Consider the following 115343-nt stretch of genomic DNA (forward strand, 5'->3'; position numbering starts at 1 on the left):
GTCTTTGATCACCCAGGGATCGGCGCCACCTCCAACAGGATTGGTAAACGTTGTATCCATTAACAGGTTTTGGCGGTATATCGCTTTTGCCGAAACCGGGTAAGATCCGGAAACGAGCAGGCACAAGGCACCTGCTATCACATATCTGTGTATCATATTATACCTGGGTTCTTACTTATCCTGCACACACCGGAAGCCAAGGTGTTCCATGCCACTGTCCTCCGTGCTCTTCATCCTTCTGGCAACACGGTATCCTGAACAATAGCTGTCATTACATAAGAATGATCCACCCCGGATCACCCGCTTAATGGCATAAGGCTCCTGCGGGTCAAAACTCTTATCCGGCCCTTTCGGATTCTTTACTCCTGCCGGGTTATTGATAGTGGAGTAATACTGGTAATTGTACAGGTCTGAACACCATTCCCATACATTACCGGCCATATCATACAGCTTGTATCCGTTCGGGGAAAATGATTTTACCGGTGCGGCATAAAAGAATTTATCCCGCAAGGTGTTTTTGGATGGAAATGTGCCCTGCCAGGTATTGGCTTTGACCTTACCCTGGTCTATCGGTTCATTTCCCCAGGGATAAATATTATCGCTTAAGCCGCCTCGTGCCGCCCACTCCCATTCGGCTTCGGTTGGCAGCCGTTTGCCTGCCCATTTGCAATAGGCCTGGGCATCGTACCAGGAGATGTGCACTACCGGGTAATTCTCTTTACCCACAATGGAGCTGCCCGGCCCGTGCGGGTGCTTCCAATCGGCTCCTTTTTTCCATTCCCACCACTGGCTGTAATCGTTCAGGTCTACATCGTGCTTGGCCTGCACAAACACCAGCGATGCCGGAACCAGCATGCTTTCGTCCGGTTTGGGTGTTCCGGGAGGTAATTGTTTCTTGATTTCATTCCAGTCGGGTTTTTGCTCGGCGGTAGTTACATAACCGGTTGCTTTTACAAAAGCGGCGAACTGGGCGTTGGTTACCTCGGTCTGATCCATCCAGAAACCATCTACGCTTACTTTATGCTTGGGGTATTCGTCTTCGGCTGCCTGCTTGTTATCGCCACCCATCATAAAGGTTCCGCCATCAATCCATACCATACCGGTATGGCTGGTGTCGATACCTGAGGCAATGTCACCACCGGGTTTCACCTTGGTTGTCCCGAAACGGGAAGGAATATTGGATTCACAGCAAATGGCGGTTTTGCCTTTTAGTTTTGCGGCGCCGGTATCGGCTGATGCCTGTTTATTGCCGGATTGCTGATTACACGAACTAATTATACCGGCCAGTATAACCGGAACTATGAATTGGGTCTTGATCATTTTTGTTAATAGATTACACGGATATTGAAGATTACACAGATATTGAAGATTACACGGATACTTGGGATTACACAGATAGTTAGGATTACACAGATGTGGAGGATTACACGGATTAATTGGATTCGCTTTCAACACTTTTAACTTTTTACTTTTCACCTTAACTTAACACGATGTACCAATTATGCAGCAAAATACTATTTCTACCTGTCATTTTCAAGTTATTCAGTGAATTCTCAATCACCTTCACCCTGCCCGGCACGATGTTCAGGAGCCCGCTTTTCTGTTTCAACGCCTTTATCGCCCTGCTGCGCCATAAATTTATCCAGTTGCGTTCGCAATTGTTGTTTTACGGCATTAAATTCGCTTTTATCGGCCAGATTAACTAATTGAAACGGATCTTTTACACAATCGTACAGCTCTTCGGCCGGACGATTGGTATAGGCTTTTGCCCGGCGAAAATCGGCCTCATTACCTGTTTTAAGCCACGATTGATACATTGGAGCGGCCGTTGCCACATTACTAAACTGCTCTTTGTTATTCAGATTACGAATATATAAATATCTGTTGTTTCTTACCGACCTTACGGGATAAGAATCGCTGCCTTTGATGATGCCGTTAGTGGTTTGAACGCCAAACACATAATCACGAAAGCCATTAGCTTTACCCAGTATCACGTTTTTAAAGCTCATGCCATCAAATTTGCTGTTCCCATACGCGTCCTTATTCCCGGTATTAAACGAAGCCGGATCGGCTCCCGCTATATCAACCAGTGTAGGCACTACATCCACATACTGTGTAAATGCCGGATTCCGGGTTCCGGCCTGCGTATGCCCGGGCCATTTCACAATAAACCCGGTTTTCAGTCCTTCATCATAGCAGGTCCACTTGGCAAATGGAAATTGTGAACCGTGCTCGCTGGTAAATATTATAACCGTATTTTCTTCCTTGCCGGAACGTTTTACTATATCCAGGCACACCCCAACCAGGCTGTCCAGGTAAGTTACCTCGGCAAAGTATTTCGAAAGCCCTTTACGGGTAAGCGGTGTATTCACCATCCATTCGGGCACTTTTATTTCTCCGGGTGGATACATGGCCGGATTACCCCGGTTCCAGGGTACATGTGGCTGATTGCTGGCTACCACCAGAAAATATGGCTTCTTTGAACTGTTGATATATGCTTCGGCCTTTTCCAGTTCAATGTCCCTGCCTTTACCGTAATCCATATTCTTACCACCTAAAAATGTAAACGGGAACGATTCATCAGGGCCAAAATCACGCTTACCGATAATGGCGGTATTATATCCCAGCGACTGCATGTAATGCGCTACACTTTTGGTACCGGTATTTACGTGGCTATGGTTCGGATAAGCGCCATTGCGCACCGGGTAAAGTCCGGTTAACAGTTGCTGCCGGGTCGGCGAGCACATGGCCGTTGAGGTGTACATGTTATCAAAACATACGCCCTGCTGCGCTAACCGGCTTAAATTGGGGGTATGCACCTGCTTACTCCCATAAGGTTCAATATCGTTATACGCCAAATCATCGGCTATAATGAGCATGACATTAGGCTTATCCTGCGCCTGCACTTTACCGGCACATAAGGCTGCCAGTAATAAAAAATATAATCGTTTCATAGGTTTACTCTGCATGTACGCGTTGCCTCCAGGCTTTTAAATCATTTAGTAAATGGGTTACCTTATCGGGATATTTTGCTGCCAGATCATTCGTCTCTCCAATATCGTCTTTCAGGTTATATAACTCCTTATGGCCATCGTCAAAAAACTCGATGAGTTTCCAGTCGCCTTCGCGGATACTTCCGGCAGAACGACCGCCCAGGAAGTGTGGTTTATCCAGCGGATAATGCCAGTAGAAGGTACGCTCAGGCATTTTGGCAACCGGATTTTTAAACAGACGGGCTATAGAAATTCCGTCCAACAACTGCTTATTCGGTTTGGCGCCAATAAGCTCCATAAACGAAGGATACATATCGTAATTACATACGGGAGTGGTTACCGTTTTATCCTGCGGAAACAGGGTTGGATTCCAGATCACGAACGGTTCACGTACACCGCCTTCGTAGAGCATACTTTTACCGCCGCGTAACGGCGCATTGGTGGTCACCCTGGTTTCGCCGCCGTTATCGCTGGTAAATACCACAATGGTATTTTTATCCAACCCGAGCTCCTTTAAACGGCTCATGATCATTCCTACACCCTGGTCTATTACAAACAACTGAGCGGCCAGATGCGGGTTGTTTCGTGGTGCTTTTGAATCGGCGGGCCAGCGTTTATATGGATCATTTTCGGGATTTCCTTTCGTTGGCGGACTGGTTCCCGCACCATCCTTACGCCTGAAATGTTCGACCAGTTCGGGCTTGCCGTGATTGGTTGTGTGTACCGCATAATGGCTCAGAAATAGGAAAAACGGTTTTGCCCGGTTACGGTCTATAAATTCAAGCGCTTCTTCATTCTGCCGGTCGGTAATGTATTCGTGGTCGCCGGGCAGCTTTTTCTCAATTTCCTTATTGAATCCGTACGGATGAAAATACCAGCCTTCGGCAATCCCCCGGTTCTCGCTTACCAGTACCTCGTCAAAACCATGTTTATCGGGCAGGGTCTCTTCGGTAGCTCCGGCCCGGGTATATCCCGAAAGGTGCCACTTACCAACAATACCGGTATGATAGCCGTTGGCACGGAACATCTCGGCCAGTGTAGTTTGTGCGGTATCCAGGTGTTGCGCCGCATTGGGACGCAGGTAATCGGTAATATGTAAACGTGCCGGGTATTGCCCCGTCATCAACGCAGCACGGTACGGCGAGCATACCGGCGCAGCAGCATAAAATTGCGTAAACCGGACGCCATGCTTTGCCATCTGGTCGATATTCGGCGTTTCATTAAAGGTATTGCCATAACATCCAAGCTCCGAATATCCCAGATCGTCTGCCAGAATATAGATGACATTATACTTGGGATTTTCCTTTACCGGTGAGTCCTTTTTGGAGTTAAAACCAAAACATACAAAGGTTAAAACGCCGGCTACTGCCAGGATCTTTTTTCTATTTATATGCATCATCAATAGGTTATAGCTGGTTTGCATTGCAATATTACTATAACAAGCTGATTTTATATTAGCACTAATGTATCGGATAATAGCAATTTTGTGCCAAATGCATAGAAAAAGCGCACAGCAATCTGGTTTATAGCTTATGGTTCATAGTTCATGGCCTGTAGTCCGCAAGTCGGGAAGTCAGCAAGAACGAAAGCGATAAATAGGCAGTAAGAACATCAATCCAAGAACTAAGACAAGACGAATAGCACAGTCTTACTTATTCCCTTAGAGCAATGTCATCATTAAGTTAAGAGGAACACTCTGTTTTAACAGTTTACGCTGTATTTGTAAGGGCATCTAAAACTATAGTTAATAGATCCTTCCTCTCGTCAGGATGACAAAAAGGCTTAACTTAATGATATTGTCCTAAGGAAATATAGTTGAATACGAGGACACTCCTAAGAACATCAAACTACAATATTCACAATGCGGCCTTTAACAAAAATCACTTTCTTCGGCGTTTTTCCATCCAGGTAACGCTGCACATCGGCATTAGCCAGTACTTGTTTTTCAGCTTCGGCCTGGTCAATGGTCAACGATAAATTCAGGTTCATTTTAGTTTTACCGTTAATGGAAACGGGATAGGCAAATTCATCCTCAACCAAATAATCCGGGTTAAATTGCGGGTAGGCAGCATACGAAAGTGTACCTTTTTCGTGTCCCAGTAAAGCCCATAGCTCTTCGGTAATGTGCGGTGCATACGGCGAAAGCACGATAGTCAGCGGCTCCAGAATAGCCCGTTTATTACATTTCAAGTCAGTAAGCTCATTCACGCAAATCATGAAGCTGGATACCGAGGTATTAAACGAAAAACGCTCAACATCATCCTGTACTTTCTGAATAATTTTATGCAGCGATTTCAATTCGGCTTTAGTTGGCTCCGCGTCAGAAACGCTGAAGTTAAACTGGTCATCGTGAAACAGCTTCCAGAACTTACGCAGGAATTTAAATACACCTTCTATACCGTTGGTATTCCAGGGCTTGCTTTGCTCCAGCGGACCAAGGAACATTTCGTACATGCGCAAGGTATCGGCTCCGTAACGTTCAATAATGTCATCCGGGTTAACCACGTTAAACTTCGATTTGGACATCTTCTCTACTTCATGCCCACAGATATATTTACCATTTTCGAGTATAAATTCTGCATCTTTAAAATCAGATCTGAACTTGCGGAATTTTTCAATATCCAGCATGTCGTTCTCTACAATATTCACATCCACATGAATAGCTGATGTTTGATACTGCGAGCGCAAACCATACGACACAAAGGTGTTGGTTCCCTTACCTTCCGCATCAATAACACGGTACACAAAGTTGCTTCGCCCCTGTATCATGCCCTGGTTTATCAGCTTTTTGAACGGTTCTTCTTCAACCACATAACCAAGGTCTTTCAAAAACTTGTTCCAGAAACGGCTGTACAACAGGTGACCGGTGGCGTGTTCAGAACCACCGATGTATAAATCAACGTCTTTCCAGTAAGCAATGGCTTCTTTACCGGCAAATGCAGCTTCATTAGTAGCATCCATATAACGGTACCAGTACCAGCTTGAACCCGCCCAGCCCGGCATGGTGCTCAGCTCATAATCATAGGCCTCACCTAAATCCTCTCCGGAGGAGAGGACTTTTTCACTGGAAGGCCGATATTTCCAACCCACAGCACGACCCAACGGAGGTTCGCCCGTTTCTGTCGGCAGGTATTTGTCTACTTCGGGTAACAATAAAGGCAGGTCTTTTTCTTCAATCAGGTGTGGTAACCCATCCTTAAAATATACAGGAACAGGCTCGCCCCAGTAGCGCTGACGCCCGAAAATAGCATCACGCATCCGGTAGTTTACCTTTGCCCTGCCGGCGCCAAGCTCTTCAAGCTTTTGTATCAGGGCGGGAATGGCTTCCTGGTATGTCATGCCGTTAATAAAGCCGGAATTAATATAACGACCTTCTTTCGTAGCATCGGCCTGATTGTCGATATCTTTCTGCGCATCCAGTATCGGGATAACCGGCAAATCAAAATGTTTGGCAAACAGGTAATCCCGCTGGTCGCCGGAAGGCACGGCCATTACCGCTCCTGTTCCATAACCTGCCAGCACATAATCGGCAATCCATACCGGTACTTTTTCACCGCTTAGGGGATTAATAGCGTAGCTCCCGGTAAAAGCCCCCGACACCGTTTTGGTATCGGCCATGCGGTCAAGCTCCGATTTCTTTTTGGTTTGTGCAATATACGCATCAATAGCAGCTTTTTGCTCCGGCGTGGTTAACTGCGTTACCAATTCATGCTCAGGCGCAATCACCAGGAATGAAACGCCGAAAATGGTATCTACACGGGTGGTGAAGACTTCAATAGCCTCATCCCAACCCTCTCCAAAGGAGAGGGAGCTGTTATCTGCTAAATCAGCCTCCTGTTCATTTAATTTCCTGTCCGGAGCATTGTCGAGTGCTTGTTCTTTTCGCTCAATCGCCTTGTCTATATTATCTAAACTTTCTTCAACGAGGGAGGCCGGGGCAAGGGGGAATTTCACCATCGCCCCCACACTTTTGCCAATCCAGTTGCGCTGCATTTCCTTTAAGGGCTCAGGCCAGTCTATGGTGTCCAACCCGTTTAACAAACGCTCGGCATAAGCCGTAATACGCATGCTCCACTGCATCATTTTTTTCTGCTCAACCGGGTAGCCACCCCGTTCAGAAAAACCATCCTTCACCTCATCATTAGCCAGTACGGTTCCCAACGCCGGACACCAATTCACCGTACTTTCCTTTAAATACGTCAGCCGGTATTTTAACAACAATTGCTGCTGCGTATGTTCATCATACGCGTTCCACTCACCAGCAGTAAATATGGGTGTATCCTCATCGGCCACAGCCTTAACTGTTGCATTACCCTCACGCGAAAACCGTTCTATAAGCGTCGTAACAGGTTCGGCCTTATCGGTTTCCAGGTTATACCAGGAATTGAATAGCTGCATGAATATCCATTGCGTCCATTTATAATACGAAGGGTCGCTGGTACGCACCTCACGACTCCAGTCAAACGAAAAACCAATATTATCCAGTTGCTCGCGGTAACGCCGGATATTTGCCGCCGTAGTTACCGCCGGGTGCTGACCGGTTTGAATGGCGTACTGCTCTGCCGGAAGGCCAAACGAGTCATACCCCATCGGATGCAACACATTAAATCCTTTCAGCCGCTTGTAACGAGCAAAAATATCAGAAGCAATGTAGCCCAGCGGATGCCCTACGTGCAAACCCGCTCCCGAAGGGTACGGAAACATATCCAACACATAATATTTCGGCTTATCCGATTGGTTATCTGCTTTAAAGGTGTGATTCTCGGCCCAGAATTGCTGCCACTTCTTCTCAATATCTTTGAATTGGTAATCCATGCGTTTTGTAATGAACCGCGAAAATACAAAATCCAATCCATTTCGCTTTCATCGCGTAGCGCTTAGTAGTTATGTGATCAGAAAAGCAAAGTTCTGCGCTGTTGAGCTCCGGTAGTCCCGCTTTTGTTCATACTGCACTCCGACCCGCTTACCTATCACACGGCATTAGCCACAGGCCGGTATCCACTGCAATCGGGTTTAATTTGGTTCGGACAGTGCTCATTTAGTTTTGACAACTTTTGAAAAATTGTCAAAACTGCTGGTCAGTAGACCAAGGGGCGACATGCAAACAATCAAAATCTTTAATTTACCTATGTGTGCAAAACTGAACGTTCCGTCTAATTTTGTCCCACACTGTCGCCAAACCGTTTCCCGTTCGCCATCAGGCTAAACAGACATCCGCAAATTAAAATCGTGTTGGTGTACCGCAGACAGCATTTAGAACGCTGTCTGCGGTTAATATAAGTCTTATCAGATTTTGAAAAACTATACGGCTCTATAAAACCTACGGCCACGAGGTTTCCTGCAGCGGAAGCACCATAATTTCGGGTACTACCGTATCGGTATCATCCTGTAGAATATACCGGATCTTGTTAGCCACGTTTTCCGGCTCCTGCAGCTTGCTCTGGTCAATATCCGGGAACCTGTCGAGCAGGAAAGGCGTTTTCATACCGCCGGCAATTAAACCGGTTACCTTAACATTGTATCGCCGGGCTTCTGTAAACAAAGCCTGGGTAAACCCGCGAAGTCCCCATTTGCTGGCATGATATACCGAGGCTTCGCTCCAGGCCCTTAACGAAGCGGTAGATATAATATTGATGATATGTCCTCCACCCTGCTCTGCCATAACCGGAAGCGTATACTTTGAAGTTAAGAATGGTCCCCGAAGGTTAACCTTCATGGCGCTGTCCCATTCTGAAACCGAAAGTTCCATAATCGATTTGGTAAAATCGATACCCGCATTATTGATCAGCACATCCAGTTTGCCGAATTGGTTTTTAATACCGTTAATAACCTGCTCCACATTATTCTCGTCGCCTAAATCCAGCCGTATGAAAGAAGCCTGTCCGTTATCCCGGTTAATAGCCTCAGTAACTTCCTGCGCCTTATTCTCCTGGATGTCACCGATAACAATTGTCGCTCCGGCAGCAGCCAGCGTGGTGCAAATGGCTTTCCCCAATCCCTGGGCACCTCCGGTAACCAGAATTACGCGATTGTTCAAATTTTCCATCATTTAAAATTTATTGTTTATCAGAATCTGTTTATCCGGCCAATATTTCTGCTGAGTACCTTTGCGCAATAACCTGCCTGAACGTATTTTCCCAATCATCCGTAAAACGTTTGATGTGGAAACGCTCCAGTGCCATACGCTGACCATGCCGGCCTATCTGTCCGGCCAGATGTTTATCTTCCAGTAACTGCTGCATTTTATCAATGAGATAACTCACATCCGTATGCACATATCCGGAAACACCGTTATCAATAGCGGTAACCATCTCGGTGGTAGCCAGTCCAACTACCGGGACACCCAGCATCATGGCTTCGCATACCGAAAGCCCCAGGCTGGTGTACCGGATAGGATTGAAGAAAAAACGGTATTGACTGATGAAAGCAGGCAGTTGCGTGTGCTTCACTTCGCCCAGTCCAAGCGCTTCGGTGCCCATACCGATCAAATCGAGCGGAACATGCCTGCGTACCTCAAGAAAAATATCCAGCCCCAGGCGCCGGCCCCGGGTTTGGATATTGTTGATCACCACGATACCGCTTTGCTTTTCGCCCGAATACATGACATCATCAGGCACAATAACGCCGTGATCAATTACCCGGGTTGGCGTACGGTTATTATCCCACATCAGCCGGTTAAAATGGGTGACGTGCACCAGTAACACCTCAGGATCATCCACCACGTGGCGGGTATCTACCGGACTCTCCCGCGGTGGATCATGCTCCAGGTAGATTTTGGGCAATGTCCGCTGTTCTGCCGACAGTATCTCATATTGATCGGTAAGGTAATTCAGGCGTGATTGAAAAAGGATGCAGTCAAATTCGGCATTTCTGACATCCTCAGCCCTGATCTCGTGCACATTTCCGGCAAAAGGGAACGTATCTCCCCTGCCCGGATAACCTTCAGACCGGTCATCCTTAACCGGTATATAGATGTCATAATTACCCTGCGACAAATAATACAGATAGCTTCCGTGAATGTGCCAGGTAAAAATTCGCAGGCGGTTTCCGGGCATACCGTTCCTGCTGGCCGATAGGTTATTCTCCATTGCTTTTCACAGTTAGATAAATTTCCAACAACGGTATGGTGCATAAGTTTTACGATTTTTAAGTTCGCGGCCCTGAAGATGAAAATGAATACAATCAATTGACGGTTTTACAATCGGAAGTATATAATTATTCCTGGCGGAAGTTTCCGTACATCTGGAATGAAATACCGTTTCATATTGCTTATGAAAGCGATCTCGCCTATGTGGAAGCTGTATTATGCCGTACGGCAAAAGATGTTCTTGTAAATTACCTGGTCGACCCGAAGCAGGCTTCTGCTATCCGCAGCATTATCATTAAAAAAATCTATTGAAGCTTTATTGCAGCAACCGGATAAAGTGATGTTCCCGAAATCAAATGCGAGGTGATTGCAGAAATCAAACCGCCACCGCCTGCTTTATACAGGCAAGGTAAGCTATATCAATCTGTTTGGTGACTCCGGTCATTTTATCAGCTACCTGGTTTAGCGACATTTGCGACTTAACCGATGCCCTATGCGTACCTATCCTTCGCTGAATGTAGCCGTATACGATCTTCGTAAGAGAGGGTATCGCCTGGATTTCTATTTTAATTCGGGGTTCATTATTTGTAATCCGGCAAAGCTTCGTATCCGTTTCAATAAGGTAAAAATTGACGAAACGTATTCATTTCCTGCGCTGCATCAACCCGGTAACTGTAATGTTATCTGCGCCTTAACTACTGCATCCGGCATCAAAGGTATATTATACGATTGCTCCGGAACTATTATCGGGGATCAAAAGCCAAAACTTGAGTGTAGCGAAACCCCGGCTATCCAGGATAAAAAACAAGTAAAGAAACAGGTTCACACTAAATAAAAGTATCATGAAGAAACTATCAAACCGCCCTTCCAATCGTTTAAGAATGCCTGCAACAGGCCACCCGGCTATGGAGCAAATGACCTTAACCACTAACTATTTCCCTTCTGAAACTTATCCGTTATCTGCTTTGACGTTTCTTCAGCAAAAGCCACAGGTTTCTGGTTCTGTTTACCAGCAAAATATTCTGAAGCTCCTTGATGCGCTGCAGTGTCCGCTGCTTTTGCTTCCGCGGATAAACCACAAAGATGCTATCCGGCATATCGGCTTCCTTACCGACATCCGTTTTACGGATATGAATATCATTACTTTGCTCGGAAAAATTGCCGGTTCGCTGAATGCTTCGGTTACGGTTTTTAATGTGACCGAAAATGGTGTTGCGCCAATGGAACCTGTTTATGCAGAAAAGTATTTCGGTAAGCACATCCTGCCAAAGCTAAAAAACATCAGCCTGAATCTGGTGAATACCGGCAAGGTTACCATAGATACGCTGAGAAATATACTGACACGAAACGGCATCGACATGCTAACGGCTGTACAACGCCGGAAAGATTTATTGTACCAGTTGCTAAAATAAAAATAACAAGAAGGCTGTCTAAAAGCCCATATCGTCCGGACTTGATCCGGAATCTCCTGCGTAGTAGCATAAACACCGCTTTAATCCCGAAGTTTCGGGAGAGGAGACCACGAAGTAGCTGCGAAGCAAAATCTCTTTCCTAAGCACTTCTGAAAGAGATCCCTCGGCTACGCTCGGGATGACGGGAACTTTTTAGACAGCCTCTGGTATTACAAAATAACTCTAGCTCATTAAAACTTATAAGCAAAACCAACTACATAATTGCGAGGCCGTTGCGGGTTTACAGACCAGTAACCGGAGTAATACACTTCATCTGTCAGGTTATTTACATTCACTGTAATCCGGAATTTATCTGAATTATAAAACACACTTCCGTTAAGTAAGGTATAGCTGGGCAGGATGAAAACACCTGTCTGGCTGTTATCAATTACTTTATAATCACTGGCATAATTACCGCCCAATCCTATACCAAAATTTTTAAGACCGCCACTGGTAATGGTATACGTAGCCCATAAGTTAGCCAGGTTTTGCGGCCCCTGTCCTCCCGGACTTCTACCCGGCTCAGAATAAAAATCAGTAGTGTTTCCCGCTAATGTTTTTGTTTTATTGTAGCTGTACCCGGCAAGCAGGTTTAAACCGGTAAATGGATTAGCATTGATATCCAATTCAAAACCTTTACTGCTCACTTTGCCGCCCTGAACGGAGTTGTTAGGATTAGCCGGATCGGGCGTAACACGATCGCTTACTTTGATATCATATACCGATACTGTAGCAAACAGCTTATCAGAAAACAAATTGGTTTTCACACCGTATTCCCATTGATTAGCGTGTTCGGGTTTGAATGATCTTACGCCAATCGGATTATCATTATTATCATACACCGTTGCGGGCGATACGTTCACAAACGCGTTCATATAGCTGGCAAAAAGAGATACTTTATCCAGTACAGGCTGGTAAACTAAACCAAACTTAGGCGAGAATGCCCATTGGCTATAGTCATTATCGGTTCCCCTGGATTTATAATAATCTGCCCGGATGCTGGCCATGGCAGACAATTTAGGCGTAACATTAAACACATCAGAAATATATGCGCCATAATAGCCATTGGTAACATTGGAATTGATTCCACCTGCATTAGCTAACAATGAGTCAACATAGAACCGGGTTAAATAAACCGGAGCGGCCAGGGTATCGCCAGTTGATTTATCGATATAGTAACCTTCTGCCTGCTGTGGAGTTACATGCCTGGCAAGCTCTGACCCAGAACTGTTGTTAATAACATTAGTACTGTAGTAATCAAGTCCCAGCAAGACACGGTTTCTCAGATTTCCGATTTTAAAATCGCCGTTAAAGTTTTGCTGAATATTAGTGGCATTGATAGTTGATTGTTCATTACCCAAATATTGTTCAAAATAACCATCGGTAGAATTATCATCCCAGATATAGCCGTAAATTCCATCTGATTTAGCTGATGATCGCGAGAAAACCGTTTGCGAAGTCCATTGGTCAGATAATTTGTATATAATCTGTCCCTGCATATTATACCGGGGATTTTTTATTGTAAGGTCATTGCTGGTAAATGACAAATTGTTGTCAAGATTCAGCTCTTTCAGGTTTTTGTAAGGCAATGGATTAACCCGGTCTGAATGGAAAAATACCGGTGCCACAGCTCTTTCTTCCTGCAAAATTTCGGTATTAAAATGGAACGATAACCGATCATTTACTTCGTATACCAAAGACGGCGCTATAAAAAACGATTTTTTAAAACCGGCATCCTGGAAACTGTTTTCCTGGTGGAAAGCGGTATTGATACGCAACGCTATTTTCTCTGTTTTGCTTAAGGGAGTATTGATATCAGCCGTAATACGGTTCAATCCAAAACTTCCGAAATTATAGGCAATTTCGCCGCCGGTGGTGAAATAAGGCTTTTTAGTAATGGTGTTGATCAGTCCGCCATAGCTGTAAAAGCTGCCGCCGAACAACGTACCGGAAGGGCCTTTTATTACCTGTATTTCCTCTACGTTTGCCGGATCAAGATTGCCGCTTACCAAGCCGGGAAGGCCGTTGTATAAAGCGGGTTGCGCATCAAACCCTCTCAGTGCAAAATAGGCAGCGCCGTCGCCGGTTCTTCCGGTAGATTCCCAGGTACGCACAATGCCGGGTATATTCCGCATAGCGTCATCGTAGGTGGTAATTCCTTGTTGTTTCAGTATTTCTGAAGAAACTGTGCTATATACCTGCGGATTTTCCAGGTTTTTCAAAGGCATTTTGGCAACAACCTTGTTTTCTCTATTCAGATTTTTTGCTGAAATAACCACTTCCCGCAGTTGCTCAGAATTTACAGCAAGTGTAAAATTAACGGTATACGAATTGCGGTTGTCAACAGTAATCGTTTGTTGCGCCGGTTTTAAACCAACGGCCGAAGCTACAATAGTATACGTTCCTTTTTTAATCCTGTTCAGTTCGTATTCGCCGTTAGTGTTGGTTATTGTCCCCCGACCACTTCCCTTTAAAATCACACTCACATCTACTGCAGGCTGGCCATCTGACGTGGTAACTTTTCCCTTAATGCTGGCCGTTTGCTGAGCCACTACTACATTGAAAGTAATCAATAATAGTATCGTATAAATACTTTTCTTTAATAGCATAGATTTCCGGATTACTGGAATACCGGTAAAAAGCAATCGATGAATATTCATTTTTAATGTTAATTGATAAGGAGTAAAAACGCTGCAAAGAAAATATTTATTTATATTAAATCCAAATAAGAATAAATAACCAACAGAGCAGACGCGTCTAATATCTCTACTATTGGCACTAATCAATCAAAACACAACTTGTCCGACTACCGGCGGATAGAAACATAGTCTGTAAGATCTTAGCATTCAATAGTGGCACATAGCTTAAAGCTACGCTTCAAGAACCTCTATGCTAACCTATGTCTTATGGGTTTTATGTGGTTTAAATTGATGCGTTTGCCGCTAAGGAGTTTATTTAAAAAGAAAGGAAGGTATCAGAAAGGTAGATTCTCGTAAGTTATATTATCCCGTAGGGATGTTATGCCTGATTGTTTATAGCGTATAAAACTCAATAGCATTTCCACCGAAAAGCTTCTGTTGTTCGTTGACCGAAAATTGTTGAAGGTAACTGTCAACAATTGCTTTTACCTGGTGATAATCTGCCGCCACCTTGCATACCGGCCAGTCTGAGCCAAACATTAAACGATCCATGCCAAACGATTCAACTATCACATCCAAATACGGGATGAATGTATCCTGATGCCATGTCTTCCAGCTGGCTTCTGTGACTAAGCCGGATACTTTACACCATACATTTTCGCAGGCGGCTAATTGCTTAATATCAGCTGCCCAGCGGGTAATTTCATCGTCTTTAATATAAGGCTTACCGATATGATCGAGCACAAAACGTTGATTTGGGAATAACTTTGCAAGTTCGGCAGCGAAGGATAACTGATCAGGATAAACCAGGATATCATAGGTAAAACGGTACTTATCCAGCAAGCTGATACCACGCTTAAACCCAGGTTGCAGCATAAGGGCCCGGTTGGCGGCATCCTGCAAAATATGCCGGAACCCTTTTATCTTTTTAAATTGACTATAATAATCAAGCCGTTCTGCCACGTTATCCGCCTGCAAATCAACCCAGCCAACCACACCCTTTATAAAATCATGCTTAGCGGCAAGTCCCAGCAGGAAATCGTTTTCTGCTTCGCTTTGGTCGGCTTGCACGGCAACACAACCATCCATTCCATTCTGCCGCAAAAGGGGAAGCAAATGCTCCGGCAAAAAATCCTGACGAAGCACACCCATATCTTCGGTGATCCAGGCATCTTTTACCGGGTGAAACTTCCAGAAATGCTGATGCGCATCAATTTTCAGCATAGGCTTTTATCGCTTCGTTTTCAAGAGGCAGATCCGTTGCAAAACGCTTACGGATTTTATGTCCTTTTAAACCATAATATAACACAATACCGAAACAAATTAACGGCACACTGTATGCCAGTTGAATGCTTCCGGTTTTATCGGATATGATTCCCATCAAAAACGGTGCAATAGCGCCGCCAATTATGGCCATAACCAGAAATGAAGCGGCTATTTTGGTTTCTTCGCCAAGCCCGTTAATGCCTAAAGCAAAAATGGTGGGGTACATGATCGACATGAAAAATGGCACAGCAATAACGGCATATAACGCCACATCGCCTTTAGTATTTAAGGCGATAAGCAATAGCAGTATATTAACCGCAGCATACAGGCTGAGCAGCTTAGCGGGATTGATATAACGCATCAGAAATGTACCGATAAACCGGCCGGCCATAAAGCCCACCATAGCAATGGCGCCCCACAAAAATGCGGCGTCTTTTTCATTGACATCGGCCACATACCTGGCATAGCGGATAAAAAAGCTGCCAACACCTACTTGTGCTCCCACATAGAAAAACTGGGCGATAACAGACCAGCGCAGATGTGAATGACGCAATACTTTTATCGAAAAATCCGTTCCGGGCGAATGTGTATCCGTACTGTCATCATCTGATTTTACATCGGGAATATGCGTAAACAGGAACAAACCAATCAGCAAAACTACGCCCAAACCAATAACCAGGTAAGGTATTTTAACGGTGTCAGCTTCTGACTGAAGATAAGCGTTCATCTGTGCGGCGGGCATAGCGTTCAGCTCCTGCGCCGAATGTTCAATTCCCGATAAAATGAACCGGCCACCAATAATAGGCGCTATAAAAGAGCCGAGTCCGTTAAACGATTGAGCGAAGTTGAGCCGCTGGGCTGCGGAATCCCGCGGACCTAACACGGTAATATACGGGTTGGCTACCGCCTCTAAAAAAGTGGCCCCACTGGCAATAACAAATAAAGCCGCTAAAAAAAACATATAGCTTCTGTCGGATGCCGCCGGAATAAACAGAAATGCACCGATGGCATACAGCACCAGTCCGATAATAATGCCCTTTTTATACCCGAAACGGTGCATAAACAGGCCTGCCGGAACGGCAATTATAAAATAAGCCATATAAACAGACATATCAATTAACGATGATTGTGTATCGCTTAGCTGGCAGGCTTTTTTCAGGTGCGGTATGAGTATGGGATTGATATTGTGCAAAAACGCCCAAAGGAAAAATAAGGACGTAACTAATATCAGGGCAAATAAATACTTGTTCTTAGGCATGGCTCGGTTTACAATTGATGCTTTCTTGGTTAATAAATTACTATGCAAATAAAGCGCTTGCCTGCAATCAAAAATGTACGATTTTACCAAATGATTAAGCTATATTGGATTTCGGTCTAATCATATCTCTTCAGAATGACCGGTGGAGACACCGGCAGCAATAACAAGCGTTTACCCGATAAAATTTAAACATGTTCTTAATCATAGCTCTTTCTTATTATTCAGAAAGTCTTTTTGATACATCAGCGGACTTTTACCGGTTATGATCTTAAAATACTTATGAAAGCTGGCAAAGTTATTAAAGCCGCTTTCATAGCACAGCTGCTTGATACTCAGCTTATTTTCTATCAATAATTTACAGGCATGACCTACTTTGATCTCTATTAAAAACTGGGTAAAGGTTTTCCGGGTACGCGATTTAAAATACCGGCAAAATGAATTGGGGCTTACTTTGGCTACGGCGGCTATCTCTTCCAGATTGATTTTACGTTTAAAATTAGATAGCGTATAATTATAAATATCGTTGATGCGGTCTTTTTCGGCTTCCTCAAAATCATGCCTGAAACCAATGGATGAAAGTATAGTGATCTGGTTACTGTTGGCCAGCTCGGTTAACGCCTGAATTAAAATAACGATCCGTTCGCTGCCTTCGGCCTGCAGCATTTTTTCAAGCAGCACAGAAATTGTCTTTTTACAGCTGCCGTTCACCTTTATTCCCCGTTTTGCCTTTTCCAATACGGCTTTTATGGTTTTATTTTCAGGAAGATTAAGAAACTGGTCGCCCCAGAAGTTTTCGTTAAAATGGGCTACCCGCACATCGGCCTGGCAGGTAGAATCGTGTGCAAAGTAATTATCATCAAACCGCCAGAAGTGCGGCAGCTGTGCGCCGATAAGCACCACATCGCCGGTTTGGAACCGTTTGATGCTATCGCCAACAAATTGCGTTCCCTTCCCCTTATTAAAATGGATCAATTCTACTTCGGGATGATAATGCCAGTGATTGTTGATATAAGGCACTAAATCCTGACGTACGCTAAACGATTGAGCAGGCCCTGTGGAAACCTTTAATAATTGTGGCTTCATTCAACTAAATATTCTTTAAATTACACTAATAATTGGTTTTTATGCCAATATAGCTTATAAAACCTTTAAAAGGAAATAAATGCTAATCCAGCTTAGTAAAATGTAAAAATCAGATAAAATCCGGCTGCCTTGCCAATATAGCTTACAACATTGCAAATAGAAAATAAAAGAGAAATAGCAAAGAGGCCTTTATTTGTAGTACCGGTTATTCCATTTCAGCAGCGGGTTAAACAGCCCCTGAAATAATAATATACGGACTATTATAGATCATTATTACTAAACGTATCACAACACATGTCAACAATTGATACAGACATTAACAGCTACCTACAAATACATCCGAAAGATAATGTGCTGGTTGCCCTAAGAGATCTGCCTGAGAATACGCTTATCACGTTTAACGGATATACTTTCTCGCTGGTAAACGATGTTTCAGCCAAACATAAATTTGCTATTAAGCCGTTTGCTGCGGGCGATAATATATACATGTACGGTGTTTTGGTGGGCAGAGCTACGGCCGATATTCCTTCCGGAGGCTTGCTTACCACTCAGAATATTGTGCATGCCACCAACGATTATGCTGTAAAAGAGCGTAACCTGCAATGGACAAAACCTGATGTAAGCAAGTGGCAGAACCGGCACTTTATGGGCTTTCACCGGGCAAACGGCGCTGTAGGTACAGCCAATTACTGGCTGGTTATTCCCCTGGTTTTTTGCGAGAACCGCAACATCAGGGTACTACAATCTGCGTTGCTGGGCAAGCTGGGGTATCAAAAATACTCGGAATACGAAACTGCCGTAGATAATATTGTTGCAATGTACCGTGCCGGAAGATCTGCCGATGAAATACTGAACGCAGACCTGCAGGATGTTTATGTGGAGAACAACCCGAATCGCCTGTTTCCAAATATTGATGGCATAAAGTTCCTTACCCACGAAATGGGCTGCGGCGGAACACGCCTCGATTCGGACGCTTTGTGCGGATTGCTGGCCGGGTACATTACCCATCCCAACGTTGCAGGCGCTACTGTGCTCAGCCTGGGATGCCAACACGCACAGGCCAGCATTCTGAAAAAGGAGATCAAAAAACGCGACCCCGGTTTTAGCAAGCCCCTGGTTGTGCTGGAGCAACAGGCCGAAGGCACTGAAAAACAGCTTTTACAAAAGGCCATTAAGCGAACGTTTACCGGACTGATGGAAGCCAACCGGACAGAACGGAAACCGGCTCCATTATCCAGGTTATGCGTTGGGCTGGAATGCGGTGGCTCTGATGGCTTTTCGGGAATCTCAGCTAACCCGGCGGTGGGCTATGCCTCCGATCTGCTGGTTTCGCTGGGCGCTTCTGTTATTCTCTCTGAGTTTCCTGAACTCTGCGGTGTAGAGCAGGAACTTAGCGACCGGTGCATCAGCGAGGATCTGGCCAACAGGTTTACAGACCTGATGAAAACCTATAACAAACGGGCGGAAGAGACCGGCTCAGGTTTTTATGCCAATCCATCGCCGGGTAATGTACGCGACGGTCTGATTACCGATGCCATTAAATCTGCCGGGGCGGCAAAAAAAGGCGGAACATCCCCCATTGTCGATGTGCTTGACTATCCTGAAAAGGTAACCCAACCCGGACTCAGCCTGCTATGCACTCCCGGGAATGATGTAGAAAGTACCACTGCCGAAGTGGCCGCCGGAGCCAATATTGTTTTGTTTACAACCGGATTGGGCACGCCCACCGGAAACCCGATAACGCCAGTACTCAAGCTGTCTACCAATACCAGCCTGTATAAGCGGATGCCCGACATTATTGACATTGATTGCGGGACGATAATTGACGGGATTGAAAGCATTGAGCAGGTTGCAGAGCATATCCTGGAAACTATTATCCGGGTGGCCAGCGGCGAGCAGGAAGTAAAAGCCATGAAGCTGGGGCAGGATGATTTTATTCCCTGGAAAAGAGGGGTTTCGCTATGATTTAAGGTTTTCACGATGGTTTCTACTTTTGGTCTTTTCTGACTTCCGGACTTCCCGGACTTCCCGGACTTCCCGACTTTCCCGACTTTCCCGACTTTCGGACTATAAGGCTATGAACCATAAGCCATTAGCTCCTTTACGCCTTAAACCTTCCGCTTTTCCTACCTTATCAGCGGATCTTTTTCGCGGGCAAACAGCTTGTAAACCTGTTTGTCTACCCATCCGGGCACAAGCTTATTCATCAATACTGCCAGCTTTCCCTGCGTAGTCATTACTACGGTGCGCTTACGCTGGGTAATGCCATCCGCAATGATAGCTGCAACTTCTTCGGCGGTCATCATTTTACCTTCGTCCATGCTGCTCTCGCCCTGTACAGAACCATCCTTAGCTAACGCCGTATTGCGAATATTCGATGCTGTAAACCCGGGAGCGGCAACCATAACATGCAAGCCTGTTTTCAGGTTTTCTACCCGGAGCGACTCTAAAAAGCCATTTAAAGCAAATTTAGATGCCGAATAGCCCGTTCTGCCGGGCAAGCCGCGGTAACCGGCTATAGACGACACTCCGACAACCGAGCCTGAATTTTTCAGCAATTCGGGTAACGCGTATTTGGTACAATATACCGCACCCCAGAAGTTCACATCCATTAAGTTTTTCAACACCTGTAAATCCAGGTCTTTAAATAGTGCCCGCATACTGATACCGGCATTGTTGATCAGCACATCAATACGGTTAAACGTAAGCAGTGCCTGTTTGATCAGGTGCTCACATTCTTCTTCCTTCGTCACATCGCATTGCACGGCAACAGCTTTTATATCATAACGGCTTTCTATGTCGCGGGTTATCTCGCAAAGCGATACATATTGCCGGGCGCCTAAAACTATATTAGCTCCGCGTTTTGCAAATTCTTCGGCGCAAGCCTTACCAATCCCCGACGATGCGCCGGTAATAACTACTACCTTGTTTTTGAAATTCATTCTGCTATTTCTGCTTATTAAAAAATTGCCTGCAAGATGCAACTTTATCTGTATTGATAATATCAGCACCTAACTCATACAACTGCCGCCAGGTGGCTTCGGTGTCAGGAGCTCCCCAGAAGCGTACCAGCTTATGCTGCCGATGTGCGTTTTCAATTACTTCGTTAAGTTTTTGTTTATCTGCCTCAGGTAACATCCCCACTCCTTTCCATTTGGAATAGGTTTTAAAATTATCGCTGATCATGGCTACTTTACGTAAATCACGGGAGACATAATTTCTAAATGGCAATCCGTCTAAACGGATAAACGAAGGCAAGGTATGAAACGCCGAATCCGGTAAACGGTTTCCGCTTATCACAATGGATACCGCCTTACCATTTCGCTTAGGATCAAAACAATCGAGATAAGGTTGCAATGTTTTGACCAGCAGCGGGTAAACCAGATCCCAGGTATCCTTAAAATCTATCATAAGCTGGAAAGTGTATTGCTTATCCGCACTTACGTGATGATCGTTTCCGGCAAACAATCCGGCGATCGGTTTCAGGTACATTTGCTCCAGGCTGTGACCGGCAGTAATATCTTTACGGTTATGCGCTACCATCAGCGAATCGCCCACCACATACACATCGGCTTCTATGGAATAAGCCTGCTGATGATACGCTTCCCAGAAGGGCTGTGCGTGAGCATAATCGTTATGCGAATGTATCTTTACCTGGCCGATAGCCGGTATGCACAAAATAATAGCTAAAATAAAGACGAGGTGTGCTCTCATTGGCCGGAAGCTATTTTACCATAGTATTTTCGTACGGAACCCGGGTTACTATCGAACGGCCCAGGGTGATCTCATCGGCATACTCCAGTTCGCCGCCAAAGGCGATACCGCGGGCGATAGTGGTAATTTGTACGGGCATATCCTTTAGCTTTTTATAAAGATAAAAAATCGTGGTATCGCCCTCCATAGTAGCGCTCAGTGCCAGGATAACTTCCTTCACATCGCCGTTTTTCACACGCTCAACCAGGCTGTCTACGGTCAGTTCAGCTGGCCCGATGCCATCCATGGGCGATATCAGCCCGCCCAGCACATGATACAGGCCATTGTATTGGTTGGTATTCTCAATGGCCATCACATCGCGGGTATCTTCTACAATACAAATGATAGAACGATCACGTTTATGTGCGGCACAAATTTCGCAAACCTGCTGGTCTGAAATATTATGGCAGGTTTTGCAGTACCTGATCTCACTGCGCAGCCGTGTTAAGGCATAACTGAATTTTTCAACATCTTCCTGCGATTGGTTAAGCAGGTGCAGCACCAAACGTAAGGCAGTTTTTTGTCCCACACCCGGTAATTTAGAAAATTCGGCAACAGCATTTTCAAGCAGCCTCGAAGAAAAATTCATAGTACAAAATTAGGCAAAATTATTGGCTGGTGCTTTTTCTTATGCATTGTCATTATAACATCTCTAGGTCCCACGCCAAGGGCGCCAAGAATATCTCGCCAAGCTGATATATTTCTCTTTGTGAACTTTGCGTAAACCTTCGCGAACTTTGCGTGAAAAAGATCTCGCCAGGGCGCTAAGCATGACACACCAAGGATACCAAGCTCTTTCTTTGCGAACTTTGCGTAAAACCCTCTGCGGGCTCTGCGTGAAAAACGAATTTTAAGTTTTTATGGAATTGTTCGTGTAAAAACAAGATATTGCATACGCATTGTGATGAAAAGAATGAGACTTAAGCCGATAAATGCAGCTTCATGTCTTAAATCCAATAGCTCATATCTTAAATCTGAATTTATGAAACTAAATTTAATTATTGCACTCTGTATGATCAGTCTTGGCAGTTCAGCTCAAAAAGTTATACCGCTCTATCAAACGGTTCCCAACGCTATAGCCGGTCCGAATGAAGAAAAAACGGATATTGATAAAAATAAAGCTATCCGTATCAGCGATGTCTCTATTCCAACATTAACAGCATACCTTCCGAATAAAGCTAAAGCAAATGGAACAGCCGTGGTAATATGCCCCGGTGGTGGTTACGCCCGCTTAGCTGTTGGTCATGAGGGCTATGACGTAGCCGAAGCTTTCAACAAACTTGGTGTAGCGGCTTTTGTATTGAAATATCGCCTGCCCAGCGATAAGATCATGCAAAACAAAGAAATAGGCCCTTTACAGGATGCGCAACAGGCTATTAAGCTGGTACGCATGCATGCCAAAGAGTGGAATATTGATACCGGAAAGGTAGGCATTATGGGTTTTTCTGCCGGTGGGCACCTGGCATCTACCGCGGGTACACATTTTAATATGCCGGTTATCGGGAACAAGGAAAATACCAACCTGCGCCCCGATTTTATGATACTGATGTACCCGGTTATCAGTTTTGCAGATACCCTGATGCATAAAGGTTCAAGAGACAGGCTGCTGGGTACAAATCCAACTCCCGAAAAAATAAAGCTATATTCCAACGAGCTGCAGATTACCGCACAAACACCGCCAACCTTTATGGTGCATGCCGAAGATGACAAAACGGTAAAAGTTTTTAACAGCCTTTACTTTTATGAGAACCTGGTCAAAAATCACGTTCCTGCCGAAATACATATTTACCCCAAAGGCGGTCACGGGTTTGGATTAAACAACACAACCACGCCCGACAAATGGTTTGACCATTGCAAAAACTGGATGATAGCTAACGGATGGATAAAGGGCTAATTCAAAAGTTAAAAGTAAAAACCTGTGAGGTTCATAATGGTGAGAAATGATCATAAAATATCAACCTGATTTAGAACATGTTTAAAATTCAGCATCATGCTAACTGAATATATCAATTGCCCTTGTATTCGGCCTTTTTTACTTTTAACTTTCTACTTTTAACTTAATAAACATGTCGCCTGCTGTATTATTAGCTTTTATTTTAGGATACTTTGTTATACTTATTCTCATCTCGTGGCTAACATCCCGCAAGTCATCCGATAATTCGGCATTTTTTATCGCCAACCGCAATTCCAAATGGTATCTGGTAGCTTTTGGAATGATCGGTACAGCATTATCGGGAGTGACATTCATTTCCGTTCCGGGCGAAGTTGGAGCACCCGCAGGCAACCAGTTTCAGTATTTCCAGTTCATTTTAGGCAATGCGGTTGGCTTTATTGTCATTGCTACGGTTTTACTGCCGCTGTATTACCGCATGCGTTTAACCTCTATTTACAGCTATATTGAAAAACGGCTGGGATTTTACAGCTATAAAACCGCCGCTTCAATTTTTTTATTGAGCCGTACATTAGGCTCTGCAACACGGTTATACTTAGTTGTAATTGTATTACAGCGTTTTATTTTTGACAGCTACGGCGTTCCGTTCTGGCTAACAGTGTTGATCTCATTAGGCCTAATATGGTCGTACACGTTTAAAGGCGGTTTAAAAACCATTATTATTACCGATACCCTGCAAACTTTCTTCCTGGTTTTATCGGTTTTTTTAACCATATACTTTATTTGCAGCAGTTTAGACCTCAGCATGCTGCAAGCCTTTGAAAATGTAAAGAACAGCAGCTATTCTAAAATTTTCTTTTTTGAAGATGTTTTGACAAGCAAATTCCATTTCAGCAAGCAATTTATCGGGGGCATTTTTGTTACCATTGCCATGACGGGTCTTGACCAGGATCTCATGCAGAAAAACTTAAGCATGCAAACCATAAAAGAAGCCCAAAAAAACATGTTCACTTTTACTGGTGTGTTTGTTATTTTAAATATTTTCTTTTTAAGCGTTGGCGCCTTGCTTTACATATACGCTGCCAAAAACGGCATTGATATCCCCCTGGATCACATCACCAACAAACCACGCACCGACTTACTTTTCCCGGAAATTGCACTTAATTATTTAGGGACAGTACCGGCAATTATTTTTATGTTAGGCTTAACGGCAGCCACTTTTGCCACAACCGATTCGGCATTGACAGCATTAACAACCTCATTTTGTGTAGATTTTTTACACATGGATAAGGCTGCCGACCCTAACTCGGCTAAAGCAGTAAAAACACGCCATACCGTGCACGTTGTTTTCTCAATTTTGATGTTTTTGGTCATTGTTATCATCAATGCCTTAAACAGCTCATCGGTAGTGAGCCTGATCTTCACCATTGCATCGTATACATACGGGCCGCTTTTGGGGCTTTACAGCTTTGGCTTATTTGTAAATAAACGTGGCCTGCATGATAAATGGGTACCTGTTATATGTATTTTATCACCCGTTTTATGTTATTTGTTAGCTGCATATTCAGCCAAATTATTGGGTGGTTATGTTTTTAGCGTAGAACTGATCCTGATCAATGGCCTGATAACGTTTTTAGGCTTATTACTCATCAGCAAAAAAACCGATGCGCAAACCAAATTTTAATCTTAGAATATTAGAATAAAGGATATATGACTGGCGAAGAAAAGATACGAAGAGCTTTTGATCATAAAAACTGGCATGAAATTAAGGTAACCGACTCCTGGCAGATATTTAAGATCATGGCCGAGTTTGTTGACGGCTTTGAAAAACTGGCTAAAATAGGTCCTTGTGTTTCCATTTTCGGATCGGCACGGACCACCAGTGACCATAAATATTACAACCTGACCGTAGATATTGCTGCACGATTAACCAATCACGGGTTTGGCGTGATCTCGGGCGGTGGCCCCGGTATTATGGAAGCGGCCAATAAAGGCGCTTACGAAGCCGGCGGTAAGTCGGTGGGACTGAATATCGATCTTCCGTTCGAGGAGTTTCATAATAAATACATTGACCGGGATAAGCTGATGAAATTCGATTATTTTTTCGTCAGGAAGGTAATGTTTATGAAATACTCCCAGGGATTTATTGTCCTTCCGGGAGGTTTTGGAACATTAGACGAGTTGTTCGAGGCTATCACCCTGATCCAGACCGGTAAAGTTGCCCGCTTCCCCATTGTGCTGGTGGGAACCGAATACTGGGGCGGCCTGTTTTCCTGGATCAGCGATCACATGCTCCGGGCAAATAACATCAGTCCCGACGATATGAACCTGTTCCGGATGGTAGATACCGCCGAAGCAGCCACCGAACATATCTTCAGGTTCTACGATAAATATGTGCTGAAACCGAACTTCTGAAACTGTACTGGTGCCAAGCCGGAACTTAGCGCTACCTGGATTGGAGTTCTTTTAATAACAGGAAAAGGAACTATAATATTAAAATCTAAAAACGTACAGATAAGCTAAAATAGACAAACAATGATAAGTGTAACAGTAAAGCCGGAATTTGTTGAGCAGAACAAAATAAATATTCATCGATTCTTAATGATTTCAAAGAGCTTAACGAGCAGAGCTGAAGGAAGCTATTAACACAAAGATCAATGATTCACTAAAGGATAGACGCTCCCATTTTTCCGGCCGAAAATAGAAAATTATACCATCTTCTTTTTTGTTTTTTAGCCGCTATTTGTAAATTCAGGCCCAGCTATTTGTAAATTCACAATACATAAATCAGCAGATGCAGCAGAGAGCGCACCTGCTAATAACACTACATAATTATGGATAAACAGGCACTTTTTACCGAAAAAATCAATTCATCATATAGCCCGCAGGGCGCCTTCATTTATCTGGGCGCCGGTATCCTGGATGGCCAGATCATTGCTCCGGCCGAGATCAATCTCCCATTAAGGATGATGAACCGGCATGGACTGATTGCCGGGGCAACAGGTACAGGCAAAACACGTACCTTGCAGCTTATTGCCGAACAATTGTCGGATGCCGGTGTACCCGTGTTCATGCTGGATGTAAAAGGCGATCTTTCAGGGCTAAACCAGCCGGGAACAAGCAATCCCAAGCTGGAAGAACGGGCACAGCAATTAGGCAAAACATTTACCCCAAACGGATTTCCCGTTGAGCTGTATTCCCTGTCCGGAAAAACTGGCGCACAAATGCGGGCAACGGTCATTGAGTTCGGGCCTGTATTATTATCAAAAATATTAGACCTTAACGAAACGCAAACAGGCGTAATGGCTGTTATTTTTAAATATGCCGATGATAATAAGCTGCCGCTTATCGACCTGAATGACCTGAAAAAAACAGTATCCTACCTGTCCGAGGGCCCCGGGGCTGCAGAAATTAAAGACAGTTACGGCAGCATATCATCCGCAACAGCAGGAACCATTTTGCGAAAGATCGTAGCCATTGAGCAACAAGGGCTTGGCCAGATATTCGGCGAAACATCTTTTGACATCCAGGATCTGTTTGACCGGGTAGATGGCAAGGGACTGATCAGCTTGCTCAACATCTCCGACGTGCAGAGCCAGACCGTATTGTATTCAACCTTTTTGCTGAGCCTGCTGGTTGAACTATTTAATACCATGCCCGAGGTTGGCGACCTGGATAAACCCAAGCTGGTATTTTTCATTGATGAAGCCCATTTGCTGTTTAAAGATTCGCCGAAAGCATTTTTAGAGCAGATAGAGACCATCATCAAGCTGATACGCTCCAAAGGCATCGGCATATTCTTCTGCACACAAGCGCCAACCGATATACCGCCCAGCGTGCTGGCGCAATTAGGCAACCGGGTTCAGCATGCCCTGCGTGCCTTCACGCCTAACGATGCCGAGGCATTGAGAAAAACCGTAAGCACCTACCCAAAATCAGAATTTTATGAAATTGATAAGGTTTTAACTTCCTTAGGTACCGGACAGGCTTTAATAACCGTATTAAACGAAAAAGGTATCCCAACCGAAGTGGCCGCTACACACCTTACACCGCCACGGGCCCTTATGGGGCCTTTGGCCGATGCCGATTGCCAGAAGCTGATGCAGGGCAGTAGTTTATATACCAAATACCAGCAAACAATTGATCCAAGCAGCGCTTACGATATTCTGACACAACGCATTAACGAGAAGCTGGAAGCCGATACCGCCCTGAAGCAACAGCAGGAAGAAGCCAAAGCAGCTGCCCGGCAAGCCAAAGTATCGCGAAATGAGAAAAGTGTGCTTGAAGAAGTAATTAACGCTCCTATCACACGGCAAATTGGCCGTGAAATTGTGCGGGGCCTGTTTGGTATGCTTACCGGCAAGAAAAGCCGGTCGCGAAGCCTGTTTTAACAATATCAACTACATTTTTTATAACCAATATCACCGCGTATTTATTATTTTAGCCCGCATGAAACCAACCCTATTAATTCTGGCCGCAGGAATGGCCAGCCGCTACGGAAGTATGAAACAAGTTGATGGCTTTGGCCCTAATGGCGAAACCATTATTGATTACTCTATTTACGATGCCATTAAGGCAGGTTTTGGCAAGGTGAGCTTTATTATCAGGGAAGAATTTGCCGAACCTTTCAAGGCCATATTTGAGCCTAAGCTGAAAGGCCGTATTGAAACCGATTATGTATATCAAAGCTATGACCTGAAACCGTTTGGCATTGATAAAGAAATAGAACGGGCAAAACCCTGGGGTACCGCCCATGCCGTATTATCTGCCCGCAACCAGATACATGAGCCATTCTGCGTAATTAACGCCGATGACTTTTACGGTTATGATTCATTTGAAAAAATGGCCAGATTCTTAACTACCGAAGTAGCCGACGATAATTACTCCCTGATTGGTTACCAGATAGACCGTACCTTATCCGATTATGGTTCCGTTTCACGCGGCGTATGCAGCGTAAACAGCGAAGGCTATATGACCGAAGTTAACGAGCGTACCGAGGTTTATTTTAAAGATGGCGGACGGGTTTTCTACAAAGAAAACGGCGAAGAAACCGAATTGCCTGCCGATACCCGTGTATCGATGAATTTCTGGGGATTTACTCCCGCTGTTTTCAAACAGAGCGAAGAAATGTTCAGACGATTTGTTGAGAAGAATGAGAATAATCCTAAAGCAGAATTTTTTATTCCGCTGGTAGCCGATGAGCTGATCAAAACAGGTCAGGCCAGGTTTAAAGTAATACCTACCGGCTCAAAATGGTTTGGCGTAACCTATAAGGAAGACAAGCCTATTGTACAGGCAAGCATCAGCAAGCTGGTTGCCGATGGTGTTTACCCGGAGAAACTCTGGTCATAAAAGTAAACTAAAAATAAAAGAGGCTGTTCTTCGGAGCAGCCTTTTTTTATTAATGCAACCTGAGTTCTCCACTCCTTGGTCTGTCCCCCGACAGACCAACATTATTCGTTCCGGCCTGTCGGGAGACAGGCCGGGGAAAGAGATAGTAAATTCCTAAAATTAACTTGACGCCTATGCGGCTCTGTACGTACAGGAGAGATGTAAATATTTTATTCTTAGATAGTTACTTACAGAAAGAATTAATATTTAAAGACTTTACCATCAGCCATTACCTCCTGCTTTTGTTCATCAAACGTAGCCTTATAGCCTGTTCTTACCGCTGCATTCGTCATGATATTAGCTATAGAATGGTAATAACCTGCTTCTACCGGAGCATTGGGCTGCTTCCGGCTTCTTACACATTCCATCCAATTGCGCATGTGATTGACCGTAAGTACATCGGCGCCGGTATTGGCCGAGGCTACTGCCCGTACAGATTTATCTGCCAGACTTACTTCGGGCAACAAATTAGCTTTCATGTGCATAGGTGCTGCAAATCTTTCCTGTAATCCACCTGCCGGCGATACCTTATTGGTGATCAGGTTCAGCTCGCCTCCGTTCGAATAATATATTTCTGCCGGCCTTTCGTCTCCGTTGTGCATACGTGAGCTGAACACTACCTGGAAGCCTTTATCCGGTTCATCAGCAGGGCCATAATCAAACACAGCGGTCGTAGTATCCCAGTTTCTCCGTCCATCTTTCCATTGATAGATGCCACCATTGGCTACTACGCTTCGGGGATGCTTTAAGCCGGTAAACCAATGTACCGTATCTATCTGATGGCTCATCCACTGACCGGGCATACCGGATGAATATGGCCAGAATAAACGGTATTCGAGGTATTTTCTTGGATCCCAGGCTTCATACGGACGGTTCATTAAAAATCGTTTCCAGTCGGTATCCTGCTCCTTACATTTTGCCACCAGTTCAGGCCTTCTCCATCGCCCCGGCTGGTTTACATTCCAGGTAAGCTCAACCATAGTTATATCACCAAATTTACCTGCCTTAATAAATTCATTGGCTGCATGATAATTAGCACCGCTTCGCCTCTGCGACCCGATCTGTACAATGCGATCTGTTGCCCTCACGGCTTTTAACGCGGCCCAGTTATCTTCCATAGTTTCGGCAAAAGGCTTTTCCACGTAGGCATCGCATCCAGCCCGCACGGCCTCAATAGCGTGTAATGCATGCTGAAAATCCGCTGTACTGATTATAACAGCATCCAGGTCTTTCAGGCGATAAAGCTCATCATTATTGACACAGGCTTTAACCTCATGCGCCATTTTCTCTTTTAAATAAGCCTGCCCCAGCTCTCTCCGGTATTTCCATATATCAGAAACCGCGACAATATCAAAGTTCAGCTCTTTATTACTGGCTAAAAAGGCCGGAAAAAGGGAGGTTTTAAACCTGTCTGAAAAGCCTACTACTCCAACCTGCACACGGTCATTAGCCCCCAGTATCCGGGCGTAGCTTTTAGCGCTAAGCCCCATTGTTCCCAGGTAAGTACCTGCCGCCGCAATGGTAGTTTGCTTTATAAACTTTCTTCTTGATTCTATCATGATCAATGAGCTTATAATTTTAGAATTGTTTTATTTTTATACTTCTAAACGATACCTGATCGCCGTGATCCTGCAGCAGGATATGGCCTTTAGGCGCCATACCAAAGTCTTTCCAATTCTTGTACTTACTTTCCGCAACAAGCGCCTTAAACTCCGGCGATCCCCTGGTAAATTCTACAACCTTGAATCCATTCAGCCAATATTCTATCTTATTATCAGGATATACCCGGATCAGTCCTTTGTTCCATTCGCCAATTTTTCGTTGGGCGGCGGGAATTTTTTTGCTCGCAATCAGGTCATAAAGCGAAGCTAGGGTACGATTACCATTTTTTCCCAGTTTGGCATCCGGATGTCTTTCATCGTCAAGTATCTGATATTCCATGCCAATAGCTGAACCTTTGTTATGCTCTGTTAGCGTTACAAAGTATTTAACTCCGCTATTAGCGCCTTCTGTAAGCTTAAAATCAAACTTCAATTCAAAGGCGCCGTACTCATTCACAGTTACAATATCTCCGCCATTTGTTGATTCTGCTCCATTGGATCGTTCTACAGTCAATACGCCGTCTTTAATAGTCCAGCCATGATCCGGGAAGGTGGTTTTATAAGCGCCAACCCAACCTTTAGTGGTTTTACCATCCCATAATAATGAATAGCCCTGGGCTTTCTCCTGCTCCGACAGATTATTCGGAACCAGGTTCACCACATAAATATTATCGGGTTTTGATGGCTTAAGGTTTGTTGTCTGAATGCGGATGTTTCGCCAACGGATCTGCTTACCGGGCACATCGTTCTTACCAATAGCATGCACCTGCAAAGCAATAAAGCCTGAATGCGTTATGGTATCGACCAGATTTGCAGTTGGAATACCGTTTATCCAGGTTCTAACCGTATTGTCCATACATTCAACACGGTATTTATTCCACTCACCTTTCTTAAATGCGGTTTTACCAACAGGGTTGATATCTAACGGATACAGCCACCCACGGCGGGCTTCATCATATATACCGCCGCTCCAGGCCCTGTCTGACGGGTCTATCTCTACCTGGTAACCATGAACCCGCCCGTTTTTATATTGAGCGTTGCTTTGGCTTCTGAACTGAACCCCTGAATTTACCGTGTTGTCTACAAGCACTTCAAATTCAAGAATGAAGTTACTATAATCCTTTTCTGTTGCCAAAAAAGAATTGGGTTCATTGGCAACTGTTGTTCCAACAATTTCACCATTCATAGCCGCAAATTTTGCTTTACCGTTTAATTGCTTCCATCCGGTTAAATCTTTGCCATTAAAAAGGTTTTGCCATTTTTCTGTTTGTGCCTGTAAGGTACAAGGGCAATTGCCAAGCAGCAAGGCAATCAGCATGAATAACTGTGTTCTTTTCATTAGAATAATCTGGTTTAATTGGTATAACATATCCTGCTTTAGCAGAATTTGTATGTTTAAAAAGCATAACAGCATTACCTCTAAAAATCATTTTCAGGGCAATGCTCAAATATAAGAGCCTGTTTAAATTTCATATAAAGATTTCACAGGCTTTAATGGACGGTGAAGACACCGTCCATGACTTCCTGCCGCTGCTGGTGCCCTCACCAGCAGCTCCGTATAACTTAACTTTTCATTTTTTAAACAAGCTCTAACTTTAGTTATTTTATAATACAGATCTGCAAATGCCCTCTTCCAAACCCCGCAACTCAGCTAAGCCACGCAGTCTACCAATAGCCGAATAGCCCGGATTAGTCTTTTTATTCAAATCATCCAGCATCTGGTGCCCGTGGTCGGGGCGCATGGGTATGGCAAATTGCCGTTGCTGCATTATTTCTACTATATTTCTTACCACAGCGTACATATCCACATTCCCCTCCAGGTGATTATCTTCATAAAAATCGCCAAACTCATTTCTGCGGGTACTGCGTAAATGGACAAAGTTGATCCGGTCAGCAAACTGTTTGACCATAGCCGGCAGATCATTATCGGCCCGAACACCGAAAGAGCCGGTGCAGAAACACAGACCGTTATTTACCGAAGGAACCGCCTCAAATAATGCCTGTACATCGGCGGCCGTGCTTACTACCCGTGGCAAGCCCAATATCGGGTAAGGCGGATCATCGGGATGAATAACCATTTTAACACCACACTCATCAGCCACCGGAATTATTTCACGCAGAAAACTGATCAGGTTTTCGCGTAACTGTTGTGCGTCAATGTTTTTATAAGCATCCAGCGCCTGCTGAAACTGCTCTAAGGTGAAGCTTTCTTCGCTTCCGGGTAAACCGGCGATAATGTTACGCTGCAACTGTAAACGTTCAGCTTCGCTCATACCTTCAAAACGCAACCGGGCTCGCTCTAATTCTTCAGCAGTATAAGTGGCTTCGGCACCTTCGCGTTTAAGCATAAATACCTCAAAAGCTATAAATGTCGCTTTTTCAAAACGTAAGGCTTTTGAGCCATCGGCAACCGTAAAGGCCAGATCGGTTCGTGTCCAGTCGAGCACAGGCATGAAATTGTACGTTACAATATATATGCCGCAGGCTGCCAGGTTACGTAGCGACTGTTTGTAATTCTCGATATACGTTTTATAATTTCCGCTCTGCGTTTTAATGGCCTCGTGTACCGGAACGCTCTCCACAACGTTCCAAACCATACCGGCCTGCGCTACCTGCGCCTGACGCTTTTTTATTTCTTCTACCGTCCAGACCTCGCCATTGGGAATGTGATGCAGTGCTGTAACCACACCTGTGCATCCCGCCTGGCGGATATCCTGTAAGCTTACCGGGTCATTGGGGCCGTACCAGCGCATAGTTTGCACCATACGGAATTGTTTTGTATTTGGATTGCTCATTGTATGTTATACGCCACTGTTCACCATAAAACCACCGTCAATATTGATCACTGTTCCGGTTACAAATTTCGAGGCATCGCTAAGCAGCCATACCAAACCGCCGATGAGCTCATCGGCATCTCCGAAACGTTTGAATGGTGTTTGCTTTAACACCAGGTTTCCGCGTTCGGTATAACCACCATCCGGCGTAGTTAACAGGGTGCGGTTCTGCTCGGTAAGGAAAAAGCCGGGGGCAATGGCATTCATACGAACGGCATCGCCATAACGGTTAGCCAGTTCGACGGCAAACCATTGGGTGTAGCAATCTACCGCAGCCTTTGCCAGGCTATAACCCATTACCTTGGTAATAGCCCGTTTTGAGCTCATGGAAGAGATATTGACGATACTCCCGTTGCCGGTTTTAGCAATTTCAGGACCAAATACCTGCGTAGGAATTAAGGTTCCCCACAAATTTAGCTCCATTACTTCCTTCATACCGTCAATGCTGATATTAAAAATATCTTCATCAGGCTGAAGAACACCATTTGGACGGTTCCCTCCTGCCCCGTTCACCAACCCGTCAATTTTACCATACGTGTTCAGCACCTGCTCTTTTGCCTGCCGAAGCTGACTTTCGTCCTGAACATCTGCAATAAGCGCTATGGCCCGGCCGCCATTATTTTTAATTTCGGCTACCCGCTGCTCTGCCACATCTTTGTTGCGACCTAAAACGCCCACAGCACCGCCCGCAGCGGCAATACCTTTGATAAATGAATGTCCTAAAATACCGGTAGCCCCGGTCACTACAATCACCTTGTCTGCTAAAGAAAAGTTATTTCCCATATTATTAATTATCCGTATTAACGGCTCACGCCAGATTTATAATTACGTGTTGTTTTGATGGCGTTAATTTGGGAAAAAATATTCCTTTATCGGTTGATATTACTGCTTATTTTTACGGAAACGTTTTCGAGTGAAGGAAGATATGGGATAAATATCCTGGTTTAATTGGATTCGATAAGTAAGATCTTAACATACGCAGTTCCCGGTGCAGATATCGGCGTATTACCATCTGAGCTTTGCACATCTACAGTCAGTTGTCCGGGGAAATAAGAATAGCTGTAGGAAAAGCCGTCATACACTTCCGGTATCTGCTCATAAGGGCCGTCGCCGAAAGCCAGATATACCAAAACGCCGCCCCGTTCATCGATATAATTATCAATTTCAGGCATATCAATCGTAGCGGAATATCTTCTGCCACCATTGGAGCTCACCCAGCCGGTAGCGGGAATACTGGTTAATATCGTCTGGTTAGGCGTTACATATTCTGTTTTCTGGCATGCACTTACAAGTAAAAATAAGGGCAATATGATAAGGAATAATTTTTTCATACCTGATGTTTTTATAGTAAGACGCTTCAGAGCCCCAAAAGTTGCAGGGGATGTGAAAAAAACGGAGAGCTCATGGCTTATAGTTCATGGCGTATGGTTCATGGCATTTAAAACTATAGCACATACAAACCGCCCGTTGCGGAGGTGCGAGCTTGCCACTCATACCTAAACACAAGACGGTACGCTTGCGGCAACATAAGGAACAAAAAAATGAGCAGTATAACATTCTGCTCAACAAAACAACTTAGTATTTTTTATCTGGTCTATTCTTCCACAACTCCCATCGAACAGAATTTCTCAATGCGGGCATTCACCAGATCGTCTATCTTCTTTTTACTTAAGGTTTTCAGATCTTTCAGGATTTGCTCTTTAACTACATCGGCCATGTATTTCGGATCCTGATGTGCGCCGCCCAACGGTTCGGGAATTACGCCGTCAATGAGCTTATTGGCAAACATATCGCCCGATGTAAGCTTTAATTTTTCTGCCGCCTGCTCTTTATAATCCCAGCTTCTCCATAAAATAGACGAACAGGATTCGGGTGATATCACTGAATACCAGGAATTTTCGAGCATGTACACCTTATCGCCAACACCGATACCTAATGCACCGCCCGAAGCGCCTTCGCCAATGATGAAACTAAGAATAGGCACCTTCAATACCGACATTTCCAGCAGGTTGCGGGCAATGGCTTCGCCCTGACCGCGTTCTTCAGCCTCAAGGCCCGGATAAGCGCCCATGGTATCAATCAACGTAATTACGGGTTTATTAAACTTCTCAGCAAGCTTCATCAGCCGCAGCGCCTTACGATAACCCTCGGGATTTGCCATACCAAAATTGCGGTACTGCCGCTCTTTGGTATTTTTACCTTTCTGATGCCCGATGATCATTACCGACTGACCGGCAATAGTTGCAAAACCGCCAACAATGGCTTTGTCATCTTTTACTGTTCTGTCGCCATGAAGCTCTAAAAAATCATCGCACATCATGGAAACATAATCAAATGTTTGCGGGCGGTCAGGATGCCGGGATATCTGAACCCGCTGCCAGCCGGTCAGGTTATTATAAACCTGCTGTTTGGCTTCTTCCACCTTGCCGTTAAGCTCCGCAAGGGTGGCAGACATGTCTACCTTTGTTTTATCGGCTACTTGTTTCACTTTATCTATTTGCTGTTGCAGATCTGCAATGGGTTTTTCAAAATCAAAAGATGTACTCATCTAAAAATAAAAATTATAAGCCTGCTAAATTAGGTATTTCAAAATCCAATTTAAAGCATAATTCGTTGCCGCAAAACCAGAAGTTGAAACAAAATCCTTACAAACAGCTCATTAGCTGTTAGTTACGTCACATTTTCCAATATTTCATCGCTACTGATCAGGAAACCACCATCCTGTATAATGTCTGCGGCTATCACCGGAAATTGATCCGGGTATACAGAACGTACGGCATCGGCTATAATGCAGGTTTCAAAGCCTTCTTTTATAGCATCTTTGGCCGTATAATACACGCAAAAATCACCCGCCAGCCCAACAATATACAGCCGGATTACTTCACGTTCACGCAGGTAACCGGTAAGCCCGGTGGACTTTAAATGCCCGTTATCAAAAAATGCACTGTAACTATCTATTTCAGCATTGGTTCCTTTCCGGATGATGGCTTCTATCCGGTGCTGGCTTAATTTGGACGATAAGGCAGCTCCTTCTGACGCCTGCACGCAATGGTCGGGCCATAGCACTTGTTGCAATCCATTGAGATCTACCGTATCATAAACCTTGCAGTCGGGATGATTGGACGCAAAACTTTTATGCGATACCGGATGCCAGTCCTGCGTGGCAATTACCAGCTGAAAATGTTCCTGTAACTTATTAATAACCGGGATAATCTCGTCTCCTCCCTCAACAGCGAGGCTTCCACCTGAGAGAAAATCGTTTTGAATATCAATTATCAATAATGCTTCCATATTAAAACCTCAGAAAATGTATAACCTTTGCCTTACAGTTATTGTTTGACAGATAAATTTAACGGACAAAGGAAAGAAATCCATTATTAAGTTAAAAGTCAAAATTAAAAATTTAAAACCGGTAACTATCTTATAATCAGTGGTATAAAATATATTCCCAGGTTGGTTTATAATTAAACGCTATATAGCTATTTAAACTGGTTTATAAAGTGCATGCGGATTAAAAGGAAAGAGTTACTCCTGAGGGGTAAGGTTTTATAAAACATATTTCAAAATATATAACAAATTTCAAAATTTAAAATTTTATCTACCTTTGTAGTATGGTCATCATTGCCAAGACGTCCATTAATATTTTTGCTCATAAGCACCCCGCTTCAAAGGCAGCATTGAATAGTTGGTATCAAATTGTAAAGGAGGTCAATTGGGGCAATTTTAATGATGTACGGAATACATTTGGCAGTGTAGATGCTGTGGGGAATGACCGATATTAACAAGATACGGAACGAAAAGCAATACCACCAGGTGATGGCTATGATTGAGGGCTATCTCCAAAAGGCTACCGATGGTGGCGGTTTCCATGCGTTGAGCCAGCAGGAAGCAGATGAATTGGAGAAGCTAAGCCTGTTGGCCGAGCGGTATGAGGACGAGGATATGAAACTGATGCCAATGTCAGTGACACTTAGTGCCGTGGTAGAAGCTAAAAAAAAAGAATTGGGTGTTACGCAAAAGGGACTTGCTGCTATCCTTGGCATTGGAGCACCTAAGTTATCTCAAATACTCAATGGCAAGCGTGACCCCGATGTAAGTTTCCTGAAATCATTGCATCAAAAATTGGGGATTGACGGGAATTTTATTTTGAAAAAGGTATAGAACTTACTACCCTTCTTCACACTATACTTATGAAAAAAGTCTGGATAGTACCTTTATCGGGCTTTCAAGTGTACCACGGACCGGTCCCGATAGCTACCGGGGCCGCCATTATTTATATTGTTCTACCAGCTTTGTCTCGATCTCAGGATACTTCTTAAGATTTTGGATATAAGTTTTACTCTTCATTTCTTTAAGATGTTTTTCTATGGCTATGGCTTGTTGGTATTCAAGATCATCAATAGAAAGAAACAAGTTCCAATCATCTGCCTTTGCAGTAAAACTTTTGGGAAATAGTTTTTCCTGATGCTGCTTTAAGCGATAAGGCAGATCACGGCAACTACCAATGTAAGAGTGGTCAAGCTTAGTTGAATGTAGAATATAAACAGAAGCCATTGTAAAAAGTAAAGCCCCCGATCTCTCGAAGGCTTTAGTACCGCGGGCCGGGGTCGAACCGGCACGATCGTGAAATCATTGGTGTTTGAGACCAACGCGTCTACCAATTCCGCCACCGCGGCATTGTTGTTAGCGGGCTGCAAATCTATTTAAACTATCCCTTATTCGCAACAAATATTTTTGCCGGAACCACACATCCTTAATTTTCAGGAGCAAATCTTCCGGATTAGCCGAAGCTTTGGCATCAAACGCTTCGGTATATTGTTTCAGCTCGTTACCTAACGCTGATTCTATTTGCTTAATATCGCTGTTTAGCTGCTGTATTTTTTCAGCATCGGTATCAAACTCAGCTTCCATCAGGGCTTCATTGATTTCCATCATATTCATCAGGAAATCCTGTGATAGCTGATATTTCTCGCCTTCTTCCAATAAGTTGTGATTAGAAAGAATGTAGGCGGTTCGTTTGGCCGGATCGGTTAATACCTGGTACGCTTTATTATTTAAGGTGGAAAGCGCCAGAATCTCCTGCTGTTTTTCCGGACTTTCGTTCACATAAAAATCCGGATGATACCGCTTGCTCAGCTCGTAAAACTTCGTTTTAAGCGCCGCACGGTCTATACTGAACGATTCGGGAATTTCGTATAATTCAAAGTAATTCATTAATTGCTAAATTGTTGCGTGTTATGGGTTACGTGTTACAGGCCTCATAACTCGCAACTCATAACACATAACCCGTTTTCGACATTCCTACTATGCTATGAACCATGAACTATCAGCCATAAGCCAAGCCTACTTCACTGCCTTGAAAATATCATTGCCCAGCACAAAAACCATCAGGGCGACTAATATGCAGAAACCAACAATTTGAGCCCGTTCCATAAATTTCTCGCTTAATGGTTTTCCTTTTACCATTTCAACAATCAGGAACATAGCGTGTCCGCCATCTAAAGCCGGAATAGGCAACAGGTTCATTAAGGCCAGCGCCATAGACAGCAAGCCTACCAGGCTCCAGAACTTAACCCAGTTTACTTCACCTCCAAACATTTTGGCAATGCCTACCGGGCCGGTAAAGGCTTTATTGGCTTTCACCTGACCGGTTATTACCTTACCTAAACCACGGGCATTATCCATAAACGAGCCCCAGGCTTTTGATGCGCCTACCGGAAGCGATGCCAGTAAGCTATAATGGATACTGTCTGACTGCAATTCATCCACATTAGCCGCAATACCTAATTGCCCGTTAGCATCTACGTGCGATGTTACCTGCATGGTATCGCTATGACGTACCAGTTTTAACTGTACATCGTTATTTTTATAGGCCTGCAAAGCATCTTTCAGCTCATCAAAAAAGCCGATTGGCTTGTTATCTATCGCAATTACTTTATCACCAGCTCTGATACCGGCTTTTTCAGCATTGCCACCTTTGAGCACATCACCTACCGAAGAGGTTAAACGAGGTTCTACAAACTGACCGATTCCATAATCTGAAACCATTTCGAGAATATTACCCGGTACGCCGATTTGCTTAATTTCTCCATGGCGTTCAATGGTAAGCTCACTGTTACCCAGTAAAACTTTAGAGCTGTTCAGTTCCTCAAAGCGAACAATCTTTTTCCCGTTTACCGCGACAATTTTATCGCCGGGCTGCAAACCTATTTCCTTACCAATTATTCCCGGCGAAATACCGTTCACCAGCTTATCGTTGGGCATATACGTTTCGCCGTAGCGGAATACCAGCATCCAGAAAATGAAGATACCCAGGATGATGTTGACAGTAATTCCGCCAAGCATGACAATTAGTCGCTGCCAAGCCGGTTTTGAACGAAACTCCCAGGGCTGCGGCGGACCGGCCAGTTGCTCGGTATCCATCGACTCATCAATCATCCCGGCTATTTTGACATAACCGCCCAACGGCAGCCAGCCGATACCATATTCGCAATCCTTGTATTTAAAACTGAAGAGCTTAAATCCCCATGCGTCAAAAAACAGGTAGAATTTCTCTACTTTAATTCCAAAGGCCCGGGCGGCTACAAAATGCCCTAATTCGTGCAAAACAATTAATATTGATAGTCCCAGCAATAATTGCCCGGCCATAACTAATCCATCCATATACTGATTTTAATATTTTATTTATTTTGATTTTTCAATTAATAACTTGTTACAAGTTCGTGAGCATAAATACGTGTTAACCGGTCGGTTTCCAGGTAATCTTCCAGCGAAGGCTCCATAATAAACATCATTTTATGCATACAGGCTTCAATCATTTCACTCATCTCCAGGAAGCCAATTCTGTTGTTCAAAAACTCTGCCACAGCTATTTCGTTGGCAGCGTTGACCACGCATGGCATATTTCCGCCAACTTTGAGCGCATCAAAAGCGAGTGCCAAATTCCTGAATGTTGCAATATCCGGTTTTTCGAACGTTAAAGACGGATAATCCAGGAAATTGAACCGTTTAAAATTATTTTCTACCCGGTCGGGGTACGCCAGCGCATATTGTATCGGCAGCTTCATATCGGGAACACCCATTTGCGCCTTCATGGAACCATCCGTGAACTGTACAATGGAATGAATAACCGATTGCGGGTGCACAATCACATCAATCTGCGAAATATCCAGGTTAAACAGCCATTTTGCCTCGATAACCTCCAGCCCTTTATTCATTAACGATGCCGAGTCGATGGTTATTTTAGAACCCATCACCCAGTTTGGATGTTTTAAGGCATCGGCACAGGTAACATGTGCCAGGTAGCCGGGGTCTTTTCCGCGAAACGGGCCGCCCGATGCGGTGAGGTAGATTTTCTCAACCGGGTTATTGTCCTCGCCTACCAGACATTGAAAAATGGCCGAATGTTCTGAATCTACAGGCAGCAGCCTGCTGCCATATTGTTTGGCCAGCGTGGTTACCAAATCGCCGGCAACAACCAATGTTTCTTTATTGGCTAACGCGATATCCTTGCCTGCACGGATAGCCGCAATAGTCGGTTTTAAGCCCGCAGAACCCACCAGCGCCGTTAAGACAATATCACTTGCCGCATAAGCAGCAGCCTCGCACAACGCATCCTCACCTGCCAATACGTGTGTTGCCGTGGCCGATAAGGCAGCTTTAACCTCAGAATATTTCCGCTCATCACCAATCACAACCATACCGGGACTAAATTCCAAAGCCTGCCGGATGAGTGTATCTGCGTTATTGAAAGCGGTTAATACGCTCACACTGAAACGTTCAGGGTGCTGCCTGACAACGTCCAGCGCCTGCGTACCAACACTGCCGGTAGAACCCAGAATAGTTATATGCTTTTGATATGGTGTTTTAGTGTTCAATGATTGCTTTATTGTTGGATTGCTTTATTGTTTATATTGCTGGATGCTTATTGTTTGGATTGTTCTATTGTCTTATTGCTTTATTGTTAAATTGCTTTATTGTTTAGTGCGAGATTGTGCACCGTTATATTTTCAGCTTATCATTTGTAAAACGTATTAACTGATGAATATCCTTTGGCAGGGTATCTAAAACTGCAAAAATCTTTAAATACATTTCTTCACTAACTAATTTCCTGATTCTGGCTTTCTCATTCCAATCAAGACATTCTTTAACCGACCCCAAACTATAATAATAGAACTTAATTTTATCTTTCTTGTGGAACCGGCCAAAACCTTCGGCAATATTTGCCGATATCGAGTCAATAGCATTCACAAATTGCTGTCCTATTGTATATTTAGCAAAGCTATCCCATTTATTTACTAAATCCCAAATTTCATTGCTTAACCTAAAAGCCCTTACATAAGCCGTTATCTGATTTAATTGTAGATAATTTTTCTCCATAAAACTACTGGTCAGTCATTGCAACAATTGAACAATAAAGCAATTTCAGCAATTAGTGACATACTCCCCTAACCTGTCCGCAATTTTCCGGTCATTACTTAACCGTGGGACTTTATTCTGTCCGCCTAATTTGCCTTCGCTTTTCATATAGTTTACAAAAGCGTTTTCCTGTAATGAACGGATGACAAGCGGTTGCAGGATTTTCCCTTCGATGAGGTCAAAATAGTAAATATTTTTCTTCTGCAAAGCATCATCCACTTTACGGCTGAACTCAACCATATTTTGCGGCTCTTTGACAAACTCGATAAACCACTCATGGTAAGGCAATTCACCGGCCGGAGGATTAACCTGCGGCGCAACCGTGAACTCGGTAATCTCCACCTTTTCCTGCCGGGCCACGGATAGTAATGCTTCTTCTACTTCTTCGCCGATTACATGCTCGCCAAATGCCGAAATAAAATGCTTGATGCGACCTGTAACAATTATTTTATATGGATTTTTTGAAACAAACTTAATGGTGTCGCCGATACTGTATCCCCATAAACCGGCATTAGTATTCAGGATAAGCGCATAATTTTTATTCAGCTCAACCTCATCCAGCATTAAACGGGTTGGGTTATCATTATAGTATTCATCGGTAGGGATAAACTCATAAAATATGCCGGCATCAGCTAAAAGCAATAAGCCTTTATCCTGTTGCGAATCCTGATAAGCTATAAATCCCTCGGATGCGGGATACGTTTCGATGCTGTCTACCTTTCGCCCGATACTTTCTTCTAAACGTGCCCGGTATGGTTCAAAATTTACGCCCCCGTAAACAAAAAGGCTGAAATTTTTAAAGATATCCTTGATTTTGGTTCCGTTACGCTTCGCGGAAAGCCGGTCGAAATACATTTGCACCCAGGGTGGAATACCTGATATGAGACGCATGTCCTGGTCAATAGTTTCATCGACAATGGCATCTACTTTTTGTTCCCAGTCTTCAATACAATTGGTCTGGTAATTTGGTAAACGGTTTTTCTGTAGATAACCGGGCACATGGTGCGCAACAATTCCCGACAGCCGCCCTATGGCAATACCGGCTTTCACGGTAAGCTCCGGACTTCCCTGCAAAAAAATCATTTTGCCATCCACAAAATCGGCCTTGCCCGTTTCATAAATATAGCTCAACAATGCATTTCGTGCCGCACGGATGTGCTCCGGCATGGATTCTTTGGTTATCGGGATATACTTTACCCCCGAAGTAGTTCCGGAAGTTTTGGCAAAATAAGCGGGCTTACCGGGCCACAACACACCCTCTTCACCATGTAGTATGCGCTCTATATACGTCCGCAGGCCTTCATAATCACGTACAGGAACCTGCTTCTTAAAATCATCGTAGGTACTTATATCGCTAAAATGGTGGTCTTTACCAAAAGCGGTATCGCGGGCACGGGCAATAAGCCGGTGCATAGTCTGGTGTTGCGCCTCAACAGCATGCTGTTTCCACTTATTCTCCTTCCGCATTACCAGGGCAGCGAAAGGCTTACTTAACGCGGCTTTAAATCCCATCAGTTAATTAAAAATCGCAATCAAATAATATTATGGATGATATCCGGGTCGGCATCGCCGGTATAATCCTTCATCATTTTACGGTATGCTACCGCGATTGCTACACTGGACAAAGGTACGATAAGGAATGAATTGATGATGCTGATAGCCGCTGAAAACATAGCGTATCCCTGGTAGTTGAAATAAATGGACAACACATGAAACAGCGCAAAAAACGACAGCAGCAACAGCAGTCGCGTGAAATTACCACGGGTGATAGCCAGGCTAAACCGGATGGATTTAAACGGCCAGTCGTCACGGTCGATAATGAAAAATGGGAAAAACGAAATGCGTATCCAGGTAATAATAATGGCGATGATACCTACCGATGTGGCTATTTGTATAATAACTTCCATTTGTATCGGTGTATAAATCAGCGGAAAAAACAACACCGCAATGAGTGCGTAAACCAATACGATACACGCAAAAAAGTAGAGCGTAGCAATCAGGAAGTTCACAATCTGCCTGCGGGTTGGCAGCGAATTTTTAATGGACACGTCCTCGTTGTTATTATCGAGAATGCGGAGAATATATTTCAGCAGGGTTAATTGCAGCCCGAAATAAACCAGTATAAAGAACAGGAACATCAAAATATTGATACCTACATTGATTTCGCCGAGGAAAGCGGCCAGGATTTCGGATAAATTCCAGGTAATAAACATCAGCAGGCACAAGCCGGCCACAGATACATAATGTGCCTTAAGCACATCTACAGCCGTTTTTATGACGTCATTAACAGTAAATGTACTGTCTTTTAAAAATTCTATCAGGTGTGTTTTAAGATAACTTTTCTCCATAAATCCTGCATAAATCCAAATCCGTATGCCGCAAGTTGTGTAAAGGCGGCAAATATGCTCAAAAATGCAACTTTTGCCGATTTATTTACACTCCACGAATGGAAAAATATTAACAAAATGTAAACGGCAAGTAAACAGTTACAAAGTACAGCAATTGGCAGGTTAAAAATGTTTGCGGCCATTGTAAAAAATAAAAACAGGGTAAACAGGGCCGGGAAAAAGTGCACCGGTTTAAGCTCTTCCGGAAAATGTTTATAAATATTGATGCGTGCCCGCCCGAAAAAATGCAACTGTTTATAAAATTGGAACAGGCTGGTACGACGCTTATGGTATACTACCGCATTTGGAATCAGGCCGATAGTAAACCCGGAGCGCTGAATGCGGATACTGAATTCGATATCTTCGCCAAGCCGCGTTAAGATATATCCGCCTGTTTTTTCCCATACCTGGCGGGATATACCCATGTTAAAGCTTCGCGGATGAAATTGCCCGATACTTTTTTTATTGCCGCGGATACCACCGGTAGTAAACGGCGAGGTCATGGAATAACTGATGGCTTTTTGAACAGGGGTAAACGACTCATGCGCCGCGTCCGGACCACCGTAAGCGTCTAAAGGATGCTCGTACAGGTAATTCTTTACCGTTTCGAGATACTGTTTAGGAATCAGACAATCCGAATCGAACACAATAAAGTAATCGCCACGGGCCTGTGCAAAACCAAAGTTACGTGAAAATCCCTGTCCCTCGTTCGGCTTATAATAGTAATGCACATCCAGCTTATCGCGATAGCTTTCTACAATGGCACGGGCATCGTTGGTTGAACCATCTTCAATAACCAGCACCTCAAACTGCATATAGGTTTGCCCGGTAAGCGTATGCAGCAACTCATTGATTTCCTGCGGGCGGTTGTATAAGGGAATGATGATGGAGAAAAACATGGGGTTGAGGTGGAAGGTAAAAGGTGGAAGGTTTAAGGCTTACGGTAAAAGGTTTAAGGGGCCTTATGCCTTCAACCCCAAACCTTACGCCTTTATTTACCTACACCCTACTATATTTCTTTTTCTATCTGGTATTTATTTCGTTCATGTGAATTGCGGGATATCAGCTCGGCTACAAACCCGGTTAAAAATAACTGAAAACCTACAATAATGGCTACCAACGCTATGTAAAACAAAGGCTGGTCGGTTACATTGCGATATTTCACGTTATGCGCTATATCTATCAGCTTCTCAGCAATCAGCCAGATGGTGATAATGATACCGGCTAAAAAGCTCAGCACGCCCATTGAGCCGAAAAAGTGCATGGGACGCTTAGCGAATTTACCAACGAAAAATATCGACAATAAATCTAAAAAGCCGTTAATAAACCTGCTGAAGCCGAATTTGGTAGTGCCATACTTGCGGGCTCGATGCTCTACCACCTGCTCGCCAATGTGTTTAAATCCTGCCCATTTAGCAATAACCGGTATATAACGGTGCATTTCGCCGTACACCTCGATACTTTTAACCACATCTTTGCGATAGGCTTTCAGTCCGCAGTTAAAATCATGCAGATTATGTATGCCCGACATTTGCCGGGTTACCGCATTGAATAATTTAGTGGGAATGGTTTTGGTTAAGGGGTCGTAGCGTTTTTGCTTCCAGCCTGAAACCAGGTCAAACTTCTCGTCTACAATCCGATGGTATAAGGTCGGGATTTCATCCGGACTGTCCTGCAAATCGGCATCCATGGTAATGACCACATCGCCGCGACTGGCCTCAAACCCCACATTCAGCGCTGCTGATTTTCCATAATTGCGCCGGAATTTGATTCCCCGCACAGCGGAATAACCGGCTTTTAAATCCTGTATCACTTCCCATGAATTATCGCTGCTGCCATCGTCAACCATAATTACTTCGTACGTGAAACCGTTTTCCTGCATCACACGGTCTATCCATTGTACCAGCTCCGGCAACGATTCGGCTTCATTTAATAAGGGAATAACTACGGATATTTGCATGTTAAGTCAAAAGTCAAAATTAAAAAGTCAAAACTAAAAACAGGTAATAGGTTTAAAATCAATATAAAAACGAATTAACATGACGGTTTATAATTGACTTGACATTGGCTGTTAATTATTTGTTTATGTTATGTATCTCCGGTAGAAAGTAATTGAACAATCTTAGCAATTTAACCATCGGTAATCATAAATCGCAATACTCAATACGCTCTACACAATACCAATTCATAGTCCTTCCGCATCCTGTTCGCTGATTTCGTCTACACGCATGAACATGGGTTTATCTTTTTTAAAGATGGCGGCGAAAATCAGGCTCATTACAAACTCCACGATAATCATCATGCCCAGCGATTTCAGGAAATCACCAATGGAGGGATTAAATTGCGCTTTCATACCTTCTTTCACTTTTTCCAGCACTTCATCAATTTTATCCTGGTCCATTCCTATCCGCTCATACGTGCGGGTAAGGTTATCCACCACGAAACCAATAACTTTATCGTAGGCGCCGGGCTCAATGTACTTGTAAAATATAAATTTAAGCAGCGCATCGGTTATACCGGCAACCAGAGCCATTAAAAATATACCCCGCAATGCATCGCGAAACGACCAATAACCGCCAATCTTACGGCGCATATCGAGGATAAATACGATATAAAGTATAATTGATACTACGATAACGCCCATCCCAAAAGCGGTTGATGCCATTAACGACGGCGACACATAATACACCAGGATATTGATAATAAAGGTTATGATACCTAATATCAATCCGTTATTCCTGGCCGTGGGATTAAGATTTTCTAACGTGGTTTCCATAACTATTTGTTTATGTAGCTGGTTAATAAGGTATACACAAAGATATCCAGTTCTGGTTCGGGAGCGTTAGCCAGAAAGAGCTCTTTCTGCTTTTCTGACGGATTGGCTTCGTTGAAGAAACACATCAGCGAATAGAACAGTTCCTTAATCTCCGAAGTTGCCGGTAGTTCGTTGGCTACCCTTGCAATCTCGGCAAAATTGCTTTCCACCAATATCTGGTTGGCGATAATATCTTCGTAAATGCGATGCTCATCCTGGAACTCGTCTTCATCAACTAACAGGAATTCTTTCAGAAAATCTCCCAGTTCGGGTTCGATACGCTCGTCCTCACATTCTTTTAAATATAGCAATACGTTGAGCAGTTCAGTTCCACGGTCAATGGTTTTATCTTCAATGGCTTCCCATTCGGGCGAATCAAGGTAATCCTCTTCCAGCTTGTTTACATCTTCTGAAAAGAAATTGATGAGCAACAGGTCAAAAAAGACTTCCCGCAAAGCTTCCAGTGTAGGTTCGTCATCAAAAACCTCATCCAGTTCCTCTACCTTCTGCATAAAAGGCTTATCGCTGTTGATAATGGTCAGCAATGTAACCTGAATATCGGTAACATCCCTCCCGCTTACCTTACCGAAAGCCGGCAATGCCGTTTGTATAGCCCGTTGTAATGTATTTTCCATAATAAAAGTTAAAAGTTAAGCCTTCATATCGTGCCTCGTATTGGCGAGGGGCGGGATGTTGGCGGTTCGTTGTTGTTTCGTCTGTCTATTTATTTTAGTTTCTTTATTGCATTGCTATCAAGTAGCGATTTCATTTGCGTTATGGCAGTTTTATTTAGTTGGATAAGTCGTTCGCTTTGTGATAATCCTTGTTGGATAAGCAAAGCGTTTATACTTTCCATATTGCTCAATACTACCAACTGTTCCAATGTCGCATAATCCCTGATGTTGCCATTTTTGTCAGCGTTATTGTCCCGCCATTCTTTGGCTGTAATTCCGAATAGCGCAACGTTTAACAAATCCGCTTCGTTAGCATAAACAAAACTTGCTTGTTGTTTCGTAATTTCTTGCGGTATCAGACTTTCTTTGATTGCATCTGTGTGAATGTGGTAGTTTACTTTTGCTAATGTCCGTTGTAAGTTCCATTCTAATTTCAGGCGACTGTTTTCATCGTCTTTCAGGCGTTGAAACTCATTGATAAGATAAATTTGAAATTCGGGACTTAACCACATTGCAAAATGAAAAGCAATGTCTTTGTGAGCGTAAGTTCCACCATAACGACCTGCTTTCACAATCAGCCCGATTGCTTTTGTACGTTCAATCCATTGTCCTACGGACATTATGAACCTGTTTACACCTGCTTCCTGGTTAATTACCCCGAATTCGGGGTAATTAAAATCCGGGTTCTTGATGTTTTCCCAAACGCCCAAATACTCCAAAGTGTTTTTATTGGTTATCCATTTCCCGATTAAACCGCTTCCTTCGCTGAAACCTAAGGTCATATCAGTCAAACTGATAAAATCGGTTTCATTTTCAGTAATAACCGTAATTGTTGATTGCTTTACCTCTAAAATTCTCCCTTTTGCCATGCCCTAATAGGTAACAAAGATAGTAAAAAACAAATCTGGATTTATTGATTGAAATGACTGCCAACAGTAATACTTACGAAGGTTTTAAAAACTTAGTAAGTCTGATATACTGTATTTTAAAATCCCCTAATACATTTTTACCTGGTTGTTATTGCAAACCAGCAACACCTTACCGGTAAGCTTATTACCAAGATACGGCGAGTTTTGTGATTTTGAAAGATTTGTTTCTCCGGAATATTGCCATTGTGCTTTCGGGTCAACCAGCGCCAGATTTGCTGTAGCCCCAACAGCTATCTCCGGAACGGGCAGGTTAAGGATTCGACGCGGATTTACCGCTACTTTTTCTACTACCTGCTCTATGCTCAGTCCGGCTTGTAAAACTAATGGCAATAATGTTTGCAAGGCGATGATACCGTACGATGCAATCTCAAATTCAATGTTCTTGAATTCAACCTCATGGGGCGTATGCTGCGATACTACCGCGTCAATAGTTCCGTCGTTTAGCCCCTTCAGCAAGGCTTTCACATCAGCTTTAGTGCGCAGGGGCGGCTTCACCTTATAATTGCTGTCGAAATTGGTTACGGCATCTTCCGTAAGCACCAGGTGATGTGCTGCTACATCGCAGGTAACCCGCAATCCTTTCTTTTTCGCCTGACGGATAAGCTCCACACTTTTTGCCGTTGAAACCGTGCTGATGTGAATGCGGCAATCGTTGTATTCGGCCAGGTAAATATCCCGTGCAATCATCAGCTCTTCGGCTAAAGCCGGAATGCCTTTCATCCCCAGGTACGTGCTGGTTTCGCCTTCGTTCATTTTACCGCTTCCCGCGATAGACGGGTCTTCCGGATTCGAAAAAACAAGACCGTCAAAACCTTTGGCGTACAACATCGCCCTGCTCATTAAACCGGAATCGGCTACCGGGCGGTTGCCATCGGTAAAAGCCACAGCGCCTGCCAGGTGCATATCGTACAGCTCGGCCAAATCCTTACCTTCCCGCTTGTAGCTGATGGCTCCCAGCGGAAATACATCGGTTAAATACGGTGCGGCCTTATTGACCAGGTAAGCAACTTCGGCCTTTGAATAAACGGGCGGATTGGTGTTGGGCATCAGGGCGACACCGGTAAAACCACCGGCTGCCGCAGCCTCTGAACCACTTTCCAGGTCCTCCTTTGTTTCAAATCCGGGTTCACCGAAATTAGCGTTCAAATCGAAAAGACCGGGAATAAGGTACTTTCCTTTGGCCTCTACTTCCTGAACGGATTTATCAGCAACCGGTATATTTTTATCAATTGCCTGTATCAAGCCGCCTGCCAGCAGCACATCAACCGTTTTACCATTAAACGATGATTCGGGATGAATAACAGTTACGGATTTAAGCAGAATTTTCTTCATGGACTTTGCTCGATAGGTTTAGGGCCTGAAACCCGGAAAAATTTAATTAACAGTATTTCTATTGCCAGACAAATCAGCGCCAAAATTAGGCAAACTTTCCACAATTGTGTACCTATGGAGGCAGCTTTTATCTGATTTTTCAGTGATGTACTGGCCGGGTCTATCACTTCGGGCCGGGTTTGTATAAACTGACTCTTTAGTTCGGTATTACCGGCATAGCGCATATCCGATTCCAGCCGCGAGGTGTTAAAGGCAAATTTTGCCAATACGCTATCCTGTTTGGTCAGGCTGTAAATGCCGGGTTCTTTCACCTGGTCGGCAATGAATAGTTGTGTTCCGGCATCGGTTTGCCGTAAATCGGGAATAGCTTCAAAATCCTTTTTCACCAGGTGTAACGTCTGGTTGGCATCCAGTCTGACCTTTTCGGTTTCCAGTATTTCATCCACCCCAATGGTGTACGACAGTCGTTTTGCATGTACCGCGGTAAGCGCCGCACGAAGCATTACGGGCACAAACAGGGAATGACGCACGAAATTGCTGGCTTTATCGTCAAGCGGAACGGCCGCTAAATAAACGGAGCCGGATTTCCAGGTATAACGGCATAGAAATGGCTGGTGTCCCGCAAAGGTCATCAGTTCCTGCCGGTTGGTCTGGCTCCGGTTTGTATAGGTAAGATAAGAAGATGCGGCAGGTAAATCCAGGTTCTTCGGAACGGTCTCAAACACATCTTCAAACAGGGAATTTTTAACCGCGATAGCAGAAACTTTAGCAGGCTGATTCACCACCTGCTGCGGAATATCGGCTCCCATACTTTGTAAAAGAGTTCTTAGTTCGTCCATATTCCCCGTAAGGGACGGAAAAACAAACAGGCTGCCACCCTCGGCTACGTAGTTTTGTAGTTGCTGCACCAGTCCCGAAGGAATACTTTGCAAGCCGTCTAAAATAATAAGCGGATAAGCCGGAAGCGAAGCGTAATCGATGTTACCGGCATTGACATCCGTAAGCTTAAAAAACGCATCCGAACGGTAAACGGCCTGCAAATACGGGCTGGGAATGGTGTTGTGTATGGCCAGCACGGATAAAAGCGGCCTAACATAAAAGCTGAAGTAAAAATGGTCGTCAAATGTAATGGGATAGTCTGTTAATGCCACTTCGCCATCCTGCCAGCCTTCACGCAAGCCACTAAAAGTCAGGGTATCCTGCCTGATGCTTCGCGGGGCAATGGAAATGCTGGCAATCGCTTTTTGCACCTTATTGATAAGTACCTTAACCGGGACCTGCTCCGCCTCTTTATCCGAATTATTGTGCAGCCGGATTATCAATTGCTCTTTGTCGCCGGGTTTGTGCACAGCCGAAGCAAACCAAACCGAATCTACCGACAGATTGGGCAGGCTGTTGGCTTCTATTTTTACCAGGTTTACCTGTACGCTGCTGTCGGGTTTGAGCGGTTCGGGCGAAAGCATGTTGGTTTGAAAATCGGACAACACATATAACGCTTTACGCGATTTTGTACCGGTTTTCAGGAAATCCTGCTGCCGCTGTACAATCTGTTTCAGCGTATGGGTCGCGGCGCTTACGCGGATGTCATTTAATAATGCCAGAAACTCATCGCGGTTCACCAGGCGCTGATGCCGGCCCTCAAAATCATTGGTAAGCAGCTGAAAACGGTCGTTGAGGCCATAGGCGGATACAATCTCCTTAGCCCGCCGTTTGGCTTCGTCAAGCAGGGTTCCGTTTTTATTAACGGCTTCCATGCTGTACGAGTTATCAATGAAAATACTTACCACCTGCGATACACCGGCAGCAGCATCGGCCTGCGGCGCCGGGATATAGGGTTTCGCGAAAGCCAGCACGAGAAACACAATAGCCAGGATACGGCTTAGCAAAATGAGTAACTCTTTGAGATTGCGTTTCGACGATGTTTTTTGCTCGACATCTTTCAGGAATTGCACATTACTGAAGTATACTTTTTTGTACTTCCTGAAATTAAATAAATGAATAAGAATCGGTATAGCGACAGCAAACAGGGCGAACAGAAAGCCGGGATACACGAAATTCATTAAGATACAAAGCTACGTTTTTTGATGGCTAATTCAAATTGAGGCTAAGATTGAGGCTGAGGTTAAGGTTAAGAAGCTTATAGGGTTATGAGTTTATGGGGATAAAAGTAATTCGATTGAGTGAAGCTCCGGTTTCGTTTCGTGTCTCCATAAACCGGTATCAGAGAAGTTTCGTGAAGACACGAAACTTGGCCGGAGACGTCAAATTAAGAGCTTTCCCCGGCCTGTCCCCCGACAGGCCGGAACGAATAATGTTGGTCTGTCGGGGACAAGGGGTGGAGCCGGAGGCTTAAGGTAAAACGGACGAAGCTGGAGCTTCGCCCGATCGCTAATTGAATGTTTTAGAGGGGAATATTTAAACTTGACACCCATACGAAGTCCCGGGACAATGACGCCACATTTTTTTAGATGCGTTTGCCTTGATCAGCCCAGAGCCTGGTCAGGCCGGCTGATCATATCCCGCTATGTATGCCCGGTGCTACAGGTGCTCAATGCCCTGTGCGTACATTTCGTCGATCTGCTCGGCATATTTCTTCTCGATCACTTTTCGCTTGGCTTTTAAGGTAGGAGTGATCTCACCGGCCTCGATGGTGAACAGGGTACGCTTGATCTTGAAGTGCTTGATACGTTCAAACTTGGCAAGCTCGGTGGACAGGCGTTTAATATCTTCGGCGATCCAGCTAACAATTTCCTTATCTTCAATAAACAAGTCCGGTTGTTGAAAAAAGTCTTCGGTTACGCCAAATTTTTCCTGCAATGCTTCCTTTGAGGGAATGATAATAGCCGTTACATATTCGCGTTTATCGCCAATCAAGAACAATTGCTCTATGCGCTGGCTTTTCAGGTACGTATTTTCAACGGGAGTAGGATAGATATTTTTGCCAAAGGCGTTAACCAGCATGTTTTTGATCCGGTCGGTGATTTGCAGGTTGCCTTTGAAGAAACGGCCGATATCGCCGGTATGGAACCAGCCATCGGCGTCAATTACCTGTTCGGTTTCTTCCGGCTTGTTCCAGTAGCCCTTCATTACGCAGTGACCACGTACAACAATTTCGCCTTCGGCGCATTCAAAATCGGGTTTGAACGAGTTATGCGTTTGTACCGTTATAAAATTCTTCGTGTCAACATCCTGTATGCCTACCTCAATGCCCGGGATAACACGGCCAACCGTACCGTATACCTGCCGGTGAAATTCGGTAACCGACATCACCGGTGAGGTTTCAGTTAAGCCGAAGCCTTCCAGTATTTTAATGCCCAGGTTGCCAAAAAACTCGCCTACATTTTTAGGTAACGCGGCTCCGCCCGAGATCATAAACTTTAAGCGTCCGCCGGTTTTTTCCTTGATCTTGCTGAATACGAGCTTATCTGCCATTCGCTGCTTCAGTTTCAGCGCAACGCCAGCTTCCCTGCCCGACTCCTTAAGCTTACGGTAGCCTTCGCCGGTTTTCATGGCCCAGTTGAAAATACTTGCTTTAATACCGCCGGCACTGGTGGCACTTTTTACCGCTTTGTCATGTATCCGTTCAAGCAAACGGGGTACCACGTTCATTACGGTTGGTCTTACCTCGGCCATATTTCGGGCTAACAATTCCAGGCTTTGCGCAAAAGCGATTTTGCAGCCTTTAGCACAACAAACATGGTACGTTGCTGTTCGCTCAAACACGTGCGAAAGGGGCAGGAACGATAGGAAAGTCTCATCGTTATCCAGTACGGGTATCTGTTCGAGGCAAACCTTTACATTCTCAACAAAGTTGGAGTGGGTCAGCATAACGCCTTTCGGGATACCGGTAGTGCCGGAAGTATAGATCAAGGAAGAGATATCCGAAGGCATAATCGCTTCCCGTAAGGCGGTAATCTGGTCTTTGTATTTGCTCAGGCACTTGTGACCCTCGTCAATCAGTGTTTTTAAGCCGATAATACCGGCGTTAACAGCATGTCCCTGCACGTGGTTGGCATAGTCGTCAAATACAGGAACAATACGTTGCAGATCGGGGCAGTTGTTGGCTATTCGTATTATTTTTTTAAACAGGAATACGCTTCCTACCAATATCACCCGGGCGCCTGAATCTACCAGGATATATTCCATTTCCGATTCGGACAGGGTAGGATATATCGATACGTTAACGGCGCCTATCTGTTGCAGCGCCTGGTCATAGAATACATATTCGGGTGAGTTCTCTATCAGCAGGGACAGCCTGTCGCCTTTGGTAATACCCATTTCCAGGAACCAGGCCGATATGGCATCGGCAGTGCTCAATACATCGCGATAGCTTATTTCCTGCCAGCTTTCTCCCGATTTATGCAGCAGGAAAGGATGGGTGTCCGGATGGATATATTTAACTACGTTTCGCAACAGATTAGGAACGGTACTATAGTCAATTGGCTGGCTCATTTGTCAACAGGTTAGTTTTGGCAATATTACAGAATAGTCTAAAAAAACAAAAGAGGCTAAATTTAGCCTCTTTTATCATAAAATTAATAGATTTTTTATACTGAAAAGCTTTCTCCGCAACCGCAGGTACGGGACGCATTAGGGTTTTGAAAATTAAACCCTTTGCCATTCAATCCGTCGCTGAAATCAAGCTCTGTACCGGCCAGGTATAAAAAGGATTTCATATCTAATGCTATGCGGATGCCTTTATCTTCAAAAAACTGGTCGCCGGGCTTTTCTTCATTATCAAAATCGAGATTATAAGATAACCCGGAACATCCACCTCCTTTTACAGATACCCTTAAAAAATAAGAGTTATCCAATCCGGAGCTACTCATCAGTTCTTCTATCTTGCCTTTTGCTTTATCTGTTATGGTTACCATATCTTGTTCGTATTGCGTAATGAAGCCTCACCAGGTATTGAGTAGTGGGTATTGAGCCTTACGCCCTAAACCTTCTACCTTTTGCCTTTCTATTAATGGTGCGATTTTTCAGCTTCCAATGGTTCTAAACCATTTTTAACCCTGTAATCATTAATGGCGGCTTTAATAGCGTCTTCGGCTAAAACAGAGCAATGGATCTTTACCGGCGGAAGTGCCAGCTCTTCAACAATATCCATATTATCTATTTTAACTGCTTCGTCAATGGTTTTGCCTTTTAACCATTCTGTAGCCAGCGAAGAGGATGCAATAGCCGAACCGCAGCCAAATGTTTTGAATTTAGCGTCGGTAATGGTATTATTTGCATCAACTTCAATCTGCAAGCGCATAACGTCGCCACATTCAGGCGCACCTACCAACCCTGTGCCTACGTTGTTCTTGTTTTTATCAAGCGTACCCACATTCCGTGGATTGGTGTAATGATCAATAACTTTATCTGAATATGCCATCTTTATTTACAATTTGCGATTTTAGATTGGTGATTTCCTTTCTAAAATCAGTTTTACTTTTATTCAATTTATAAGATCTACAAAATCGTATTTCGTAAATCTGAAATCTGTAATTCTCTTAATGTTCTGCCCACTCTATCTTATCAAGATCTATGCCTTCTTTAAACATTTCCCACAAAGGCGACAGATCACGCAGGTGATTAACCGCTTTTTTGGTCTGTTCAATGGCATAGTCAATTTCTTCCTCGGTAGTAAATCGTCCAAGTCCAAAACGGATGGACGAATGTGCCAAATCGTCAGACAAGCCTAGGCTTTTTAGTACGTATGATGGTTCTAATGAAGCCGATGTACAGGCCGAACCGGAAGAAACGGCTAAATCTTTCATGGCCATCATCAGGCCTTCGCCTTCTACATACTTAAAGGATATGTTGGCTACGTGAGGCAGACGATGTTCTATATTTCCGTTTACGTAACTTTCTTCGAGTTCCAGCAGCGAATTTTGCAGCTTATCGCGTAAAGCGGAAAGACGTTTGGCTTCATCGGCCATTTCTAAACGGCAAAGCTCGCAGGCTTTACCGAAGCCAACAATGCCCGGCACATTCAACGTTCCTGAACGCATGCCCCGTTCATGACCACCGCCATCCATTTGTGCCGTAACTTTAACCCGTGGATTTTTACGGCGTACATACAGTGCGCCAACCCCTTTAGGGCCATACATTTTATGGGCGCTGAAAGCCATCAGGTCAATGCCGTCTTCAATAACATTTACCGGTATCTTACCAACAGCTTGTGTGGCATCTGTGAAGAATAATGCACCGTGCTTATGTGCAATGGCAGAAATTTCCTTGACAGGCTGAATAACGCCGATCTCATTGTTGCCGTACATAATAGCAACCAGGATGGTCTGATCGGTAATGGCATCTTCAAGCTGCTGCAAATCAATTAAACCATCGGTTTTTACCGGCAGGTAAGTTACCCTGGCGCCCAGTTTTTCAAGATGCTTGCAGGCGTCAAGTACGGCCTTATGCTCGGTAACACAGGTAATAATATGATTACCTTTATCTTTATACATTTCAAACACACCTTTAAGGGCCAGGTTATCTGATTCGGTAGCACCGGATGTAAAGATAATTTCCTTTTCGTTGGCTCCAACCAGCTTAGCTACCTGCTCGCGACTGTAGTCAACAGCTTCTTCGGCAACCCATCCGAAAGCATGGTTACGGCTGGCCGCATTACCAAATTTCTGGTTGAAATAAGGTAACATGGCATCCAGTACTCTGGGGTCCATCGGTGTGGTCGCATTATTGTCTAAATATATGGGAAGATTCATTTTATTAGTGTGTTAGATTGAGTCTAAATTCAGTACAAATATACGAATTATATTTTCAGTAGTTATCAACAATATCTATGCTGGTATAGATAAACACGTCATTTTTATGACATTTTTACAGCTGTTTAACGTTCAAAACCGAACAAAGTTTCATTGCCATTTGTGCGGCCGGTGTACATTCCCGAGATCAGTTCCGCAGCCATCACGCTAAAGGTGATGCCGTTGCCTCCGTAACCCAATGCAAAGTAGGTATGGGGTACATCTTTATGCGTACCGATGTAAGGCAGACTGTCTTTGGTTTCGGCAAATGTACCGCACCAATAGTAATCTGCTTTGGTTTGGATATGCGGAAATACTTCGTTTAGGCGTTTCATTAACCGGTTTGTTTTACGCTCTAACAGGCTATCGCGTAAACGCGGATCTTTAAACTTCTCATCGCCGCCGCCAATAATTATACGGTTGTCTGGCGTGGTGCGCAGGTAATGATACGGGCGGGCAGTTTCCCATATCAGGCACTGTTCAGGCCAGAGCATTTGCGTTGTTACCGGTTCTGTAATCAGGGCATAGGTGGAGTTTAGCTGAATGTTTTTCTCCGTCAGGAAAAATGACGATTCATACCCCGGAGCGCAAACCATTTTAGCCGCTTTAACAGTCAGTCCATCAGCTGTATGCAAGATAACGCCATCAGGCTCGTAAGCTATTTTAACAACCTCAGTACGTTCAAAAACCTTTAATCCCGAATGGATAATATGATGCTGTAAGAGTGCGTGACTTAGTTTATAGGCGTCTGTATCGGCAGATACCTGGTTGTACAATGCTCCCGGAGCCTTGATGTTAAAGCCCTGCTGCAATTCGTCTTTGGTCATAAATTCTACAGGCAGTCCATATTGTTGTCTTACCTGGTATTCTTTTTCAATATCGCGTAAGCCTTTTTTATCTGATGCCAGGTACAGGCTTGAGCGTTGCCTGAAATCGCAGTCGATATGCAGGCTGCTGATAATATTTTCCAGGTTGCGGATGCTTTGCAGCGATAGCTGGTAACTTTTCACGGCTTTCTCGATGCCGAGTATTTCGATGAGCCGGAAGAGCGGCATATCTGTTTCGTATTGCAATAAGCAGGTGCTTGCACAGGTGCTTCCGGTGCAGGCAGTGCGTTTATCTACAATAAGGCATTTCACACCGGCTTCGCACAGGAAATGTGCTGTTAAAGCACCGGATATACCCGAGCCGACAATAACGACTTCTGTTTCGGCAGATGTTTCTAATTTCGGATAATTAAACGGCAGGCCGTTTTTCACCATCCACCACGGATAGCCGGATTTAAGGTTCATAGCACATTAAACTTTACAATTAATTTTTAGTTTTATTTTTAATTGCTATATTTGCGCCTCTTAAAAAGTTTTGAATCATCATGAAGGCTGACTTACATCCGAAAAATTATAGATTAGTAGTATTTAAAGATATGTCTAATGACTATGCTTTTTTAACAAAATCATGCATAGATACCAAAGAGACTATCACATGGGAAGATGGCAATGAGTATCCTCTGGTAAAGCTGGAAATTTCGCATACCTCGCATCCTTTCTATACCGGTAAGATGAAACTGGTAGACACTGCCGGACGTATTGACAAATTCCGCAGCCGTTACGCTAAAAAGTAAGAAGAAATTTTTTCTAACATATTAAATCCCGTTGCTACCAACGGGATTTTTTTATTTTTGCCCAATGAATGTAATCCTGTTTGACGATTCTGCTCACGAATCCTTACTGCCGCTTACTTTTACACGTCCCGTGGCCCAGGTTCGGGTGGGCATATTGACCATTGCCGAAAAATGGGCTAAATGGTTAAACAGCGAAGTTTCTTACCAGACAGCCGATTACCTGTCGCAAAAGTTCCCGGTAAAAACAGTCCAGGTTAATATATTTATTAATGGCTCGGTTTGCCCGGATGAATTTCTGGCTGAGGCGATAGAAAAGCTTGCCGTGGGCGAGGCTTTGCTGGCCAATGATGTTATAGTGGCTGTAAAAACTACCGCCGGTAATTTGGATATTACGGAATTATCACCATACAAACCGGTTTCATTCAGTCAAACGATATCGCGGGTTATTTATCCCGAAGATATTTTCAGGATGAACGATGCCGAGCTTAAAAAAGATTTTGCCCTGTTAACAAAAGGTCGCAGCAGCGCTAATCTAAGTAGTACCAATATCCTTATTGGCGATGAAATTTTTGTGGAAGAAGGTGCAGAGGCCGATTGCTCCACGTTTAATACGAGAATGGGGCCGGTTTACTTAGGCAAAAATTCGCAGGTGTGGGAAGGCTGTCATATTCGTGGTTCATTTGCGTTATGCAATGATTCGCAGGTGAAGATGGGAGCGAAAATCTATAGCGGAACTACCATTGGGCCTTACTGCCGGGTTGGTGGCGAAATCAATAATGCCGTTATTTTCGGTTATTCGTCCAAAGGTCACGAGGGTTATTTAGGTAATTCGGTTTTAGGCGAATGGTGCAACATCGGCGCAGACAGCAATAATTCTAACCTGAAGAATAATTATGCCGAAGTACGTTTATGGGATTATAAAAAAGGTGTTTTCCGTAAAACCGGCTTACAGTTTTGCGGGTTGATTATGGCCGACCACTCCAAGTGCGCTATTAATACCATGTTTAATACCGGAACGGTAGTAGGAGTAAGCGCCAATATATTTGGAGCAGGATTTCCGAGGAATTTTATCCCCGATTTTTCCTGGGGCGGTGCGCACGGTTTTGAAGTATATGGCCTTAATAAGATGTTTGATACCACTACCCGTGTTTTTGAGCGGAGAAACAAAGTATTAGACGAAACAGAAAAACAACTATTGACCAAAGTTTTTGAATTAACAGAATCATACAGGAGATTTTAAAACAGATTATATTATGAGAAAAAAAATTGTTGCCGGTAACTGGAAAATGAATATGGACTATACTTCAGGCCTGAGCCTTTTTTCTGAAGTATTGAATATGGTGAAAGATGAAGTAACCGGAACTCAGGAAGTGGTTGTTTGTGCGCCATTTATCCATTTACAAAGTTTATCGCAGCTGGCTGCACAGCAAAGCCGTGTAACCATTGGAGCTCAGAATTGCCACCAGGCAGAGTCTGGTGCTTATACGGGTGAAATTTCGGCTGCCATGTTGCGTTCAGTAGGCGTTAGCTATGTAATTTTAGGCCATTCAGAGCGCCGGCAGTATTTTGGTGAAACCGATGCTTTACTGGCAGAAAAGGTAAATGTAGCGCTGAAAAATAACCTGAAACCTATTTTCTGTATCGGTGAAACGTTAGATGAACGTAACAGCGGAAAATATTTTGATGTAATTAAAAGGCAGTTGGGAGATGGTATCTTTCATCTTTCAGATGCCGATTTTAGCAAACTGGTTATCGCTTACGAACCCGTTTGGGCCATAGGAACCGGTTTGACCGCTACACCGGAACAGGCACAGGAAGTACATGCCTTTATCCGGAAAGAATTAGCTGCCAAATATGGTGAAGCTATCGCTAACGATACTACAATTTTATACGGCGGAAGCTGTAATCCTAAAAATGCCGCGGATTTATTCTCACAGGCTGATATTGATGGCGGTCTTATCGGAGGCGCATCCTTAAAGTCGCGTGACTTTACCGATATTATCAAAGCCTTTAACTAATTCAAAAGTTAAAATTCAAAAGTAAAAAGGCTAATGCACACAAGCCGGCCTGTATAATTCTATTAAGATGAGTCTAATAATAATAGATTGCTTCGCTGCACTCGCAATGACGAACATAGGAGCGTCTTTGCGAACTGAAGGGGCGGATGTGTGTATTAGGGTGAAGCAATCTTATGTAAGATGTGGTAATCAAAAAATTGCAGTCGGATTTAGATTATATTAATGAATTATTTAGAGCTTGTTTTTACGATCCGGGCAGCAGAAAGCTTTTACCAGGATTTGATTATTGATGCTTTGGCCGGTATCGGTTTCGATACGTTCCAGGAAACAGATACCGGTTTTAGCGCATACATTCCCCAACCCGATTTTAATCCCGAAAAATTGGCCGAAGTGCTGGCCGGGTTTCCTTCTGCCATAACAATATCATACCAGGTTAACCAGATAGCGCAGCAAAACTGGAACGAAGTATGGGAAAGCAATTTCGAGCCTATCATCATTGGCAATATCTGCTACGTCCGGGCAACATTTCATACCCCGCATCCGGAATATCCTTACGAAATTGTCATAGACCCTAAAATGGCGTTCGGCACCGGACATCATCAAACAACCACGTTAATGATGCGGTACATGTTAAAAACTGATTTTAAGGATAAAACAGTGCTGGATATGGGCTGCGGAACCGGTATTCTGGCTATTCTGGCCGAAAAATTAGGCGCCCGGCAAATTACAGCTATTGATTACGACCCCGTATGTTATGAAAGTACGCTCGAAAATAGTACGCTCAACTCCTGTGCAAATATCAGCGCTTTATGCGGTTCTAAAGAAGCAATCCCCTTGCAAACCAGCTTCGACATTATTTTGGCAAATATAAACCGCAATATTTTACTGGATCAGATTGAGCAGTATGCCCGTGTGTCAAAACCGGGAACATTATTGTTTCTGAGTGGATTTTACGAGAAACCCGACCTTGAAATAATTAAAGACCATTCAGAGCGTTACGGATATATATTAAGTGATTTTCAGCAGTTAAATAACTGGGTAGCAGCGAAATTTACAAAATTGTAAATTTATGTACCTGGTATGCATTCTTAACTTTTCGGTATAGAAAATAGTTATCTTTGTACTTATGTTTTTACATTTTATCGCCATTGGCGGAAGCGCCATGCATAACCTCGCCATCGCTCTTAAGAAAAAAGGTTATACAATAACAGGCTCTGACGATGAAATTGTTGAACCTTCAGCATCGCGTTTAGCGAAATACGGCCTATTGCCTGATAAAATGGGCTGGGATGTAAATCGTATTCATCGGGGCCTGGATGGCGTTATTTTGGGTATGCATGCCAGGGTGGATAACCCGGAATTGTTAAAAGCGTTAGAGCTGGGTGTTAAAGTGTATTCGTACCCTGAATACATTTATGAACAGTCCAGGCAGAAAAAACGGGTGGTAATAGGCGGAAGCCACGGTAAAACTACCATTACGTCGATGGTTATGCACGTGCTGCAGGCTAATGATCAGGATTTTGATTATCTGGTGGGAGCGCAGCTTGCCGGATTTGATACCATGGTGAAAATTACCGAACAGGCACCGGTAATGATCATAGAAGGCGACGAATATCTGGCTTCGGCCATAGACAGGCGTCCGAAATTTCATTTATATCATGCAGATATTGGCGTGATCAGCGGTATTGCCTGGGATCATATCAACGTATTTCCAACGTTTGAAGATTATGAAAAACAGTTCAGCATCTTTATCGATACTATAACCGAAAATGGTACGCTGATCTATTGTAAAGAAGATGAGGAACTGGTTAAAGTTGTTGAAGAAAGCAAGAACAAGATAAGCAAAGTAGGTTATGGCGTGCCCGATTTTATAATAGATAATGGAAAAACTTACCTGTTAAATGGTAGTGAACAGGTAAAGCTACAGGTATTCGGTAAACATAATTTGCTGAACATTAATGCTGCAAAACAGGTATGTGCCGGGCTGGGAATTACCGGTAAACAATTTTACCAGGCCATACAATCTTTTAAGGGAGCGGCAAGGAGGCTGGAATTACTGGGCGAAAATCAGGACACTGCTGTCTATAAGGATTTTGCACATTCGCCATCTAAGCTCAAAGCTACGCTGACGGCCGTAAAAGAGCAATATCCCGGCAGGGAGTTAGTAGCTGTAATAGAATTACATACGTTTAGCAGCCTGAACGAAACATTTTTAAAAGAATATGCACACAGTATGGATAGCGCTGATGTTGCTATTGTGTACATAGATGACCACACTTTTGAACACAAAAAGCTTAAGCCGTATGATGAAAACACCGTAAAACAAGCGTTTGCTAACGATAGATTAAATTTTTTTAACAATATCAAAATATTGGAGCGGTTTTTGACAACTATTAATCATAAAGGTAAAAACTTGCTTTTGATGAGTTCGGGAAGTTTTAGTGGTATGGACTTGAATAACTTAACTAAGGAAGTTTTAAATTAAAATAATATACACTAAAAATAGAATAATAATTAATAATGAAAACGTTAGGAAAAAAGATTCGTTTGCTGAGACATCAGAACGGTTGGAGCCAGGAAGACGTGGCAAAGAGATTGGAAATATCTATTCCCGCATTTTCTAAAATAGAAACAGGTATAACAGATGTGAACCTATCGCGTCTGGAGCAGATTGCTGCGTTATTCGAAATGAGCGTAGTACAACTGCTTACTTTTAATGATACCCAGGAGCAGGAAAAGTACATGTCAGAATTAGAAGAAATGACCAAGAAATTGCAGGAAAGAGAAGCCGAAGTTATTGATCTCCAGAAAAAGATCATCGAGCTGTTTGAAGAGATCAGAAGCAGCAAAAAATCTTCCACGTAATAAGTTCAACCGCATTCTAAGGAAGGTGTCTAAAAAGCTCCCGTCATCCCGATCCCGGGGTTTCGGAGTGGGATCTCCAACCAGAAGGGTTTGGCCGGAGATTTTGCTTCGCAGCTACTTCGTGGTCTCCTCTTCCCGATCCCGTACGTACAGAAGGGATCGTCGAAATGACAATGCCTTTTGACTTTTTAGACACCCTTTAAAAGATCTTGCGCATGGTAACATGCTTTTTACCAAAAGTTGCGCCGGTGGCCTCATGAATAGCCAGCATTTTTTCATTAAAATCGCCAACCCACGATAGCTCAAGCTCATCGTAACGGTTTAATGGCAGTACGTACTCCTTGAGCTTAATAAACATTGCCGACTCCAACCCGTGGCGTTGATAAGCCTGTTTGGTACCCATTACAATAGCCCGCATCCGCGATATTTTCTTATAGCGCCGGTAGTATAAAAACTTCAGCTTTTCAATAAATCCTAACTTGCCCTTTAACGGTTTAATGATCTGGTTGGCATCAGGCAGGATCAGGATGAAAGAAGCCGGCTCACCATTCACGTATGCAAACCAGATCAGGTTTTCATCCATAATGATCTTCATTTTATTGAAGCTCTCCAGTATGGTGTTTTGATTGATAGGTACAAAATTGGGAAAATCTTTCCACGCATCGTTGTAGATTTCCATAAAGTCTGCAGCAAACTTTTCAAACCGTTGGGTATCCAAATGCTCGAAAGTATAGCCCGGCTTTTTCATTACCCATTCTGCAATCCTGGTAAACCGTTCCGGAAAGGGCTTATGGACACTTAAATGATTGGTTATTTGCTCGTACAGTGTTTTAAAACCATAACAGGAAAAGAGCTGGTAATAATAAGGTGCATTATAATTCATGCCAAATGAAGGCGGAGTGAATCCGTCAACCAATAACCCCCAAAAAGTATCGTTCTCACCAAAATTAATAGGCCCATCCATGGCCTTCATACCTTTATTTTGCAGCCAGTTTTTAGCCGTATCAAATAGCAGGTTGGCTGCCTGCTGATCATCAATACATTCAAAAAAACCAATACCGCCGGTCGGCTGCTCAAATGTGTAAGCCTTTTCGTAGTTAATAAAAGCAGCTATACGACCGATGAGCTTGCCGCGGTTGTCGCGTAATATCCAGCGGGTTACCGTGCCATGCCTGTGAAAATTGTTTTTTTGAGGGTCAAACACCGCCTCGGTGTCGCTATCCAGCGGACACACCCAAGCGTCATCATGCTTGTATAAGATCCTCGGCAGATTCAGAAAATCTTTCCGGTCTTTTTTTGTTATAACCTCGCTGATGATCATAGCTCTAAATTCCCGGCTAAAATAAAAAAAGCATCCGGTATACACTGAATGCTTTACATTATGTTAAGATTTTCTATTAAAAATCATCGTCGTCGTCAAAGTCGTCACTAAAATCTTCGAATCCCATATCTTCCATGGGAACATCCAGATCGTCATCATCGTCATCATCCAGGAACCGGTTTTTAGCTTTTGGATCTGCTTTTCCCGGATTGGCTTTAGAGGCAGGTAATACCTTTTTACTTGAAGTCTTCTTGTCGGTCTTTTTGGGCGTTTTCATGAAATCAAATTTATTCAATATTCTTTCATACTTCAATATAAAAATACACAAGTTTTTATATTCCGTAATGAATTACTTAAAATAATTTTAAACTGCTTTTAATAAAGCAGCCGCCAAAAATAGTATAAAAGCAGTTTTTACAAAACGGATAAAGAAAAAATTATTCGGCCGATTGCCCTATTTCATTATCAACCTGCTCAATGTCTTTAAGCTGAGGTAATTGTGCCGTTGAGTTAATGCCAAAGTAATCCATAAATAGCGGACTTGTTCCGTACAAAATGGGTTTGCCGATGGTTTCGGCTTTACCGGTAATGATAATTAATTCCTTTTCAAGGAGCTTTTGAATAGAATAATCGCAGTTTACGCCACGTATCTGTTCAATTTCAAGCTTAGTTATGGGTTGCCTGTAGGCAATGATGGCCAGGGTTTCCAGCGCTGCCTGGCTCAGCTTCTTTTTAGTACGGTGCGCCTGTAGCTGGTTAATGGTTGCGTGATATTCGGGTTTAGACAAAAACTGGTAGCCGTTATTGATTTTAACGAGGGCCATTACCTGGTCTGGGTTTTGGTATTTGGCTGTTATGGCTTCAATGCAGGTGTTTACCTCGTGCACCGAAATATCCCTTTCATAAATGGCTGATAATATCTCGCAAAGTTCCAGCAGGCTGATACTTTGTTCTGAAGCAAATATAAGCGCTTCTATTTGCAGTGATAATTCCTCCACGTGTCAGAGCATATTTAAATTTTGAAAATAGATATTGAACGAATGCAATAATTTCGAACATAGCCTGTATCCGCCGGCAATTTAAAAAGAAATTTTAAAAGAGAAGCGTGAATCTGTTTGGGTAATTCCATTCCCGTTTTCCGATAGCTTTCGGCACTCAACAGCTTACCGAAACCCATTTCAAAAAACTTTCACTTTTAATTAATAGTGCTCTACCCTATCGCTCCTTACTTTTCGCCGGGACAATGATATAAACATCTTCATTGTCTTTTTTCATGTGGTATTTTTCGCGGGCAAATTTTTCGAGCTGTTCGCGGTTAGTGGTCAGTTCGTCAAGGTCTTGCTTTACTTTCTCTATCTGCTGGGTATAAAACTCCTTTTCTTCTTCGAGCTTATTGAGTTGGGTTCTGTATTCGTACTGCGACATGAGGTCGTTACGGTCGAAAAACAGCATCCAAACCACAAAGGCTACAGCCGAGATCAGGTATTTATTACGAATAAGATGAACAAAGCGTGCCATTACATCAAAGGTAAATAAAAAACATCCGAAGATTTGAATACTCCGGATGTTTTGCAAGTTTTTTTATCCACTTATTCACAGCATATCATGCCGCAAATGCAGGACTACTTTTTCAGAAATTTAAAATCCCTGCCGATAAACCGGGCATTACCACCCAATTCTTCCTCGATGCGCAGTAACTGGTTGTATTTTGCGATCCTGTCAGAACGTGAAGCTGAACCGGTTTTAATCTGTCCACAGTTCAGGGCAACCGCCAGATCGGCAATGGTGTAATCTTCGGTCTCACCGGAACGATGACTCATTACCGAGGTATAACCGTTATTTTTAGCCAGGCTAACGGCATCAATGGTTTCGCTTAATGAACCGATCTGGTTTACTTTTACCAGGATGGAATTTGCCACGCCCATATCGATACCTTTTTGCAGGAACTTAACGTTAGTTACAAACAGGTCATCGCCTACCAGCTGAACTTTTTTACCTAATGTGTCGGTCAGCTTTTTCCAGCCATCCCAATCGTTCTCGGCCAGTCCGTCTTCAATAGATAAGATGGGATATTTGCTAACCCACTCTGCCCAGTAAGCTACCAGCTCATCGCTGCTTAATACTTTATCCGGGTTAGATTTGTAGAATTTGTAGGTTTTGGTTTTCTCGTCATACATTTCAGAGCTGGCAGCATCCATAGCAATGTAGATCTGCTCGCCCGGTTTATAGCCGGCTGCTTCAATGGCAGCTAATACTGTTTCAATAGCCTCCTCATTGCTCTGAATATCGGGTGCAAAACCGCCCTCATCACCTACGTTGGTTGAATAGCCTTTTTTCTTCAAAACGGTTTTCAGGTTATGAAATACTTCGGTACCCATACGCAGGGCTTCAGAGAATGTATCAGCGCCAACCGGCATGATCATAAATTCCTGGTAGTCTATTTTATTATCGGCATGTACACCACCGTTCAGAATATTCATTAACGGAATGGGTAATGTATTGGCATTTACACCGCCTACATAACGGTACAACGGCTGGTGGCTTTCCTGCGCAGCGGCTTTGGCGACAGCTAATGATACGCCCAGAATAGCATTTGCACCGATTTTACCTTTATTCTCGGTACCATCTACCTGATTCATCACTTTATCAATCAGGTTTTGCTCGAATACGTCAATACCTTTCAGCTCGGGCGCAAGCTTTTCGTTCACATTTTTAACAGCATTCAGAACACCCTTACCCATGTATTTTGACTTGTCGTTATCACGAAGCTCAACCGCCTCATGCATACCGGTAGAAGCACCCGAAGGTACCGCCGCACGGCCAACAACGCCATTTTCTGTAATTACATCTACCTCAACGGTAGGATTGCCCCTTGAATCAAGTATCTGACGGGCATGTACATCTAATATTAAACTCATGATGATTTTTATTCCAAGTTTTAAAGGATTATTATCTCGATTTTCAAGTGTAATAGTGTATTTAACACACTAAGTTTAAAATCGCCCAAAATTAATATTTTGCGCCGAATACCAAAAAAATATTAGGCGAATAGTTCAAATAAAGAGGCGGAGGGCTTTGAGGGTAGAAGGTGGAAGGTAGAAGGTTATACGTTTTAGGTTTTAGAGGCTTATGGTTCATAGTTTATGGCATATAGTCCGGAAGTCGGGAAAGTCCGAGAGTCGGGAAGAGAGGAAAGAACAAAGAAACAAAAAAGATGGAAGGCAGAAGGTTTAAGGCGGAAGGCTCAATACGCAATACACAATACCAGCTTGAAAGGCTATCAATCTACCGTTGCAGGCATGCGTTCCTGGTTGTCATCCCTGTCAAGGGTATAAATTAAAGTGACTACTAAATTATTTTTACTGCCCGACGATGCCGTTGTATAATTGTACTGGTTTACCCAACCGAGCTGTGCCCCGATGTTTTTTGTAAACTGGTAGCCCATACCGGCCATAAGCCTGTTGCGCTCAAAATGTGGTGCACGATTGTTTAAAAACACTTCGTCGTATAATGAAATATAGGCTGTATTAGGCTCTACCTTAGGTTTATTTAGCGGGATAGCCATACTTAAACGGTAACGGAACCTGTTGCGATAACCGCTGCTTAACCAGCGCTGTTCTGCCCGGTAGCGATGCTCAAACTTCAAACGATCCAGATATTGGTTAATGACCAGTTGCTCCCACAACCTTGTTTCTTTAGTCAGCGGACCGGCACCCAGGTTATCGGCATCGTATGTTATATAACGGCCGGCTCCCAATAATCCTGTAAAATTTTTACTGATGCTATAACTTACACCTGCTTTGTACTCGTAATACTGGAACCGGCTGAATACAGCATCGGTGCGTAACTGCGCTTCGGCGTAGCCACCCCATTTATGTGCTGTTGTTGAGGGTAATTGAACGGTCAGTATGCTCCAACTGCCCCACTGGTGATCTGTTTGAGCTAAACCAAATTTACAGCTAACGGTGCAAAATAAAAGGAGTAGTAATGAACGGTAGTGATACATCAAAAAGGTTTTACGGTTAAACAAGCGTAGTGTATGCAGCACCCTGACGTACGCCGCGGCGCTCCAGTTCTTTATCAATATAGGTTTGAATTTCGGCTTTTTTCATGCCCCAGTTGGGCGCTATCAGCAGATCATAATCAGCCAGTCCGAACAGTCGCTGGATAATAATATCAGGCCGAAGCAAAGGGATAAATTCGGCAAGAAAGTCGGTATATTCTTCAATTGAGAATACCTTAAAGGGTTGCTTTTTGTATTTCGCACCCATAATAGAGCCTTCCACAATATGCAGATGATGCAGCTTGACAAATTTTATTTGTTCAAAGCGGTTAATTTCATCGGCATACTTCAGCATCATTTCGCGTGTTTCCCAGGGGAAACCGAAGATGGTATGTACGCAAATATCGAGCCTGGAATTTTTAACGAGGCTCAGCGCTGTTTCAAGCTCTTCGTGCGTGCAACCGCGATTGATCTGCTGTAAGGTTTCATTATAGATGGATTCCATACCCATTTCCAGGTCTACGTCAAAACGACCGGCATAGCTTTCAAGTAAAGCGATCTTTTCCGCATCGATACAATCGGGACGGGTTCCTACCGAAAGGCCTACGATATTTTCAGTATTGATGGTCAGGGCCTCGTCGTACATCATTTTAAGGTAATGCACGGGAGCATACGTGTTGGTATTGGGCTGGAAATAGATAATGAATTTTTCGGCGGCATAACCTTTTACAGCCCGCTCCATACCGCGTTCTATCTGCTCTTTGATGGATGGCGTGCTGCGGGATAATTCCGGCGTAAATGAATCTACGTTACAATAGGTACATCCGCCATAGCCTTTACTTCCATCACGGTTCGGACAGGTGAAACCTCCGTCAACAATAATTTTGAACACGCGTTTACCATCGTATTTTTTACGCAGGTAAGCGCCGTAATAATTGTATGTTTTGTGTCCAAAATCTACAGGAGTTCCCAAGTCTTATACAAGTTGAAAGTCTAAAGTTGAGAGTTGAAAGTCAAAATACAATCAACCAATAAATAACTTTTATATACCGTCCGGGCAGTTAATCTTAACCGGCTATCCAACTGAATTTGTATTCGAGCGACGGGTCTTTCATGCGCTCGGCTACACGAAGCAACCTTGCCGGTAACGACACCACATAGTCGCGGGCTTTCTCGCCGGCAGCATTCAGATCTTTTATGCTTTCTATCTGCCATTCCACGATCAGCTGTTTCAGAATATCCACATAATCAACTGCTGTATAAACACCCAAACGCTGGGCAGCATCGGTAAAATGACCAAAGGTTTGCCCGATATTGAGGCCAACCTCACGCAGAAAATGTGCCGGCATTACAATTTTTTTACGCATCATATCTTCAAACGCCAGCATGGCTTCGCTGGGATCAACAGTAAAGATATTCCTAATAAAATCAATATATGCTTTAGCATGACGGGCTTCATCTGACGCAATGACACCGCACATTTTTGAAAGCAGCGAGTCGCCATCTTTTTTAGCTAACGAGGCCACCCGGCGGTGTGAGATATTGGTGGCCAACTCCTGGAAAGAGGTGTAAATAAAATTGCGGTATGGATCGGCGCCTGTGCCGATATCAAAACCATCGGCAATAAGGTATTGGGTAGACATTTCCATCTGACGCATATTTACCCGTCCCGAAAGGTACAGGTATTTATTCAGCAGGTCACCGTGCCGGTTTTCTTCGGCAGTCCAGTTTCTAACCCACTTCATCCATCCGCCGGATTCCTCTTTAGAAACATCGTCTACCATGGTTAACCATGATTCATAAGTTGGCAAGGCTTCTTCGGTAATAGTATCACCGATCAACACAGCTACCAGATCATACGACAGTCCTTTGGATTTTTCCTGCAATTCTTTTACCTCACTGAAAAAATCTTCCCGTGTTGAATCTGGTAAGAAATCGGCAGGCTGCCAGATTGTAGCGATGGGCTTCAAATACTCGTCCATTTTTTCAAGCATATATTTCTCAATATGCTTCATTACTTCTCGCCTTGATCCAAATCGAATGTCCATATTTTCCATTAAACTGCAAATATACACAATTCAATGTGTACTAAGTTTTTAAAAATAAAATGCTGTTTAAGTTAAGAGTCTAAAGTTAAAAGTGGGAAGTTAAGCAATGCAAAATCCCCCCGGGGAATTCGGGGTTCGGAATTAAAAATCAAAAATTGAAACGGGCAATGGCTTAGCATTAGCAAAATCATTCTGTTGCGCCTTTTACCGGTAACTTATAACAAAATATCCGAAGGTCTTTGCTAAGGGCCTTCGGACATGAAACTATTTAAAACTTTACCTGGTTTTACTATTTGCCTGCAGGCGATATGATGAACGTGTAACCATAATTTTCAGGGAATAACCTGTAAGCATCGTGCGGCAAAAAGCCCCAGCTGTTATCACCTCCCAGGCCACGCTGTCCATAATCAATATCTACCGATACCAGATCACGCGGCACAACATCTACGGTATGCCGCTGATGTTTCTCATCACCATCGTCAAAATCATCTATGGTATTGTGCAATGCTGTAAAATTAACCAATGGTACGCCGGCAAACTTTAACCCGAACCCATCTTTATCGGTAAGCGTTACCCAACGGATATCGGTATGGTTACCGTTTTCCTGGGGGCGAATGTACGGGAAATACAGATCTTTAACATCAGCCTGGTAAAGTCCTACATGCGACGCCCAGTTGCGGTCGGAATAATTTTCGAGCGGCCCGCGACCATACCATTGCACCTGGCTATATTGAACCGGCATTTGCAGGTTCAGGCCAAAGCGGGGCAATTCGGGTAATTTTTTATCGGTGATCAAAACGCTATCCTGCACCTGCACCTCGCCACCGGCATTGATGGTATACGTAAGACGCAGAGCTGATCTTACCGCAGGTAAACCGGCATTGACCGTAACCTGGTAGCTGTTATCTAACTTACGTACCTTAACATCTTTAACCTGGAGCTGCTTACCCGCATCCTTCCATACCTTGCATACTGAAGGCATTTTATTACCAAAATCGTTATCGGTTGGAGCACGCCAGAAATTAGGCTGCAAGCCTTTTTTCAGCAGCTCCTGACCTTTATACTGGTACGATACCAGTTGCCCCGACTGTTTATCTATTTGAACACTAAAATCTGCCCCACTAACCTGTACGGCATTTGCTGTTTCTGATGATTTAATTTTTCCTTTTACTGCAGTGCTAAAAGGTGTAGCGTATACCGCATCATTCAGCTTAATCTGGTCTGTGGCTACTACATGGCCTTTAGGAACCAGGTTTTTCTCTTCGCGGGTTTTGGTGTAGAAATTGATAAAATATTCTTTACCTGACTGGTATCCGGGCTTATAATCGCTTATTTCAAACTGTTTTCTTTGCTGAGGCGCCAGTTGCATAACCGGTAATTTTCCGCTTTTAATTACCTTGCCATTCTCTATAATTTCCCATTCGGTTTGATAGGCATCCAGGTTGGTAAAAAAGTTCTCATTATAGATCTCAAATTTCAACGAGCCGGCATCAATCGCTTTAATGTGTACATTCTGGTAGTTCTTTTTAACTTCCCATAAGCCGGGATGCGGCGTTCTGTCGGCGCTCACCAAACCATTAGCACAAAAATTATTGTCGTTATGTGTGCCCGCAGGTTCAAAATCGCCGCCATAGGCAAAATAGGTTCTGCCATCTTTTGTTTTCTGCAAAATTCCCTGGTCTACCCAATCCCATATAAAACCACCCTGCATCTGGCGTTCAGAGCGTACCATATCCCAATATTCCTTAAAATTACCGTTGCTGTTACCCATGGCATGCGAATATTCACACCAGATAAAGGGCCTGTCGGGATATTTACCGATATATTTTCTCTTTATTACATCAACTTTCGCGTACATCCACGGAATAATATCGGTATGGCGTTCCTGGAAATCCTTACCTTGGCGCTCGGCCCGTTCGTAATGTACCGGACGGCTGGCATCACGGTTTTTCAGCCATTTATATCCTTCAACAAAATTTATCCCATCGCCGGCCTCATTACCCATTGACCATACTACTACCGAAGCATGGTTTTTATCGCGTTCAAGCATGCGCTGCATACGGTTAAGGTGCGCTTGTAGGTAGCGTGGATTATTGCCTAAGGTCTCATTGGTTTCATAGCCGTAACCGTGCGACTCGATATTCGCTTCATCCCACAGGTACAGACCGTATTCATCACATAATTTATACCACAGCGGATCGTTGGGGTAATGACAGGTACGTACCGCGTTAATATCAAACGCTTTCATCAGCTTAATATCCTTAATCATCATGTCGCGGGTAATTACATGCCCTAAAACCGGATCATGCTCATGGCGGTTTACGCCCTTGATCAATATCGGTTTACCATTTACCAGCAACTGCCCATTTTTTATTTCGCTGGTACGGAAACCGGTTTTGGTGCTAGTTGCTTCTACCAGCTTGCCATCTTTTAGTAACTGTATGGAAAGCGTATATAAATACGGATTTTCTGCCGACCACTGGTTTACAGCAGGTATATCTTTGCTAAAACTTAACGTGCTTTGTGCAGACGGTTTTACACTTAAAGGCTGCTCTGCGGTATAAACAGTTTTGTTACCCGCATCGTACAGGTTTACTTTTACTGAATATCCTGAAGCGCCTTTAGGTAAGTGATTCAGAATATCTACATCAAGCGAGAACTTGCCATTGGTATAATTCTCATCCAACCCGCTATGCGCAAAAAAATCGCGGATACGCACTTTAGGTGTAGATACCAGGTAAACATCACGCTCAATACCGCTCATGCGGAAGAAATCCTGGTCTTCCAGGTAACTGCCATCGCACCAGCGGTATACTTCTACAGCAAGCGAGTTTTTGCCCGCTTTAAGATATTTGGTGATGTTAAACTCTGCCGGTGTTTTGCTATCTTCATTATAACCTACTTTCTGCCCGTTTACCCACACATAAAATGCCGAATTGACACCGCCAAAATGAATAAATACCTCGCGGTCTTTCCAATCTGCCGGAACTTCAAAACTGGTTTTATAAGAACCCACCGGGTTATAATCGTGCGGAATATGCGGTTCATCCTTAGGGAACGGATAAATTACATTGGTATAAATCAGGTAATCATATCCCTGCATTTGCCAATCAGACGGTACCGGAATTTCCTTCCATTTACTTACATCATAATCCTCTTTATAAAAGTCTGCCGGCCTTACATACGGATTTTTTGACCAGTTAAATTTCCAGTTCCCGTTCAGCAGCTTATAGTACGGTGATGCGGACGCCTCGTCGGCCAGTGCCTGCTTTTCGGTTGCATAAGGAATAAAGGTTGCATGCGGCTTTTCTGCATTCACAGAAAAAACAGCGGGATTCTCCCAATCGTTTACCTGTGCAAACGAAGCGAAAGTAAGAAGAGTTGCCAGAAGCGTAAGATAGCAAGATCTCATAATGTGCTGGTTTATTTAAATTTAGGTTGCATTATAGTTCCCGACAAGTTTACTATTTCTTTTGCAATTTTCCGATATGTTTTGTAATGTTATTTTTAACGTGAGTTCGGGTTAAGGTGCAGGCTCGTCCCGATTTGCAATCGGGATACCAGAAAACGGCGTTTGCAATGCCGCAATGTTGCTTAAAACAATAAAAGGCTGCCCACCCCTTGGTCTGTCCCCCCGACAGACCAACATTATTCGTTCCGGCCTGCCGGGGGACAGGCCGGGGAAAGCTCTTATCTTGACGCCTATGCGAAGCCTTGGGACGAGGGGCCCGAGACTTCGGGAAAGCAATCTACCTGTTTTGAGCAGAATTATTAATCGAACTCAGGTTCATAATTTATTACTAAATAGGGCATTACTTTATGTCGTACCGGATACCGGCATTAAAATTACGTCCTTTAGTGGTGTAACCGGATATTTCCACATAATCCATGTCGAACAGGTTCTTCACATCAGCAAACACGGTTAAATTCTTTAATGGTTTAACCTGAACATAGGCATCAAATACGGAGTAGGTTTTTAGGTTAACATCAACAGGTCCTTTTACATTATCATAATAAGCATCGTTTCTGGATCCAACGTATTTATATATCAAATTGATATATAATGTTTTACCAATCTGATAACCTGCGTTTGCGCCAAAGGTATGTTTCGGGCGGCGGGATAAATAATCTACAAATACTCCGCTCGAATTAGGCCCTTCTCCTTCTACGTAAGCATACCAGGCACTCAAATCCAGATTTTGTATCGGTTTAGTTGTCAATTCAACTTCTAAACCTTTATCCTTTTGCTTAATACCATTGTCATATTTACCCATAATATAGCAAATCACATCTTTAATATCACGCTTAAACACCGATGCACTCAGGTTTAATTTTGAGGGCACCATATCAAAATCGATACCGCCTTCGTAGGTTGTTGAAGCCTCGGGTTTCAGATCCAGGTTACCGTATTGGCTGTATAACTGATACAGGCTGGGCACTTTGTACCCGGATGCCATGCTGGCAAACAGCTTGAATTTTCCGGCAATAGTGTATGATGGATTGATGGTATAGGTATAATTATTTCCATATTCTGAATGATGATTGTACCGTCCGCCTAAATCAAAATGAAAACCTCCGGCCTTCAGGAAGAGATCAGCGTAACCGCTGAAAATATGATTATGCGCATTAGGAATGTAAGTATTAAATACACCCCAGGTACTGGCTGATTCACCTGCCTGCGTTGATTTAGCATAGCGATAGTTAACTCCTGCCGTGAGATCAAAATTATCCGACAACTTTTGGTTCCAGATGGCTTCGGTATAGGTTATTTTACCGGTATTATCCTGGCTTGAGGTGCTTCCATCGCCGGCAGGCCCGTTTACAAAGCGGTTATTTACGTTATTTTGATTCAGAATAATATTTAACGCTCCTGTTTCCCAGGCATACTTTCCGGTTAATCCACCGAATAAGGTAGTGTTTTTAACGATATGGTCCGGATCATCATTAAAAGCACTGGCATCTGCGCCTAACCTGTTCTGGGTAGCCTGTATATTACCCGACAGCGAAAATTTATCAGTAATTTGTTGAGTTAAGTGTATATTAAATGCCTGTTGATGAAAATCATCTTTATCAAATCCCGGGTTTCCGGATGGGTCTGCCGAAGAAAACCCTTTAGAATCTGTATTGGAAAAATTTACGGCAATACCGGTTTTACCTACTGAGCCATTAAGTCCATACGCTTCCTTAAAGGTATTGTAACTTCCGCCGGTAGCCTGTACACTGGCGTTCAGCTTATCTGCCGAAGGTTTTTTAGTAATGATATTAATTACGCCAGCAACAGCATCAGAACCGTATAAAGTTGAATTAACACCCCGTAATATCTCAATACGCTCGATCTGGTCGATGGAAAAAGCGTTGATATCGTAATCATTAGAGATGTACGATGCATTATTGGCCGGGATGCCGTCTATCAGGATCAGCGTATTACCGGCAGATGCACCACGGGTAAAAACGGAAATAACAGAACCTGCTGCATTGTTTGTGCCCGACAAGGTCAGCCCGGCAACATTGTTCAATACTTCGGGCAGAGTACGTCCCTGACTTTTGCTAAGCTGATCGGCAGTTATTACCCGCACTACACGGCCAACATCGGCCTGCTTACGCGATGTGCGGCTTGCGGTAACTACAACTTCGTCTAACTTGGCTGGTTCCTTTTCCTGTGCCTGTAACACCGCAGGCAGCAGCGCCAGTTGTGCAAGCCCCAGGCCTGCAGCAACTACAAATTTCTTTTTGTTCATTTTTTGTATGAAAAAGATCTCGCAGCAAACAGGTGTGGAGAGAAATGGAAATACAGAGCTTTTGTATTTGTCATTCCAAGCTTCAATCCCCGAAAGCTGTGAATAGTTAATGCTTGAGGCAGGTCTTCTGACTTACTCCCGGCTTATCCGGCCTTCCCATCCGCCGGTTGGCGAACAGTGGCATTGAGAATTGGATAGCCGTTGTGGAGAACACAGCAGCGGGTCTGTCCGGGATTCGCACCCGGTTCCCTTTTAACTCCGAATTAACGGAGACCAAAAGCAGCGCAAAGATAGGATATGTAATTGATTACGGCAAGAGGAAAAGCCCACCCCAACCCTCCCAAAGGGCTACGGTGTACCCACAAAATTATTACTTGTATTGGTTTTGTTTTGTAGCAATACCGTTGTAGCATAGTGTCCCTCCGCCAGTTGGCGGAAGGGAGTAGGAGGAGGTTTCTTCTTACTTATCCGATTTTCAAATATCTATGAAATCAACAAATAATTTCTCATGTCATATGGTACTTCATCATCAAGGCATAAACCCCAAAGCCCACCGCCTGTAAATCTTTTTGTGAGGTATTCCCAATTATTACAAATCTCTTCCTCCCCCTGCCCCCTCGAAATGAGGGGGATAGTGATTAACAAAGTCAATGCCTGGGCAGCGTATAGTGCAGATCAAGGCTGTAAGGGTTAATAACCTATTGTTAAAGATGTGGGTACACCATAGCCCTAAGAAAGGGAGTAAAACCAGGCTATTATTTGTTGTTCGTTATTCGCCTTACGCCTTAAACCCTCTGCCTTCCACCTTTGCCTTACTTACATTCAATCTGCGAGAGATTTACATCATTCATCAGGATATCGAACTCGGTACGGCGGTTCAGCTGCTGGTCGGCTTCAGAGCAGGGTACACCATCGTAACAACGGTTTACCAGTCGTGATTTACCGTAATACTCAACGGTTATCCGGTATTCGGCAATACCTTTTTCCACCAGGTAGCGCTTTGCAGATTCGCCACGACGCATAGACAAATCTTTATTATATTCTGCCGATGCACGGCTATCGCAGTGGCTTGAGGTTATCACTGTGAGTTCGGGGTGCGCTTTCATCAGCTGCACCAACCGGTCTAACACGGGTTTGGCATCATCGCGTATAAAATCCTTATCCAGGTCGTAATAAATATTAGGAATCCAGAACTGGCGTTTCAGCGAATCGCAATTATTCATTACCCATTGCTGCGATGCCTCCATCTTCCTGAGCTTCAGCGTTACCTTAATGGTTGAATCTACCTTAATGCCGTTGGTTGTGATGAAGGTGCGGGCCTGCATATACGAAGGCCGGTCGGCAATAATTTCATAATCGGTTGCTTTAGCCAGCGTAGCCGTAAACATGCCGCGGCTGTTGGCTTTTAACGTGTCAACTTCGCCGTTGTGCCGTAAATAGACCGTACTGCTTAACGGAAGATTGGTTTTTGCATCAACTACCAGACCTTCCAGGTTTACCCGGTAACCGATACGCTTATACGAAAATATATCGTCGCTGCCGTTGCGGTTCGAGCTGAAATACCCACTGCGCCCATCGGCACTTTTAATAAATCCGAAATCATCTTTTGATGAGTTGAACGGTACGCCCAGGTTACGGGGAGTGTACTGGGGCTTCAGGTCGTTAAGCGCCACTTCGAACAGATCCAGCCCGCCTAAACCGGCATAACCGGTAGAGGCAAAGAACAGCAGGCCATCCTTATCTAAATAAGGGAACATTTCATCGCCTTCGGTATTGATCCTGTTGCCCATGTTCACCGGACGCCCCCATTGTCCGCCCGCACCATTTCTTACAGAATAGTACAGGTCGGTTCCGCCAAAGCCGCCCGGCATATCAGAAGTAAATATCAGGATATTACCGTCTTTACTGATGGCCGGATGCCCGATGGAATACTCGTTGCTGTTATACGGGAACTCCGTGATATGATCCCAGTTTGAGCCGTCGGTAAAATAGAGCTTCAATTTTACCGTACCATCTCCGCTCCGGACAACGCCTTTACTGTAATTATTACGTGTAAAGATCAGTGTACCATCAGGCGCTATAACGGCAGGCCCTTCATGATACCGTGTGTTTACTTTTCCTGATAAAAGATGCGCACCACCAGCTCCTGCGGTCCCAGAAACCCCTTTAATGTACTCTGAACCATACTGGATGAACGTATTGTTATCGTTACTGGTGGGCGCAGTATCATCATCATTGTAAACCAGCTTCCCCGCTTTCTTATTGTCTTTTGAGGATGTATTGCCCGCTCCCCCGTTCATATTATCTACTACGTACAGATCTGAAAAAGCTGTCAGATCCCAAAGAAACACGTTTTTTGTAGGGCCCTTGGTTGTCCGGTTGCTCACAAACAGCAAGCCGTCTTTGTAGTAAATCGGCGAATATTCTGAAACTCCTGTGTTAAATGATACCGGGTCGACCGTCCACTCACCCTTATCTTTTGAAAATACTGAGGGGTCAGTTTTTACAAACGATGACGCCCGTTTATCGGCAGGAACCATAGCCAGGTATTTACGATACCATTGCTCTGATTCTTCGTATCGTTCATTATTGGCCAGCGCCTCGGCATAACGTAAGGCCCACACCGGCTTTAAAGGCTGCTTTTTAGAAAGAGCCTCGTAACTTGCCAATGCCTCGTTGTACATTCTTATTTTCCGGTAGCTGTCTGCAAGCATCTCAAGCGCCAGGGTGTTAGCGGTATCTTTCTGTACAATAGGGTTTAATAGTTGTATGACCGCTAAATACTGAAACGACTGGTAGGCTGCCGCCGCTTTTTTCATTCGCGGATCGTCTGCTCCAAAACTTTTTTGCTGCTGCAGGCATAACACGCAAAACTGTAATAAGAATATCTTAAAGATCAATTTCATAATGCTCAATATCAGAAATACCGGGGTGTTAATATTCTATCGCGATTACGGCCAAATTCATAGCGCAGCATAATTTCATGGCTTCCCGAATTGTAGTTCTGCAGCTTTGTTGTGCTGTAATCGTACTGATAGCCAATGCGTATCTGCGGACTAACCTGTAATTGCACAGTTGCCCCAACATCGGCATTGGTACGATAGGTAGCTCCCACTGCAATAACATCCTTGATCCAGAGCGCCAGATCGCCATCGGCCTGTACAGGGGCTCCTTTTACGCCTTTTACCAATACAGATGGCTTCAGGTTGAAATCGTCGTTAAGCTTAAACACATAACCCGCTGCCAGAAACAGGTGTACGGCCGGGTTATACGGCGTACCGGTAGTGTTATAATATTCGTTACTTAACAGCTCCATGGCAGATAATCCCACGTAAAAACGGTCTGAGTTATAATATGCTCCAAAGCCGGCATTAAAGTTTACCTGGTTTACATTATCGCGAAAAGCGGCATCATTCGATGTTCCGTAAGGATCTAACGCTACCGAGGTAAAATCGGCACGGTACTGGGCAGCAGTTCCCTGGATACCCAAGGCCAGCGTTCCCTGGTCGCTCATGCGGATACGATAAGCATAGCTGGCCGAAACTCCCGTGTTACGGGTAATGCCTAATTTATCGTTGAACAGCTGTAAGCCCAGGCCGATCTTTTTATCGCTAACAGGTGCATCAATGGTAAATGTAAAGGTTTTAGGCGCCCCGGCTATGCCTGTCCACTGGCTGCGGTATAACGCGGTTGCCGAAACCACATTCCTGCTGCCGGCATAAGCCGGATTGATAGCCATGGTATTGAACATATACTGCGAATACATGGCGTCCTGCTGTGCCAGGGCAGCAGAGCAGGATAAAACCTGTATAATGAATGTAATATATATATAGGTGCGTTTCATTTCTATCGTTTAATTGTCAGGTAGCCGGTGTATTTATCTTTACCATTAATGATAATAATGTAATAGTAGGTTCCGTCGGGGGCATCATCGCCTACATAGATACCTTCGGTACATTTACCTTCCCATGAGTTATCGTAATCGGCAGAGCGATAGATACGGTTACCCCAGCGGTTGTATATTTCTACCGAAGCCTTATTTCCGCCCAGGTTCCAGATCACAAACTTATCGTTAACGCCATCCCTGTTAGGCGAAAAACCTTGCGGGATGAACAGGTTGGTACCCACCAGCGTAACCGGAGTGGGTTCTGCCGGCGAAACATCGCCTGCCGTATCCGGGTCGGGTTTTAAACCATTGGTAGACTGGTCATTTACCTTAGTGCCGTTCACCGGGGTTGTTCCTTCTGCGTAAGCGCTGTTTTTAAACACCCCGCTGCCGGCTGTTAGCTGCACATTTACGCTGAGCTGAATTTGCTGCTGTGTACCGGTAGCCAGCGTATTACCGCTTTGCAACAGTTCGGTATTGGATGAGCCATTGTACAGGTTATTGACCAGGAGGCTGCCCGGAGAGCTGATCGACGTCACGGTAAAAACATTACCGGCAAAGGTTGCCGACAGATCATCGGTAATGCTGATATTGGTCAGATCATCGTCGCCGTAGTTGCGTACGGTGAACAGGTAAACCACATTGTACGAATTATTGATCCCCTTGGTAGCAGATACCAGCTCTTTGGCCAACCCGATCATTGCCCGGCGAATACTGATATTGACCGTGGCCACATTAGAAATGTTTCCATCGTTGTCTTTCACGGTATAGGTAAAGCTATCAGGCCCGAAATAGTTATTTGCCGGCGTGTAGGTTACCTGGCCGTTTGCCGGGTTTACCGTTACGGCGCCATGTGCCGGCTGGGCAACAACCGTTACCGTTGTTTTATTAATGGTACCATCAGGGTCGGTATCATTAGCTGTAACGTCAATAACAACCGGCGTGTTTACCAGCGTGGTCTTGCTATCGTTTACCGCCTGCGGGGGCCCGGATACAGCAACCGTTACCGTAATGGGGTCTGATTCTGTTCCGCCGGGAGCTACTAATGTGTATGTAAAGGTATCGTTGCCCGAATAATTCGGATCGGGCGTATATTTTACTGTTCCGTCGGGCTGCGGCACGGCAGTACCATGTGCAGGCGGCGTTTTCAATGTTACAGTTGTTCCGGTAGCGCCGGCATCATTATTTTTTACCGGGATAACAACCGGTGTATTGATCAGGGTGGTAGCGTTATCATTGGTTCCGGTTGGTTTAACAGTAATATTTACCGTTGCCACATTAGATACATTACCATCGTTATCTTTTACGGTGTAAGTAAAACTATCCGGCCCGGAATAACCGTTTACCGGCGTATACGTTACTTCGCCCGTTACCGGGTTAACGGCTGCCGTGCCATGAGCCGGCTGGGTAACCACGGTTACCGTTGTTTTATCAGGTGTACCATCGGTATCGGTATCATTAGCCGTAACATCAATAACAACCGGCGTGTTCACCAGCGTGGTCTTGCTATCATTTACTGCCTGCGGGGGCGACTGGATCACGATAGTAACGGTTATAGGATCTGACTCTGTTCCGTCGGGAGCTACTAAGGTATAGGTAAAGGTATCGTTGCCCGAATAATTCGGATCGGGCGTATATTTAAACGTTCCGTCGGGCTGTAGTGTGGCTATTCCGTGCGGCGGCGCTGTTTTTAAGGTAATGGTTGTGCCGGTAGCGCCGGGATCATTATTCTTTACCGGGATAACAACGGGCGTATTCACTTTAGTGTTTGCATTATCATTAACACCAACCGGTTTAATTACGATGCTTACCGTTGCCGGATTGGAGACCAGCCCTTTATTATTTTCTATGGTATAGGTAAACTGGTCTTTACCTGAATAGCCTGTTACAGGGGTATAAACGCCGGTAACCGGGTCAAATGTACCGTGTGCCGGCCCTGTAATCACTTTGGTTTTGGCCGGTACAATGGTATTATTCAAACCTCCGTTATCGTTATCCAGAATATTCAGCGTTAAGGGTGTGTTTTGTACAACGGCATAGCTGTCGTCTACGGCGGTTGGATAGGCAACTGCCTCATCAAACGGGTTGATACGTACGTTACGTATCTCGTGAAAGTTGGTGAGGCTACCGGTAGAAGATGCTAATCCGTAGTGCAATTGTGTCGGTGCCGCAACATGATATGGATAGTTATCAATCAATGTATAGGTTTGCCCGGTGGGCGTTCCGTTACCGACAAGTATTTTTACTGTAATATCAAAACCAACGGTAGCCGGTTTCAGCTCAATAATAGCCCGGCGGTAGCCCATATCTGTAATTAATGGTTTACGGTCAGGGCCATAAGTTTCTAATGTAAACCCAAGCGGATCGGTTTGCGCCGTTGTTAAGAACTGGTAACCATTGGCAGCATCGCCCCGTAAAGTTACCGAACGCGGCAAAAAGCCGGGGCCTCCGTGGCGTCCTTCGATGGGGTTTGAGAAATTGCCATATTCATCCAGTCCGATGCCAAGGTAAGCCCCCGATAAGCCGGGTGATGTTTCGGCAGCAGCATAGTTGGCATATCCCAGCGATCCGCCAAACCCGCCGATACTGAAGGTGCTTACACCGGCATCAAACAGGAAAAAGGTGATGCCATCTGCGCCTGTGCCGCCATAAGTAAAGTATTCAAACTCTACCCGCATACCATATTCTGATGGAAAGTTGGTAGTGCTGTATATATAACCTTTCTGGTTTTGATCATTATTGGTTAGCCGGAGGTACCCGTTTCCCTCACCTTCGTTTGTGGGTGTACCGGCTGTAAGAAATGCGGCTGGTGCTCCGCCATAAACAATACCCGAAGCGGTGGAATTTTTAAAACTTTCAAAATAGGGGAACTGTGCATACGTATCATACACACTTGCACTTATTAAAAAGGCAATTAAGGAAAGTAGTTTTTTCATCATACCGGTAGATCAATTATCAATTTACTTACCAAAACTGTGTCATTAAGCCGTTAACTGGCTGGGCTACTGCTTAAATTCTGCCATAACCTGAATTATTCGCCCTATCAACAAACTATATCATATCCTGAAACAAAATTCATTAATGGATAGCTGGTTATTGCTTTCTCCGGAGTGTCCCGGGCTTCAGCACCGCACATTTTCCCCACATGGGTAATATATTCCCCAATGCAATGATTAACTGTAACGAATACGATCATTAACCATAACGCTCTCCGGACGATTATGTTAACCCGCTAAGTCATGGAAACACATTTATACAGGTAAGAAAACTAAAGTAGCTGTTTAATATTTTAATATTTGGCACAATAATCTATATTTAGACAGTTAATTAAAAGCATATTTTACGTAGGTTAAACCCATATAGTTTGCCTGTTTTAACATATATATGAACAAAAAAAGTGTTTTTTACCTGTTACTTACTATAGGCTTATGTACCGGGATGGCCCGCACCTACGCCCAGGAAAGCATGATCCCGGATGTATCATACGTATACCTTGAAAAATTAATTGCTACGGCAAAACAGAATTACCCGCGATCTAAATCGTATGCCATGCGCACCGAGATTGCCAAAAATAATGTTTCGCGGCAAAAAATGTCATGGCTTGAGCCCTTTTCGTTCTCGTATATTTACCAGCCCCGCACCATTATTAATACGGTAGAGCCTAATTTTCTGACCGGCTACCAGGTAGGCATCAATGTAAACATTGGCGAGATACTGAAAAAGCCTTACGATATTAAAGAAGCTAAACAGCAATATAGCGTTGCCAGGGAAGATCAGCAGGAAAATGACCTGAGTATAGAAGTCGAGGTTAAGCGCCGGTATTTTACGTATATCCAGCAGCTTAATACCGTACGTTTATATTCAAACACGTTGCTGGATGTAGATGCCATGCTAAAATCGATCAAGCTGAAATATGAAAAAGGCGAGGCATCTTTTGACCAGTACAGCCAGGCGCTTATTACCTTTTCTAACACTACACGTACAAAAATAGAGGCCGAGGCCAATTTATTAACGGCCAAGGCTGCGCTGGAAGAATTACTTACCATTAAATTAGAAGAAGTTAAATAATTATGGGCGAAGTCAAGAAATTTCTATACCTGCTGTTCAGATATCGCTATCTGCTACTCATTGTCCCGGTTGTAACCGTTATCATCGCTTTTTTCCTGGTACGTAATTTACCCGATGTGTATGTGTCTCAAGCCCAGATCGCTACCGGTATTGTTGACGAGACGCAGCAATTCATGGCTACCGAAAGCAACCAGCAGGAGTCGAGCATAAACCGTGAATTCAGCAACCTGATCGAAATGATGCGGATGAAAAAGATCATTGACCAGGTTTCTTATCAACTGATACTGCACGATCTAAGCGCTGAAAAACCTTTCAGGAGCCCCAGCAAACTGTTAAAGGAGCTTAACGAAGATGCCCGCACACACGCCGTTGAGGTATATACTAAAAAATATAACCTGAAAGAGGGCCTGAATCTTTGGGATAAAGACCAGAACGGTTTGTACCAGGTGATCCGCTCTATGGGATACGATGAAGAAGCGATAAAAAGCAAGCTGACCATTTACCGGGCAGATGTGAGTGATTTCATCAACGTGGAATTTTCGTCGGAAAACCCGGAATTATCCGCTTTTGTATCTAATACACTGTGTAAAGAATTCATCACTTACTATACTTCTATCGTTAAAGAGAACCAGCACAAATCGGTTACCTTCCTGGGTAACCTGCTGCAACAAAAAACAGATACGCTTAACCAGCGGGTAGACCAGCTCAGGGATTATAAGATCCACAACCGCATTCTTAACCTCGACGAGCAATCGCGGCAAATGTATGCCCAGGTTACTGAATTTGAGTTGCGCAAGCAACAAACCGAAAAGGATATTGCCGCCTATAAAGGCGCCATTGAAAATATCGACGCCAAGTTCAATCCCCGCGACCGCAGGTATTTTGAATCGACCTTAACCCGCATTAATCAGGACATTCTTGAAACCAAAAGGGAATTACAGGCCCAGTCTGACAATTATATTAAAAATGATTTTGACGAAAAATACAAACCTTCTATCGATTCGTTAAAGGATGTGCTTAATTCGCAGATCTCGGTACTTTCGGATAAATACATCTACAACCCGATGAATACCAAGCAGGATCTGATCCAGCAGAAATTAAACCTGCAGATACAATACGACCTGGCCCTGTATAGCCTGAGCACTATTAACAAAGAGCTTAACCGGTTAAACCAGCGTTTTGATCAGCTGGTACCGCACGAGGCTGTGATACAATCGTTTGAACGCCGTATTGATATTGCCAGCAAAGAGTACCTGGATATACTTGACCAGTATAACAAAAGCAGCATGCAATCGGGTTTTTCTATCAAGCTGCGCCAGGTGCAGCAGGCTATGCCCGGCATGGCCCAGGCCTCTAAAAAAATGCTGCTCATTATATTGAGTGGTGTCATCAGCCTGGTTTTCTGCGTGGTAGTGCTGTTCATTATCTTCTTCTTTGACGATAGCATTATTAATGCGAAAGATCTTGCCGAAAAAACCAATATTCCCGTATTGGGAAGTATTAACCTCATAAACGCCGAAGTACTCAGCCTGAGCGATATATGGCGAACATTGCAGGATACCGAAGCGCTGCAGGCGGTACGAAACGAGCTGCGCTCCATACGTTTTGAGGTGAACCGCGAGCTGTTCAATACTTCCACACACTCAAAAACTCTGGCCATAACCAGCATCCGCGAAGGAGAAGGCAAAACCTTTTTTGCGGCCAGCTTAGCGTATACGCATATTGTGGTTAATAAAAAAGTATTGCTTATTGACGGAAATTTTGACCGCCCGGTGATCACCCAAACATCAGACCCGCAGTATTTTATTGAAGATTACCTGATGGATAACCGGTTTTACAATTTCCCGGCCGGCATAACCATTATGGGTAACCGCGGCGGCGACAAATCACTGTTTGAGATCGGGCATGAGGATCTTATCCGTACCAAGCTTGATCAGCTAAAATCGCAATTCCACCTGGTTTTGATTGAAATTCCGCCGTTAGAGGCGCTTAACAAAGCTAAAGAGTGGATCATGTACTCTGATAAAGTAACGGCCGTTTTCCAGGCGAATCAATCGCTTAACGAAGCTAAGAAACAGCATATCAATTATTTAAAAAGCTTATCAGACAAGTTTATCGGCTGGGTGATCAATAAGGTGATTCCAGACCGGACAATGGGGTGAAGAAGGGAGAAGGTGGAAGATGCTAACTACTTCTCCGCTTAGGGAGGTTGAAAGGGGCTTAATAACGCACAACGAAACACACTAACTTGAAACTAATAGTAACATATCTGTGGATCGGTATCCAAATTATCATTGCGTTTAATTTGGTGTTCCCGCTATTGCTTCTGCTGTTTCATGCGTTCAAAACCTGGAAAAAACAGGTCAGGAAGCCGTTGATCAGCACCCAACCGGATTATGCCGTGATCGTGACCGCTTATGAAGAAACGGCCAATCTTCCTGCTGTGGTCTCGTCCATTCTTCATTCAACTTATCCTGATTTCATATTATACGTAGTAGCCGATAAGTGTGATATCTCCGGATTGCATTTTGACGATCCACGGGTTGTGCTGCTTCGCCCTGAAGATACCTTATCAGGCAATACGCGATCGCATTTTTATGCTATTGCGCATTTTAAACGTCCTCACTCCCATTTAACCATTATTGACAGCGATAACCTGGTAGCCCCCACCTATTTACAGGAGCTTACCGCTTACTTTAACCAGGGATACCAGGCTGTTCAGGGTATCAGGAAGGCTAAAAATTTAGACAGCACATACGCCTGCTTAGATGCTGCCCGCGATATTTATTACCATTTTTACGATGGCAAACTGCTGTTCGAGGCAGGCTCATCAGCAACATTGGCAGGCTCGGGCATGGCTTTTACAACTGCTTTATATAAAAATTGCCTGGAAAAACTCGACGTTCAGGGTGCAGGATTTGATAAAGTACTACAGGCACAGATATTAAACCGGGATCTGCGTATCGCCTTTGCCGAACATGCCATTGTGTTCGACGAAAAAACATCACGATCAGAACAACTGGTCAAACAGCGTTCCCGCTGGATAAATACCTGGTTCAAATATTTTTCATACGGCTTTACGCTGATCGGCAAAGGCATACGCCATTTCAGCCTGAACCAGCTTTTATTTGGCGTGGTACTGCTACGGCCGCCATTATTTATCTTTTTGCTGCTATCGGTATTATTTATGCTTACAAACTTATGGATCAGCCTGATAAGCAGTGTGGCATGGTTTTTGGCCCTGGCATGTTTTGTGGGAAGCTTTTATATCGCCCTGACATATTCAGATACCGATAAACGGATTTACGCTTCGCTAAGCGGTATTCCTAAATTTATGCTATACCAGGTAATATCACTTTTTAAAGTGAGGCGGGCTAACCAGCATTCGGTGGCAACCAGGCATTATCATCATACGGAATTGGAAAGCAGAGAGTAAGGATGAGACGAGAGAGGTGAAATGTGAGATGTGAGACGAGAGATGTGAGATGTGAGATGTGAGATATGAAACAATTATAACTATAGAAACTAACAAAGAGCAGTAAGAACATGTTTAATTTTCATAGATGTGGTGATTGTGGATGGACGGTGAAGACACCGTCCATGGCTTCAGCTGCTGCTGGTGTCACCACCAGCAGCAATAAAACCATTGTTTCATGAAATTTAAACAGGTTCTAACCCCTTGCAGGTTTTTGAGTTTTTAAATTTTTATTTTTAACAGGTATGAGAACAGAGCCGGCAAAACACTTTAATCTCTACGCAAAAAAAGAGCAGAACCTGAACAAAATTCTGGCAATTGTTGTGGCTGCTATTTTTGTATTTGCTTTTGTGTTTAAAATTATATTCTTTTAAGCATGGGCAGCTTTTCAAACCGGGTAATCCATAGTGATAAACGTGTGTACCTTGTACTCGGCATCATTGGTATTATCGTATCGTTATGCTTTGCCTTCCTGATCAAAGAGCTGGGATTAGCTGGCGGAGCTATACCGCTGGCGCTGATGATAGGTATTCCCGTGCTGTACGGCGTAATCGCTTATCCCCGGTTTGGCATCATCATACTAATTATTTCGGCCTTCCTGCTCATGTGGGTATATAAGTTCGGCTGGGTCGAATTCCCGTTAGGAACCTTAATGGACGGCCTGCAGGCCTTACTTATCATCGGCTTCCTGATCAAACAAAAATATCATAGCAACTGGCGCATATTCCGTAACCCCATCAGTTACATGATCCTGATATGGATAAGCTATAACCTGCTTGAATTTTTCAATCCCTGGGCCGAATCCCGGCTGGCATGGGTGTATACCATCCGGTCTGTAGCAGCCATTATGCTCATGTATTTTATTTTTACCTATAGCATTACATCGGTTAAATTTATACGTACCATTATTATTGTATGGCTTAGCTTATGCGTTTTTGCAGCCTTGTATGCCATCCGACAGGAATACTGGGGCTTATTCCCTTTTGAACAACGGATTGTAGATGCCGACCCTCTTTTGCAAAGCCTGCTGTTTATTGACGGTCACCTGCGTAAGTTTTCCATTTTTGCCGACCCGGTATCGTTCTCTTATAATATGGTGGTGGCCAGCGCCTTGTGCCTTGCCCTGGTTTGGGGGCCTACATCGGTTTTCAAAAAAATTGTACTCCTGCTTATGGCAGCGCTGTTTTTAACCACCATGTTTTACGCCGGTACCCGTGCCGCATACGTGCTGCTTCCATCGGCGTTAATATTTTTTGCCATCCTCAATCTCAACCGGAAGATCCTTATTTACGCCGGTATAGCAGCTGTGGTCATCACATTCTTTGTATTTGTGCCCACCAGCAACCCTACCCTGTACCGGTTTCAGTCGGCATTCAGGCCTTCGGCCGATGCATCGTATAATGTGCGCCAGATCAACCAGAAACGGATGCAGCCTTATATACGGTCGCACCCGTTTGGTGGCGGTTTAGGCGCTACAGGAGCATGGGGCGTTCGTTTTGCACCTTACTCATTCCTGGCACAGTTTCCACCCGATAGCGGTTATATGCGTGTGGCAGCCGAATTAGGCTGGATAGGCTTAATATTGCTTTGTACCCTGATATTTATTGTATTGAAAACGGGAATAGAGAACTTTTTCGAGATAAAAGATCCGGAGCTTAAAGCCTATTGCCTGGCTATGCTGCTTATTGTGTTCATCTTCCATTTTGGTAATTTTCCGCAGGAAGCATTTGTGCAATACCCGTCTAACGTATTGTTTTATCTCTCGATAGCGCTTATTAATGTTACCCGGAGGCTGGATATTGAGAAACAGAAAAAGCTTGCTCCTCCTCCTATTATAACCGTACCTTAATGACATTATCAGACGTTATCAGATCTAACCCGGCTATAAAAAAGTTTGTGCATCGGCTGCTCATTCCTAAAAACGGTTATTCGCCGAGGTTATGGGTAAAGCTGCTGGTAAATCCGTTGAAGCATCATAAAGGCAAAGGCTCCCGGATAAGCTGGAAAGCACGTACTGATGTTTTTCCGTTCAACCGGTTCAGCTTAGGCAACCGGTCGGTTATCGAAGCTTTTTCTGTGATTAACAACGGCGTAGGCGATGTCATTATCGGCGATCATTCCATTATTGGCATTGGCGATGTCATTATTGGCCCCGTAAAGATCGGCAATAACGTGATGCTGGCCCAGCATGTAGTGTTATCAGGATTAAACCATGAATACCGGGATATAAACATGCCGCCTAAGGATCAGGGAGTGACTACCCGCCAGATTACCATTGATGATAATGTATGGATTGGCGCCAACAGTATTGTTACGGCCGGAGTGCATATCGGCAAACATGCCGTTATTGGCGGCGGAAGCGTGGTAACCAAAGATATTCCCGATCATTGTGTGGCGGCAGGAAATCCTGCCAAAGTGGTAAAGCGCTATAATTTCGACACTCAAAGCTGGGAAAAAGTATGCGTTTAGTTAATTCTGAACTATTATTTTAGAGCGACTTTCGGTTTTGACTTTTAACTTTTAACTTTTGACTTTTGACTTAGCATCATGGCTCTTGAGAACCGCGATATTTTCATACTGGGTGCAACAAAATTCGATGGCCCTTACGAATCTACCAGCTATACGGTTGCCCGGTATCTTGCCCGCAATAACCGCGTTTACTATATCGATTACCCGTTTACCTGGAAAGATTATATCCGCCAGAAAGGCACTCCCGAATATACTGTTCGCAAACCCTATCTCAAGCCAGGTTCAAACGGTGTGCTGGATACCGATCTGCCAGGATTAAAAATTATCTTCATCCCCCTGCTCTATTCTATCAATTTTTTGCCCGAAGGCTGGCTTTACCGTTTATTGTTACGGTTAAACGAGCGTATCATCACCAAGCGACTCAAACGGGTAATCAGGCGACTGAATATTAAAGATTATATCTATATCAACTCATTTAATTTTCACTATCCTGATATCGCGAAAAGCTTGTCGCCCGTTTTAACCGTGTATCATTGCGTTGATCCGTTAATTATTGAATACGACAAACGGCACGGCATAGTGTCTGAGCGTAAGCTGGTAACGCAAAGCGATATGGTCATCTGTACCAGCAAGCAATTAGCCGACGAGAAAAGGGCATTAAATCCACACACTTATTTTGTTCCTAATGCTGCTGACATTTCGCACAGTGGCAAAGCATTGGACGAAAGCCTGGAGATCCACGAAAGCATCAGGGACCTGCCTAAGCCGGTTATCGGGTATTTTGGCACTATTGAGCGCCGCATGGATTTTGAGCTGCTTAACAAGGTAATAGAAAGTAACCCGGATAAGAGCTTCGCTTTTGTAGGCCCATTGTCGCCCGAATTTGTGCCCGAATGGTTTAGTAATATGCCCAATGTTTACCTCCCCGGAAGGCAAGATTATAAAGATATGCCTGCCATTATTAAGGGCTTTGACGTGGCTATTATTCCCTTTAAGAAAGACGACGTGAGTAAAACGATATTCCCACTTAAATTATTTGAATACCTTGGAGCCGGCAAACCGGTAGTAATCACCGATTTCAACCCTGATTTAAAGGAGTTTACCCAAGGGACGGTTGCTTTTTGCAATAATGCCAAAGAATTTAACCAGGCCATGAATGAGTCGTTAAAAAATAATACATTTAGCATGCAGCAACAACGCATACAGGTAGCGCAACAAAATACCTGGTATAAACGGGTTGAGGAAATAAGCAATATTATAAGCGATGCAATTCAGTCCGATCGCCCGTTTTGATTTGATTTAACAGTAGTAATACGCATACCATTTAATGACGAGGATTCTTTTCGACCATCAGAAATTCAGCACGCAGCGCTACGGCGGTATCAGCCGTTATTTTGCCAACATCATTGAATATATTAAGCCTTTGCCTGATTTTAGCTATAAACTCGGCGTTCTATCCTCTAAAAATCAATACATTAAACCACACATTCCCTTTCCGACACAGGATCTGGGAATGATGAACGATTGGGTTTACACGATCAACAAGTTATATTGCGATTACCTGCTGAACCAGGATCAATTTGACATTTTTCATCCCACTTATTACGATACTTACTTTTTTAACCGCCTGAAAAAGCCGCTGGTTATCACGGTTCATGATATGACCCATGAACGTTTACCGGAATATTTCTGGGCGAAAGACCCGCTCTCACATAATAAACGCCTGAATATTGAACGTGCTGATAAGATCATCGCCATATCCGAAACTACAAAACATGATCTGCTAAAACACACCGATGTTGATGAGCGCAAAATTGAGGTGATATACCACGGTATTGACATTAATAATCTGCCACAGGCAAAGAAAATAAACGGTTTGCCGGCGCAATATATTCTTTTTGTAGGCGACCGTGGCGGGTATAAAAATTTCTACCTGTTCCTGGAGGCCTTTAAACAGATATCGGCAAAATACCCCGACATCCATATTGTATTAACCGGCGGCGGAAATCTTGAGATTGCCGAGCATGAGTATATTAACTATCTCAAATTAGCCGGTAAAATATCGCATGTTCATGCCAGCGACGAGGAATTATTTTACCTGTATCAGAACGCGTTGTTTTTTGTATATCCTTCGCTTTACGAAGGTTTTGGTTTGCCCATACTGGAGGCTTACCGTGCCGGCTGTCCGGTGATATTAAGCGATACCGTATGCTTTAAGGAAGTAGCAGCTAACGCAGCTTTATTCTTTTCTGCTCTAAGTGCCGAAAGCCTGGCCGAAGCGCTCGAAAAAGCAATCACCGACACAGTATTACGGGAAAATCTGATTAAACAAGGAAAAGAACGTTTATTACTGTTCCCGCTCGAAAAATCGATGGATCAAACACTGGAAGTATATCACTCCTTAGGAAAGTGAAAAGTGAAAAGTAAAAAGTGAAAAGTAAAAAGTAAAAAGTAAAAAGTAAAAAGTGAAAAGTAAAAAGTAAAACAAGAAATAGCTCTCTCAATCATGTTATTTAACTCCGTCGATTTTGCTTTCTTCTACATTACAGTTACCCTGCTATATTTCCTGCTGCCATTTAAAGGCCGTTGGGTTTTATTGCTTGCTGCCAGTTGTTATTTCTACATGGCATTTGTGCCTGTTTATATCCTGATACTGGGCTTCACCATTGTAGTTGATTACTTTGCAGGAATATACATTGAAAAATCTGCCGGGCGAAAGCGAAAATGGCTGTTAGTGTGCAGCCTGGTGGCTAATATCGGTGTACTGGCCTTCTTTAAATATTTCAATTTTATTAACGAAAACATTACGGCTGCCGCCAATAGCATGGGCTGGCATAACCACATTCCATTCCTGACCATATTGCTCCCCATCGGCTTATCGTTCCATACGTTTCAGGCAATGAGCTACACCATCGAGGTGTACCGTGGCAACCAGAAAGCCGAAAAACATTTCGGCATTTATAGCCTGTATGTCATGTTTTACCCGCAACTGGTGGCCGGCCCCATAGAACGGCCGCAGAATATCCTTCACCAGATGCATGTAAAGCATAATTTCAGCTATGCCAATATGGTGGCCGGATTACGGCAAATGGCCTGGGGATTCTTTAAAAAGCTGGTGGTAGCTGATCGTTTGTCTATTTATGTAGATTCGGTTTACAGTAACCCCGAACTGCATAACGGCTCATCTGTGGTTGTAAGCTCTATCTTTTTCGCCATCCAGATCTACTGTGATTTTTCAGGTTATTCCGACATAGCCATCGGCTCGGCCCGCACTATGGGATTTGAGCTGATGACCAATTTTAAACGTCCCTATTTTTCAAAATCCATTCCCGAATTCTGGAGCAAATGGCATATATCCCTGTCCACATGGTTCAGAGACTATCTATATATTCCTCTGGGCGGAAACCGGGTATCGCAAGGCCGTCGCTTTCTTAACCTGTTTATTGTTTTTATGGTAAGCGGCCTCTGGCATGGTGCAAATTATACCTTTATTATTTGGGGAGCGCTGCACGGCACCTATCAGATTGCCGGCCTGCTTGCCAAACCTTACGTAAGCCGGATGGAAAGCTTCTTACAGTTATCGCAAAGCAAATTCTGGGGCTTGTTACGGGGCCTGTTCACTTTCGCCCTGGTAACATTTGCCTGGATATTTTTCAGGGCAAATACCGTTCACGATGCCTTTACCATGATCACCAACCTCAAAACCATTGGTCAGCAGCCGTTTTTAGGCAATGGCATTAACCAGTTCGGGCATTGCATTTTAGCCATATTGCTGTTATTCACCATAGAATATTTTATGGAGTTCAAACCGGAGATATCGTTATTTAATAATCGTTATGAAGTTGTGCGATGGGCTTCTGTTATCGGGCTGGTATTTATCATCCTGGTTTTTGGCGTATTTAACGGCGGACAGTTTATTTATTTTCAGTTTTAACCATGCAACAATCCGACAGCATTAAGTTTATCCGCAAATTTCTGATATTTATTATCATATTATTTGTTTGTGATCGTATTATCGGCTACGGCCTGCAAACCCTGTATTTCAGCTTAAAAAAGGGGCAATATGCACAAACAAGCTATGCTATCGAGACAGCAAGCCCCGATCTGGTGGTCTTTGGCAGCTCAAGAGCGTTGCACCATTACGCGTCGCCGGAATTGGCAGAGCAGCTCCACTGCTCCGTTTACAATGCCGGTCGCGATGGTCAGTTTATTCCCTATTACTGTGCGCTTGAGGATGTCATGCTGAACCGCCGTAAACCTAAAGCTATCATCCTGGATGTGAATGTATGGGAACTGGCCCCAAATAATGAGAAATATGAAAAGTTAGCCATGCTGCTGCCATACATTCCCCGGCATCCCGAATTAAAAAAATACACCAACGAAATCAGCAAATGGGAATACCTGAAATTGTATTGCAAAACTTATCCGTATAATTCAACCCTGCTGGTATCGGTTCACGATTACCTGTTTGCCAACAAGCTTCCGCAGGATGAAAACGGTTACTTTCCGCTTGAACGAACCATGAGCCGGCAGGATTTTGAATCGTACCGGGAGAAAAAACGGGTATATGATGAAAAACGGGCTAAGCAGCATATCCCGGTAGATCAAAAGGCCGTAAAATATTACGAGTATTTCTTGAACAAGACGGCTTCTCTTCATATTAAAACTTATGTGATCATATCGCCTACCCTGCTTAAAGAACCCAATACCCCTGAAAAACAGTTACTAGAACAAATAGCAAAAAAATATACCAACGTTACTTTCCTGGATTTTACTGCTAATTCAGATTATAATAACCAGTACACCAAATTTGCCGATGAGTTTCACCTGAACAAGCAGGGCGCTACGGAGTTTTCACATCAACTGGCCGCATATTTATCGCGATAATTTTAGTTTGATTGAGCGAAGCTCCAGCTTCGTTCAATTACTTTAAAGCCTCCGGCTTTAGCACATTCCCGCTCTGTTGTTGTATCTGCCCTTTACCGTAAACCTCGCAGCCTATACTTTCCCCTCCTTACATCTCAATCACCAGCCCATCGTAAGCCAAGGCTATACCGGGCGGTAATTCTAAGCTGATATCCCTGTGACGGCCCAGCTTATGGCTGATATGAGTGAAATATGTTTTGGGAGCGCCAATATCCTGTGCAAAGGCAATAGCCTCATCGAGGGTAAAGTGCGAAATGTGTTTTTCTTTTTGCAGGGCGTTAACTACCAAAACCTTCGAGCCCCTGATCTTTTCCCGCTCAACTTCCGAAACGGTTTTGGCATCAGTGATATAGGTAAAATCACCTATACGAAAGCCGAAAACAGGCAGCATGTAATGTAAGGTCTCTATAGGTGTAATAGAAATTCCCGCTGCCGTGAACGGGTTATTGGTAATTTCATGAAGGTTGATTAACGGAACACCGGGATATCTCGTATCCGCGAAAGCGTAATAAAATTCACGCCGCAGCGCATCCTGCACACGACTGGTGGCATATACATCCATGGCGGCCTTCTGCCTGTAGTTGAATGCCCGAACATCATCAAGGCCGGCAATATGATCTTTATGTTCGTGAGTAAGGATTATGCCATCCAGCTGTTTTACGCCCGCACGCAGCATCTGGTACCTGAAATCAGGCCCGGAATCGATCACTAAAACTTTATCATTGACCTCAACCAGCACCGATACCCGCAAACGCTTATCCCGCTTATCTGCAGAGGTACAAACCGCACATTCGCAGCCAATTACCGGTATACCCTGTGACGTTCCTGTGCCTAAAAGCGTAATTTTCAAAGCTGAAGCGTAGTTTGTTTAAGATGATATAAAAATTGTTTCTGCTTTTCGTCTAAACCGGCGTCATTAATATTAAGCTGCCGTATCAGCTCAACAAGCGCTATGATACGGCTCTCCAAGTTAGAGAATTTATTCACCACAATGATTCGGCTGTTTTCCAGCATGCAGGCGCCGGTTTTAAAATTCCCTTTCTCATAGCGCACTTTATATTGAAGCGCCCCGAGAAGGTTCTCCAGTTTATCTAATGTATGCGTGGTATACGTAATATTCATAACCAAGGTTAAAGGTTGAAGGCTAAGAGGTTGAGGGTTGACTCCTGCATGATTTAATGTATGATAGCATAATCAGATTACCTCAAATCCACCAGCTCCACCCCCGGATGCTGCTTCGGATCAAATGTAAATATGGCATCCGAAAGTTTGACATTGGGAGTGAACGATGTAATGACATAATTATACCGGCTGCCGTCTTTATTAAATACAACGGCCTTTGCAATACGTTTTGCCGTTTTGTCAATGCTCAAACGAACCTTAAAATAAGGTTTATTAATGTCTGTTGGCGACAGGTCGATGGTATAACATAGTTTTCCGTTTACCTTGCTATCGCCCGTATAAACATACTTGAACCCGTTCTCATACAGCGTAAAAATATCTGCCGGATTAATGCTGTTGGCTTTTTTGTCTACCTCCGAAAGCTGCACTTCTTTATCTGCTTTTAAATATGTCCACTGGTTTTTACCATCGCTGATGACCTCCTGGTTTTGAAACACCAGCTTATATTTATCCGTATTCGATTTAATGTAAATAGTGCCGGTTTGTGTTTGCTTATCCTTGCTGTCAGGGTCATCTACCGAATAGGTAAAATCAGCTTTACTGGTAGCATACGAGCGGTAATTTTTGCTCACTTGCCCCAATATGGCTTTAGCCCGGGCATCTGTTTGGGCAAAAGCAGTCGTCGTGAGACTACAAATAAAGATGGAAACAGCTATGATCTTATTCATCTTGAAAATCTTATTTATCCAGTTCGTCCAAAAACTGTTCCAATGCGTATTCATCAGGAATAAGTACATCACGGGCTTTACTACCCTCAAACGGGCCAACTACTCCTGCGGCTTCCAGTTGATCTATGATCCGGCCGGCACGGTTGTAACCCAGCTTCAGCTTACGCTGGATCAACGAGGTTGAGCCCTGCTGGTGCATAACGATCAGGCGGGCCGCATCTTCAAATAATGGATCGCGGTCTGCCGGATCAAAATCCTTAATGCTACCTCCTTCTCCGTCTTCATCCACATATTCAGGCAACAGGTATGCATCAGCGTATCCCCGCTGACTACCAATGTATTCCGAAATACGATCAACCTCTGGTGTATCCACAAAGGCGCATTGCAGGCGAATCAGATCACTTCCGGTAGCAAGCAGCATATCTCCGCGACCGATCAGCTGGTCTGCCCCGCCGCTGTCCAGGATTGTCCGGGAATCTATCTTAGACAACACCCTGAACGCCAACCGGGCCGGGAAGTTAGCCTTAATAGTACCCGTAATAATATTTACCGAAGGACGCTGCGTAGCCAGCACCAGGTGGATGCCAATGGCCCGTGCCAGTTGCGCCAGACGGGCAATAGGCGATTCTACTTCCTTCCCTGCTGTCATCATCAGATCGGCAAATTCATCAATTATCAGCACAATAAACGGCAAGAAGCGGTGTCCGTTATTCGGGTTCAGCTTTCGCTTGATGAATTTAGCGTTATACTCTTTCAGGTTACGCACCTGCGCATCCTTAAGCAGATCGTACCGCTGATCCATCTCAATGCACAGCGAATTAAGCGTATGGATAACCTTTTTGGTATCGGTTATAATAGCATCCGCTTCGCCGGGCAGCTTCGCCAGGAAATGCCGCTCGATCTTGTTAAACAGCGTAAGCTCAACCTTTTTCGGGTCAACCAGTACAAATTTCAGCTGCGCCGGGTGCAGCTTGTACAGCAGCGATACCAGAATAGAATTGATACCCACCGATTTACCCTGCCCGGTTGCCCCCGCCACAAGCAGGTGCGGCATTTTAGCCAGATCAGCAATGTACACTTCGTTCGAAATGGTTCTACCCAATGCAATCGGCAGATCCATGGTGGTATTCTGGAATTTTTCTGTTGCCAGCACCGTACGCATGGCCACCATTTCGGGATGCTTGTTGGGCACTTCTATACCAATGGTACCTTTTCCGGGCATAGGCGCAATAATGCGGATGCCTAAGGCAGCCAGGCTAAGGGCAATATCGTCTTCCAGGTTTTTTATTTTGGAGATACGCACACCCGGCGCCGGGATGATCTCATACAAGGTTACGGTTGGCCCAATGGTTGCCTTGATCTTGTCAATCTCGATATTGTAGTTATTCAGCGTTTCTACAATTTTGTTTTTATTGGCTTCAAGCTCCTCCGCATCGACGGTAATTTTTTTGGCGCCATAGTTTTCCAGCAGATCCAGGGGCGGCATTTTATAGTCTGACAGATCCAGCTTCGGATCGTATTCGCCGAACTGCTCTACCAGGGTTTCGGCAGTTTTTTCCTCCTCGTTCTTTTCAACCGTTAATTGAGGTTCGGCCTTTTCTTCAATCTCATCCTCAACGGGATGCTCTATTTCCAATACCTGCGGAACTCCTACCGGTTCGGCAGGTTTGATCACATTTTCGGCTATAGTTTCTGTTTCCAGCAAAACGCTCCGGGATGGCAATACAGACTCAACCTCGTCATTTGCTAACGACACCGGCGGAGCAATACGCTCCTGCTGTAGCTGGTTTGCTGCATCGCGGGTTACGCCCCGGTTGGGTAAAGGAAACTCAACAGGCTCTGAGCGATGCTCTGCTTCCATCTCCATATTTTCAGGCTCCTCTGGCAAATCCGGCAAAGCGATTTTCTTTTTCCTTTCAGGAAGCTTAAAATCAATGTTATAGGCAATGATCAGCGCCGTTAATCCGGCAAACACAATTAATCCGGCAACACCGGCATTACCTATCTGCGCCTGTAGCAGCTCGTTATTCCAGTAACCGAACTCCCCTTCCAGGTAATGCGGATATCCGCTAAAAAACGAATGAAAATAAGCCAGGGAAACAGAAATATAAATAAGCAGGAAGAACGAATAGCCCAGGGTCTTCACGGTTGAAAATAGCCGCACCTTAAACAGCATGCGGTAACCGATAATGAAGAATACGCCTACAAATATAAAGGAGGCAATGCCAAACCACTCAAAAATGAACTGATGCGACAACAGGGCCCCGAATTTGCCAAGCCAGTTTTGCACTACCGGATTCTTAATACCTTTGTCAAGCAGCTCTTCGCGGGTTTTAAACAAGTTGCTCCAGCCGCCGTTGCTATCCAGCACATAACTCTGGTCATCCTGCCAGGTAAACAGGTACGAGGTAAAAGCCACCAAAAAATACAAGGAAACAATAAGGAAAAACAAACCGATTACCTTGACCAGACGGCCGTCGTTAAAATTAAACCGGGGCATAATTTCCGCTTTTTCCTTCTCCCGCTCCCTGGTTTTCCTAACCTGAGGCTCCTCGCGAAAAGAGTTTGATCTGAATTTATTTTCTCTTACAGGCATCGTATAAACAACGGCTTTATCCCACAAATATAAACGTTGTGTGCAATTTGGAATGACACTATCACAAGTATTTTAGTAAATTTGAGAAGAATCTGTTTAAGAATGACGGAAAAAAAGCTAAGATATAAACAATACTTAGAGAAATTTCCGAACTGCCCATCTGATAACTTTAAAGCAATTGAAAGAAGCATTCCGGTGGACTCATAGCCCCATGATACCAAACGACTTTAAGCCTATCAATCTTATAAATGAGCCTCCAGCAAGAATGTTGGAAGACACTGACAAAATATGTATGGGTTATGGTTTATCAATGTTTGACACGCTTAATAATTCTGTAAAAAAATATAGGAAATTATATAATAATTTAAGATCTTATCAAAAGGAGCAGTTTAAACAAGATAAAGGGAGCTATGTCACCTGCTTGAACTTATTGGCAACTGATGGCGTTGCCGATAGCCCAAATGAATCTAATTTCGGCCATTTTACATTTCATGAATATTCAGAAACTAACTTAGAAAGTAAGGTATTAAAATTATTTAGTATTTTCAATGAAAATGGAGAATTTAATCTACAATAGCAACGACAAATTACATACCCACAACTTAGTTAAAGTTGGTGATCTGTCATTTTATGAAGGTCCTCTTTTGAGTTTATTTGAGGAATTAAATACAGGTCATTTCTATCTTTTCGATTGGGTTGACCGTGACATGAAGTCAAATAGATGGATGATTTATAGAGTTGCGCCCAGACAATTATTAGAGTATATAAACGGTAACATATCACACCTGGAACTTTTCAACAACAGGCCGAATAATAGTACGTATTTTACTGATATAGACCATCAAAACAAACCATTCTTTCAATATAATGCTTGTGCATTAAAAATAATCCCCGACAACTACCTTCCGAACGATGAGAATTTTTTTGATCTATCAAACTGTGGTTCATTAGAGAAGATCAAATCAGTAATTATCACGTCTCTATCAAGACAAAAATCAGAAAATGAATATTCTAAACTTTTCAAAATTCAAATACACAAACCACACTATGATCAAATAACCTGCTGTAATAGAATAGACCGAAGCACATGGATTACAAGAAAAATATACAGCAATCAAAGTGTGAATGTAAAAAATCAGAATAATTTAAGTTATTTGAATAATAATATAGAATATTCAGGGATCAGAACTTTAAGCAGTAAAAGATTGAAGATAAAAAAAGGAATAGAGTATGCAAATCAATATAGTTAAAGAATTTCTAAAAAGTCAGAACTGGCAGTTCACCCAAGTTGAAAAGAAAATATTTTTCTTTTTGGCATAGCGGGTACAAATGGTAGTTTTCAATGTTTTGCAGATCTAAATGAAGATGAGAGCCAATTTATATTCTCATCTATTTGTGGCGCTAATACACCGGCAGAAAAGAAAAGAAAAATGCTTGAACTTTTAAACGCTATTAACTACAAGCTGTTTTTCGGAAATTTTGAAATGAATTGGGAAGACGGTGAAATCAGGTTCAGGACAAGTATCTCCTATAAGAATCTGAATATTAATATAAACTTTATTGAGGAGTTAATAATGACGAACATTATAACAATGGACAAAAGTTTGCCATCTATCATGGAACGTATGTTCGGTGATATAAGTATAGAAAAAGCTATTGAGCATGCTACTAAAGAAGAATAAGCTCTCTGAAAATGAAAATAAGCAATAAAGGCAAAGAGATAAAAAATTTATTTACCCCATTAAACCTTTTATCCATACTTGCATCAAATAAGCAAGTTTATTAAAATTAGTTTAGTTTATTTTGGTTAAACTCCCATTCTCCCCGGATGGGAGTTTTTTATTATGCACATTTATTGTACTTTCACGTTGTATTTTTTTAACTCAAAAATGGACAGCGATTTATTGGAAGAATATATACAAAACGGCGATACCGTTGCAGTATCAGACCTTCTGAACAAAAACCCGGAACTGGCTACATGCAAAACCAGCCTGAATGTTTCTCCGCTGATGCTGGCTTGCTACTACAAAAAACCGGCAATTATTAAGCTCATACTCGATTATGTTAAAGATCCCGACCTCTACGAAGCCTGCGCCTCGGGAAAATTCGACGTGGTAGCCAACGTAATTTACCAGCAGCCTGAGCTTATTAATACGCATTCTGCCGATGGTTTTACTCCGCTGGGGCTTGCCGCTTATTTTGAGCATGAGGAGATTGCCCGATACCTGCTGCTAAAAGGCGCCGAAGTTAACCTTCCTTCAGATAATGGCTTTAACGTTTTCCCGATCCATTCTGCCGTTGCGGCCAATAATGCCGACATTACCAAAATACTGATAGAAGCCGGTGCAGAAGTAAATGTGATGCAGAAATCGGGCATTACACCGCTCCACTCGGCGGCTGCAAATGGCAATATTGATATCCTGGTATTGCTGCTGGAAGCCGGCGCACAGGTAAATACCCGCATGGAAGGCGGAAAAACACCCGCAGATATGGCCGCAGAAAAAGGGTTCAACGATATTGCACAAATTCTGGCCGATTGAGGCCTCTCTCCAGCCCCTCATCTGGTATTGAATAGTGCGCATTGAGTATAGCGAGAGGTCTGTGCTGTTTGTCCTGTTTCTTGTTTCTGCATTCTTGCTTAGCCCACCCTGACCCTCCCAACCGCGTGCCGCCTTAGCTTTAGCGCAAGAGAGGGAGTAATTTTTCGGACTTTCCCGACTTTCGGACAATAAACGATGAACCATCAGCGCCAGACTACGGCCTCTCCTCCAGCCCCTCTCCGAAGGAAAGAGGAGACGGGCAGTGCACCTGTCTTGTTTCTTGCATCTATGTTCATAACTATCTTCCGGACTTTCGGACTATCAACTATGAACCATACGCCATTAGGCTGTAAGGCTATTTCCCCCTGAATTTATCCAGCAAAAAATTAAGCCGGGTGGCATCTTCAATGGTCAGGTTATTGCCAATAATGTCAGTTCCGGTCATCTCCTCGTCGAGGGTTTCCAGTATTTTCAGTCCCTTTTCGGTGATGATAATATCAACAGCCCGCCTGTCGAATTTATTAGTGCACCGCGTTACCAGGTCTTTCTGAATCATGCGGTCAACAATACGTGATGCATCCGACATTTTATCCAGCATACGCTCTTTCAGTAGATTGATAGTTGCCGGTTTGGGATATTGTCCGCGTAAAATACGTAAAATGTTAAATTGCTGTAAGGTAACGTGGTATTTAGCAAGGCGCTTTTTCAACTGCTGTGTAATCCAGTTATTGGTGTACAGCACATTGACAATAGCTTTATGATACTGATTTTTAAACTTATCGGTAATAATTTCCTTCTCAAGTTCCATAATACATCATTAAACAAACTATTCGGGCTTATTTGTTTTTATTGCATCTCTTTTTATCTTCTTTAACTTTCCATGGGCAATGCCTGCAATTATTTTTACAGCAATAACCACGCTTCAGGTGATAGGCAGAGGTAAATACGAAATTACCATTTTTATCCACATAATAATCATCGCCTTCAATTAGCATCCGCTGGTTAAGTTAAATGTCAAAAGTTAAAAGTAAAAAATCTCCCCAGCGTTTTTGGATATTTAGATAAGACATTGTTGTGCCACTACAGGATTTTTATGGTTAAACGCGAATTAAAATGTTGCTGTAAAAATCTTCCGTCGCCGTGTAAGGTCCATACTTCCTTCGGCGAAACCTCGGTTATAGCCTTCAAAATATCGTTCCAGTCGGCATGGTCAGACAGGTAAAGCGCCATATCATTCTGTTTTTGCAGGTGTTCCCATCCCGACGCAAATATCCGCATAACGCTTTTTGCCTTAAAATAACTGTTAAAGGTTACGGGCGGTACAAGGTAAACATAACCACGCCCCGGTTCTTTCATCAGCTTGCGGTTATAGGGTTGGTACTGTCCGGGGGGATAGCCCAGTGATTCATAAAGCTTATGAAGTGGTAATATACTGTGATGCACCAGCACTTGCCGTTGCGGACAATGGGTATTGAGCAGGCTAACCAGTCGCTGGCTTTTCCCCAGGGAATAAGCGCCCAATAAGATGTTATGGCTGTGCTGATTTAATTTCTGCATTTCCTGCGCAACGTCCGGATGACTGGTTTGCGGATCGGCAAAGGTTGTTTCGGTAATCAGCACGTCGGCTGGTTCAAACGCTGCTGGTTCGCAGGTATCGTCTGGCTGAAGCTTGAAATCGCCGGTATATAAATAACGGATGCCGTTATGTTGCAGCATAATTTGTGCTGACCCCAGTATATGTCCCGCGGGTAAAAAATAAATGATTACGCCATTGATGGTAAACTGTTCCCGGTATGATTTTATATGAAATGTGGATGCCGCATTTTTTTTATAGCGGTGTTCCATAAATGCCGCTGTTGGGCGGGTGCACCAAACCTGCTGATTGCCGCTTACCGCATGGTCGGCATGAGCATGCGAAATGACCGCACGTTGCACCGGTTGCTGTGGGTCGAGATAAAAATCGCCGGCACGGCAGTACAGGCCATTGGTGTTAAAAACTAAGAAATCCGGAGCAATCATTGGGCCGCAAGCGTTAAAAAGGTCTGGTGCAGCTTTAATACCTGTGGAATCAGCAGTTCGGTTTCATTATTCTGTATTACGTAATCGGCCAGCTTTTCTTTCCCGGCATCGCTTAATTGCTTATTCATGCGCTGTTCCACTTCCTGCTGTGTAATGCCATCCCGTTGCATGACGCGGCTTATTCTGAGTGATAACGGCGCCTTTACCAGGATGGTTTTATCAGACATTTTGTATGAGCCGCTTTCGAATAACAGGGCTGCTTCTTTCAACACATACGGAGCTTGTTTTTGTTGCAGTACCCAGGTATCAAATGCCCTGAAAACCGCCGGATGAACCAGTGCATTCAGCTTTAACAGTTGCTGCTCATCATTGAAAACGATGTTCGCCAGGTATTTGCGGTTTAGTTGTCCGTTTGTATAAGCAGCCTCACCAAAAGTAGTTTTAATGGCGTCAACCAATATACTGTCTGTTTGCATTACCGTTTTTGCGGCAGTATCGGCATAAAATACTGGAATACCCAGCAATTCAAATAGTTTACTTACTGTGCTTTTTCCGCTGCCTATGCCGCCCGTTATGCCAATCTTTAACATTAATGCTCAATAATAAAATCTACGGTTTGCGGCTCGGCGCTGATCAGCTTTGAATACGATGGAATGGTGACCAACCGTACCGGTAATGTGCGATAACCTTTTTGCTGCCAGTCGTTCATATCTACAACTGCATCGAATGATTCGCCGGTAATTTTGCTGTAATTACTAAGCGCTGTCAGCAATACGACTTTTATCTTATTCGGGATAATTTTAATATCATAATTTTTACCATTGATAATGCGTACCGGTACATCAATAACCTTTTCGGTAAACTGGTCAATAGGTATTCTGGCGTCAACCAGGTTCGGATAGATGTCAATATTCGCTTTATCACTGGGTTTTAGAAACACTTTTGCCGTAATATCGGCACTGACATTTTTTGCTTTAATGCTATCTGTTGGCCAGTAATCCATTTTCTTGAGTTCATCAAACGGGCCGGTAACTACAACATATCCCGGCTCGGTTACCGGTTTGGCCGAAACGCCGTACTGTTTCTTAAATTTTAGCTCATATACCAGCTTAACGGGCACTTTCTTTACGCTACGTGTAGAAAAATCAAAATACAACGTATCCGGATTGACAGAAACAACCCGCTGGTTACTTTCCAATTGAGCGTTAATCTCGTTCAATTGCTCGGTAAAGGTGACATAGCTGCGTTTGGCCAGGTTTTTCAGGCTGACGTCAATAGTATGCGGATTGACACGCAGGCGTGCAAACAGCAACTGCCAGCCGGTTCCCTGTATTTCGAGGCTTACCGTATCTGATTGCAGCGAATGAAATGCCCTGTTTTGGGGCGGATTGGTAAAATGCACCTTAGTGTCAACACGATAAACGTATTTTCCCGACAACGCAAAAAACAGCCATGCCGTAATGGCAATCAGCAGGCACACTAAAAAAAGTGTGAGCTTACGTTGTTGCGATTTTTTCAGGTTAAACAAGGGCATTTATTCGTTGTTGGGCCCCCCCAACCCTCCCTTAGGGAGGGGGTAAGACTGTGCTATTTATCTTGTTTCTTGTCTCTATATTCTTGCTTCTAATATAGTCATAAACCTTCTGCCTTCTACCTTTAAGCTTTCCACCTAAGATCACACCGCAACCGGTGCTTTGATATGCGGATGCGGGTCATAACTTTCAAGGGTGAAGTCTTCAAATTTAAAATCAAAAATATTTTTAATATCCGGGTTCAGCTTCATTACCGGCAGCGGACGCGGGTTACGGCTTAACTGAAGTTTGGCCTGTTCGATGTGATTGTTGTATAAATGCGCATCGCCCAGCGTATGGATAAAATCACCAGGCTGCAAGTCGCAAACCTGCGCCATCATCAGCGTAAGCAACGCATACGAGGCAATATTGAACGGTACGCCCAGGAAAATATCTGCGCTGCGTTGGTACAGCTGACAGCTCAGCTTGCCGTCGGCTACGTAAAACTGAAAAAAGCTATGACAGGGCGGAAGCGCCATTTTATCAATATCGGCTACGTTCCATGCTGAAACTATGATGCGCCGCGAATCGGGATTATGTTTAAGCTGGTGTATCACCTGTTCAATCTGGTCGATATGCCGTCCGTCGGGTGCAGGCCACGAGCGCCATTGATAACCGTAAACCGGACCTAAATTTCCCTGTTCATCGGCCCACTCGTCCCAGATGCTTACACCGTTATCCTTCAGGTATTGGATATTGGTGTCGCCTTTTAAAAACCAGATAAGCTCATGAATAATGGAGCGCAAATGAAGCTTTTTGGTAGTGACTACCGGGAAGCCGTCGGCCAGGTTAAAGCGCATCTGGTAGCCAAATACGCTGATGGTTCCTGTTCCGGTGCGGTCGTGTTTTTGTATGCCATGGTCAAGCACGTGCTGCATTAGGTCCAAATATTGTTTCATCCTTATATCTTGTTACGCTGATACAAAACTATTGTTTTTTAACAGGAAGATGGATTGGCTGTGGTAAATTTTATACACAATGTAAACAGGCTCTTACTATTTTACCAAAAATTGGTAACTTTATTGAAAAATTGAAGTCATGGGAAAAAATACTTCTGTTTCGCTTGGGGATTATTTTGAGGGTTTTGTTGAAAATAGGATTTCTCAGGGCCGTTATAAAAACGCAAGTGAAGTAATCCGGGCTGGTTTACGTCTTTTAGAAGATGAAGAGTACCGTGTTGATGCTTTAAAAAATGCGATTGCTGAAGGTTTGAATAGCGGAATAGCTGCCAACTTTGACCCGGAGAAACATCTTAAAACATTAAAGGCTGCTAAAGGGCTCAATGGCTAAGTATCGCTTTACCAACAAAGCTGTTGAAGATTTATCTGATATCTGGAACTATACTTTTGAAACCTGGTCTGAAACTCAGGCGGATAGGTATTATAACGTCCTGATAAGTTTCTGTAAAGCAATAGCCGGAAATCCGTCGTTAGGAAAAAACTACGAAGAAATTACGCCAAGCCTTTTCGGGTTCAGGGCTAATAAACATATTATCTTTTACAGAATTATAGCTGAAGACGAAGTTGAGATTGTAAGAATTTTACACGAAAGAATGGATTTGAAGAACAGAATCCGCGAATAATACATATTATTTATGCTAACATTTCCTAACGCAAAGATCAACATCGGGTTAAACGTGGTTAATCGCCGTGCGGACGGATACCATAACCTGCAAACGGTTTTTTACCCGGTTAACATACAGGATGCGCTGGAAATTGTTGAATCGGCCAGGTTTGAGTTTACCTCGTCGGGAATAGCCATTCCCGGCCGGATAGCGGATAATCTGTGTGTGAAGGCTTATCACATGATAGCTGCTGATTTCCCGTTGCCACCTGTGCATATTCATTTGCACAAACATATACCTATTGGTGCGGGATTGGGTGGAGGCTCGGCCGATGCGGGCTTTTTTATCCGGCTGCTTAATGATAAGTTTCAGCTGAATCTAAGCCTTGCACAGATGGAGGTTTATGCCCGCCGGCTTGGTGCCGATTGCGCCTTTTTTCTGCATAATAAACCGGTATACGCTTTCGGTAAAGGCGATGAATTTGAACCGTTAGCGCTTAATCTCGCCGAATACTTTACTGTTCTGGTGATGCCTGACGTGCATGTGTCGACTGCTGAGGCGTATCGTGGAGTTAAGCCTGCCGAGCCGGCTTATTCGCTTCGAGATGCTGTGAGATTGCCGGTTGAAGAATGGAAAAGTATCATTAAAAACGATTTTGAACTATCGGTTTTTACCAACCATCCGGAAGTACGGGGCGTTAAGGCTGCCTTATATGAAGCAGGGGCACTGTATGCAGCTATGAGTGGTAGCGGCGCTTCGGTATTTGGAATATTTAAACAGGAAATCGCTTTGCCTGATTTAGAAGCCGAAAATGTGGTTTTTTATGGAGTGTAAGGGTTAGTTGAAAGTTGAGCGAAGCGAAATCCCGACCATTCGGGATTGAAAGTTTAAAGTCATGGTATTTCGGGTTAAAGAGAAAAGTAAGAATCGTATCTTTGAATAAATATTTTGGATATGCTGGTTGAACGCACAAATAATGACAAGATTGTAATTACATTATCTTCTGCTGTTGACAGCTTTAGTCTTCAACGGCTGATTGATTATGTGAAGTACCTTGAAGCCACTTCTAAAAGTAAAGCGAAGCAATCTGAGGTTGATAAATTAGCCGACGACGTTAATACTTCATGGTGGAGTAAAAATCGCAAACGCTTTATCAAGTGAGGCTTATTGTTGATGCCAACATAGTGTTTAGTGGTATTTTAAACACAAACAGTAAAATCGGCGACTTACTTATTAACTCAAAACCATATTTTACGTTTATAGCTCCGGGATTTTTGAGAACGGAGATACGTAATCATTATCCAAGACTTGTTAAAATTCAGGGATGACCATTGAGGAAATCCAGGAAGCCGAATTCTATCTTTACAAAGCCATTGTTTTCATTTCAGAGGAACAAATAAAAGTTTCAAACTGGATTGCGGCAGATGCAATTGTAGCCGACGTTGCCCCTAAAGACACACACTATATTGCTTATTCAAAACACTTTCGTTGTAAGATTTGGTCGGGTGACAAGAAATTAATCAAGGGGTTGGCTGCAAAAGGATTTACAAATTTTATCACTACAGATGAGCTCTATAAATTAAGAGAAGAACAAAAGACAAAGCAAAGCGTAAAATAAGTGAAGCGTCTGCCATCCTCGAACCACAAGCGTTTCGTAGAAATTAAGTAGTATCGCTAAAATTAGCAGAAATCGGGTTCATTCTTGCAGTGCCGTTGTTCGCGTTAGGGATTGCAGTGAAAATCCTTTTGCGAGGTACGAGCAAAAGATTGAAACGGAAAGCCCGACCCGCAGGGGAACGCCCAAATAGTGAAAAGTTAAAAGTTGAGCGTAGTGCCCCTTGAGTAATTCGGGGTTCGGGGTTAAAAGTTGAGTCCCGTACATACGGGAAATTTGGAATTCGGGCTCCAAAGCTGAGCGAAGCGAACCCCAACCGTTTTGCACAAGCTTGGAAAAGCATTAGGATTGTGGGCAGCGTGTCCATTGGATTCCTGTGAAGAAGCAATCCGGTTGCCAGTTGGGTGATTACTTCTCTGCCAACCGACAGACGGATCGATGACAAAAAAATTAGCCGCATTTGCCTGTGCCCACCGGCTCAGGTTTTAGTTATGTGATATTTTTTTATACCTTCGCAAGCCCAAAAATCCACCTGTATGAATACTGCCCCTAAAGCTGCTTTAAAGTTTATTTTCATCACCCTGCTCATTGATATTACGGGCATGGGACTCATTATACCCATATTCCCGCAATTAATTGAGCAGCTGACGCATGGCACTATCAGCTCGGCATCAAAATGGGGCGGCTGGCTAACTTTCGTATACGCCATCATGCAGTTTGTTTGTGCGCCCATCATTGGTAATTTAAGCGATAGGTATGGTCGCCGGCCTGTGCTGTTGTTTTCCTTGCTGGGCTTTGGCATTGATTACTTATTCCTGGCATTTGCACCCACTATCTGGTGGCTGTTCATTGGCCGGTTAATTGCGGGTATCACGGGCGCCAGCTTTACAACTGCTACCGCGTATATAGCCGATATCAGCACCGATGAAAACCGGGCGCAAAATTTCGGACTGGTGGGCGCCGCTTTTGGCTTGGGCTTTATTATTGGCCCGGCATTGGGCGGTTTGCTGGGCGAAGTAGGCTTACGTGTTCCTTTTTTAGTGGCTGCCGGTTTGACATTGCTCAATGTATTGTACGGATATTTTGTGCTCCCCGAATCGCTTGAGCCGGAGAATCGCCGGAAATTTGAATGGAGACGGGCAAATCCCTTAGGCTCATTATTTCAGCTAAGAAAATACCACGGTATTAGCGGACTGATCACCTCTATTGTATTTGTATATATTGCGGCTCATGCCGTACAAAGCACCTGGACGTTTATCAATATCGAAAAGTTTAACTGGAGTAAATCGCTGATCGGAATTTCGCTGGCCGTTGTCGGTGTTCTGGTTGCTGCGGTACAGGGCGGTCTGATCCGGTATGTTACCCCTAAAATCGGCAACGAAAAAAGTATCTATATCGGCCTGGGCTTATACGCCCTGGGGCTTTTGCTGTTCGCGTTTGCAACGCAAAGCTGGATGATGTTTGTATTCCTAATCCCTTATTGCCTGGGCGGTATTGCCGGGCCGGCTTTACAAGCCATTATATCCGGACATGTGCCAGCCAATGAGCAGGGTGAACTACAGGGATCGCTTACCAGCTTAATGAGCGCTACCTCTATTATCGGCCCGCTAATGATGAGCTACCTCTTTGCCTGGTTTACCCGACCAAAAACAACTATCTATTTTCCGGGAGCCCCTTTCCTGGCTGGCGCTGTCCTGATGTTTATCAGTGCAATTATCGCGGCAAGAGCGCTTAAGAAAGGTTTAAGGTAGAAGGTTTAAGCGGCGAAAGGCAAAAAGCTAAAAGCACTAACTTAACAAAAAATAGTGCTGTCCAACTCCCCTCTCTTTTGGAGAGGGGCTTGGGGGTGAGGCTTACTCCTAATACGCTCTCGCAAACAGCACCCGTTGCGTAGACGGTTTTCCGGTAACCATGCAAACGCCTGCTTCCTGTTTGTTATTTAGAGGAATACAGCGGATGGTCGCCTTGGTTTCTTCTTTGATCTGTTTCTCCGTTTCAGGAGTTCCATCCCAATGAGCCGAAATAAAGCCGCCTTTTTCATCTAGTACCCGCTTAAACTCGTCATAAGAGTTGACTTCGGTGGTATTTTCTGTGCGGAACTGAAGTGCTTTCTGGTAAATATTCTGTTGAATATCAACCAGCAACTGCTCAATATGAGCAACCAGACCATTTTGGGCAACCGTCACTTTTTCACGGGTATCACGACGGGCTACTTCAACCGTACCGTTGTCCATATCGCGGGAGCCGATAGCCAGGCGTACCGGCACACCCTTTAATTCATATTCGGCAAATTTAAAGCCGGGGCGCTGGGTATCGCGATCATCGTATTTTACTGAAATACCTTTGGCTTTAAGCTCCGGTATCAGGCCATCCACATAAGTGGATATACGGTTTAATTCATCGTCATTTTTATAAATAGGCACAATAACAACCTGTACCGGGGCCAGCTTTGGGGGCAAAACCAGGCCCGAATCATCAGAATGCGCCATGATCAGGGCGCCCATTAAACGGGTGGAAACACCCCATGATGTGGCCCATACATAATCAAGCACGCCCTCTTTGCTGGTAAATTTCACATCAAACGCCTTGGCAAAGTTTTGTCCCAGGAAATGTGATGTTCCGGCTTGCAGAGCTTTTCCATCCTGCATCAGCGCCTCTATACAATAGGTTTCCAGTGCTCCGGCAAAACGCTCATTAGCTGTTTTTTTACCACGAATAACGGGTACAGCCAGCCAATTTTCGGCAAAATCGGCATATACCTCCAGCATCCGCTCGGCTTCCTCAATGGCTTCCTGCTCGGTAGCATGGGCCGTGTGCCCCTCCTGCCACAGAAATTCGGCCGTGCGTAAAAATAACCGTGTGCGCATCTCCCATCGTACCACATTAGCCCATTGATTAACCAAAATCGGCAAATCGCGGTATGACTGTATCCATCCTCTGTACGTATTCCAGATAATGGTTTCGGATGTCGGCCGGACAATAAGCTCCTCTTCCAGTTTTGCTTCTTCATCCACCACAATATTACCTGCGCCGTCGTTTTTAAGGCGATAATGTGTCACAACGGCACATTCGGTGGCAAAACCCTCTACATGAGATGCTTCTTTAGAGAAAAATGACTTGGGAATGAATAATGGGAAATAAGCGTTGCTATGCCCTGTGTCCTTAAACATCGTGTCCAGCGCAGCCTGCATTTTCTCCCAAATAGTGTATCCGTAAGGCTTAATTACCATACAGCCCCTTACGGCAGAATGCTCTGCCAGGTCTGCTTTTGTAACTAATTCGTTATACCACTGCGAATAATCGTCATTTCTGCTCGTTAAGCCTTTACTCATGTGAAATATGGAATAATTTTTGTAATTTTATATGTAATTGTTCAGGCGGCAAATTTATAAAACTACTTGACGTTATTTTAAAAATTCTTACGTATTGATGCAACCTTTTAAGATAAATGTCGTCTAACAGCTAACAGGATAGGATGAAAGCCATGACAACAAAATTAAAACTCTCTGCCATGTTGGTGCCGCTGGTTCTGCTGGGTGCATGTTCAACCAATAAACTGGCACAACAAAATACAGGTAATGATGATATTTATTATTCATCTGCCAAAGCCAAAGAAGTAGACTATAGCCAACGCGTCAATCAGGAGCGTTCATACCGTACTGATGAACAGCTATATGGCGATGAACGAAGCCAGTACGACGGCTATTATGATGATAGCTATGCTTCACGTATCAGCCGCTTTTATTATGACTCGCCCTGGCGGGGATATTATGACAACTGGTACAACTATTATTCATACGACCCGTTTTATGACGGATTTTACAGCCCATACTACCGGCCGGGATGGTCGTTCAATATCGGTATCGGTTTAGGATGGGGTTCTCCATATTACGGCCTTTATGATTATTACTACCCTTACGGATATCCTTACCGCTGGGGTGTTTATTCCTACTATCGCCCGTATGGCGGATATTGGGGCGGCTATGGAGGCTACTATGGCGGTTATCCAATTTACGGAAGCCCGGTTTATAGCTCGCCTAACTACCGGCCAAGACCAGGCGGCAGAACCGGTGAAAGCTATGGCGGTTATTCACGTGGACGAACTACCATTTATGGCGGACAACCAAGAGGCTCGTCAACAACCAATCCACGTGGCAACTCGGTAAGCTCCGGCTCATCGAATGGCCGGACCAATCAGCCGGTAAGTCGTCCAAGACCATCACGTGACACACAGAATGAACCTTCAAGAACAGAAACCAGACCCAGCTATCAACCTTCTCCAAGTTCTTCTTCCGGAAGGGGGAGCAGTTATGGAGGTGGTGGCAGTAGCAGCGGCGGTTCTTCCAGACCACGACCATCAAGATAAAATTTAAACCACATTAAGTCAATGAAATACAGATATATTGGCCTGGCCATTGCAGGAATAGCAATGACAGGGCAGGGTTTTGCACAAATGCCTCAATATGATTATTATAAAGATGCATTACGCTTCTCGCAGATACAACCCGGTTCCACCTCTCGCTTTAAGGCCATGGGCAATGCCAGCATTGCACTTGGCGGAGACATCAGCTCATTAAGCAGCAACCCTGCCGGGCTGGGCCTATTTACCCGTTCGGAGTTTTCATTCACGCCCGAATTTATTAACAGCAACGCCAACAGCGCTTACTTGGGCACTAACTCCTCATCAGATAAAAGCCGCGTGAATATTAACAACGTAGGTTTGGTATTTTACGGCCCATCAAGCCGTGGAAAAGGCAGTAACTTAACCCAGGGTGTGTTAAGTTTCAACTTTGGCGTAGGATACAGCAAAATCAACGATTTTACAGGTGGAATTAATTTTACAGGTACTAATTCACAGAACTCCGTTTCAGAGTTCTACGCTGAAAATTATGCGGATGCCATAGGTGAAGCTGCATATAAAAGCTATTTAATTTCAACTTATGATGATACAAACTATTTTAGTTCTGTAAATAAAGATAAAGGCTTATTGCAGCAGCAAAAAATTATGCGAAAGGGTTCTCAATCCGAGGTCAATTTTGCCGGAGCGGTAAATATTTCGAATAAAATTTATATCGGAGCCAGTGTAAACCTGCTGAACATCCGTTACCTGTCTAACAATACATTTACCGAAATAGGTCAGGTTAAATTTAGCCAGGACGCTAATGGTAATACCGTGCCGGATTATTATGCCGATTATCACAATGAATATTACCAGAATTACGATACCAAGGGTTCAGGTGTGAATCTGAAATTAGGTATTATTGGCCGATTGACCGATAATTTCCGCTTAGGCTTTAATGTGCAAACACCAAGCTGGTACTCTATAGAGGATAATTATTCAGAAAATTTATATACCCACCAAACAGATAACCCTTATTTTACAGAATACACTAATTCACCGGAGGTTTATCCATTCACCTATAATCTAACAACCCCGGCGGTTTACTCTTTTGGGGCATCGTTACTCAATGGTAAAATCGGTCTTATTTCTGCCGATGTTGAATTTGTGGATTACAGCAGTATAAAGCTAAAAACTGATGATGCTAACACTCAAGGTGACTTTATTGATGAAAACCGGTATATTACTAATAACTACGGCGGCGCCGTTAATTTCAGGATAGGTGGCGAATTAAGATTGGCTCCCCAGTATTTCCTGCGTGCAGGCTATTCATTATTAGGCAGTCCCTACCAGAATAGCAACGGTTCGGATAATACCACCAACATTTACAATGCAGGCTTAGGTTATCGTGCAGGCAATATTTCTGTTGACCTTGCCTACCAAAACCTGTCGTACAAAACACAAATTACTCCTTATGAATTAAGCAGCGGAGGTTCTCCTGTTGCCAACACCAAATTAAAGAACAACAACCTGTTTCTTACCGTTAGCGCCAGATTTTAATACAAAGCGTTATCATAGAATAAAAACAAAGGCTTTCTGATCTGCGGAAAGCCTTTGTGCTTTTCAAGCCTGCTATAAAGTATTACGCAAGCATATTCTAAAACTTAGTCTTTATTATTGTGTTTATCAATCCGGTAAATTAACTAATTTACCTTGAACATTTTAGTGAAATAATCTTGGTTTCCATTATTAAACCATGCACATGTTTTTTAATTTCGTAGCAAGAGCAACCCGATGAAGCAAAGCCGTGAAATTAAGAACTTCTTTTTCAGCCATCATTTTTCGGATGGATTACGGGTTACTATCGGCGTATTATTGCCGGCCCTGATCTCTGCCAGATTCTTTAATAATCTGCCTGTCGGTATCAATATTTCCCTGGGTGCAGCCGCCGTAAGCATGGCCGACTCTCCGGGCCCTATCAGGCATAAGAACAATGGTATGCTGTTCTGCATTCTGTTCATTTTCATTACAGCTATGGCTATTGAGGCCATCAATAAAAACAGTATTTTATTAGGCATTGCCATATTTACCGCCTTTTTCACCTATTCTATGTTCAGCGTATATGGTAACCGGGCCACCTCCATAGGCACGGCAGCGCTGCTCATCCTGGTGCTTACCATCGAAGAGGTAAATAGTTTTAAGAACGCATTGCAACATACCTTACAGCTTACGGCTGGTGGAATATGGTATTACCTGCTCA

Annotated in this window: 102 protein-coding genes, 1 tRNA gene, 1 pseudogene and 1 riboswitch (2 of these 105 only partly in view); of the genes and pseudogenes, 39 read left to right on the forward strand and 65 right to left on the reverse strand. The window is 43.8% G+C overall.

The features are described from left to right. The 7 genes from FW774_RS08110 to FW774_RS08140 all read right to left on the reverse strand — a co-directional run. Positions 1-156, reverse strand: the 5' end (the start) of a protein-coding gene (locus tag FW774_RS08110; RefSeq protein ID WP_242457767.1) for a family 43 glycosylhydrolase. 924 nt of this gene lie to the left of the window's left edge; only the first 156 of its 1080 coding nucleotides appear in the window; its start codon is at positions 154-156; its stop codon lies beyond the left edge, outside the window. A 15-nt stretch (positions 157-171) separates the two neighbouring features. Then, on the reverse strand, positions 172-1320 hold the full coding sequence (locus FW774_RS08115; protein ID WP_149347663.1) for a formylglycine-generating enzyme family protein: 1149 nt from the start codon (positions 1318-1320) through the stop codon (positions 172-174). Positions 1321-1553: 233 nt separating this feature from the next. After that, a complete protein-coding gene (locus FW774_RS08120) occupies positions 1554-2954 on the reverse strand; it encodes a sulfatase (RefSeq protein WP_187774856.1) in 1401 nt (466 codons plus the stop codon). A gap of 4 nt (positions 2955-2958) precedes the next feature. After that, positions 2959-4392 (reverse strand): sulfatase, encoded by a 1434-nt coding sequence (locus tag FW774_RS08125; RefSeq protein WP_149347665.1) that lies wholly within the window; start codon positions 4390-4392, stop codon positions 2959-2961. Between the two features lie 443 nt (positions 4393-4835). After that, a complete protein-coding gene (gene leuS / locus FW774_RS08130; protein WP_149347666.1) occupies positions 4836-7808 on the reverse strand; it encodes a leucine--tRNA ligase in 2973 nt (990 codons plus the stop codon). Positions 7809-8313: 505 nt separating this feature from the next. Further along, positions 8314-9039 carry an SDR family oxidoreductase gene (locus FW774_RS08135; protein WP_149347798.1) on the reverse strand — a complete coding sequence of 242 codons (726 nt, stop codon included), beginning with the start codon at positions 9037-9039 and terminating at the stop codon, positions 8314-8316. Positions 9040-9070: 31 nt separating this feature from the next. Then, positions 9071-10081 carry a glycosyltransferase family 4 protein gene (locus FW774_RS08140; RefSeq protein ID WP_242457768.1) on the reverse strand — a complete coding sequence of 337 codons (1011 nt, stop codon included), beginning with the start codon at positions 10079-10081 and terminating at the stop codon, positions 9071-9073. Positions 10082-10179: 98 nt separating this feature from the next. Here FW774_RS08140 and FW774_RS08145 point away from each other — a divergent pair, with 98 nt between their 5' ends. From FW774_RS08145 to FW774_RS08155, 3 genes are all read left to right on the forward strand, one after another. Further along, complete coding sequence (locus tag FW774_RS08145) at positions 10180-10392, forward strand: hypothetical protein (RefSeq protein WP_149347667.1); 213 nt, start codon at positions 10180-10182, stop codon at positions 10390-10392. Between the two features lie 181 nt (positions 10393-10573). Next, positions 10574-10915: a hypothetical protein gene (locus FW774_RS08150; protein WP_149347668.1), complete on the forward strand. Its 342-nt coding sequence runs from the start codon at positions 10574-10576 to the stop codon at positions 10913-10915. A gap of 7 nt (positions 10916-10922) precedes the next feature. Beyond that, positions 10923-11492 carry a hypothetical protein gene (locus FW774_RS08155; RefSeq protein WP_149347669.1) on the forward strand — a complete coding sequence of 190 codons (570 nt, stop codon included), beginning with the start codon at positions 10923-10925 and terminating at the stop codon, positions 11490-11492. A 230-nt stretch (positions 11493-11722) separates the two neighbouring features. Here FW774_RS08155 and FW774_RS08160 read toward each other — a convergent pair whose 3' ends face one another. The 4 genes from FW774_RS08160 to FW774_RS08175 form a co-directional block, all read right to left on the reverse strand. Then, a complete protein-coding gene (locus FW774_RS08160) occupies positions 11723-14191 on the reverse strand; it encodes a TonB-dependent receptor (RefSeq protein ID WP_242457769.1) in 2469 nt (822 codons plus the stop codon). A 372-nt stretch (positions 14192-14563) separates the two neighbouring features. After that, positions 14564-15394, reverse strand: coding sequence for an amidohydrolase family protein (locus FW774_RS08165; RefSeq protein WP_149347670.1), 831 nt, complete (start codon positions 15392-15394; stop codon positions 14564-14566). After that, positions 15381-16694 carry an L-fucose:H+ symporter permease gene (gene fucP, locus FW774_RS08170; protein WP_149347671.1) on the reverse strand — a complete coding sequence of 438 codons (1314 nt, stop codon included), beginning with the start codon at positions 16692-16694 and terminating at the stop codon, positions 15381-15383. The genes FW774_RS08165 and fucP overlap by 14 nt, the downstream gene beginning before the upstream one ends. Positions 16695-16895: 201 nt before the next feature. Then, positions 16896-17777: an AraC family transcriptional regulator gene (locus FW774_RS08175; protein ID WP_149347672.1), complete on the reverse strand. Its 882-nt coding sequence runs from the start codon at positions 17775-17777 to the stop codon at positions 16896-16898. Positions 17778-18071: 294 nt separating this feature from the next. Here FW774_RS08175 and FW774_RS08180 point away from each other — a divergent pair, with 294 nt between their 5' ends. Further along, positions 18072-19742, forward strand: coding sequence for a UxaA family hydrolase (locus FW774_RS08180; protein WP_149347673.1), 1671 nt, complete (start codon positions 18072-18074; stop codon positions 19740-19742). A 161-nt stretch (positions 19743-19903) separates the two neighbouring features. Here FW774_RS08180 and FW774_RS08185 read toward each other — a convergent pair whose 3' ends face one another. The 3 genes from FW774_RS08185 to recR are packed head-to-tail and all read right to left on the reverse strand — an operon-like array spanning position 19904 to position 22119. Further along, on the reverse strand, positions 19904-20719 hold the full coding sequence (locus FW774_RS08185; protein WP_149347674.1) for an SDR family oxidoreductase: 816 nt from the start codon (positions 20717-20719) through the stop codon (positions 19904-19906). Positions 20720-20723: 4 nt separating this feature from the next. Beyond that, complete coding sequence (locus FW774_RS08190) at positions 20724-21491, reverse strand: phosphatidylinositol-specific phospholipase C/glycerophosphodiester phosphodiesterase family protein (RefSeq protein WP_149347675.1); 768 nt, start codon at positions 21489-21491, stop codon at positions 20724-20726. Positions 21492-21501: 10 nt separating this feature from the next. Continuing rightward, complete coding sequence (gene recR, locus FW774_RS08195) at positions 21502-22119, reverse strand: recombination mediator RecR (protein ID WP_149347676.1); 618 nt, start codon at positions 22117-22119, stop codon at positions 21502-21504. Between the two features lie 393 nt (positions 22120-22512). On the opposite strand from recR, the gene FW774_RS08200 reads away from it, so the two are divergent. The 5 genes from FW774_RS08200 (at position 22513) to FW774_RS08220 (ending at position 28773) form a co-directional block, all read left to right on the forward strand. Beyond that, positions 22513-23424 carry an alpha/beta hydrolase gene (locus FW774_RS08200; RefSeq protein ID WP_149347677.1) on the forward strand — a complete coding sequence of 304 codons (912 nt, stop codon included), beginning with the start codon at positions 22513-22515 and terminating at the stop codon, positions 23422-23424. Positions 23425-23596: 172 nt separating this feature from the next. Further along, entirely contained in the window at positions 23597-25105 is a 1509-nt protein-coding gene (locus FW774_RS08205; protein ID WP_149347678.1) for a sodium:solute symporter, read from the forward strand. A gap of 26 nt (positions 25106-25131) precedes the next feature. Continuing rightward, the gene (locus FW774_RS08210) at positions 25132-25836 is read left to right on the forward strand and encodes a TIGR00730 family Rossman fold protein (RefSeq protein WP_149347679.1); all 705 of its coding nucleotides are present in this window, start codon (positions 25132-25134) and stop codon (positions 25834-25836) included. Positions 25837-26255: 419 nt separating this feature from the next. Next, positions 26256-27812 (forward strand): helicase HerA-like domain-containing protein, encoded by a 1557-nt coding sequence (locus tag FW774_RS08215; RefSeq protein ID WP_149347680.1) that lies wholly within the window; start codon positions 26256-26258, stop codon positions 27810-27812. Between the two features lie 58 nt (positions 27813-27870). Next, positions 27871-28773, forward strand: a complete 903-nt coding sequence (locus tag FW774_RS08220; RefSeq protein ID WP_149347681.1) for an NDP-sugar synthase — start codon at positions 27871-27873, stop codon at positions 28771-28773. Positions 28774-29012: 239 nt separating this feature from the next. Here FW774_RS08220 and FW774_RS08225 read toward each other — a convergent pair whose 3' ends face one another. From FW774_RS08225 to pncA, 7 genes are all read right to left on the reverse strand, one after another. After that, positions 29013-30371, reverse strand: a complete 1359-nt coding sequence (locus tag FW774_RS08225; RefSeq protein ID WP_149347682.1) for a Gfo/Idh/MocA family protein — start codon at positions 30369-30371, stop codon at positions 29013-29015. Positions 30372-30390: 19 nt separating this feature from the next. Further along, on the reverse strand, positions 30391-31752 hold the full coding sequence (locus FW774_RS08230; protein ID WP_149347683.1) for a DUF1080 domain-containing protein: 1362 nt from the start codon (positions 31750-31752) through the stop codon (positions 30391-30393). 265 nt (positions 31753-32017) lie between these two features. Next, the gene (uxuA, locus tag FW774_RS08235) at positions 32018-33208 is read right to left on the reverse strand and encodes a mannonate dehydratase (protein ID WP_149347684.1); all 1191 of its coding nucleotides are present in this window, start codon (positions 33206-33208) and stop codon (positions 32018-32020) included. Between the two features lie 6 nt (positions 33209-33214). Further along, positions 33215-34030, reverse strand: coding sequence for an SDR family oxidoreductase (locus FW774_RS08240; protein WP_149347685.1), 816 nt, complete (start codon positions 34028-34030; stop codon positions 33215-33217). A 161-nt stretch (positions 34031-34191) separates the two neighbouring features. Further along, positions 34192-34578: a hypothetical protein gene (locus FW774_RS08245; RefSeq protein WP_149347686.1), complete on the reverse strand. Its 387-nt coding sequence runs from the start codon at positions 34576-34578 to the stop codon at positions 34192-34194. 263 nt (positions 34579-34841) lie between these two features. After that, on the reverse strand, positions 34842-35795 hold the full coding sequence (locus tag FW774_RS08250; RefSeq protein WP_149347687.1) for an acetyl-CoA carboxylase carboxyltransferase subunit alpha: 954 nt from the start codon (positions 35793-35795) through the stop codon (positions 34842-34844). Positions 35796-35917: 122 nt separating this feature from the next. Then, on the reverse strand, positions 35918-36538 hold the full coding sequence (pncA, locus tag FW774_RS08255; RefSeq protein WP_149347688.1) for a bifunctional nicotinamidase/pyrazinamidase: 621 nt from the start codon (positions 36536-36538) through the stop codon (positions 35918-35920). Positions 36539-36858: 320 nt separating this feature from the next. Here pncA and FW774_RS20870 point away from each other — a divergent pair, with 320 nt between their 5' ends. Further along, on the forward strand, positions 36859-37029 hold the full coding sequence (locus FW774_RS20870; RefSeq protein WP_149347689.1) for a type II toxin-antitoxin system HigB family toxin: 171 nt from the start codon (positions 36859-36861) through the stop codon (positions 37027-37029). Continuing rightward, positions 37016-37408, forward strand: coding sequence for a type II toxin-antitoxin system HigA family antitoxin (locus FW774_RS08265; RefSeq protein ID WP_187774857.1), 393 nt, complete (start codon positions 37016-37018; stop codon positions 37406-37408). Before FW774_RS20870 ends, FW774_RS08265 begins: the two co-directional genes overlap by 14 nt. A gap of 108 nt (positions 37409-37516) precedes the next feature. Here the strand turns inward: FW774_RS08265 and FW774_RS08270 are convergent, their stop codons facing one another. The 20 genes from FW774_RS08270 to FW774_RS08365 all read right to left on the reverse strand — a co-directional run bounded on the left by FW774_RS08270 (position 37517) and on the right by FW774_RS08365 (position 57843). Beyond that, entirely contained in the window at positions 37517-37801 is a 285-nt protein-coding gene (locus tag FW774_RS08270; protein ID WP_149347691.1) for a GIY-YIG nuclease family protein, read from the reverse strand. 38 nt (positions 37802-37839) lie between these two features. Further along, positions 37840-37923 (reverse strand) — tRNA-Leu (locus FW774_RS08275). A gap of 7 nt (positions 37924-37930) precedes the next feature. Next, positions 37931-38461, reverse strand: a complete 531-nt coding sequence (hscB, locus tag FW774_RS08280) for a Fe-S protein assembly co-chaperone HscB (RefSeq protein ID WP_149347692.1) — start codon at positions 38459-38461, stop codon at positions 37931-37933. 129 nt (positions 38462-38590) lie between these two features. Then, the gene (rseP, locus tag FW774_RS08285) at positions 38591-39910 is read right to left on the reverse strand and encodes an RIP metalloprotease RseP (protein WP_149347693.1); all 1320 of its coding nucleotides are present in this window, start codon (positions 39908-39910) and stop codon (positions 38591-38593) included. Between the two features lie 38 nt (positions 39911-39948). After that, positions 39949-41124, reverse strand: coding sequence for a 1-deoxy-D-xylulose-5-phosphate reductoisomerase (locus FW774_RS08290; protein WP_149347694.1), 1176 nt, complete (start codon positions 41122-41124; stop codon positions 39949-39951). Between the two features lie 124 nt (positions 41125-41248). Continuing rightward, positions 41249-41626, reverse strand: coding sequence for a four helix bundle protein (locus tag FW774_RS08295; RefSeq protein WP_149347695.1), 378 nt, complete (start codon positions 41624-41626; stop codon positions 41249-41251). Positions 41627-41671: 45 nt separating this feature from the next. Continuing rightward, on the reverse strand, positions 41672-43177 hold the full coding sequence (locus FW774_RS08300) for a GH3 auxin-responsive promoter family protein (protein ID WP_149347696.1): 1506 nt from the start codon (positions 43175-43177) through the stop codon (positions 41672-41674). 20 nt (positions 43178-43197) lie between these two features. Next, on the reverse strand, positions 43198-44013 hold the full coding sequence (locus FW774_RS08305) for a hypothetical protein (RefSeq protein WP_242457770.1): 816 nt from the start codon (positions 44011-44013) through the stop codon (positions 43198-43200). After that, entirely contained in the window at positions 43983-44951 is a 969-nt protein-coding gene (locus FW774_RS08310; RefSeq protein ID WP_149347697.1) for a glycosyltransferase, read from the reverse strand. Before FW774_RS08310 ends, FW774_RS08305 begins: the two co-directional genes overlap by 31 nt. 110 nt (positions 44952-45061) lie before the next feature. Beyond that, positions 45062-46012, reverse strand: coding sequence for a glycosyltransferase family 2 protein (locus FW774_RS08315; protein ID WP_149347698.1), 951 nt, complete (start codon positions 46010-46012; stop codon positions 45062-45064). 225 nt (positions 46013-46237) lie between these two features. Next, a complete protein-coding gene (locus FW774_RS08320) occupies positions 46238-46828 on the reverse strand; it encodes a DUF4199 domain-containing protein (RefSeq protein ID WP_149347699.1) in 591 nt (196 codons plus the stop codon). Positions 46829-46830: 2 nt separating this feature from the next. Beyond that, positions 46831-47502, reverse strand: coding sequence for a hypothetical protein (locus tag FW774_RS08325; protein WP_242457771.1), 672 nt, complete (start codon positions 47500-47502; stop codon positions 46831-46833). Between the two features lie 89 nt (positions 47503-47591). Further along, positions 47592-48410: a KilA-N domain-containing protein gene (locus tag FW774_RS08330; protein ID WP_149347701.1), complete on the reverse strand. Its 819-nt coding sequence runs from the start codon at positions 48408-48410 to the stop codon at positions 47592-47594. Positions 48411-48536: 126 nt separating this feature from the next. Continuing rightward, positions 48537-49802: a dihydroorotase gene (locus tag FW774_RS08335; protein WP_149347702.1), complete on the reverse strand. Its 1266-nt coding sequence runs from the start codon at positions 49800-49802 to the stop codon at positions 48537-48539. Beyond that, on the reverse strand, positions 49799-51862 hold the full coding sequence (locus FW774_RS08340; RefSeq protein ID WP_149347703.1) for a BatA domain-containing protein: 2064 nt from the start codon (positions 51860-51862) through the stop codon (positions 49799-49801). The genes FW774_RS08335 and FW774_RS08340 overlap by 4 nt, the downstream gene beginning before the upstream one ends. A gap of 478 nt (positions 51863-52340) precedes the next feature. Next, complete coding sequence (locus tag FW774_RS08345; RefSeq protein WP_149347704.1) at positions 52341-54254, reverse strand: AMP-dependent synthetase/ligase; 1914 nt, start codon at positions 54252-54254, stop codon at positions 52341-52343. A gap of 95 nt (positions 54255-54349) precedes the next feature. Continuing rightward, positions 54350-54676 (reverse strand): HesB/IscA family protein, encoded by a 327-nt coding sequence (locus tag FW774_RS08350; RefSeq protein ID WP_149347705.1) that lies wholly within the window; start codon positions 54674-54676, stop codon positions 54350-54352. A 92-nt stretch (positions 54677-54768) separates the two neighbouring features. Further along, complete coding sequence (gene iscU, locus FW774_RS08355; protein ID WP_149347706.1) at positions 54769-55182, reverse strand: Fe-S cluster assembly scaffold IscU; 414 nt, start codon at positions 55180-55182, stop codon at positions 54769-54771. 118 nt (positions 55183-55300) lie between these two features. Next, a complete protein-coding gene (locus FW774_RS08360; protein WP_149347707.1) occupies positions 55301-56512 on the reverse strand; it encodes an IscS subfamily cysteine desulfurase in 1212 nt (403 codons plus the stop codon). Between the two features lie 125 nt (positions 56513-56637). After that, the gene (locus FW774_RS08365) at positions 56638-57843 is read right to left on the reverse strand and encodes an NAD(P)/FAD-dependent oxidoreductase (RefSeq protein ID WP_149347708.1); all 1206 of its coding nucleotides are present in this window, start codon (positions 57841-57843) and stop codon (positions 56638-56640) included. An 80-nt stretch (positions 57844-57923) separates the two neighbouring features. Between FW774_RS08365 and FW774_RS08370 the strand changes: the two genes are divergently transcribed. The 6 genes from FW774_RS08370 to FW774_RS08395 all read left to right on the forward strand — a co-directional run bounded on the left by FW774_RS08370 (position 57924) and on the right by FW774_RS08395 (position 63055). After that, complete coding sequence (locus tag FW774_RS08370; RefSeq protein WP_149347709.1) at positions 57924-58172, forward strand: type B 50S ribosomal protein L31; 249 nt, start codon at positions 57924-57926, stop codon at positions 58170-58172. Positions 58173-58236: 64 nt separating this feature from the next. Next, the gene (locus FW774_RS08375) at positions 58237-59412 is read left to right on the forward strand and encodes a GlmU family protein (protein WP_149347710.1); all 1176 of its coding nucleotides are present in this window, start codon (positions 58237-58239) and stop codon (positions 59410-59412) included. 13 nt (positions 59413-59425) lie between these two features. Further along, complete coding sequence (gene tpiA / locus FW774_RS08380; RefSeq protein WP_149347711.1) at positions 59426-60190, forward strand: triose-phosphate isomerase; 765 nt, start codon at positions 59426-59428, stop codon at positions 60188-60190. Positions 60191-60412: 222 nt separating this feature from the next. Beyond that, entirely contained in the window at positions 60413-61255 is an 843-nt protein-coding gene (gene prmA / locus FW774_RS08385; RefSeq protein ID WP_149347712.1) for a 50S ribosomal protein L11 methyltransferase, read from the forward strand. A 61-nt stretch (positions 61256-61316) separates the two neighbouring features. Then, a complete protein-coding gene (locus tag FW774_RS08390; protein ID WP_149347713.1) occupies positions 61317-62675 on the forward strand; it encodes a UDP-N-acetylmuramate--L-alanine ligase in 1359 nt (452 codons plus the stop codon). Between the two features lie 35 nt (positions 62676-62710). After that, positions 62711-63055: a helix-turn-helix domain-containing protein gene (locus FW774_RS08395; RefSeq protein ID WP_149347714.1), complete on the forward strand. Its 345-nt coding sequence runs from the start codon at positions 62711-62713 to the stop codon at positions 63053-63055. A gap of 199 nt (positions 63056-63254) precedes the next feature. Here the strand turns inward: FW774_RS08395 and FW774_RS08400 are convergent, their stop codons facing one another. The 13 genes from FW774_RS08400 to FW774_RS08460 all read right to left on the reverse strand — a co-directional run bounded on the left by FW774_RS08400 (position 63255) and on the right by FW774_RS08460 (position 82990). Continuing rightward, a complete protein-coding gene (locus FW774_RS08400; protein ID WP_149347715.1) occupies positions 63255-64376 on the reverse strand; it encodes a GNAT family N-acetyltransferase in 1122 nt (373 codons plus the stop codon). A 76-nt stretch (positions 64377-64452) separates the two neighbouring features. Continuing rightward, positions 64453-64653: a hypothetical protein gene (locus FW774_RS08405; RefSeq protein WP_149347716.1), complete on the reverse strand. Its 201-nt coding sequence runs from the start codon at positions 64651-64653 to the stop codon at positions 64453-64455. A 160-nt stretch (positions 64654-64813) separates the two neighbouring features. Beyond that, entirely contained in the window at positions 64814-65374 is a 561-nt protein-coding gene (gene scpB / locus FW774_RS08410) for an SMC-Scp complex subunit ScpB (protein WP_149347717.1), read from the reverse strand. Positions 65375-65591: 217 nt separating this feature from the next. Beyond that, positions 65592-65894, reverse strand: coding sequence for an FtsB family cell division protein (locus FW774_RS08415; protein ID WP_149347718.1), 303 nt, complete (start codon positions 65892-65894; stop codon positions 65592-65594). A 104-nt stretch (positions 65895-65998) separates the two neighbouring features. Then, positions 65999-67294: a phosphopyruvate hydratase gene (gene eno, locus FW774_RS08420; RefSeq protein WP_149347719.1), complete on the reverse strand. Its 1296-nt coding sequence runs from the start codon at positions 67292-67294 to the stop codon at positions 65999-66001. 362 nt (positions 67295-67656) lie between these two features. Next, on the reverse strand, positions 67657-68460 hold the full coding sequence (locus FW774_RS08425; protein ID WP_149347720.1) for a DUF2490 domain-containing protein: 804 nt from the start codon (positions 68458-68460) through the stop codon (positions 67657-67659). Next, positions 68399-69352, reverse strand: a complete 954-nt coding sequence (locus tag FW774_RS08430; protein ID WP_149347721.1) for a TIGR01212 family radical SAM protein — start codon at positions 69350-69352, stop codon at positions 68399-68401. The genes FW774_RS08425 and FW774_RS08430 overlap by 62 nt, the downstream gene beginning before the upstream one ends. A 94-nt stretch (positions 69353-69446) precedes the next feature. Further along, the gene (locus FW774_RS08435) at positions 69447-70427 is read right to left on the reverse strand and encodes an acyl-ACP desaturase (protein ID WP_149347722.1); all 981 of its coding nucleotides are present in this window, start codon (positions 70425-70427) and stop codon (positions 69447-69449) included. A 289-nt stretch (positions 70428-70716) separates the two neighbouring features. Continuing rightward, a complete protein-coding gene (locus tag FW774_RS08440) occupies positions 70717-73839 on the reverse strand; it encodes a glycoside hydrolase family 2 TIM barrel-domain containing protein (RefSeq protein ID WP_149347723.1) in 3123 nt (1040 codons plus the stop codon). Between the two features lie 400 nt (positions 73840-74239). Next, entirely contained in the window at positions 74240-76165 is a 1926-nt protein-coding gene (locus FW774_RS08445) for a TonB-dependent receptor plug domain-containing protein (RefSeq protein ID WP_149347724.1), read from the reverse strand. A 99-nt stretch (positions 76166-76264) separates the two neighbouring features. Further along, a riboswitch (cobalamin riboswitch) is annotated at positions 76265-76458 on the reverse strand. Positions 76459-76977: 519 nt separating this feature from the next. Next, entirely contained in the window at positions 76978-79071 is a 2094-nt protein-coding gene (locus FW774_RS08450; RefSeq protein WP_149347725.1) for an OmpA family protein, read from the reverse strand. Between the two features lie 11 nt (positions 79072-79082). Then, entirely contained in the window at positions 79083-80009 is a 927-nt protein-coding gene (locus FW774_RS08455) for a type IX secretion system membrane protein PorP/SprF (protein ID WP_149347726.1), read from the reverse strand. A gap of 2 nt (positions 80010-80011) precedes the next feature. After that, positions 80012-82990 (reverse strand): Ig-like domain-containing protein, encoded by a 2979-nt coding sequence (locus tag FW774_RS08460; RefSeq protein WP_149347727.1) that lies wholly within the window; start codon positions 82988-82990, stop codon positions 80012-80014. Positions 82991-83435: 445 nt separating this feature from the next. Here FW774_RS08460 and FW774_RS08465 point away from each other — a divergent pair, with 445 nt between their 5' ends. From FW774_RS08465 to FW774_RS08505, 9 genes are all read left to right on the forward strand, one after another. Further along, entirely contained in the window at positions 83436-84119 is a 684-nt protein-coding gene (locus tag FW774_RS08465) for a TolC family protein (protein ID WP_149347728.1), read from the forward strand. 2 nt (positions 84120-84121) lie between these two features. Next, positions 84122-86281 (forward strand): exopolysaccharide transport family protein, encoded by a 2160-nt coding sequence (locus FW774_RS08470; RefSeq protein ID WP_149347729.1) that lies wholly within the window; start codon positions 84122-84124, stop codon positions 86279-86281. Between the two features lie 86 nt (positions 86282-86367). Continuing rightward, entirely contained in the window at positions 86368-87555 is a 1188-nt protein-coding gene (locus FW774_RS08475; RefSeq protein ID WP_317132757.1) for a glycosyltransferase, read from the forward strand. 415 nt (positions 87556-87970) lie between these two features. Beyond that, positions 87971-89443: an O-antigen ligase family protein gene (locus tag FW774_RS08480; RefSeq protein WP_149347730.1), complete on the forward strand. Its 1473-nt coding sequence runs from the start codon at positions 87971-87973 to the stop codon at positions 89441-89443. Then, positions 89443-90063: an acyltransferase gene (locus FW774_RS08485; RefSeq protein ID WP_149347731.1), complete on the forward strand. Its 621-nt coding sequence runs from the start codon at positions 89443-89445 to the stop codon at positions 90061-90063. Before FW774_RS08480 ends, FW774_RS08485 begins: the two co-directional genes overlap by 1 nt. 78 nt (positions 90064-90141) lie before the next feature. After that, the gene (locus FW774_RS08490; protein ID WP_149347732.1) at positions 90142-91356 is read left to right on the forward strand and encodes a glycosyltransferase; all 1215 of its coding nucleotides are present in this window, start codon (positions 90142-90144) and stop codon (positions 91354-91356) included. 34 nt (positions 91357-91390) lie between these two features. Next, positions 91391-92476: a glycosyltransferase family 4 protein gene (locus FW774_RS08495; RefSeq protein ID WP_149347733.1), complete on the forward strand. Its 1086-nt coding sequence runs from the start codon at positions 91391-91393 to the stop codon at positions 92474-92476. A 93-nt stretch (positions 92477-92569) separates the two neighbouring features. Continuing rightward, the gene (locus FW774_RS08500; protein WP_149347734.1) at positions 92570-93997 is read left to right on the forward strand and encodes an MBOAT family O-acyltransferase; all 1428 of its coding nucleotides are present in this window, start codon (positions 92570-92572) and stop codon (positions 93995-93997) included. A 2-nt stretch (positions 93998-93999) separates the two neighbouring features. Then, a complete protein-coding gene (locus FW774_RS08505) occupies positions 94000-94950 on the forward strand; it encodes a hypothetical protein (RefSeq protein WP_149347735.1) in 951 nt (316 codons plus the stop codon). Positions 94951-95077: 127 nt separating this feature from the next. Here FW774_RS08505 and FW774_RS08510 read toward each other — a convergent pair whose 3' ends face one another. The 4 genes from FW774_RS08510 to FW774_RS08525 form a co-directional block, all read right to left on the reverse strand. Next, entirely contained in the window at positions 95078-95839 is a 762-nt protein-coding gene (locus FW774_RS08510) for an MBL fold metallo-hydrolase (protein ID WP_149347736.1), read from the reverse strand. Next, complete coding sequence (locus FW774_RS08515) at positions 95836-96111, reverse strand: hypothetical protein (RefSeq protein ID WP_149347737.1); 276 nt, start codon at positions 96109-96111, stop codon at positions 95836-95838. The genes FW774_RS08510 and FW774_RS08515 overlap by 4 nt, the downstream gene beginning before the upstream one ends. A 77-nt stretch (positions 96112-96188) precedes the next feature. After that, on the reverse strand, positions 96189-96839 hold the full coding sequence (locus FW774_RS08520; RefSeq protein WP_149347738.1) for a LolA family protein: 651 nt from the start codon (positions 96837-96839) through the stop codon (positions 96189-96191). 10 nt (positions 96840-96849) lie between these two features. After that, complete coding sequence (locus FW774_RS08525) at positions 96850-99435, reverse strand: FtsK/SpoIIIE family DNA translocase (protein ID WP_149347739.1); 2586 nt, start codon at positions 99433-99435, stop codon at positions 96850-96852. A 178-nt stretch (positions 99436-99613) separates the two neighbouring features. Here FW774_RS08525 and FW774_RS08530 point away from each other — a divergent pair, with 178 nt between their 5' ends. The 4 genes from FW774_RS08530 (at position 99614) to FW774_RS08545 (ending at position 101975) form a co-directional block, all read left to right on the forward strand. After that, on the forward strand, positions 99614-100012 hold the full coding sequence (locus FW774_RS08530; protein WP_187774859.1) for a hypothetical protein: 399 nt from the start codon (positions 99614-99616) through the stop codon (positions 100010-100012). Continuing rightward, complete coding sequence (locus FW774_RS08535; RefSeq protein WP_149347741.1) at positions 99990-100685, forward strand: DUF6575 domain-containing protein; 696 nt, start codon at positions 99990-99992, stop codon at positions 100683-100685. Before FW774_RS08530 ends, FW774_RS08535 begins: the two co-directional genes overlap by 23 nt. 66 nt (positions 100686-100751) lie before the next feature. Continuing rightward, the gene (locus FW774_RS08540) at positions 100752-101117 is read left to right on the forward strand and encodes a YbjN domain-containing protein (protein WP_242457775.1); all 366 of its coding nucleotides are present in this window, start codon (positions 100752-100754) and stop codon (positions 101115-101117) included. A gap of 207 nt (positions 101118-101324) precedes the next feature. Next, entirely contained in the window at positions 101325-101975 is a 651-nt protein-coding gene (locus tag FW774_RS08545; protein WP_149347743.1) for an ankyrin repeat domain-containing protein, read from the forward strand. Between the two features lie 355 nt (positions 101976-102330). Here FW774_RS08545 and FW774_RS08550 read toward each other — a convergent pair whose 3' ends face one another. The 6 genes from FW774_RS08550 to FW774_RS08570 all read right to left on the reverse strand — a co-directional run bounded on the left by FW774_RS08550 (position 102331) and on the right by FW774_RS08570 (position 106464). Next, a complete protein-coding gene (locus FW774_RS08550; protein WP_149347744.1) occupies positions 102331-102783 on the reverse strand; it encodes a MarR family winged helix-turn-helix transcriptional regulator in 453 nt (150 codons plus the stop codon). A gap of 28 nt (positions 102784-102811) precedes the next feature. Further along, a complete protein-coding gene (locus FW774_RS20395; protein ID WP_187774860.1) occupies positions 102812-102970 on the reverse strand; it encodes a DUF5522 domain-containing protein in 159 nt (52 codons plus the stop codon). A gap of 85 nt (positions 102971-103055) precedes the next feature. Further along, a complete protein-coding gene (locus FW774_RS08555) occupies positions 103056-103994 on the reverse strand; it encodes an MBL fold metallo-hydrolase (RefSeq protein ID WP_149347745.1) in 939 nt (312 codons plus the stop codon). Next, the gene (gene coaE / locus FW774_RS08560) at positions 103991-104584 is read right to left on the reverse strand and encodes a dephospho-CoA kinase (RefSeq protein WP_149347746.1); all 594 of its coding nucleotides are present in this window, start codon (positions 104582-104584) and stop codon (positions 103991-103993) included. Before coaE ends, FW774_RS08555 begins: the two co-directional genes overlap by 4 nt. Continuing rightward, positions 104584-105528 (reverse strand): YbbR-like domain-containing protein, encoded by a 945-nt coding sequence (locus FW774_RS08565; protein WP_149347747.1) that lies wholly within the window; start codon positions 105526-105528, stop codon positions 104584-104586. The genes coaE and FW774_RS08565 overlap by 1 nt, the downstream gene beginning before the upstream one ends. 141 nt (positions 105529-105669) lie before the next feature. Further along, a complete protein-coding gene (locus tag FW774_RS08570; protein ID WP_149347748.1) occupies positions 105670-106464 on the reverse strand; it encodes a thymidylate synthase in 795 nt (264 codons plus the stop codon). A gap of 139 nt (positions 106465-106603) precedes the next feature. Here FW774_RS08570 and FW774_RS08575 point away from each other — a divergent pair, with 139 nt between their 5' ends. The 6 genes and pseudogenes from FW774_RS08575 to FW774_RS08605 all read left to right on the forward strand — a co-directional run bounded on the left by FW774_RS08575 (position 106604) and on the right by FW774_RS08605 (position 110495). After that, positions 106604-106855 carry a type II toxin-antitoxin system ParD family antitoxin gene (locus FW774_RS08575; protein ID WP_149347749.1) on the forward strand — a complete coding sequence of 84 codons (252 nt, stop codon included), beginning with the start codon at positions 106604-106606 and terminating at the stop codon, positions 106853-106855. Then, positions 106848-107147, forward strand: coding sequence for a type II toxin-antitoxin system RelE/ParE family toxin (locus FW774_RS08580; protein WP_149347750.1), 300 nt, complete (start codon positions 106848-106850; stop codon positions 107145-107147). Before FW774_RS08575 ends, FW774_RS08580 begins: the two co-directional genes overlap by 8 nt. A gap of 12 nt (positions 107148-107159) precedes the next feature. Beyond that, on the forward strand, positions 107160-107963 hold the full coding sequence (gene ispE / locus FW774_RS08585; protein WP_149347751.1) for a 4-(cytidine 5'-diphospho)-2-C-methyl-D-erythritol kinase: 804 nt from the start codon (positions 107160-107162) through the stop codon (positions 107961-107963). A gap of 120 nt (positions 107964-108083) precedes the next feature. Beyond that, positions 108084-108290, forward strand: coding sequence for a hypothetical protein (locus FW774_RS08590; protein ID WP_149347752.1), 207 nt, complete (start codon positions 108084-108086; stop codon positions 108288-108290). Positions 108291-108313: 23 nt separating this feature from the next. Further along, positions 108314-108747 (forward strand): annotated as a pseudogene (locus FW774_RS08600) (PIN domain-containing protein). Positions 108748-109280: 533 nt separating this feature from the next. Then, positions 109281-110495, forward strand: a complete 1215-nt coding sequence (locus tag FW774_RS08605; RefSeq protein ID WP_149347755.1) for a TCR/Tet family MFS transporter — start codon at positions 109281-109283, stop codon at positions 110493-110495. Between the two features lie 108 nt (positions 110496-110603). Here FW774_RS08605 and proS read toward each other — a convergent pair whose 3' ends face one another. Continuing rightward, positions 110604-112076: a proline--tRNA ligase gene (gene proS, locus FW774_RS08610; RefSeq protein WP_149347756.1), complete on the reverse strand. Its 1473-nt coding sequence runs from the start codon at positions 112074-112076 to the stop codon at positions 110604-110606. A 152-nt stretch (positions 112077-112228) separates the two neighbouring features. On the opposite strand from proS, the gene FW774_RS08615 reads away from it, so the two are divergent. From FW774_RS08615 to FW774_RS08625, 3 genes are all read left to right on the forward strand, one after another. After that, entirely contained in the window at positions 112229-113110 is an 882-nt protein-coding gene (locus FW774_RS08615) for a hypothetical protein (RefSeq protein WP_149347757.1), read from the forward strand. A 21-nt stretch (positions 113111-113131) separates the two neighbouring features. Continuing rightward, positions 113132-114643 (forward strand): OmpP1/FadL family transporter, encoded by a 1512-nt coding sequence (locus FW774_RS08620; RefSeq protein ID WP_149347758.1) that lies wholly within the window; start codon positions 113132-113134, stop codon positions 114641-114643. Positions 114644-114877: 234 nt separating this feature from the next. Next, on the forward strand, positions 114878-115343 hold the start of the coding sequence (locus FW774_RS08625; RefSeq protein WP_149347759.1) for an FUSC family protein. It continues 1703 nt past the right edge of the window; 466 of the gene's 2169 nt are visible here — the first part of the coding sequence; it begins with the start codon at positions 114878-114880; the stop codon falls past the right edge of the window.

Source organism: Pedobacter sp. BS3 (genome assembly GCF_008274585.1).
Classification (GTDB): Bacteria; Bacteroidota; Bacteroidia; order Sphingobacteriales; family Sphingobacteriaceae; genus Hufsiella_A.

Excerpts from the sequence above, each read along its gene's own strand:
- FW774_RS08125 (WP_149347665.1), bottom strand. The coding sequence starts at position 4,392 with ATGATGCATATAAATAGAAAAAAGATCCTGGCAGTAGCCGGCGTTTTA.
- FW774_RS08190 (WP_149347675.1), bottom strand. The coding sequence starts at position 21,491 with ATGAGAGCACACCTCGTCTTTATTTTAGCTATTATTTTGTGCATACCG.
- hscB (WP_149347692.1), bottom strand. The coding sequence starts at position 38,461 with ATGAATTACTTTGAATTATACGAAATTCCCGAATCGTTCAGTATAGAC.
- FW774_RS08465 (WP_149347728.1), top strand. The coding sequence starts at position 83,436 with ATGAACAAAAAAAGTGTTTTTTACCTGTTACTTACTATAGGCTTATGT.
- FW774_RS08335 (WP_149347702.1), bottom strand. The coding sequence starts at position 49,802 with ATGAAGAAAATTCTGCTTAAATCCGTAACTGTTATTCATCCCGAATCA.
- FW774_RS08220 (WP_149347681.1), top strand. The coding sequence starts at position 27,871 with ATGAAACCAACCCTATTAATTCTGGCCGCAGGAATGGCCAGCCGCTAC.
- FW774_RS08575 (WP_149347749.1), top strand. The coding sequence starts at position 106,604 with ATGGGAAAAAATACTTCTGTTTCGCTTGGGGATTATTTTGAGGGTTTT.
- FW774_RS08185 (WP_149347674.1), bottom strand. The coding sequence starts at position 20,719 with ATGAATTTCAAAAACAAGGTAGTAGTTATTACCGGCGCATCGTCGGGG.
- FW774_RS08615 (WP_149347757.1), top strand. The coding sequence starts at position 112,229 with ATGACAACAAAATTAAAACTCTCTGCCATGTTGGTGCCGCTGGTTCTG.
- FW774_RS08580 (WP_149347750.1), top strand. The coding sequence starts at position 106,848 with ATGGCTAAGTATCGCTTTACCAACAAAGCTGTTGAAGATTTATCTGAT.
- FW774_RS08365 (WP_149347708.1), bottom strand. The coding sequence starts at position 57,843 with ATGAACCTTAAATCCGGCTATCCGTGGTGGATGGTGAAAAACGGCCTG.
- ispE (WP_149347751.1), top strand. The coding sequence starts at position 107,160 with ATGCTAACATTTCCTAACGCAAAGATCAACATCGGGTTAAACGTGGTT.
- FW774_RS08415 (WP_149347718.1), bottom strand. The coding sequence starts at position 65,894 with ATGGCACGCTTTGTTCATCTTATTCGTAATAAATACCTGATCTCGGCT.
- FW774_RS08515 (WP_149347737.1), bottom strand. The coding sequence starts at position 96,111 with ATGAATATTACGTATACCACGCATACATTAGATAAACTGGAGAACCTT.
- FW774_RS08495 (WP_149347733.1), top strand. The coding sequence starts at position 91,391 with ATGACGAGGATTCTTTTCGACCATCAGAAATTCAGCACGCAGCGCTAC.
- FW774_RS08305 (WP_242457770.1), bottom strand. The coding sequence starts at position 44,013 with ATGGAGAAAAGTTATCTTAAAACACACCTGATAGAATTTTTAAAAGAC.
- FW774_RS08545 (WP_149347743.1), top strand. The coding sequence starts at position 101,325 with ATGGACAGCGATTTATTGGAAGAATATATACAAAACGGCGATACCGTT.
- FW774_RS08405 (WP_149347716.1), bottom strand. The coding sequence starts at position 64,653 with ATGAAAACGCCCAAAAAGACCGACAAGAAGACTTCAAGTAAAAAGGTA.
- pncA (WP_149347688.1), bottom strand. The coding sequence starts at position 36,538 with ATGGAAGCATTATTGATAATTGATATTCAAAACGATTTTCTCTCAGGT.
- FW774_RS08485 (WP_149347731.1), top strand. The coding sequence starts at position 89,443 with ATGACATTATCAGACGTTATCAGATCTAACCCGGCTATAAAAAAGTTT.
- FW774_RS08165 (WP_149347670.1), bottom strand. The coding sequence starts at position 15,394 with ATGCTGAAAATTGATGCGCATCAGCATTTCTGGAAGTTTCACCCGGTA.
- coaE (WP_149347746.1), bottom strand. The coding sequence starts at position 104,584 with ATGTTAAAGATTGGCATAACGGGCGGCATAGGCAGCGGAAAAAGCACA.
- FW774_RS08550 (WP_149347744.1), bottom strand. The coding sequence starts at position 102,783 with ATGGAACTTGAGAAGGAAATTATTACCGATAAGTTTAAAAATCAGTAT.
- FW774_RS08250 (WP_149347687.1), bottom strand. The coding sequence starts at position 35,795 with ATGAGTACATCTTTTGATTTTGAAAAACCCATTGCAGATCTGCAACAG.
- leuS (WP_149347666.1), bottom strand. The coding sequence starts at position 7,808 with ATGGATTACCAATTCAAAGATATTGAGAAGAAGTGGCAGCAATTCTGG.
- FW774_RS08435 (WP_149347722.1), bottom strand. The coding sequence starts at position 70,427 with ATGGACATTCGATTTGGATCAAGGCGAGAAGTAATGAAGCATATTGAG.
- rseP (WP_149347693.1), bottom strand. The coding sequence starts at position 39,910 with ATGGATGGATTAGTTATGGCCGGGCAATTATTGCTGGGACTATCAATA.
- FW774_RS08295 (WP_149347695.1), bottom strand. The coding sequence starts at position 41,626 with ATGGAGAAAAATTATCTACAATTAAATCAGATAACGGCTTATGTAAGG.
- FW774_RS08565 (WP_149347747.1), bottom strand. The coding sequence starts at position 105,528 with ATGCCCTTGTTTAACCTGAAAAAATCGCAACAACGTAAGCTCACACTT.
- FW774_RS08175 (WP_149347672.1), bottom strand. The coding sequence starts at position 17,777 with ATGAAGCCACAATTATTAAAGGTTTCCACAGGGCCTGCTCAATCGTTT.
- FW774_RS08470 (WP_149347729.1), top strand. The coding sequence starts at position 84,122 with ATGGGCGAAGTCAAGAAATTTCTATACCTGCTGTTCAGATATCGCTAT.
- FW774_RS08340 (WP_149347703.1), bottom strand. The coding sequence starts at position 51,862 with ATGAATTTCGTGTATCCCGGCTTTCTGTTCGCCCTGTTTGCTGTCGCT.
- FW774_RS08155 (WP_149347669.1), top strand. The coding sequence starts at position 10,923 with ATGAAGAAACTATCAAACCGCCCTTCCAATCGTTTAAGAATGCCTGCA.
- FW774_RS08135 (WP_149347798.1), bottom strand. The coding sequence starts at position 9,039 with ATGGAAAATTTGAACAATCGCGTAATTCTGGTTACCGGAGGTGCCCAG.
- FW774_RS20870 (WP_149347689.1), top strand. The coding sequence starts at position 36,859 with ATGGTCATCATTGCCAAGACGTCCATTAATATTTTTGCTCATAAGCAC.
- FW774_RS08450 (WP_149347725.1), bottom strand. The coding sequence starts at position 79,071 with ATGAAATTGATCTTTAAGATATTCTTATTACAGTTTTGCGTGTTATGC.
- FW774_RS08525 (WP_149347739.1), bottom strand. The coding sequence starts at position 99,435 with ATGCCTGTAAGAGAAAATAAATTCAGATCAAACTCTTTTCGCGAGGAG.
- FW774_RS08115 (WP_149347663.1), bottom strand. The coding sequence starts at position 1,320 with ATGATCAAGACCCAATTCATAGTTCCGGTTATACTGGCCGGTATAATT.
- FW774_RS08265 (WP_187774857.1), top strand. The coding sequence starts at position 37,016 with ATGACCGATATTAACAAGATACGGAACGAAAAGCAATACCACCAGGTG.
- FW774_RS08590 (WP_149347752.1), top strand. The coding sequence starts at position 108,084 with ATGCTGGTTGAACGCACAAATAATGACAAGATTGTAATTACATTATCT.
- FW774_RS08200 (WP_149347677.1), top strand. The coding sequence starts at position 22,513 with ATGAAACTAAATTTAATTATTGCACTCTGTATGATCAGTCTTGGCAGT.
- FW774_RS08400 (WP_149347715.1), bottom strand. The coding sequence starts at position 64,376 with ATGATCATCAGCGAGGTTATAACAAAAAAAGACCGGAAAGATTTTCTG.
- FW774_RS08325 (WP_242457771.1), bottom strand. The coding sequence starts at position 47,502 with ATGGAAAATACATTACAACGGGCTATACAAACGGCATTGCCGGCTTTC.
- FW774_RS08500 (WP_149347734.1), top strand. The coding sequence starts at position 92,570 with ATGTTATTTAACTCCGTCGATTTTGCTTTCTTCTACATTACAGTTACC.
- FW774_RS08345 (WP_149347704.1), bottom strand. The coding sequence starts at position 54,254 with ATGAGCCAGCCAATTGACTATAGTACCGTTCCTAATCTGTTGCGAAAC.
- FW774_RS08230 (WP_149347683.1), bottom strand. The coding sequence starts at position 31,752 with ATGAAAAGAACACAGTTATTCATGCTGATTGCCTTGCTGCTTGGCAAT.
- tpiA (WP_149347711.1), top strand. The coding sequence starts at position 59,426 with ATGAGAAAAAAAATTGTTGCCGGTAACTGGAAAATGAATATGGACTAT.
- FW774_RS08350 (WP_149347705.1), bottom strand. The coding sequence starts at position 54,676 with ATGGTAACCATAACAGATAAAGCAAAAGGCAAGATAGAAGAACTGATG.
- FW774_RS08210 (WP_149347679.1), top strand. The coding sequence starts at position 25,132 with ATGACTGGCGAAGAAAAGATACGAAGAGCTTTTGATCATAAAAACTGG.
- prmA (WP_149347712.1), top strand. The coding sequence starts at position 60,413 with ATGAATTATTTAGAGCTTGTTTTTACGATCCGGGCAGCAGAAAGCTTT.
- FW774_RS08310 (WP_149347697.1), bottom strand. The coding sequence starts at position 44,951 with ATGTTTTTCTCCATCATCATTCCCTTATACAACCGCCCGCAGGAAATC.
- FW774_RS08370 (WP_149347709.1), top strand. The coding sequence starts at position 57,924 with ATGAAGGCTGACTTACATCCGAAAAATTATAGATTAGTAGTATTTAAA.
- uxuA (WP_149347684.1), bottom strand. The coding sequence starts at position 33,208 with ATGAGCAATCCAAATACAAAACAATTCCGTATGGTGCAAACTATGCGC.
- FW774_RS08570 (WP_149347748.1), bottom strand. The coding sequence starts at position 106,464 with ATGAAACAATATTTGGACCTAATGCAGCACGTGCTTGACCATGGCATA.
- FW774_RS08480 (WP_149347730.1), top strand. The coding sequence starts at position 87,971 with ATGGGCAGCTTTTCAAACCGGGTAATCCATAGTGATAAACGTGTGTAC.
- FW774_RS08455 (WP_149347726.1), bottom strand. The coding sequence starts at position 80,009 with ATGAAACGCACCTATATATATATTACATTCATTATACAGGTTTTATCC.
- proS (WP_149347756.1), bottom strand. The coding sequence starts at position 112,076 with ATGAGTAAAGGCTTAACGAGCAGAAATGACGATTATTCGCAGTGGTAT.
- fucP (WP_149347671.1), bottom strand. The coding sequence starts at position 16,694 with ATGCCTAAGAACAAGTATTTATTTGCCCTGATATTAGTTACGTCCTTA.
- FW774_RS08300 (WP_149347696.1), bottom strand. The coding sequence starts at position 43,177 with ATGGGATTTAAAGCCGCGTTAAGTAAGCCTTTCGCTGCCCTGGTAATG.
- FW774_RS08360 (WP_149347707.1), bottom strand. The coding sequence starts at position 56,512 with ATGAATCTTCCCATATATTTAGACAATAATGCGACCACACCGATGGAC.
- FW774_RS08160 (WP_242457769.1), bottom strand. The coding sequence starts at position 14,191 with ATGAATATTCATCGATTGCTTTTTACCGGTATTCCAGTAATCCGGAAA.
- FW774_RS08520 (WP_149347738.1), bottom strand. The coding sequence starts at position 96,839 with ATGAATAAGATCATAGCTGTTTCCATCTTTATTTGTAGTCTCACGACG.
- FW774_RS08505 (WP_149347735.1), top strand. The coding sequence starts at position 94,000 with ATGCAACAATCCGACAGCATTAAGTTTATCCGCAAATTTCTGATATTT.
- FW774_RS08150 (WP_149347668.1), top strand. The coding sequence starts at position 10,574 with ATGCGTACCTATCCTTCGCTGAATGTAGCCGTATACGATCTTCGTAAG.
- FW774_RS08215 (WP_149347680.1), top strand. The coding sequence starts at position 26,256 with ATGGATAAACAGGCACTTTTTACCGAAAAAATCAATTCATCATATAGC.
- FW774_RS08270 (WP_149347691.1), bottom strand. The coding sequence starts at position 37,801 with ATGGCTTCTGTTTATATTCTACATTCAACTAAGCTTGACCACTCTTAC.
- FW774_RS08180 (WP_149347673.1), top strand. The coding sequence starts at position 18,072 with ATGTCAACAATTGATACAGACATTAACAGCTACCTACAAATACATCCG.
- FW774_RS08320 (WP_149347699.1), bottom strand. The coding sequence starts at position 46,828 with ATGGAAACCACGTTAGAAAATCTTAATCCCACGGCCAGGAATAACGGA.
- FW774_RS08555 (WP_149347745.1), bottom strand. The coding sequence starts at position 103,994 with ATGATTGCTCCGGATTTCTTAGTTTTTAACACCAATGGCCTGTACTGC.
- FW774_RS08240 (WP_149347685.1), bottom strand. The coding sequence starts at position 34,030 with ATGGGAAATAACTTTTCTTTAGCAGACAAGGTGATTGTAGTGACCGGG.
- FW774_RS08120 (WP_187774856.1), bottom strand. The coding sequence starts at position 2,954 with ATGAAACGATTATATTTTTTATTACTGGCAGCCTTATGTGCCGGTAAA.
- FW774_RS08140 (WP_242457768.1), bottom strand. The coding sequence starts at position 10,081 with ATGGAGAATAACCTATCGGCCAGCAGGAACGGTATGCCCGGAAACCGC.
- FW774_RS08605 (WP_149347755.1), top strand. The coding sequence starts at position 109,281 with ATGAATACTGCCCCTAAAGCTGCTTTAAAGTTTATTTTCATCACCCTG.
- FW774_RS08205 (WP_149347678.1), top strand. The coding sequence starts at position 23,597 with ATGTCGCCTGCTGTATTATTAGCTTTTATTTTAGGATACTTTGTTATA.
- eno (WP_149347719.1), bottom strand. The coding sequence starts at position 67,294 with ATGAGTTTAATATTAGATGTACATGCCCGTCAGATACTTGATTCAAGG.
- FW774_RS08440 (WP_149347723.1), bottom strand. The coding sequence starts at position 73,839 with ATGAGATCTTGCTATCTTACGCTTCTGGCAACTCTTCTTACTTTCGCT.
- FW774_RS08330 (WP_149347701.1), bottom strand. The coding sequence starts at position 48,410 with ATGGCAAAAGGGAGAATTTTAGAGGTAAAGCAATCAACAATTACGGTT.
- FW774_RS08445 (WP_149347724.1), bottom strand. The coding sequence starts at position 76,165 with ATGAACAAAAAGAAATTTGTAGTTGCTGCAGGCCTGGGGCTTGCACAA.
- FW774_RS08535 (WP_149347741.1), top strand. The coding sequence starts at position 99,990 with ATGGAGAATTTAATCTACAATAGCAACGACAAATTACATACCCACAAC.
- iscU (WP_149347706.1), bottom strand. The coding sequence starts at position 55,182 with ATGGCATATTCAGATAAAGTTATTGATCATTACACCAATCCACGGAAT.
- FW774_RS08375 (WP_149347710.1), top strand. The coding sequence starts at position 58,237 with ATGAATGTAATCCTGTTTGACGATTCTGCTCACGAATCCTTACTGCCG.
- FW774_RS08395 (WP_149347714.1), top strand. The coding sequence starts at position 62,711 with ATGAAAACGTTAGGAAAAAAGATTCGTTTGCTGAGACATCAGAACGGT.
- FW774_RS08315 (WP_149347698.1), bottom strand. The coding sequence starts at position 46,012 with ATGCAAATATCCGTAGTTATTCCCTTATTAAATGAAGCCGAATCGTTG.
- FW774_RS08225 (WP_149347682.1), bottom strand. The coding sequence starts at position 30,371 with ATGATAGAATCAAGAAGAAAGTTTATAAAGCAAACTACCATTGCGGCG.
- FW774_RS08620 (WP_149347758.1), top strand. The coding sequence starts at position 113,132 with ATGAAATACAGATATATTGGCCTGGCCATTGCAGGAATAGCAATGACA.
- FW774_RS08490 (WP_149347732.1), top strand. The coding sequence starts at position 90,142 with ATGGCTCTTGAGAACCGCGATATTTTCATACTGGGTGCAACAAAATTC.
- FW774_RS20395 (WP_187774860.1), bottom strand. The coding sequence starts at position 102,970 with ATGCTAATTGAAGGCGATGATTATTATGTGGATAAAAATGGTAATTTC.
- FW774_RS08460 (WP_149347727.1), bottom strand. The coding sequence starts at position 82,990 with ATGATGAAAAAACTACTTTCCTTAATTGCCTTTTTAATAAGTGCAAGT.
- FW774_RS08245 (WP_149347686.1), bottom strand. The coding sequence starts at position 34,578 with ATGAAAAAATTATTCCTTATCATATTGCCCTTATTTTTACTTGTAAGT.
- recR (WP_149347676.1), bottom strand. The coding sequence starts at position 22,119 with ATGAATTTTTCTTCGAGGCTGCTTGAAAATGCTGTTGCCGAATTTTCT.
- FW774_RS08390 (WP_149347713.1), top strand. The coding sequence starts at position 61,317 with ATGTTTTTACATTTTATCGCCATTGGCGGAAGCGCCATGCATAACCTC.